Here is a 114,844-nt window from a genome sequence, read left to right as displayed (position 1 = left end):
AATCGCGCACCGGCAACGTGCTGGGCGCGGATGGCTCCATCTTTTCGATCCGCCGCAGCCTTTATCCCGACTTTCCCGACAGCGTGCTCGACGACCTTACCGTGTCGATGGCGGTTGTGTTCGCGGGCCGGCGGCTCATCAAGGCGAAGGATGTCATCGCCCGCGAACGGCTGGTGACGGCGCGTGGCGACGAATATCGGCGCAAGGTCCGCATCGCCGCGCGCGCCTGGCACACGCACCGCTATCTGCGCCCGCAATTGCGCCGCCTGGCCGCGATCGACCGCTTCAAATATGCCTCGCGCAAGATCGTCCGCTGGTTCGGCGGAGCGTTCATCTTGATCGGGGCGCTCGCCGCCGCAATCCTTGCGTGGCGCGTCTCTCCTCTGCTGTTCGCCCTCGGCATGGCTGCTGTCGCCGTCGCCGTCATGACGGGCCTTCGCGCGCGGCGCGGCCCGCTGGCGGCGTTGGTCGACATGCTGATCGCCTATGCCGCGACGTTGCAGGGCGTGACAAAGGCGATGCGCGGGCGCACCGTCACCATCTGGAACCCGGCGCAATCGCGCTGACCCTCTCGCTTCTGCGCGGCGATATAGTATAGGCGCTCGCCTGACCCCATGCGGAGATTGACGTGATTACTGTTCAGCGGGTGGCCAAGGCCGCCGGCAAGCATTTGACCCGGACCGCGCTGAAACTGCGCCAGTCGCTGGGCGCGCGCGCGTCGCGCGGCTGCCCGGCTTGTGGCAGGACTGTGGTGGGCTTCTTCCGCTATGGCGACAATCCCGAATGGGGTTGCCCGGCCTGCGGCGCATCCCCGCGCGAGCGGCTGATGAACTGGCTGATCGGGGAAGGGCGGCTGACCGTGCCGGTCGAGGGCTCGGTGCTGCACATGGCGCCTAATGAGGGCAGCCTGGTCCGCCGCTTTTCCACTGCCGCCGACTATGTCCCCGCCGATCTCGACCCCGCGCGCTACACGGTGCCGGCCATGCGGCGCGTCGACCTGATGGAACTGGCCGACGTCGATCGCTACGACCTCTTCTACGCCAGCCATGTGATGGAGCATGTGCCCGACGACATGGCGGTGCTGCACAATATCTTGCGCGCGTTGAAACCGGGCGGCGAAGCCTGGCTGATCGTACCATTATGGGACAAGCCGACAGAGGATGGCAGCTTCGCCATGCCCCCGCGCGAGCGGGAGCGGCGCTTTGGCCAGTGGGACCATGTCCGCCAATATGGCCCCGATTTCGCCGACCGCATCCGCGCGGCGGGTTTCGATCTGGAAGAGATTGACGCCAACTCGATCGACCCCGATCTGCGCCATTTCTACGCGCTCGACGACCGGCTGTTTCGGGCGCGCAAGCCGCGATGAGCCGCCTTGCCCGGCTGGAGGGCAGTGCCCGTGTCCTGGCCCTGGTGAAACTCGCCAATGTCGGGCTGGTGCTGGTCTGGGGCTTTGCCGTCACCTTCGTATTCGTGCGCGTGCTGCCCATCGCGGAATTTCAGGCCTTCCTGCTGCTGGTCGCGTTCGGCAACTTCACCATTTCGGCGGAGTTCGGCCTCACCAGCATCATTTACGCCCGGTTGCGGCGGCACTGGCTGGGGCGCGGCGAGGAGGCGGACGATGGCGGCTTCCGGCTGGAGGAAATGGGCGTGCTGTTCCTGTTCCTGGTGCTGCTGGTGGCGGGCGGCACGCTGATCTTGCTGGTCGCGCTCGCCATGAACTGGCTGGCGACGGCTATGCCCTTGCTGTTCCTGCTCTTCTTTCTATCCGCCTGCCTCAACCTTCCGGCTTTGCTGGCGAAGCGCGCGCTGGCGGCGGTCGATGGCAACTTTCTGTGGGAGGCGCTTGATTGCGCGCGCCGGGTGCTCACCATCATGCTGCTGCTGGCGATCCTTGCGGGCCTCGACCCCCGTTTGTCAGTGGCGCTGCAACTGGTTGCCAGCGCCGTCATGATCGGCATCGCCATCGGCCATGTCCACCGGCGGCTGGGAATGCGCGCCCATCACTGGCTGTCGGTGCGCGTCGGCGGCGGCCATGTCCGCCGCCACTATCTGCGCGACATTGGCGCGTCGGCGGCATTCACCCTGTCGGACATCATCGCCTATAACGCGCCCTATTTCACCATCGCGGCGGCGACGTCGGACGCGCGGCCGATGTTGGTGTTCGATTTCTTCTTCAAGATGGCGCGCGCCCTGTCGATGCTGGTCCGCGCCCTGGTGGAGGCGGCGCTGCCGCGCATCACCCGCGCCTATCATGCCGGCGACCGGCCGCGGCTGCGGCAATTGCTGGGCCGGGCGCTGGGTGCTGCAATGCTGTTCGCGCTGGCGCTGGCGGCGGTCCTGTGGGGGGCGGGCGACAGGCTGTTCATGATCCTGTTCGATGGCCAGGCCAGCATCGACCGGGCGGACATCGGCCTTATCCTGCTGGCGCTCGCCGCGCTGACGGTCATCAGCGTGTCGGTCTATGTCCAGGCGGCGCTCGGCCGGTTCGCGCATCTTCTCGCCCGGTCGCTGCCCTTTCTTGTCGGTTCGCTGGTCAGCGCGCCGCTGGCGCTGCTGGTCTTCCCCCGCCGCTTCGACCTTGGTTTCCTGACGCTTTACGCGCTCACACTCCTTGCGGTGGCGGCGCTGCATCTTCTCTCGCTCCGAAAGCTGGCGCGCGCATGAAAGTCGCGATGCTTGATCCGTCGCTTTTCACCGGGCGCTATGACGACAGCCTGTGCGCGGCGCTGGCCGGGGAGGGGGCGCAGGTGACGCTGCTCGGCCGCCCGATGCGCGCGACCGATGCCATCGAACCGCAGGGCTATCGCTATCGCCCCCATTTCTTTCGCCGCAGCGAGGCGCTGCGCGATCGGCTGGGCGAAGGGCGCGCCTTTCGTCTGGCGAAGGCGGCGGAATATGGGCTGGCCTGCGCGCTGGGGGATATGCGCCCGCTGACGCAAGCCGATGTCGTCCATGTCCAATGGCTGCCGCTCGCGCCCGCAGACCGGCTGATGTTGCAGCGGCTGGCGGGCCGCGTGGCGCTGGTCCACACCGTCCACAATGCCGACGCCTATCATGCCGATGCCGGGGTTCAGGGACGCGGCTATCGCGCGCTGCTCGACCGGTTCGCCGCGCTGATCGTGCATGGGGAAACGACCCGCGCCGCGCTAATGGCGCAGGGCATCGACCCGGCCGGCATCCATGTGACACCGCACCCGCCCATGCGCCTCGCGCCAGCCACGCTGGCCGACCTGGCCGCCGTGCCGCCCCCGCTGCTGCCGCGTCTGCTCTTTTTCGGCACCATCCGCCCCTATAAGGGCGTGGACGTGCTGATCGACGCCTGCCTTTCCCTCTGGCGCGCGGGTCGTCGCTTCGAACTGGTGATCGCGGGCAAACCCTTCATCGACATGGCGCCGATGATCGACGCCGTGACGCGCGCCGGTTTCGCCGACCGGCTGATCACGGACTTCGGCTTCCTGACCGAAGCCCGGCTCGACGCGCATATGGCGCGCGCGGACATGATCGTCTTTCCCTATCGCCATATCGATTCGAGCGGCGCATTTCTTTCCGCGCTTCACCATGGCAAGGCGATGGTGACGTCGGACGCGGGCATGTTCGGCCAGTTGCCGGAGGGCGTAGCCACCCGCGTCCCGGCGGGGGATGCGCAGGCCTTGGGCCGGGCGCTCTTGCCCCTGATCGAAAGCGCCGCCATGACGCGGGAGCAGGGTGCCCGTGCGCGCGCCTATGGAGAAACTATGGGGTCCTGGCGGGAAATGGCGGCAACGACGATCGGCATCTATCGGCGCGTGCTGGAGCAGCGGACGTGAACCGCTATCGCCGCGAATTGGGCGATCGGCTGCTGGCGATGCGGCTGGCGGCGGCGGGCCGCGTCCACCAATATCCGGAGGTGCAGGCGATGCGCCGGTTCCTCACCAGCTTCGCCGTCGATTGCCTGTTCGATGTCGGAGCCAATCGCGGCCAATATGCGACGATGGCGCGCCGGGATGCGGGTTATAGGGGCCTCATCCTCTCCTTCGAGCCCAATCCCGATATTTTCGCGCTGCTGGAAAAGCGCGCCGCCGCCGATCCGCGCTGGTGTGTGTTCAACATGGCGCTGTCCGATTTCGACGGCACGGCCAGCTTCAACATCATGGCGGCAGACCAGTTCAGTTCGCTCAAAAAGCCGTCCGGCGCGCAGGACGCCATCTTTGCCGATCGCAACAAGGTGACGAAGACGGTCGAGATGCAATGCCGCCGGCTCGATACGCTGTTGCCCGACCTGATGGCGCAGCACGGCTTTGCCCGGCCATTCCTGAAGATGGACACGCAGGGCCATGACCTGTCGGTGTGCGAAGGGGCGGGGGATCAGATCGGCAGGATGCTGGGCGTCCAGACCGAACTGGGCGTGCGCCCCATCTATGACGGCGGAACCGGCTATCGCGCGATGATCGACTGGCTGGAGGCGCGCGATTTCGTGCCGTCCGCCTTCTTCGCAAATAACAAGGGACATTTCCCGCTGCTCGTCGAAATGGACGGCATTTTCGTCAACCGGACGCTGGTGCGCGACTGACGATGGGGGCGCCCGGATCGTTCGTGTCCGCGCGACGCCTGTTCCTGGCGGGGGCCTTGTGCCTGACGCTCTGGGTGCTTGGCACCTTTCTGTGGCATGTCACCTACCGGCAGGGGATCAGCCTGGCCGTCATCCTGCTGCTCGATCAGGATCTGCCCGCGCTGCTCGGCGCGCTGGCGCTGCTGGCGCTCGCCGCGCCCTGGGCGGAGGGGCGCGGTTTCAGCCTGCCGCCGCCCACCGCGCGCATTGTGATACCGCTGGTCGTTCTGCTTGGCCTTGCTGCCTGGACCGGCCATTATGCGCTGTTTCAGGATTATGCGATCAGCCGGGACGAAGAAGTCGCCCGCTTCGCCGCCGCCTATATGCGCGAAGGGCTGTTCGCCCGGCCTATCCCGATCGAATGGGAACCCTATCGCCGGGCGATCATGCCGGAATTTTTCTCGCCCTTCGGCGCGGCGGATTACTGGACCGCCGCTTATCTGCCGGTGAACAGCGCGATCCAGGCATTATTCTGGCAATTGGGCGATCCCAATCTGGCCGGGCCGGTGCTGCTCATGACCGGCCTTGTTGCGCTGTGGCGGGTGGCGCTGCGGCTGATGCCCGACCGGCCCGATGCGGTCTGGGTCGCGCTGATCCTGGGCTTTTCATCGAGCCAGCTGTGGGTCACGGCGATGACCCCCTATGCGATGACCGGGCATTTCGCGCTCAATCTCGTCTGGCTGGCGCTGGTGCTGCGCGGCGGGTGGCTCGGCCATGGCGCAGCGGGGCTGGTGGCGCTGATCGCGGCGGGGCTGCACCAATGGCATTTCCCGCCCTTGTTCATCGCGCCCTTCATCCTGTGGATGCTGCTGGCGCGCCGCTGGTGGGTGGCGGCTTACCATGCGCTGACGCTGGTGACGATCGTCGTCGTCTGGGCCAAGCTGTGGCCGGGTTTCCTGCTGCACGCGCTGGGCGCGCCGGCGGATGTGCGCCCCTCGGCCGGCGTGGCGGACAAGATTGGCAGCCTGTTCGAACGGCTGGGCGATCGCTGGCAGCCGCTGGTCAACCTCACCCGCTATATCGCCTGGAACAACATATTGATGGTGCCGCTCGCCGCGCTGGGCGTCGCCGCGATGCGCTGGCGCGCGCTGCTCGCCGGGCGGGAAATCGCGCTGCCGCTGGCGCTGGGCTGCGTGGCGGGGTGTGGGCTGGCGTTGGCGCAAGGCTATGGCTGGGGCTTTCGCTACGCCCATGGCTTCATCGGCCCCTTCTGCCTGCTCGCCGGGCTGGGCTGGGCGCGTTTCCGCCCGCGGGACGCCATGCGGCCGGTGCTGATCGGGCTGCTCATCACCATCCTGTCGAGCGGCTATCTTGTCTGGCGCACCTATGAATTCGTCGCGCCCTATGCCGCCAGCCACCGGCTGATCGATTCCAGCGAAGCCGACGTCGTGCTGGTCGACCCGCGCGGCGGCCTCTATGTCACCGACCTGGTGCGCGGGCGCAACGGCGTGCCGGGGCGGCCGATGGTCATGAACCTTGGCATGCTGACGATCGAGCAGGTCGACGAACTCTGCCGCAACTACGTGGTGCAATTGTTCGAGCGCGCCGACTTCCGGCCGCTGGGCGTGCCGCTGGCCCGCTGGAACCTCGACCGCATGGACATGCTGCGCGCGCATATGAAGGGTGCGGGCTGCGACAAGCCGGTGCAGCCGCCGCTGCCCCAGACAATGGAGGAGGCGTTCAACGCCGCCGACAATGCGATGTAGCGAAGGGAGGGAAGGGGCGTTACTGCCCCTTCACATAGACGCGCTTGCCGCCGATCCAGGTTTCGAGCACCTGCGTCGTGCGAATGTCGGCCGGCTGCGCCGTCGAAATATCGCGGTCGATCAGCAGGAAGTCGGCGCGCTGGCCCGGCACCAGGCTGCCGAATTTCTTTTCCGCAAAGCCCGCATAGGCCGCCTGCCGTGTAAAGCCGTCGAGCGCCGCCTGAAAGCTCACGCGCTGCTGCGGCATCCATCCGCCGACCGGCTGGCCCTTTGCATCCTCCCGCGACATGGCGACCGCGATGCCGGGGAAGGGGTTGGGGCTTTCCACCGGCACGTCGGATCCGAAGGCGAGCGGCACGCGATTGTCGAGCATCGTCTTCCACGCATAGGCGCCCGCCAGCCGTGCCTCGCCCAGCCGTGCGGTGGCCATGCGCCAGTCCGACGCCTCATGCACCGGCTGCATCGAGGCAATCACGCCCAGCGGGCCGAAGCGCGGCAGGTCGGCCGGATCGATGATCTGCGCATGTTCGATCCGCCAACGCCGGTCGCCCTTGTAGGTTTCGGCCAGTTCCTGGATCGCGTCCAGCGCCTCACCATTGGCGGCATCGCCAATGGCGTGCATCGCGACCTGGAAATTGTCCATCGCTGCCCGGCTCATGATATTGCGCAATTGCGTGTCGGGGATCATGCGCAGCCCGCGCTGGCCCGGCGCATCGGCATAGTCGGCCTTCAGCCACGCCCCGCGCGATCCCAGCGCGCCGTCCAGCAACAGCTTGATCCCGCCCATGCGCAGATGGTCGTCATACAGCCACGGCGTCGGTTCCGGCCCGGCGATCAGCACCATATTTTCCAGACCCATGGCGTAGGACATGATCCGCACGCGCAGCGCCCCGCGATCCGCCGAACGGCGAAACGCCTGCCAATCCTCGATGCTGGTGCCCATGTCGGCAATGCCGGTGATGCCCATCGACAGCAGGGCGCGCTGCGCCTTTTCCAGCGCCAGGTCGCGGTCCTTGGGCGCGGGCGGGGGCACGACCTTCTGCATCAGGTCCATCGCCCGGTCGACGAACACGCCCGCAGGCTTGCCGCCCGCCATTTCAATCCGCCCGCCCGCCGGCGCCTTGGTTGCGCCCGTGATCCCGGCCGCGCGGATGGCGGCGCTGTTGGCCCAGCCGGCATGGCCGTCCACCCGTTCCAGCCACACCGGAATATCGCTGACCGCCGCGTCAAGGTCTGCGGCAGTGGGAAACCGTCCCAGGCCCCATTGTTCCTGGTTCCAGCCCATGCCGATGATCCATTTGCGGCCCGGATTGGCAGCGACATAGGCGCGGATCTTGTCCTGCGCCTGCGCCAGCGATGTCGTGTCCGACAGGTCGAGCGTGATGAGCGAGAGGCCATAGCCCATCACATGGCCATGCGCGTCAATGAGGCCAGGGATCAGCGTCTTGCCGCCCGCGTCCAGCTTGAACGCCAGCCCCTTGGGCGGTTCGGGCCATGGCTCACCCTTCTTGCGTTTCTTGGGCCGCTTATAGTCCGGTTCCTTGTATCGGCCCTCGATCAGCTTTTCGACCTTGCCGTCATCGTCGATCATCAGCGCGCCGAAGCGCACGATCCTGCCATTGGCGTCCAGCGCGATGCCGTTCACATTGTCGATGACGCCCGCCGCCAGAACCGGCGCCGGACACAGGGCGAGCGCGATCGCGGCGCTCGAAACGAAAATCTTCATGCTCGGGTCAGTCTCCGCACCAATGCGCTGGTATCCTGCCGATGGCCGCCCATGGCCTGCACATCGGCGTAAAACTGGTCGATCATCGCCGTCACCGGCAACGTCGCGCCATTGGCGCGCGCTTCGTCGAGCGCGAGGCCGAGGTCCTTGCGCATCCAGTCGACGGCAAAGCCGAAGTCGAATTCGTCGCGCGCCATCGTCCCCCAATATCGGTCCATCTGCCAGCTTTGCGCCGCGCCGCCCGAAATCGCTTCGAACACCGCGTCCAGATCCAGTTCCGCCGCCTGCGCGAACCGCAACGCTTCGGACAGGCCCTGGATAACGCCGGCGATGCAGATCTGGTTCACCATCTTGGCGGTCTGGCCCGCGCCGGCGCCGCCGACATGGACGATGCGCGTGGCATAGGCCTGCATCACGATCTTCGCCGCCGCGACCGCCGGTTCACTGCCCCCGCACATGATGGCCAGCTTTCCGTCCTGCGCGCCCGAATGGCCGCCCGTGACGGGCGCGTCGACGCTGTGGATGCCCCGGCTTTCGCCCTCCACGAACAATTGCCGGGCGATGCGCGCGGACACGGTCGTATGGTCGATGAACAGGCCGCCGGGCTGCATGGATCGAAACGCGCCTTCGCGGCCCAGAGCCACCTGCGCCAGATCATCGTCGGTGCCCACGCAGCTGATGACGATGTCCGCACCCTCCGCCGCCTTGGCCGGGCTGATAGCGACCGCGCCGCCATAGGCTTCGGCCCAGCTTTTCGCCTTGCCGATGGATCGGTTGTAGACGGTCAGCTCATGCCCGGCCTTCGCCAGATGTCCTGCCATCGGAGCCCCCATGGTCCCCAGGCCGATAAACGCGATCCTAGCCATCCCGCCTCGTATCTTTGCGTGCTTGAACGTTCGCCATAGGGCCAGTGCCGGGACAGTTCCAGTTTCTTCGCAGCTGTTTTTCGTCTAGGGGGCGGGTATGAATACGCTCGCGAAGATCGAAAGCGCCCTGCCGCTGCCCGTCACCGTCGATGACATATTGGCCGCCCGCACCCGCATTGCCGGGGCGATCGTCAAGACGCCGACGCTGATCAGCCAGACGCTGTCCGACATGCTGGGCTGCAAAGTCTATCTGAAGTTCGAAAACCTTCAATTCACCGCCGCCTACAAGGAACGCGGCGCGCTCAACCGGCTGCTGCAACTGGACGACGCGTCGAAGGCGAAGGGCGTCATCGCCGCGTCGGCCGGCAATCATGCGCAGGGCCTGGCCTATCATGGCAAGCGGCTGGGCGTGCCCGTCACCATCGTGATGCCCACGACCACCCCGATCATCAAGGTGACGCAGACGCGCAGCCACGGCGCGACCGTGGTGCAATTTGGCGAGAAATTCGACGATGCCTATGCCCATGCCCGCGAACTGGAAGCGCAGCAGGGGCTGACCTTCGTCCATCCCTTCGATGAGCCCGACATCATCGCCGGGCAGGGCACGGTCGCGCTCGAAATGCTGGAGGACGCGCCGGAAATCGACACGCTGGTCATCCCGATCGGCGGCGGCGGCCTGTTTTCGGGCATGGGCACGGCGGCGCGCGCGATGAAGCCGGACATTCGCCTGATCGGCGTGCAGGCCGAACTCTATCCGTCCATGTACGGTTTCATGAAAAGCACGGACCTCGCCTGCGACGGCGACACGCTGGCCGAGGGCATTGCCGTCAAGCAGCCCGGTTCGGTCACGCGCCGCTTCGTCGAACGGCTGGCCGACGACATTTTGCTGGTGAACGAGCGGCGGCTGGAAGAATCGCTCAGCCTGCTGCTCCAGATCGAAAAGACGGTGGTGGAAGGGGCTGGCGCGGCGGGCCTTGCCGCCTTGCTGACGCATCGCGATCAATTTGCCGGGCGCAGGGTCGGGCTGGTGCTGACCGGCGGCAATATCGACACGCGCCTGCTCGCCAATGTGCTGCTGCGCGACCTCGCCCGCTCGGGCCGGCTGGCGCGGCTGCGCATCATATTGCAGGATCGGCCGGGCGCGCTGTTCAACGTCGCGCGCATCTTCGACCAGGAGGCGGTCAACATCCTCGAACTGTCGCACCAGCGCATTTTCACCAACCTGCCGGCCAAGGGCCTCAGCCTCGACGTCGAATGCGAAACGCGCGACCGCGACCATCTCCAGAACCTGCTGGGCGCGCTGCGCGCCGCCGGCTATGAGGTCGCGCCGATCGAGGTTGCATAATGGGACGATCGGCCCCCATTTTTTGATAGTAAACGTGCTTTTCTTGCGCGCGCGGGATCGGCATAACGAGGGCATGACGCAAGGGATTGACAGCATGGGACCGGGGGGAGCCGCGTGACCGCGCCGTTTCGCTTCCCGCGCTTCTTCGTCACCAATCCCAGCCCGTGCCCCTATCTGCCGGGCAAGAGCGAGCGCAAGGTCTTCACCGAGCTCTCCGGCGACAATGCGGCGGAACTCAACGACGCGCTCGGCCGCATCGGCTTTCGCCGCAGCCAGAATGTCGCCTATCGGCCCAGCTGCGTCGATTGCACCGCCTGCGTGTCGGTGCGCGTCGTCACGCAGGAATTCCGGCCCAACGCGACCCAGCGCAAATTGCTGCGCCGGAATGAGGATCTGGTGGTCAGCGCGTGCAAGCCCTGGTCGACGGAAGAGCAGTTCGCGCTGCTTCAACGCTATCTCAACGCGCGTCATCCCGGCGGCGGTATGACCGAAATGGACGAAATGGACTTTGCCGACATGGTCGAACAGACCCCGGTCGACAGCCATGTCGTCGAATATCGCGAGCCGGGCCGCAACGGTCGGCCAGGCAAGCTGGTCGGCGCTTGCCTCACCGACCGGCAGGGCGACGGCCTTTCGATGATCTACAGTTTCTTCGATACCCAGTCGCCGGATCGTCCGGGCCTGGGCAACTATATCATCATGGACCATATCCTGCGCGCCGCCGCCGCCGACCTGCCTTATGTCTATCTGGGCTATTGGGTGAAGGGCGCGGCGCGGATGCAATATAAGGTGCGGTATCAGCCGCTCGAAAAGCTGAGCCGCGACGGCTGGAAACGCTTTGACCCGACCGAAGCCGACACGGCCTCCGCTTTCGCCGGAGCCGATCGCGCGCCGCTGACGGCGGACCTGGCGACAATCCTGCGCAAATAGGCGGCCTGCCCGGACCAGGGTTTCGGGCAGGATAGACATAGGCAAAATCTTTAACCTTTTCCTCTAAATCCCTGGCAGAGGCAGAAATTTGCTTGGAGGGAGAAGGCGGTGGACCGGTTCGTTGACCGCCGGTTTTTGCAAGGGCTGGGCCTGGCTGGGCAGGACCATGCCAGCACGGATATGTCGCCCTTGGTCGGCGGCATGCTGCCCTCCGCTCTGTTCGATACCCTCTCGCCGCTGGTAGTACGATGGGTGGCGGATCGGCGGGGACGCCTGATCGGATGGTGGCCCGTTTCGGGGCCGTCCGTAAGCCCTCTCGTCGATCCCGTTGGTGTCGGCTGGCGCTCTTTGCTGGATGCTGCGGACCGCCGCGCGCTGGCGGCCGCTGGCGCACAAAGCCAGCCGCAACCCCTGATGATGACCATCGCGCTTGCGCCCGATGTCCGCCATTGGTGCCGCGTGCAGATGCGCCGTCACGTCCTGGCAGACGGCGACTGGTGCTATTTCGGCACGGTGGAGGATGCGCAGCCCTATCAGGAGCTGCTGTCCGCCGCAGTTACTGAAAGCCGGGATCATTATCGCTGGTCGGTCGCGCTCAGCCCGCAGGTGCCCTGGACCGCGGCGCCGGACGGCGCGATCGAGGAAGTCGGGCCGCGCCTGGCGGAAATGACCGGCCTGTCGGACGACGAAGTGCGCGGCTTTGGCTGGATCAAGATGCTGCATCCTGACGACGCGCCGCATGTGCGGGCCGTGTGGGATCGCCATCTGGCAAGCGGCGAGCCGGTCGATGTCGACTATCGCGTGCGGTTGCGGTCGGGCGACTATCGTTGGATGCGCGCCTGTGCGGCCGCGCGCCGGGATGCCGATGGCCGGATCATCCGCTGGTATGGATCGCTGGAGGATGTGCATGAGCGCCACATGGCCGAGCGCAACCTTGCTGAAAGCGAGGAGCGGTTCCGGCTGGCGATCCAGTCCGCCGGGCTTGGCATATGGGATTTTGACAGCCGGACGGGGCAGCGTAGCTGGTCGCCGGAATTGCGGGCCATGCTGGGTGTTTCTCCCCACGCCGAACCTACCGCCGAATTGATCCTGTCACTTGTCCATCCTGATGACCGCTCGCACTTGCGGGGGCTTATGTCGGCGGTTGTTTCGGGGACGATGCCGTCGCATTTTGAAGGGTTGCTGCGCATCCGCCGGATGACGGACGGTGCATTTCGCAAACTGAAGAGCACGGGTTGGTTGACGCGCTGCGAAACCGACCGGTCGACACGTATCGTCGTCACGTTTCTGGACGTTACGGAACAATATGACAGCGAACGGCGGATTCGCTGGGCCGCATCGCATGACGCCATGACACGCCTGCCAAACCGGACCTTGTGGCAGCAAAAGCTTGAGGAGATGGCGCAAGCCGCACGCAGGTCCGGGGAGAGCTTCGCGCTGCTTCTGCTCGATATCGACGACCTCAAGCGCACCAATGACTCGCTGGGCCATGACGCCGGCGACGCGCTGCTCTGTGCGTTTGCCGAGCGGTTGCAGGCGGCCGCGCCACCCGATGCCGTTATCGGCCGCCTGGGGGGCGATGAATTCGGCCTGTTGTCCAGCGCCCTGGGCGACGCCGCGCGGGTCGAAGCATGGGGCAAGGCGCTAATCGAAACCCTGCGCCGACCGCATATGCATGAAGGGCGTTCGCTCGATTGCGGCGTCAGCATGGGTGCGGCGCTGTTCGGGGGCGACGCCGGCAGCGAAGGCGATGAACTGTTCAAGGCCGCGGATCTGGCGCTTTATGCGTCCAAGGCGGCCGGTCGCGGACGGCTGACGCTGTTCCATTCCACGTTGCGCGCCGAAGCCCAGCAACGCAGTTCCATGATCCACATGGCGCGCCAGGTTATCCACGATGACCTGATCATGCCTTATTACCAGCCGAAGGTCGATCTGCGCACCCGCATGATCACGGGCTATGAAGCCTTGTTGCGCTGGCGGCATCCGCGCCTGGGGGTGCAATCGCCCGGGTCCATCGCCGCCGCCTTCGACCATGGGGAAATCGCGGTCGGGCTGACCCAGACCATGCTGGACAAGCTGCTGCACGATATGGTCCGCTGGCTGGATGCCGGGCTTGATCCCGGCAGCGTCGCCTTCAACGCGTCGGCGGCGGACTTCACCCATGCGGGCTTTGCAGATTCGGTGCTGGAGCGCCTCGCCCAGGCGCATATCCCCACGCGCCATCTGGAAATAGAGGTCACGGAAACCGTGTTCCTGGGCCGGGGCGCGGATCAGGTTGCCAGCGCCCTGCGCTGTTTCGCGAAGGAAGGGGTGCGGGTCGCGCTGGACGATTTCGGCACTGGCTATGCCTCGCTCAGCCACCTGAAACATTATCCGGTCGACGTGCTCAAGATCGACCGCAGTTTCGTCAGCAACATGGATAATGATGTGGGCGATGCGGCCATTGTCGACGCGATCGTGAAACTGGGCGACAGTTTCGGCATGGAAGTCGTGGCGGAGGGCGTCGAAACAGAGGGGCAGGCCCAGTTGCTGCTGGCCCATGGCTGCCCGATCGGCCAGGGATTTCATCTGGGCCGGCCGCAGCCATTCGACGTCGTCACCGCAAAGATGCGCTGACGCCTTTTCCCGTCAACCGCCGGTGTCGACCGGGGCCGGTCCGAACCGGTCGATCGCCTGAAACAGCTGGGTCAGCGCCTCGCGTTCCTCCGCCTCGATTTCGGGCCGCCATATCTCGAACAGCAGCACGACCCGCGTGCCGGTGCTGCGGTTCCACGCTTCATGCTCGACGCTGTCGTCGAACAGCAGCATTTCCCCCTTGCGCCAGGCGCGCGTTTCCGCACCCACCCGCAGCGCGCAGCGCGCAGCGCGCAGCGCGCAGTTGTCAGGCGTCAGCAATGGCAGGTGGCAGATGAGGCGGGTGTTGAGCAGGCCGTGGTGCGGCTGGATATGCGTGCCGGGTTTCAGCAGCGACCATAGCGCCATGGGCGACCGGCCAGCGATGACGGGAACGGGCGCCAGCGCGAGGGCGGCCATTACCGAGGGGCACCGGTCCGCATTGGCCGCGACCTGCTCGCCATTTTGACAGAAATAGAGCGCGCCCCAGCGATCATCGTCGCGCAAGGGGTTGTTGGGCGCTGGGCGCAGCGGCGACGTCTGGACATAGGGCGCGAAGGCGGCGTCCTCCTGCGCGCGGACCTGCTCCAGTTCCGCGACGATGGCATCCGTCATCGCCTCCATCGGGGCGACCCAGTCGAACTCCGACCGCTCATAGAAAGCGCGCTGCGGCAGTCCGGGGAAATAGAACATGCTGGGCTGTTGCAGGAACAGGCTCTGCTTGCCCAGCAGCAGGTCGGTTGCCAGCTGAATGCGGGGCAGGGGCGGCAGTCCGCTAATCGCCTCCATCAGATGGTCCTCGAACGTCCGGCTCGACCACGCCACATAATCCTGCGCTTTCTGCAACAAGGGCTGGAGCTGCGGCGGCGCGCCTGCGGCCGCGGCTTGGGCCAGCGCGGACCGATACCAGCCGGTTGCGCCGCGCGCGTCGCCCCGGCGATCGGCATTCTGGGCCATGGCCAGCATCGCGGGCAGATTGCGGATGTCCTGATCCAGAATGCGTTGCAGCGCCGCCGCCTCGCCATCCAGGTCGCCGCTCCGATTGCAGGCCTGCGCCAGCAGCATAGGCGGGGGGTGCTGCATCTGGCGCAACGATGCTACCGCTCCGCGCGCATCGCCTTGCCGCAGCGCCGCGGCAGCGGCGTCCGCCAGCGCCCGTTCCCGTTCCCCGCCTGTGGTCGCGTCCGTCATCGCGCCTGTCTAGACGGGGTGGGGAGCCTGCGAAAGCGGCTTTATTCCGCCGGCGCTGCGATCATGGGAGGCGTGCGGTGCTGGATCGTTATCGCGATGAGAAACACCGCCAGCCCGCCCAGCGCCAGGCCGCTGCCGATCCAGCCGGTCGACACCAGCCCGTGGCCCGCCGCGATCGACAGGCCGCCCAGCCAGGGACCGATCGCATTGGCGACGTTAAAGGCGCTGTGGTGCAGCGCCGCTGCCAGCGTCTGCGCATCGCCCGCCACGTCCATCAGCCGCGCCTGCAACGGCGTGCCAAGGCCCCCGCCCAGGCCGATCATGAAGATGACAAGACCCAGCGTCCAGACATTGCCCGCCATCAGCGGGAACAGCGCCAGCGACGCCGCGCTCCACAGCATGATGCCGATGACGGTCCGGTTGAGCGCGCGATCGGCCAGCCAGGCCGACGCCAGATTGCCCAATGTCATCCCCACGCCAAAGATGGCGAGCACCAGCGGTACATAGGCTTCCGACACATGCGTCACTTCGATCATGGTCGATGCGACATAGGTGTAGACCGCAAACAGCCCGCCAAAGCCGATCGCGCCGGTCAGCAGCGTCAGCCACACTTGCGGGCGTTGCAACGCGGTCAGCTCGCGCATCGGGCTGGCCTTGGGGTCGCCCTTGTCGCGCGGGGCGTGGATGGCCACCAGCGTCACGGTGGCGATTGCCAGCACCGCCACGACGCCAAAGCCCCAGCGCCAGCCAAGCGCCTGACCCATCCAATTCGCCACCGGCACGCCGATGATCGTAGCCACCGTCAGACCCGCGAACATGCGCGCAATCGCCTGCGCCCGCTTTTCGATCGGCACCAGGCTCGCGGCCACCAGCGCGGCGACGCCGAAATAGGCCCCGTGCGGCACACCCGACAGGAAGCGGAACAGCAGCATCCAATGGTAGCTGGGCGACAGCGCCGACAAGCCATTGGCCAGCGCGAACATCGCCATCAGGCCGATCAGCAGCGTGCGGCGCGGCAGACGCGCGCCAAAGGCCGCGATCACCGGCGCGCCCGCGACTACGCCCAGCGCATAGGCGCTGATCGCATGGCCCGCAGTCGGCGCATCGATGCCCAGGTCGCGCGCGAAGAAGGGCAGAAGGCTCATCGCCGCGAACTCGGTCGTGCCGATGGCAAAGGCGCCGACCGACAGCGCGAACAGGACGAGCGCGGGGCGCGCTTGATGAATTTGGGCGCTCATGGGAGGCTCCATGTTGCAGTGCAATATACAGAAGCGTCGCAGATGGGCGTGATGACAGCGCGGGTCAATGCCGCATTCGTATGACTTTCTTGCACTCGCCGGCGCAAAAGACGCAACCGCGCGACGATCAGGGGCATGGCGTGATCGGTTGTATCGGCTATAGCGCCCGCCAGATGACCAGCAAACAGGCACAGGGCGCGCATGATGCGCTGATCGGCACCGGTGCGGTGATGCTGTCGCTCGTGTCGATGAATTTGGGCGCTGCCTTTGCCAAGACGCTGTTTCCGCTGGTCGGCGCGCCGGGCGTCGCCGGGCTGCGGATCGTTCTGGCGGCGCTTTTGCTCCTGTCCTTTCGCCGACCCTGGCGGCGGGCGGTGCCGCGCGGCCTGCGCTGGCCGCTGCTCGCCTATGGCGCGACGCTCGCGCTCATGAACCTGTCCATCTATCAGGCATTCGCGCGCATCCCGCTCGGCACCGCCATCGCCATCGAGGTGACGGGGCCGCTCGCCATCGTGCTGTTCGGATCGCGCCGTCCACGCGACTTCGTGTGGCTGGCCGCTGCGGTGGCGGGCCTGCTGATCCTGCTCCCCATTCGCGCCGACGCACGGCTTGATCCCATAGGCGTCGCCTTCGCCTGTGGCGCCGCCTTGTGCTGGGCGCTCTACATATTGGCCGGCAAGCGCGTGTCCGCCGGGATCGGCGGCGACGCCGTCGCCTGGGGGATGCTGGTCGCGGCGTTCATCATCAGTCCGGTCGCGGCGGGCGCGCTCGATAGCGCGGTCCATTCGCCGCATCTCCTGCTTGTCGCGCTCGCGGTCGCCTTCCTGTCCAGCGCCTTTCCCTATACGCTGGAAATGGACGCGATGCGGCGGCTGTCCGCGCCGGCCTTCGGGCTGCTACTCAGTTCGGCGCCCGCGATCGGCGCGCTGGCGGGCTTTGTGGTGCTGGGCGAGCGGCTGACGCCGATCCAGTGGATCGCGATGCTCAGCATCATGGTCGCCTCTGCCGGCAGCGCGCTCACCGCCGCGCCGAGGCCAAGGATCGAAACGACGCCGCTTTAAGCGCCGACCTTTGCCTTGCCGACATTGAGCATCTTGCCATTGGTGATGACGGCGATGTCGCCAATCCTGGTGACGCCAAAGAGTTTCTTGGCAAAAGGCGTTGGCACGCCGATGCAGCCATGGGTCCCCCGCCCATATTCGACATCGCTGCCGTGGATGAAGACGCCATCGCTCGTCAGCCGCTGCGCATAGGGCATGGGCGCGTCATACAGGTTGGACACATGGTCTGCGTCCTTCTGCGTGATCGGGAAGGCGCCCAGCGGACTGGGCTTGTCCGTCGCGCCATAGAGGATGACCGCCGCGCCGATTTCATAGCCGTCGCGGAACACCGACAGCGTCTCGGCCTTGAGGTCGATGGTGATGATGACCGGCCCGGTCGCGGGTGCGCCCTTTTCGTCCCAGACATAATCGCCATGGCGAAACGGCCCGTCGATGGCTAGTACGCGCTTTACCGTCAGCGCGCGCGGGTCGATCTCCATCGGCTGGTCGCTGCGGCGCTCGATGGGTTGGGCGGACGGGGTGGGGACCGCGGCCTCCGCGGCGGGAGAGGCCGCCTGCGCCGCGATCGGTTCAGCCTCGGGGGCTGCCGGTCGATCGAGCACATGCATCGCGCCCCACGCCGCCCCGCTCAGGCCCAGGACGATCACCAGCTTGGGACCGATGCTTTTCGCCATCGCGTTGAACCATGATGCCATCAGCAATCTCCTTTCGCCGCGCAGCCTAACAGGCAAAGGTTAAGTGAGGCCTTCCCGCACGACTTCGGCCGCCGCGATGGCCGTCAAATTGAGGATGCCGCGCGACGTGACGCCGGGCGTCAGCACGTGGATCGGCTTGGACAGGCCCATCAGCATGGGGCCGACCGTGGGCGAACTGGACGATGCCGACAGCGCCGTCAGCGTGATGTTGGCCGCGTCCAGATTGGGCATGACCAGCAGGTTCGCCGACCCTTCGAAGCGCGAATCGGGGATCAGCCGGTCGCGCAGCGCCTGGCTGAGCGCCGCGTCGGCATGCATTTCGCCATCGACCGCCAGTTCAGGCGCCATGTCGCGCACCTTCTTGTAGGCGCGGCGCATCTTGCGCGCGCTGTCGGTGTGCGATGACCCGAAATTGGAGTGGGACAGCAGGGCGACGCGCGGCTTGAGGCCAAAATGCGCGACCTCCGCGGCGGCCGCGACCGTCATTTCGGCGATCTGCTCGGTCGTCGGATCGGGCACCATATGCGTGTCGGTGATGAACAGCGCGCCCGCGTCCAGGATCAGACCCGACAGCGCATAGACCCGGCTGTGGCTCGGCAGCCGGTCGATGATGCGCAGCACATGCTCCACCTGGCCCCAATATTCTGATCGCCCGCCGACCAGCGCGGCGTCGACCCGCCCGGTGCGCAGCAGCATGGCGGCGGTGACGGTCGGACGGCGATAGACATGGCGCAATATCTCGTCCGCCGGCACGCCCTTGCGCGCGGCGACGGCGCGATAGGCCTCGACCAGTTCGCCCATGACCAGATGGTCGGTTTCCGGGTCGATCACCTCGACATCGCGGTCGAGGTCAAAGCTCAGCCCCAGTTCGGGCAGCTTCTGTTCCAGGATGCGGCGGCGGCCGATGATGGTCGGGCGCACGATCCCTTCGTCCAGCGCGTCGCGGATCGCGCGCAGCACGCGGTCATCCTCACCCTCGCCATAGGCAATGCGCGTGCCGCTGCCGCGCGCGGCTTCGAACACGGGCAGCATCAATTGCCCAGACCGGGTGTTCTGGTGGGTCAGGCTGCGCTTGTAATCGTCGAGGTTCAGCGTCTTCTTCGCAACACCGCTGTCCATCGCGGCCTTCGCCACGGCGACCGCGATCTCGCCGATCAGGCGCGGATCGAAGGGCGTGGGGATGATATAGTCTGCGCCGAACACCAGCTTGCGCCCGCCATAGGCCTGCGCGACGCTGTCATGCGCAGGCATGCGCGCCAGGGCGGCGATGGCGTCGGCGGCGGCGACCTTCATCGCCTCGTTGATCTGCGTCGCACCGACGTCCAGCGCGCCACGGAAGATATAGGGGAAGCACAGGACATTGTTGACCTGATTGGGATAGTCCGACCGGCCGGTCGCGATGATCGCGTCGGGCCGCACCTCGCGCGCGGCTTCGGGGCGGATTTCCGGCTCCGGGTTGGCGAGCGCGAAGATCAGCGGATTGGGCGCCATCAGCGGCAGCCATTCGGGCTTCAACACGCCGGGCGCCGACAGGCCCAGGAACAGGTTTGCCCCCGGTAAAACGTCGGGCAGGGTGCGGGCATTGGTGGCGCGGGCATAGCGCGCCATGTTGGGCAACATGCCCTCGCGGCCCGCATGGATGACCCCGTCCTTGTCGGTCATCGTGACATTTTCAATGGGCAGGCCCATCGACACCAGCAGGTCAACGCAGGCCAGCGCTGCCGCGCCCGCCCCAGACGTCACCAGCTTCGCATCGGCCAGCGTCTTCCCCTGCAGCACCAGCGCGTTGCGCACGGCGGCGGCGACCACGATGGCGGTGCCATGCTGGTCATCGTGAAAGACCGGAATGTTCATCCGTTCCTTCAGCCGCCGCTCGATCTCGAAACATTCGGGCGCCTTGATATCTTCCAGGTTGATGCCGCCGAATGTCGGCTCCAGCAGGGCGACCGCCTCGACAAACTGGTCGGGATCGGTCGTGTCGACCTCGATGTCGAATACGTCGATGTCGGCGAACTTCTTGAAGAGCACGGCCTTGCCCTCCATCACCGGCTTGGACGCCAGCGCGCCGATCGACCCCAAGCCCAAAACGGCCGTGCCGTTCGATATGACCGCGACCAGATTGCCGCGCGCGGTATAGTCCAGCGCCTTGTCGGGATCGGCGGCGATCTCGACGCAGGGCGCGGCGACGCCGGGCGAATAGGCCAGCGCCAGGTCGCGCTGGTTGACCATGCGCTTGGTCGGTTCGATGCGAAGCTTGCCGGGTTGCGGATAGCGGTGATAGTCGAGCGCGGCGCGGCGGGTATTGTCGTCCATGCGCGCGGCCTTAGAGGCTTGGTTCCGCTAGGGCAATGGCCGAGCGTTCCCAAGGCGGCACGGGGCCATAGAGGCCGGTCAGAAAGTCGATGAAGGCGCTGATCGCGCGCGGCGGATGGCTTTGCGGCAGGTGTACCGCGAACAATGCGACATCGGCCGATCCGGCAAAGGCGGGCAGGACCGGTCGCAATTGCCCCGATGCCAGGGCGTCACTGACGTCCCAGAGCGATCGCAGCGCGATGCCGCCGCCCGCCAGCGTCAATTCGCGCACCAGTTCGCTGCTGTTGGTGCGCACATGGCTCTGCCCGTCGATGCTGACAGGTCCCTTGGGGCCCATCAGCCGCCAGGGCATCTGCCCGTCGGCGGCGAGCAATCGGTGCGTTTTGAGCGCCGCGATCGTGTCCGGCACGCCATGGCGATCGAGATAGCCCGGCGCGGCGCACAGGATGCGGCGGTTGGTGGCGAGCCGCGTAGCCGACAGGCCACGCCCCGGATCGGCGGCGATGCGCAGCGCAAGGTCCGCCCGCGCGTCGATCAGGTCGACAAAGGCGTCCGACAGGTCGATGGTCAGCGCGACCTTCGGATAGGCGTCGAGGAAATCCTGGAGATAGGGCGCCAGATGCATGCGCCCGAAGGAGGTGGGCGCGGTCACGCGCAGCGGACCGCTGACGATCGCCGACTGCCCTGAAACCCGCCGTTCCGCCTCATCCAGCGCCGCCAATATGCCGCGCAGGTCGGCATGCAGCCGCTCGCCCGCCGGGGTCAGCGCCATGCGCCGCGTCGTGCGGTGGAGCAGCCTCGCGCCGAGCCTCTCCTCCAGCCGCGCCAGCCGTTTCGACACCATCGCCGGGGAAATATGCAGCCGCCGCCCGGCCGCGGCCAGCCCGCCTTCGTCGACGACGGTCACGAACAGGTCATGGTCGGGGTCCATCATATTATTTCACCGCAGGAATGACTATATTCGCATAATAGCGCCTACACGGCATAATGGCGATAGGCTACGGGTAGGGCGGCACATTGACGTTGGGAGAAGAGCCATGACCGACCGCATGATCGACAAGTCCGGCCTCATGGTCGCGCCGTCGCTCGCCGACTTCATCGAAACCCGCGCATTGCCCGGCACCGGGATCGACCCGCACGCCTTCTGGGCCGGGACAGCGGACATCCTCGCCCGCTTCGCGCCGGACAATGTCGCTCTGCTGCGCAAGCGCGATACATTGCAGGCGCAGATCGACAGCTGGCACGAACAGCGCCGGGGCCAGCCCCATGATGCGGACGCCTATCAGGCCTTTCTGCGCGACATCGGCTATCTTGTGCCGGAACCCGCGCCCTTCACGATCGGCAGCCAGAATGTCGATGACGAAGTCGCCCGCCTTGCCGGGCCGCAGCTGGTCGTGCCGATCCTCAACGCCCGCTTCCTGCTCAACGCGGCGAATGCGCGCTGGGGCAGCCTCTATGACGCGCTCTACGGGACCGACGCCATTGCGGGCGCGCCCGCAGGAAAAGGCTATGACGCCGCGCGCGGCGCGCAGGTCATCGCCTGGGCCAAGGCGTTTCTCGATGATGCCATCCCGCTCGCCGGCGGCCATTGGGCCGACCTGACCAGCGCCGACATCGTCCTGCGCGATCCCGCCCAGTTCATCGGCACCAGCGAAAAGGGCAAGCTGTTCCGTCATAACGGCCTGCATATCGAGGTCGTTTTCGACCGCGACCATCCGATCGGCGCGACCGACCCGGCCGGCATATCAGACGTCACCCTCGAATCCGCGCTGACCGCGATTTGCGATCTGGAAGATTCCGTCGCCGCCGTCGACGCGCAGGACAAGGTCGCCGCCTATGCCAACTGGCTGGGCCTGATGCGCGGCGACCTCACCGACACGTTCGAGAAGGGCGGCGCGATGATGACCCGCGCGCTCAACCCCGACCGCACCTACTCCGCGCCGGACGGCAGCAGCTTCACGCTGCCGGGTCGCAGCCTGCTGTTCGTCCGCAATGTCGGCCATCTGATGACGACGCCCGCCGTCCGCCTGCCCAATGGCGACGACGCCCCCGAAGGCATTATCGACGGCATCGTCACCAGCCTGATCGCGCTGCATGACCTCAACGGCCACGCCAATAGCGATCGGGCCAACAGCCGCGCCGGCAGCGTCTATATCGTCAAGCCCAAGATGCACGGGCCGGACGAGGCGAGCTTCACGAACAGCCTGTTCGACGCGATCGAGGATATGCTCGGCATGACCCGCCACACGGTCAAGGTCGGCGTCATGGACGAGGAACGCCGAACATCGGCCAATCTGGTCGCCTGCATCCATGCGGTGAAAGACCGGATCGTCTTCATCAACACCGGCTTCCTCGATCGCACCGGCGATGAAATGCATACGTCGATGCAGGCCGGTCCCATGATCCGCAAGGGGGAGATGAAGTCGAGCGACTGGATCACCGCCTATGAGGACCGCAATGTCCAGATCGGCCTTGCCTGCGGCCTCAGCGGCCGGGCGCAGATCGGCAAGGGCATGTGGGCCGCGCCAGACCGCATGGCCGACATGCTGGATCAGAAGATCGGCCATCCGATGAGCGGCGCCAATACCGCCTGGGTGCCATCGCCCACCGCCGCGACGCTGCACGCCACCCATTATCACCGCGTCGACGTCTTCGCGCGTCAGGCGGAGCGCGCGCGCGAAGGCGTAACGCCTCTTGATACGCTGCTGACCATCCCCGTCGCCGTCGGCCGCAATTTTTCCGAGGATGAAATCGCGCAGGAACTGGACAATAATGCGCAGGGCATCCTTGGCTATGTCGTCCGCTGGGTCGATCAGGGGATCGGCTGTTCCAAGGTGCCCGATATTCACGACATCGGCCTGATGGAGGATCGGGCGACGCTGCGCATTTCCTCGCAGCATATGGCCAACTGGTTGCTGCACGGTATCTGCACGGCGGAGCAGATCGACGCCGCCTTCGCGCGCATGGCGGCCAAGGTCGACGCCCAAAATGCGGGCGATCCGCTCTATCAACCGATGCACGGTCGGGAAGGGGAGAGCCTGGCCTATCAGGCCGCCCGCGCACTGGTGTTCGAAGGGGTCGATCAGCCAAGCGGCTATACCGAACCGCTGCTCCACGCCTTCCGCGCGAAAAAGAAGGCGCAGCTGCTGGAAGACGCCTGAGAAAACTATCGTGAAGGGCAAGACATAGGCCCGACCTTGGCAACCATCCCCTGCTGCGTTAGCCACCATGTTCCGCAGCACGGGAAGGACCGTCATGACCATCATCGTCCATCATCTCAATAACAGCCGGTCGCAACGCATCCTCTGGCTGCTGGAGGAACTGGGCGAGCCCTATGAGGTGCGGCGCTATGAACGCGATGCAAAGACCATGCGCGCGCCCGCCTCGCTGCGCGCTGTTCACCCGCTCGGCCGGTCGCCGGTGGTGGAGGTCGATGGTCACCGCCTGATCGAAACCGGCGCGATTATGGACTATCTTGTCGCGCGATCGGGCCATCGTTTCGGCGCGCCGGCGGAGGCGGACAATGCGATCCGCTATCGCCAATATATGCATTATGCCGAAGGGTCGATGATGCCCCCGCTGCTGGCGCTGCTGGTGGTCGGGAAGCTCGGCCTGCTCGGCCGCCCCGCCAGGCCCACCGTGCAGAAAATGCTCGACGATCATCTCGACTGGCTGGAAACCGAACTGGCGAGCCGCCCTTATTTCGCTGGTGACGCCTTCACCGCCGCCGACATGATGATGAGCTTTCCGCTGGAAGCATCCCGCGCGCGCGGCGGCCTTGATGATAGCCGTCCGCATCTCATTCGCTGGTTGAAGGAGATGCACGATCGCCCCGCCTATCAGGCGGCTTTGGCGGCGGGCGGCCCCTATGCCTACGCCTGATCGCCGCGCTGTCCTGCGCCTTGCAGCTGTCGGCATCGGTGTCGGCTTGGTCAGCCCGCGCCTGTTCGCGCAGGAAAAAGCGGCAGAGGCGCTCGCGTCCCTGACTGGCGACATCACGCCGATCGGGAAGGCGGAGCGCGCCGATCGCCTTGCCCGTGCGCAGGCGCTGATGCAGCGGGACGGCATAGACGCGCTGCTGATCGAACCGGGCGCCAGCCTCATTTATTATAGCGGCATCCGCTGGCATCGCAGCGAGCGGCTTACCGCGCTGGTCATCCCCGCCAGCGGCGCGCCGCTCGTCGTCTGTCCCTTTTTCGAGAAACCCTCGATCGACGAATCGCTTTCCATCCCTGCCGAGGTTCGCGTCTGGCAGGAGCATGAAAGCCCCTATGCACCCATTGCCGACTTCCTCTCAGCGAAGGGATTGGCCAAGGGGCGCATCGGCATCGAGGAAAGCGTGCGCTATTTCGCGGTCGACGGGTTGAAGGCCGCCATGCCCGCCGCCACGCTGGTGAAGGACCCCGTCACCCGGGCGCTGCGCATGCGCAAGACCGCCGCCGAAATCGCCCTGATGCAAAAGGCGGCCGATGTCACCATGGCCGCCTATCGCTGGACCTACCCCCAGGTCCGGGCGGGCATGACGCCAGCTCATATCGGTGCGCTCATGACTGCGGCGACGAAGCAACTGGGCGGAAAGGTCGAATTCAACCTCGTCCTGCTGGGCGAGGCCGCGGCCTATCCTCATGGCTCGGGCAAGCCGCAGGCTGTGCGCACGGGCGAGGTGGTGTTGATGGACTGCGGCTGCACGGTCGAGGATTATCAATCCGATATCAGCCGCAGCTGGGTTCATGACGCCACTCCGACAGCCCAGCAGCGCAAGGTCTGGAAGGATGTGGCGCAGGGGCAGAAGATCGCTTTCGCCACGGCCCGGCTGGGCGCGCCCGCCGGTTCGGTCGATGACGCGGTGCGCGGCTGGTATGAGGCGCAGGGCTATGGCCCCGGCTATGCGCTGCCTGGCCTCTCCCATCGCACCGGCCACGGGATCGGCATGGAAGGCCATGAGCCGGTCAACCTCGTCCATGGCGAAACGACGAAGCTGGACGTCGGCATGTGCTTTTCCAACGAACCGGGCCTCTATCTCCCCGGCGTCATGGGCATCCGCATGGAGGATTGCTTCCACATGACCGAAAAGGAACCGGCATGGTTTTCCCACCCGCCCGCCTCGATAGAGAGGCCGATCGGGTAAGGCAGGCTGATACTCACTATCGCTTCGACGAGCATGCCCCGGGCGAGGGCATCAGGTGCCTTCCAGCATCTTAGCAAGCTTGGCTGTGAAGACGGCGGGATCGATTTCGAAATGCCGGACGCCCGTGATGCTGGGATCATAGCTCACCACACCATTTTCAGGCAGAATATAGCCGACGCGTTGCCGCCGGAAGTTGCCGATGCGCGATTGGCATTCGGCGAGGTAGTTCATCGCCATCACACGGCATCCGGCCGGCGAAAAGAGCGCGTTGTGCATCGCGCTGGAGAATTCCCCGACGATATGGCGCGCATCGGCGAACAGCGCGATTTGCTCCTGCAACGGCAAGCGCTCGGGACTGACGCTTTCGAAGCCATGGCTCGCGGCGATGTCGCGCAACTGGTCCGCATTAGCCAGGACGCGGTAGGATTCGACGCGGCGCTCCACGAAGATGCGGCGCTTCGGTCCGTCTTCGGACTTGTGGGGCGCGGCGAGTTGCTCCAGCTGATTTTGCACGACATCCGGATAGATATAGCGATTGCCCCAGCGGGGAATGAGTAGGCGCTGCACGATGATGCTGTCGTGCACGTCTATTGTTTCGATCGGAACATCGGGCAGCAACAGTGCGATCCACCGCAGGGCGTAGGACGGTGCATCGCTGGGGATCAGGATGGGGACGGTGGCCAAAGATGGATCCCGAAGGATCGCCTCCCGGATCAGGAGTAGGCGCGGCATCGCTTCCAACAGGAAATGGCCATAGATGACACAATTATAATTCCAGATGGACCAGGCGCTGCTGATCTGCCGCGTCCCGGCAGTCGCGCGCGCAAACTGTCCGACATAAGCCGGATCTGCATATTTCCGAACGACGTAACCCGGGAACAGCCCGATCTTAAATTCATGGTCCAGATCATCGAGGATCAGGGGGATGCAAGGGCCGATAAGTTCGACATTCTCGAACGCCCAGATGGTTGCCGGCGGCGTTTCGACGGCATAGGCATGGTTTTGCTGGATCAAGGGGGTCAACCCGTCATTCCACAGCATCGGGACGGCTGGTGTCTTCCTGACGCTCCGCCATTCCACGAAAACCTGTGCCGCCATTCCTAACTCCAAACCGTGCGCAAATTGAGGCCTTTACAGGCTGAGGCGCGAATGACAAGGTTGGTTAGGGATCACCTCCACCCCTGTGCACAGCGCGGGAGCCGACGAAAAGCGCCGCTTGTGCGGCGGACCGCTTGGCACTAAATCGCCCCCATGACCTCGACCAACGACATTCGCCGCTCCTTCCTCGATTATTTCGGGGGCAATGGGCACAGCATCGTTCCATCGGCGCCGCTGGTGCCGCACAATGATCCGACGTTGATGTTCGTCAACGCCGGGATGGTGCCGTTCAAGAATGTCTTTACCGGTCTAGAAAGCCGTCCCTATCAGACCGCGACGTCGAGCCAGAAATGCGTGCGCGCGGGCGGCAAGCATAATGACCTCGATAATGTCGGCTATACCGCGCGGCACCATACATTCTTCGAAATGCTGGGCAATTTCAGCTTCGGCGATTATTTCAAGGAACAGGCGATCACCCATGCCTGGACGTTGCTGACAAAGGAATGGGGTCTGCCCGCCGACAGGCTGACTGCGACCGTCTACCACACCGACGACGAAGCGTTCGACCTGTGGAAGAAGATCGCTGGCCTGCCCGAACACCGCATCATCCGTATCGCGACCAAGGATAATTTCTGGGCAATGGGCGACAGCGGCCCCTGCGGCCCCTGCTCGGAAATCTTCTACGACCATGGCGATCATATCTGGGGCGGCCCGCCCGGATCGCCGGAGGAGGATGGCGACCGTTTTGTCGAAATCTGGAACCTTGTCTTCATGCAATATGAGCAGGAGGCCAACGAGATTGTAGGCGAACTGCCCAAGCCCAGCATCGACACCGGCATGGGGCTGGAACGGGTCGCCGCGGTCATGCAGGGCGTCACCGACAATTACGACACAGACACGTTCAAGGCGCTGATTGCCGAAAGCGGCGCGCTGAGCCGCACCGCGACGGACGGCGAGCATAAGGCCAGCCATCGCGTCATCGCCGACCATCTGCGCTCGACGGGGTTCCTGATTGCCGACGGCGTGCTGCCGGCCAATGAGGGGCGCGGCTATGTCCTGCGTCGGATCATGCGCCGCGCCATGCGCCACGCGCACATCATCGGCGCGAGGGAGCCGCTGATGTATCGCCTCGTCTCCAGCCTCGTATCGGAAATGGGTGGAGCCTATCCCGAACTGGTCCGCGCCCAGCCGCTGATCGAGGAAACCCTGCTGCGCGAAGAAACACGCTTTCGCAAGACGCTGGAAAACGGCCTCAAATTGCTGGACGAGGCGACCGGCGACTTGGCGCAAGGCGGGACGCTTGCCGGTGAAACTGCCTTCAAGCTCTATGATACTTATGGCTTCCCCTATGACCTGACCGAAGACGCGCTGCGCTCGCGCGGCCTGACCGTCGACCGCGCCGGCTTCGACGCCGCCATGGCCGAGCAGAAGGCCGCCGCCCGGGCCGCCTGGAAGGGATCGGGCGAAAAGGCTTCGGACGAAATTTGGTTCGATATCGCGGAAAAGGCGGGCAATACCGAATTTATCGGGTACAGCACCACGCAGGGCGAGGGCGAGGTTCTGGCTATCGTCAAGGACGGTGTGAACTTCGACAGCGCGCGTGCCGGCGACACCGTCACGATCGTCACCAACCAGACGCCCTTCTATGGCGAAAGCGGCGGCCAGATGGGCGACGCGGGCCGGATCACGACGCAGGGCGGCTTTGTCGCGATGGTCGACGATACTGCCAAGCCGCTGGGCCGCGTCCATGCCCATCACGCGACGATCGAGGCGGGCAGCATCAAGGTCGGCGACACCGTACATCTGAGCGTCGATGTCGAAAGGCGGGACCGTATCCGCGCCAATCATAGCGCAACCCATCTGCTCCACGCCGCTTTACGCAAGGAACTGGGCGCGCATGTGACGCAGAAGGGCAGCTTGGTCGCAGCTGATCGCCTGCGCTTCGACTTCTCGCACCCCGAAGCACTGACCCAGGCGCAGATCGCCGCGATCGAGGCGGATGTGAACGCGCAGGTGCGCCATAATGAGGAGGTGACAACCCGCCTCATGACCCCTGACGATGCGGTCGCGGCGGGCGCCATGGCGCTGTTCGGCGAAAAATATGGGGACGAGGTTCGCGTCCTGTCGATGGGCCGGGGCGATGATGCGCATTATTCGGTCGAACTGTGCGGCGGCACCCATGTCCGCGCGACCGGTGACATCGCCCTGTTCAAGATCGTGTCGGAAAGCGCCGTGTCCTCGGGCGTGCGCCGCATCGAGGCGCTGACCGGGGAGGCCGCGCGCCTTTGGCTGGTCGAACGCGACGACAAGCTGCGCCAGACGGCCGCCGCGCTCAAGACCACGCCGGAAGATGTGCCGGCGCGAATCGCGGCGCTGGTCGAGCAGAGCCGCAAGCTGGAGCGCGAACTGGCCGAGGCAAAGAAGGCTCTGGCGCTGGGCGGCGGCAGCGCGGCGCAGGCGGCGGGACCGGAAAAGGTCGGCAGCATCGACTTTATGGGGCAGGTGATCGAAGGGCTCGACCCCAAGGAATTGCGCGGCATCGTCGATCAGAACAAGGCGACGCTGGGCAGCGGTGTGTCCGCCGTGCTCGCCGTGGTCGATGGCCGCGCCAGCATCGCCGTCGGCGTGACCGATGACCTGAAAGCCCAGATCAGCGCCGTGGACCTGGTCCGTGCTGGCGTCGAGGCGCTGGGGGGCAAGGGCGGCGGTGGCCGTCCCGACATGGCGCAGGGCGGCGGCCCGGATGGCGACAAGGCGGCGGCGGCGCTGGACGCGGTGAAGGCGGCGCTCGCCAGCGTACCGGCCTGAAGGAGCAGAAACCGGACGGAGCGGCCTGTCAGGCGATGCGGCCGGATTTAGTAGCTTTCGCCGCCGCACAGCAGCTGACCGGTGCCGCGATGGTCGACGGTGCAGGCGGCCTTGCCCTCGACCCTGACGTCGCCCGATCCGCTGGCGACGATCTTGACGGCGACATCGGCGGTGAGCGCGACGCTGCCCGGTCCGTCATTGCCAATCTCGGCCTGACGCGCGCGCAAGCCTTGGGCGGCGACTTCGCCCGGACCGTTCACATGGATGGTCGCGACGCCGGCGTGGCCCGCCAGCGTCGCGCGCCCGCCGCCCGCCAATAGCAGGTCCAGCCGGTCCAGTTGCACATCGCTGATGCTGACGTCGCCATTGCCGCCAAGCACGATCTGGCCCCGCAGCCCCTTCATGCGGTCGATCTGCACGGACCCGCCACCGGTCAGCATCACGCGGTCGATCATCCCGGTCGACAGGCGCAGCGATGCCGCGCCGCTGCTTTTCTCGCCCGGACGCAGCCTGTCCATGCCGATGATCAATTGGCGCCCGGACACTTCGACGTGCAGGCGGTCAAGCTGCGCCTGATCGCCCTCGGCACGGGCGGACGGTCCCCGGCCTGTGGACAAGATTACCGAAACGGGTGCGTCGACACGAATGCTGTCGAAACTGGTGATGGTGTAACCGCGCGTTGCCGCCGGCGCTGGCGATGCCGCCGCCAGCCCGGCAAGGATCAGGGCGCACAGCGCGCCTCGCCGGGGCCAAGCCCTGTCTTCGTGCATTGCGCCTTGCCTTTCACCGTCACGTCGCCCGGACCCATGATGCTGATAGCAACTTTGCCGTCCGACGCGAAGTCGATGTCGCCCGCGCCCAGTACGGATACATCGGCGTCCCCGACCTTCAATGCTTCACCGTCAATGTCGCCCGCGCCGGTGATGGAAAGTTTCGCCTGGTCAGCCGTGCCCGCGATCTTCACTGAGCCTGCGCCGGTAATGTCGGTGGTCAGGGATTGGAGCCTGACGCTTCCGATGCGGAAGTCGCCCGCGCCGGTCAACGACAGAGTCAGGCTGTCGCCTTCCGCCTTGTCGAGATCCAGATCGCCCGCGCCTGTCAGGTCGGCAGCGGTGATGGCGGGCATGGTGACATAGATGGTGGCGTGGTTTGCGCTCTTCGCGCCGGACCATGTGGTGCTGGACTTGCGCCCGATCAGCAGAGTGCTGCCCTTCACCCGGATATCGAGGTCCGCGATCGCCCGCGCATCACCCTGTGCCCGGACCGAAAATTCTGGAGCGATCGTGACTTTGACATCGTCAGGCCCTGTTGCATCGATGGCGGTAAAATCGCGCAGGCCGGACCAGTCCTGCGCTTTGGCCGCACCACTCTCCGCCGTGGGCGACTCGTCGGTTCGCGAGCAGGCGCTGGTGGAAAGAAGCAGGCTCGATAACGCCAATGTCAGAAGGGGGAAGGAGCGGGACATCGCAAATCTCCTGATGTGTATTGCCATAATAATACACGAGATGATGGCGGGTCCAAGCCTCTTGTTCGTCGGCGCTCATGATGATCAATAGACTTTCGGACAAGCGGAGTGTGACCATGAAGCGCCTAGCCCTGACATTGCCATTCGCGGCGCTCATGCTCTTGTCGCCAGCCCTGTCGGCCGAGGATGCCGTCCCGGATGACGGCGCGCGATGGTTGAGGCATGTGCAGGCGTTGGCCAGCGACGAGATGGAGGGGCGCGGCACGGGCACGCCCGGCTATGACAAGGCGGCGGCCTATGTCATCGACGCATTCCAGTCGCTTGGCCTCAAGCCTATGGGAACCGATGGGTACAAGCAGCCTGTCGCCTTTGTCGAACAGGTCATTCAATCCGGTCGCAGCAGTGCTGTCCTGCAAGGGCCGAATGGCCAAACACCCTTGGCCGTGCCCGGCGAGCTCATTTTTTCCGGCGGGGGTGGACCGGTGCCGGAGCAGATCGACGCACCAATGGTCTTTGCCGGATATGGGTTGCATCTGCCCGAAGAAGGACATGACGACTTTGCCGGCCTGGACCTCGCCGGCAAGATCGTCGTGGTCGTTTCGGGCGGTCCTTCCACGATTTCCGGCGCGCTCAAATCCCATGCCCGGTCCGAGCGAGCGAAATATCTGGCGTCGAAGGGGGCGGTCGGATTGATCAGCCTGGTGACGCCGGGGCAGGTCGAAATCCCTTGGGCGCGGCGCGTCAACCTGGCTGGCGCCCCGGCCCTTTATTATGCGGATGCGGAGTTGCGCGAAAGTGACCGGCCCTTCCTGAACGCGCAGATCGATCCGGCTCGGTCGCAGTTGGTGTTCGAAGGATCGGGTCATGATTTTGCCGCCATTGCCAAGGCCGCCGACGCGTCCGCGCCGATCGCAGGCTTTCCCTTGGTGCAGCGGTTGAGCGCCCGGGTGGCCGCGACGCGGCGGAACCTGTCCTCGCCCAACCTGATCGCCGTCATGCCAGGGAGCGACCCCAAGCTGCGCGATGAATATGTGGTGCTGTCCGCGCATCTGGATGGCTATGGCATCGGCACGCCGGTCAAGGGCGACGCCATCTACAATGGCGCCTTCGACAATGCCTCTGGCGTGGCGAGCCTGCTGGAGATAGCGCGTACCTTGCAGCAGGCGCAGGATAAGCCCAAGCGATCCATTCTTTTCGCCATCGTGACAGCGGAGGAAAAGGGCCTGCTCGGGTCGCGCTACTTCGCCCGGCGGCCTACGGTGCCCGCCAGCGCGATGGTCGCTGACCTCAATTTCGATATGGCGCTGCCGATCTTTCCGCTGACCAGCGTCACGCCGATCGGCTATGATCAAAGCTCCCTGGGGGATGATGCCTCCGCCGTCAGCGCAGCCATGAACCTGCCCATCACGCCGGACCCCTTTCCGGATCGCAACGTCTTTATTCGATCGGACCAATATGCCTTCATCCGCCAGGGCATCCCGGCCTTATTCTTCAAATATGGGTTCAAGGCTGGCACGCCCGAGGCCGTGGTGGAGAAGGCCTGGCGCGCCAATCTTTACCATTCGCCCTTCGATGACCTCAACCAACCCGTCCTGCCGGCGGAAACGGCGAAGCTGAACGCCTATGTCACGGCGGTAGCGCTGCGCGTCGCCAATGCGCCGGCCCGCCCGACATGGAATGCGGACAGTTTCTTCAGGCGGTTCGCGCAGTAGGGGCCGGCGTGTCCTGCACCGGCCCCGTCGCACCTCTTGTCAGGCGGGTGCGCGATCCAGATAGGGCAGTCGATCGGTCAGCGCCGGCGGCAGGCCGTTGACGATGATCGATCGGGCCTGATGCCAGAGCGCGGAAAGCAGCAGCAGCGCCGATCCAATGACGAGGCTGGTGAGCGCCCAGGATAGCTCCACGGCACCCGCTTGCTTGAATAGGGCATAAAGGGCGAAGAGGACATAGGCGAGGCTGGACACCAGCAAGGCCCGCCGGTCGATCGCGATCGCGACGAGGCCGAAGGCGATATAGAGCGCCACAACCAGCAGGGCGCGGCCGGCGCCAATCTCGCCCCCGTCCAGCACGCCCAGCAGATGGAAGAGGGAATGGGCGATCATCGGCGCTGCGGCCAGATGCAGCCAGAAGGCAACGTCCGATCGGCGCGTGAGGCGCGCCCGGTCTGTCATGTCCCAGCGCATCGCCAGCAGAAAGATCGCCAGGCCTGACGCCAGCAGCATCAGGAAGGGCAGGGTGCGATTGTCCGGGAAGGCCGCTATGACCAGGCCCGCCACCACGCCGGCGCCGGCGGCCGCGCCAGCTGCCACGGTGATCGGGACCATGAACCGCCGCCAGTGCAGGGCCGCGCCCGCCGCGCCGACCGCTGCCGCCGCCGACAGGATCAAGGCGGCCGTGCGATCACCGGCATGCGGCCAGATTTGCGCGCCGATCGCGCCCGCCGCGAACGCGTTCCCGCCGACGAAGCCGCATAGCAGCAGGATGGAGGGCAGGGCCATGCGACGCCGCCTAGTGAAATATTCGGCAAGCCCCCAACTGGCCGCTGCGACGAGCAGGCCCGACATGAAAGCGGGTTGATAGTCAGGTGCGCCGAATCGCAGGCTGTTGCCCAGCCAGCCCAGCGCGACCAACAGGATCACGCTGGCGATCGCGACGAAGATATCGTTGAAGCCGGTCAGTAGCCGGAATTGTTCTTCGTCCACTGCAACGGTTGCGCGTGATCGCGCGACATGATCGCGCAGCGCTTGCGCCGCTTGGGGAGACAGGGCGCCGGCCGTTACGGCATCCTGCAAATCGCTGTCGCTATACATGGCTCATCCTCCCAGAGGGGTTTGATGGCCGGAGAATAGCACTACTGTGTTATTCGATCAACACAGTCGTTTTTGGGCTTTTTCGGGCGCTTTCCCAATGTTAGCGCCGCATCATCAATAAGAGAGGATGTTGTTCATGACCTTGCCGCCGCTGCTGAGGGACCGGCTGTCGCTGCCGCTGATCGGTTCCCCGATGTTCATCATTTCGCAGCCCGACCTGGTCATCGCGCAATGTCGCAGCGGTATCGTCGGCGCTTTCCCGTCGCTCAATGCCCGGCCGGCGGGAATGTTCGAAAGCTGGTTGCAGCAATTGGGGGAGGCGTTGGACGAAAGCGATGCGCCCTTTGCCGTCAACCTGATCGTCCACCGCACCAATAGCCGGCTGGAAGAGGATCTGGCGCTCTGCGTGCGTTATCGCGTGCCGCTCGTCATCACGTCGCTCGGCGCGCGCGAGGATGTCAATGAGGCCATCCACAGCTATGGCGGCATCGTCCTGCATGATGTCATCAGCAACGTCTTTGCCCGCAAGGCGGTGGAAAAGGGGGCGGATGGCCTGATCGCCGTCGCTGCGGGGGCAGGGGGGCATGCCGGCACCTTGTCGCCCTTCGCCCTGATCCAGGAAATCCGCGCATGGTTCGATGGACCGCTTGCCTTGTCGGGATCGATCGCGACGGGCCGGGCGATCGCGGCGGCGCGCATGATGGGCGCGGACCTTGGCTATATGGGGACGCCATTCATCGCAACGCAGGAAGCCAATGCGCAGGCGGCCTACAAGCAGATGATCGTGGACGGTAGCGCGCAGGACGTCGTCTATTCCGACGTGTTCACCGGCGTACTCGGTAACTATCTGCGGCCTAGCATAGTCGCGGCCGGGCTTGATCCCGACGCGCTGCCCAAGGCAAAGGGTATGGATTTCGCCAGCCTGACTGGCGGCGAGAAAAAGGCGTGGCGCGACGTGTGGGGCGCGGGGCAGGGTATTGGCGCCATCCATAAGGTTCAACCCGCCGCGGACTTCATCGCCGGGCTGAAGGCCGATTATCGGGCGGCGGTGGAGGGTTTCACGGCCTGACGCCAGCAACCGCCCCCTGCTTCAACTGCGGGGAGAGAAAGCGCTGCGTTTCGGCAATGAATCGGTCGAACTGGTCATGGTGCAGCCAGTGGCCCGCATTGTCGAATTCGGTCAGGCTGGCATCGCGAAAATGCGCTATGCGACCGTCCTTGGCCGGGTTGGACGCCCAACTGTCGCGCCCCAGGTAGAGCAGGGTCGGGCAAGTGATCCGGCTCCAGAATGATGGCAATTCGCCGTCCGATGCGGCCTCAGGCGCGATGCCTTTCAGATAGGGATCGAATTTCCAGCTATAGCTGCCGTCTTCGTTACGATTGATGCCATGCTGGGTCAGGTGCATGGCCTGCTCCAGCGTCAGCTTCTCGTTGCGTTCGCGCATCCGCCCGACCGCTGCTTCCAGCGTGGGGTAGGACCGGGGCGTCCTGTGGGCGCGGGCGCGGCGCCCTTCGATCCAGTCGCGCCAGACATCGGGGGAAGCCTGTTCGTTGCGCTGGTCCAGAGCGTCGGGTGACAGGCCAAGCCCTTCGATCGCGATGATCCTGTCGACCTTCTCGGGGAAGAGGCCCGCAAAGCGCAGGCTGATCGACCCGCCCAGCGAATGCCCAATGATGTTGACCGGCGACCGGTCGAGCAGGTCTAGCAGCAGCGACAGGTCATAGACGAAATGCGCTATTGGATAAGCGCCGGTCGGTGACCAGGCGCTGTCGCCATGTCCGCGCAAGTCCGGCGCGATGACGTGAAAATCCCGCGCCAGCACGCGCGCGGTCCAGTCCCAGCTATGGGCATGATCGAACCCGCCATGGACCAGGATCAAGAGGGGCGCGGAAGGATTGCCCCAATCCAGATAGTGGAGGCGCGACCGCAGGGACGTGAAGAAATGCGACGTCGGAGTGGGCGCAGCCGGCATGTTTCAAGATCCTGCGGTGTCGGTTTGCATGTCCGCCTGACCATTGGCGCGCGCGCCCTATCTTGCAAGCGCGAATGAACAATGAGGCGTTTTTTCCGCAATTTCGCTTCGCAAAACGGGGAAATTACTGCCCTGCGGCAAGATGGGGCAGGGGCCTTGCCCCTATACAGGATCGATCGACGGGCCGAATTCCCGCTGCGCGCCTTCTTGGGACAGCGAGCGAACGCCGTTGACCATCCGGGCCAATTCGGCTTGTCGGAAGGGTTTGTCCAGCCGTGGTCTGCTGCTGGAATGGGGCGGCAATTCGGCGAAGCCGGTAATGATGATGACGGGCAGGTCGGGATGCGCCTGCTCGATTGCGTCGGCCAATTGCGCGCCCGTCATGCCGGGCATGGCGTGATCGGTCACGACCATGTCGATGCGGGATTGATCGAGCATGCGTAGCGCGTCGGCGGCGCTCCCCGCACGAAAGACGGTGTGACCCAGATCCTCCAACATGCCGGCCGTGTTCGTCAGCACCAGATCGTCGTCGTCGACGGCCAGAATAACCAGTGGCGACTGCGTCTGCACGACGCTGTGGCCGCTGATGTCAGCCTCGCGCGTTTCCGCTTCCTGCGACACGGGCAGCCACAAGGATACGGTCGTGCCCACCCCCACGCTGCTGTCGATGGTCAGCGCGCCGCCACATTGTTCGACAAAGCCGTGGACCATGGACAGCCCAAGGCCGGTGCCTTTGCCCACGCCCTTTGTGGTGAAAAACGGCTCACGCGCTCGCTCCAGCGTGGCGCTGTCCATGCCTTCGCCCTCGTCGATCACCGACAATTTGACATAGGTGCCGCTTGCCAGGCCAGGAACTGCCCCCTGCGCCGTCAACATTTCGCTGCCACTGATCGTGATTCGACCGCCCTCCGGCATTGCGTCGCGTGCGTTCACCACCAGGTTCAGCACCGCCATTTCCAACTGGCCGGGATCGGCATAAGCGGGGGCTAGGCTTTTTGGAAACAGGCTCTCGATACTGATGACTGGCCCCACGCTGCTTTGCAGCATGTCGGCCATGCCCTGAACAAGCGCCACGCAATCGACGCTTTGCAGCTTCAATTCCTGCCGTCTGGCAAAAGCGAGCATCCGCTGCGTCAAGGTGGCGCCCCGGTCGGCCGCCGCCATCGCATTGTCCAGGAAGCGCTCGATATCGCCGCCCTTGGCGAGCCGCATCCTGGCCAGTTCCAGACTGCCGACGATCACCGCCAACAGATTATTGAAGTCATGCGCGACCCCGCCGGTCAGTTTGCCGATCGCATCCATCTTCTGCGCCTGCATGATCGCCGCGCGGGCATCTTCCAGCGCTTGCTGGGTTTCGCGCCGTTCGGTCAGGTCGCGCGTAACCTTGGCATATCCGATCAACTGTCCTGCGGGATCGCGAACAGCGTCGATCACGGCATGGGCCCAGAATCGGCTGCCGTCCTTGCGGATGCGCCAGCCTTCGGATTCGAACCGGCCATCACGCTCGGCGCTGCCCAGGGCGCGGGAGGGGAGGCCGGCGATACGGTCCTCCTCCGAATAGAAGAGGGCGAAATTCTTGCCCAATATCTCCTCGGCCGTATAGCCTTTCGCGCGCTCGGCTCCGCTGTTCCAGCTTGTGATGGTGCCGACGGGGTCGAGCATATAGATGGCATAGTCCGACACGCTTTCGACCAGCAGGCGAAACCGCTCCTCGCTCTTGCGCAGCGCTTCGTCCGCCGCGCGCCTTTCGGTCAGATCGCGGGTGATCTTCGCAAAGCCCAGCAGCCGTCCGTCCGTATCGCGGATCGGGTCGATCACGACATTGGCCCAGAAATGGGTGCCATCCTTGCGCACCCGCCAGCCTTCGGCTTCGAAACGCCCCTCCTGACGAGCCGTTTTCAGGGCCGCGGCAGGTATCCCGGCCGCCTGATCCTGCGGCGTGTAGAAACGCGAAAAATGCTGGCCGATAATCTCGTCCGGCTCATATCCCTTGAACCGGCGCGCACCGGCATTCCAGCTGGCGATCCGGCCATCGGTATCAAGCATGAAGATCGCGTAATCCGTCACGCTTTGAACGAGCAACTCGAAGCGGTTGCCGCTATATTCCGATGGGAGGCTTTTCATTCTGTCCCCTTATGGTCCGCTGACCCGCGCGAACCTGATTTTTGCCTCAGCAAAACGTCGCCGGCGCTTGATCGTTCCCTCCCAGCGCGCGGCACGCGTGGCAAGCCGACTTGACTTGGCGACCGCCTCTGCCCACCAAGCGGGCGCAAATCAAGCAGCAGGACAGGCATCGGCATGAAGGCAAAGACGGGCATCACGGTCATTGGGGAAGCGATGCTGGAACTCAGCCATGGTGACGGGGAAAGCTGGAATTTGCGCTACGGCGGCGATGTCATCAATACCGCCGTTCACCTCGCCCGTTTTGGCGACACGGTCCGTCTGGCAAGCGCGCTCGGCACCGACCCGATGAGCGCGCAGTTGATCGCCCAGTGGCAGGCCGAGGGCGTGGATACACAGCTAGTCCTCGCCGCCGCCGATCGGTTGCCCGGCCTCTATGCGATCGAAACCGACGCCGACGGTGAACGCAGCTTTCATTATTGGCGCAGCGAGGCGGCCGCGCGGCGCATGTTCGCCTTGCCCGACAGCGATGTGATGGTGGCGGGCGCGGCGCAATCCGACCTGCTGTATTTTTCGCTGATCACTCTTGCCATTCTTCCAGACGATGGGCGCGAAGCCTTGTTGGCGTTGTGCGAACATGTGCGCGTCAATGGCGGGCGGGTGGCGTTCGACGGCAATTACCGGGCGCGGCTATGGCCTGACGCTGCGACGGCGCGACATTGGCGCGATCGCGCCATCGCGCTCGCGGATATGGGCCTGCCGACGCTCGCCGACGAGGTGGAAATGGGCGAGGCCGACGATGCGGCGGACGCCGCCGCGCGCTGGGGCGCGGGAGAGGGCCGCGAGATCATCGTGAAACTGGGGGCGGACGGATGTCTGGTCGACGGGCAACTGGTTGCTCCCCCACGCCAGATAGACGTCATCGATTCGAGCGGTGCAGGCGATGCGTTCAATGCCGGCTACCTTCATGCCCGGCTCGCCGGATCGTCGCCTGTGGAAGCGGCCGTGGCGGGTCATCGCCTCGCCGGATGGAATATCGGCCGTCGCGGCGCGATCCCGGCGAAGGACGCCGACGCCCCCTATGGTGCGTGTTGACAGTATTGGGCGGCTGCGTCATGGACGCCTTATTCGCGCGGGTGTAGCTCAATGGTAGAGCGGCAGCTTCCCAAGCTGACGACGGGGGTTCGATTCCCCTCACCCGCTCCACATCACGACATCCGATATCTTGCGTCTTCCGACCTATAGGCCGGTTCAGCCCCCGATGAAGTCGGGTGGACGCTTGGCGAAATAGGCTGCGACGCCTTCCCGGCCTTCGGCGGACGCGCCGGCGTGGCTGATGGACAGGGCCTCACTTTCCAATTGTGTCTCAAGGCTGGTCTGGAACGTGTCGCGGAGCAGGGCGCGGGCCGCGCCGACAGCTCCGGTGGCCGCGCGGGCCAGAGATTGCGCGATGGCCGCCCCTTCGGCGGCGAGCGCGTCATCCCCGACGGTGCGGGTGACAAGGCCGATGCGCTCGGCTTCGTCCGCTTTGACGCGCCGGTTTGTCAGGATCATCTCCTGCGCCTTGCGCAACCCGATGAGGCGCGGCAGCAGCCAGCTCATGCCGCCATCGGGCGTCAGGCCGATCCCGCCATAGGCTGCGGTGAAATGGGCGGACGCGCCGCACAGGACCACATCGCCGGCGATGGCGAGGCTCAGGCCGGCGCCGGCCGCCGGACCATTGACCAGCGTGAGGAGCGGCTTTGCCATGCGGGCGAAGCGAGCCACGGCGACATGCAGCGTGCCGGCCAGATCCAGTAACATGGCCTCCACATCATCGCCCGCGGCGCGGAACGCGCCAATGTCGCCACCGGCGCAGAAAAGCCGGCCCGAGCCCGTCAGCACGACGCAGCGGATCGCGGCATCGCTCTGGCACCGGTTCGCTATGTCGGCCAGCGCGCGGGCCATGGGAAGGTCAATGGCGTTGCCGGCATCAGGCCGGTTGAACGTGATATGGGCAACTCCATTTTCGACACTGAACCGGACAGGTTCAGCCCCATCGGTTCCAGACCCATCGGTCATCGGCACGCCTCCATCATCTCCACCGCCAGGGCAATCAACTGCGGCAGGCGCTCGGCCCGCTCACGCGCGTGGACCGATGCCGCCGTGCCGCGGATCACCCGGCCCTTTATGCCGTGAAAGATTGCCGCCATCCGGAAGAAATTGAAAGCGATATAAAAGGCATAGTCCGCATCCGGGATCGGCGCGCGGCCCACATTGCGGCAATAGGCCGCGCGATAATCCTCCTCGGTCGGGATGCCGAGGGGACGCGGATCGGCGCCGCCCAGCCCCGCGACGATGTCGGGCGGCATGCGGTACATCATCGCATGATAGGCAAAATCGGCAAGCGGGTGGCCCAGGGTCGACAATTCCCAGTCAAGCACCGCCAGCACGCGTGGCTGCGTCGGGTGGAAGATCATATTGTCGCACCGGAAATCGCCATGAACGATCCGGGTTTCATCCCCGGGCGGGATTGCTGTCGGGAGCCATTCGATCAGCCTGTCCATGCCCGGATCGCGCCCGGCAGCCTCATCCTCTAGATATTGCCTGGACCAGCGGGCGATCTGCCGTTCGAAATAATTGCCCGGACGGCCATAGTCGCCAAGTCCTACCGTCTCAGGATCGAAACGATGAAGCTGCGCCAGGGTCGCGTTCATGGCGGCAAAATAGGCGGCGCGTTCGTCCTTATGGATTTCGGGAAAGGCCGCGTCCCAGAAAATACGCCCTTCGACCATGTCCATGACATAGAACCAGCTGCCGATGACCGCGTCGTCAGTGCACAGGCCATGGACATGGGCGACTGGATAGCCGGCCCGGCCCAGCGCGATCAGCACGCGCGCTTCGCGTTCGACGGCATGTGCGCCCCTGAGCAATTCGCCCGGCGGCTTGCGCCGCAGGACATAGGTTCGCCCCGGCGTCGTCAGCTTGTAGGTCGGGTTGGACTGGCCGCCCTTGAACTGTTCGACCTGGATCGGGCCTGCAAAGCCTGCGACGTGGCTGTCCATCCAGCGCGCCAGAGCCGCCTCATCGAAGCGGTGGGCGTCGCGCACGGGGATGGTCCCGGCATTGGCGTCCTGCCCCGTGCCGCTCATGCCACGCCCGAGCCGGCCTGCGCCGCTTTCCAGTCGCGCTTGATCTTCTTCGCCAGGCTCCACTTATGCACTTCGGTGGGGCCGTCATAGATGCGGAAGGCGCGAATTTCGCGAAACACCTGTTCGACGATGGTGTCGGCGGTGACGCCCATGCCGCCCATCACCTGGACGCAGCGGTCAGCGACCCGCATCAGCGCTTCGGACACCGCAACCTTCGCCATCGAGCTTTCGGCGGTGCCCAGCGATCCGCCATCCAGCACGCCGGCGCACCAGTCGATCATCAGTTCGGACTGTTTGAGGTCGATCATGTTTTCGGCCAGCATGAAGCCGACGCCTTCATGGTCGATCAGGGTCTTGCCGAACGCCATGCGACGGTTGGCGTAATCTGTTGCGATTTCATGGGCGCGGATGCACGCGCCGCGCCAGCGCATGCAATGGGACAGGCGGGCGGGGCTGAGGCGCACCTGCGCATATTGGAAGCCTTCGCCGCTGTTGCCCAGCATCTGGTCGGCGGGCACGCGCAGATTGTCGATGGTGATGGTCGCATGGCCCCCCGGCATCGAATTGTCGATGGTGTTGGGCACCCGGTCGATGCGGATGGCGGGGTGGGGCAGATCAGTGAGGAACATGCAGGCGCCATCGTCCGATTTGGCCATGATGATGCCGACCTTCGCGCCCTGCGCGCCGGTGATGAAGGTCTTGCGTCCGTTGATGACCCAGTGATTGCCGTCCTGATGGCAATGGGTCTGCATCATCGACGGGTCGGAGCCTGCCCCGCCGTCGGGTTCGGTCATGAAGAAGGCCGATCGCGCGCGCCCTTCGACCAAGGGCTTGAGGAAACGCGCCTGAATGTCCGGGCTGCCGACCTTGCCCAGCAGATACATATTGCCCTCGTCGGGCGCAGCCGTGTTGCAGGCGAGGGGACCGAGCGGGGACAGGCCCGAAGCGGTCAGCACGACGGCGGTTTCACGCTGCGTCAGATGGCTGCCGTCGGGCAGGATATGGGGCGTCAGCACGTCGGCCGCGCGCGCGTGTTCCTTCAGTTCCTCGACCAGTTCCTCGGTCGGTGCGCCATGATGGTCGCGGCGTGGATCGCGTTCATAGGGAATGACGGTGTCGCGCACGAAAGCCTCGACCTTTGCGGCAAGGGCGGCGGTGCGCTCCGGCCCGATCCCGCTCACAACGCGGCCCCATGCGGCCGAACCGGCGTCGATCTGCTGCTCTCCATCCCTTTTCTCTCCCGATAGGTCTCGCTGCCAGCTTCGTCATGTCGCCGCGGGGCGGCGCATGCACCTGCCAAAGCTGCCAGCTTGCCTCTTGCGGCCTGCCCCTGTGACAAGCCATCATCCCTATAGCGACAGGAGAGGGTCATGGTCGATCTGACGAACATACATCATAATGGCATTGCGGTGGCGGATGTCGACAAGGCGGTGGCCGATTTTGGCCGCGACCTTGGGCTGAAATTCGCGCCGGTGCGTGATTTCGATCCGCTGCCATTCTGGACGCCGGAGGCGGGCGCGCACACGCTGCGGGTGCGGGCGACCTATTCGGTGGGGCAGGCGCCGCACCTGGAACTGGTGCAGGGGCAGGGGCCGTTCTACGACCCTGCAAACGCCACCCATGCCCGTCATGTCGGCGTTTGGACGCAGGATCTGAAGGGCGATGCCGACTGGCTGGTCGAGGCCGGATGGAGCGTCAAGGCCGCCAATGCCGCGCCGGATCAGGGCTATGGCGTCATCGCCTATCTTCTGTCCCCGGACGGCGCGCTGCTGATCGAACTGGTGTCGACGGACTTGAAGCCCGTGATCGACCATTGGCTGAGCGGCGCCTGAGGCGCCCGCCTTGGCCCCCGGTCAAACGGGGGCGAAGCCATCCAGCGTCGTGACGTCGGGGTCCAGCCGCACGATGGTCTTGCCGCGCGTCTGCCCCGACATCAGCCGGATGAAGGCGTCAGGCGCGCTTTCGATTCCCGTCGCGACATTTTCCGTCGCCCGCAGCGCTCCTGTCCTGATCCAGTCGCCCAGTTGCTGCTGGGCCTCCTCCAGCATGTCGAGATGCTCATAGGCCAGGAATCCCCGCATGGTGATGCGGTTGACCAGCACCTGCCACAAATTGCGGATGGGGTAGGGATCATTCTGGCTGTTGTAATTGGCGACCATGCCGCACACGACGATGCGGCCGAAATCGGCCATGTTCATCAGCATCGTGTCGAGGATGCGGCCGCCCACATTGTCGAAATAAATGTCCGCGCCCTTGTCGCCGCAGGCTTCGCGCACCGCTGCGCCCAGATCATCGGCGGCCTTGTAGTCGACCGCCGCGTCATAGCGCAGATCCCCGGTCACTTCGGCAATCTTGTCGGTGCTGGCGATGCCGACAGCGCGGCATCCGGCCAGGCGCGCCACCTGTCCGGCGACGCTGCCCACCGCGCCCGCCGCAGCGCTCACCACGACGGTGTCGCCCGCCTTCATCTCGCCGATCCGCTTGAGGCCGACATAGGCGGTGATCCCCGACCAGCCCAGCGCCCCCATATAGGCGGTCAGCGGCATCGTCGGGTCGATCTTCACATTTTCGCAGGCGAAATTGTCCGCCGCGATGATGCTCTGTTCCTCCCAGCCGATGAACCCGCGCGCATGGTCGCCTACGGCAAAGGCCGGGTTGCGCGATTCGACGACCTCTCCCAGCACCATCGTGGGGATAAGGCCGCCCAGCGGCACGGAGGGAAGATAGGTGCCGTCCCCTTCGTCCAGCAGGCCGCGGATCGCAGGATCGATCGCAAAGACCCGATTGCGCGTGCGCACCTCGCCATCGGCCAAGGGTCGAATATCCTCTTCGACCAGGCGGAAATTGTCGGGCGCAGGAACGCCATGGGGATGCGATGCCAGAACGATGCGGCGATTCTTCATGGATGGTTCCAGTTTTTTGATGGGATGCGGATCACAGGACCGGCGGCGGGGCGTCGGCGTCGTTTGCGATCAGATAGTCGACATATTTGTGGAAATACTGGTTGCCGCGCTCGTTCCGGCCAAAGATCACCGATGAGAGCGCGCCGGATTCCAGCCCCTTCTGCACTTGCAGGCCGACGCCATAATCCTCCCGGTCGACGACATCGCTCAGCCAGTCCATCATGGTTTCGATGCCCGCCGCATCCTCCGCATCGCGCGGCGGTTCGCGCCGGATGAACAGCAGGTTCGTGGTGTTCCGGTCGGGCGTCGGCCCGGGAATGAGTTGCGCCACCTGCGTGATTTCCGGCGCGAAGAAGATCGACACGTTGGGGAAGATCGTCCGCACGAAATCATAGCCGCTATTTTCGATATGCCCCCAGCGTTCGCGCGGTTCGGCCCCCAGTTTCTCCTTGATCGACACCTGCGGATAACCAACGCGCATGTGCGGGCCAAAGGCGGTGAAGTGCATGATGTTGGAAAAGGTGCGCGGATGGATGGTTTCCGGGTGCGCGGCGGCGAAATGATAGCCTTCCAGATAGCCGTCATAGGCGATTTTCCAGTTCGCGCCATGGATGCGCCGCGATCCGCAATAATGCCAGTTGGCAAGGTCATAGGCGTCAAGGTCGTCCAGCATTCCGCCCAGATGCTTTTCGATGTCAATGTCGGCGTCGTGCGACAGGCTGACCCAGATGATGCCGCCCGCCTCCGCGCAGGGCAGGGTCTTGAGGCCGCGTTCCTCCTTGCAGACGGGGCCGAACTTGCCGGGTTCCGCGACGCCGACGAGCTTGCCGTCATTGGCGAAGGTCCAGGCATGATAGGGGCAGGAAAAGCGTTTCTTGTTGCCATGCCCTTCGGGCGTCAGGATCATGCCGCGATGGCTGCACACGTTCAGCATCGCGGCCACGCTGCCGTCGGTGCGGCGAGTGATTAGGACGGGCTTGCCCATCAGGTCCATCGCCTTGTAATCGCCTGGATTGGGCATTTCGGCGGTCAGCGCGGCAAGCAGGGGCAGCCTGTGGAAGATGGTCGCCATCTCGCGGTCGAAATGGGCCGGATCGGTGTAAGCGGACGCGGGCACCTCCATCGGCGTTTCGGCGCTGTCGGTCGTGCCGTTTTCGACATATTCCAGCATCTTGGCGGCTTCGTCGCCGATGGTTTCATGATAGCCCATGCGCACCTCTACCCTGATCTGATTTGACGTGCAGGCTAGCGCGCCGGGCGCGGCGGCGGAACTCTGGACAGTCATAGGTCAGGCGCATTTTCTGTGATTATGGCTAGTTGCCGGGACGGCGCGCGATCTTAGCCTTCCGCCTTACAGAAACGGACGGAGAGTGACATGATCGACCTATCGGGCAAGGTGGCGCTGGTGACGGGGGCGGCGTCAGCGGGCGGCCTTGGCTTTGCCGGGGCCAGCATCATGGCGGCGCAGGGGGCAAGCCTGTTCCTGACCGATCTTGACGGCGCGGCGGTGGAGGCGCGCGCGGCGGAGTTGCGGGCTGCCGGGCATAAGGCGGCGGCCATGACGCAGGATGTCACGGACGAAGCGCAGTGGGACAGCGTGCGCGACGCGGTGCTCGCGGAATTCGGCAAGATCGACATTCTGGTCAACAATGCGGGCATCGCGGTGCTGCGCCACATGAACGAGATCACGGCCGCCGAATGGCATCGTCAGATATCGGTCAATCTGGACAGCGTATTCCTGGGCACGCGCATGGCGATGGCGCAGATGCGCGCGCAGGGGCAGGGCGGGTCCATCATCAACCTGTCGTCGGTCGCCGGCCTGTTCGGCCTGCCCGGCTGCGGTGCCTATGGCGCGTCCAAGGGGGGCGTGCGCCTTTTCACCAAGAGCGTGGCGCTGGAAGTAGCGGCCGAGAATATCCGCATCAACAGCATCCATCCCGGCATGATCTGGACCGACATGCAAAAGGTCGCGATCGCCGATAACAAGGACGTCTACGACCAGCTGGTCGCCGCGATCCCGATGCGCAAGCTGGGCGAGCCCAAGGATATCGGCAATATGGTCGCCTTCCTCGCTTCGGACGAGGCGGCCTATATCACCGGCGCGGAGTTCGTGGTCGATGGCGGCATGGTCGCGCAATGAAGGACCTTCGCCGCGCCGCGACCTGATGCTAACCATAGGTCAATCGGCTCGCCATAAAGCCTAGCATGGCGCGAAAGCCGTCACAGGAGAGAGCAAGACATGGCCGAGAGCGATCCGCGCATCAAAGGCGAACCCCTGGCCCGGTGCCCCGGCCCATCAGTGCGCGACCTTATGGCGGCGGACACCAATCCGGTGCCCGAATTTCTCTACACCGACGAATATGAGAATTTGGGGTCGGAGCCGATCCCGGCCAGCCGCTATACCGACCCCGCCTTTTTCGAACTGGAAAAGGAGAAAATGTGGCCGCGCATCTGGCAATTCGCCGCGCGGGAAGAGGAACTGCCCGAGCCGGGCGATCATGTCGTCTACGACAATGCCGGCAAAAGCTTCCTGCTGGTCCGGCAGCAGGATGGATCGATCAAGGGGTTTTACAATGTCTGCCTGCATCGCGGGCGACAGTTGAAGACGAAGGATGGCTGGTCGGCCCAGCTGCAATGCCCGTTTCACGGCTTCACCTGGAATAATGATGGCAGCGTCAAGACTATTCCCTGCCGCTGGGATTTTTCGCATCTGAATGACGATGCGATGCATCTGGCCGAAGTGTCGGTCGGCCGATGGGGCGGTTATGTCTTCCTGCGCGAGGCGAAGGATGGCCCCACGCTCGAGGAATTTCTGGCCCCCATGCCCGAACATTTCAAACGCTGGCGGCATGAGGAATGCGCGACCGCCATCTGGGTGGGGAAGGTGTGCAAGGCGAACTGGAAGGTGGTGATGGAGGCTTTCATGGAAAGCTGGCACACCGTGGTCACGCACCCCCAATTGCTGCCGTTCACCGGCGACGCCAATTCGATGTACAATATCTATGGCGACCATGTGAATTTGACGGTGACGCCCTTTGGCACCATGTCGCCGCATATCGATCCCCAGGGCAAGTCGCAGCAGTGGATCGTCGATGAATTCGTCAAATATAATGGCCGGTCTTCGGACAATTATGAAGGCGATGCGGCGCCCGAGGGCGGCTATAACGTCAAGGTGCCCGAGGGGAAGACCGCGCGTGAGGCGCTGGGCGAAAGTCTGCGCGCGACCACGACCAAGATGTTCGGCCATGACGTCAGCCATGCGTCTGACGCCGAGATGATGGACGCCATCCTCTACAATGTCTTTCCCAACTGGTCGCCCTGGGGCGGGTTTCAGCCCAATATCGTCTATCGCTGGCGTCCCTGGCATGATGTCGACCATTGCCTGATGGAGGTGCGCATCATCACCCGCGTACCGCCCGGCGAAACCCCGCCCAAGGCGCCGAAGATGAAATTCCTGTCGCTCGACCAGAAATGGACCGAAGCGCCGGAACTGGGCATATTGGGCGATGTGTTCGAACAGGATATGGAAAACCTGCCGTTCGTGCAGGTGGGCCTCAGATCCAGCCCCAACAATCGCGTCGAGCTGGCCAATTATCAGGAAATCCAGATCCGCCAGTTCCAGAACACGCTGATGAAATATGTGAACGGCCAGCTGTGACGGCAGGCGCGGGAGGGGGCTTCAATCCCTTCCCGACGTTCCCGAATGCCAGTCGCGCGTCTGCGAAAAGTCCACGCCGCGCGGGCCGGCCAGGTGGATCGTGACCTGTTCGTGCAGGATGGCGTCGGTCGCGCGGTCATGCCGCGCCCAGTCGATCAGTTCGCGCCGCCGCTGGATCGCCCAGCGTCCATCCTTATACGCATAGTCGTCGACATAGCGCCCCGCCATCAACAGGTCCTTTTCCGCCCTGTCCGCATCGCGCGTACGGTGCCAGGCAAAGAAATACACCTCTCCGGTGGCCGTGCCCGCGTCGATATCGACGTCAATGTCGATCTGCCCGATGATATGCTGGCTGCCATGCAGGTCAGCCAGGAAGCCCTGCGCGAAATCGGTATAGGCTTCCGGACCGCCGCGTAGCAGGCCGCAGTCGACATCGGCGTCGGCGTGAAAGGATGACAGTTGCAGGTCGCGGTCCAGTCGATCCTGCCCGCGCATATAGGCGTGAATCGCCTTGATGATATCGCGCCGCGCGATGAGGTCGCGCAATTCCCGCTCCAGCTCCATGCCGCTCTCCCATTGCATAGCCACTGGCAGGACTTGTCCCGTTCCAATGCAAGCGCCGACACTATGACAAATGACAGGAACGCTCGTCCCGCCGGCCAACCTGCGGCTTGTCACAGTAGGATCATCATGCCCAAGCCCGCAATTTTGCAGGGGAAATCGGGTGCTGTTGCGACCCGTAGAACAACATCCATGGCCGCGCGCCGTCGGGACGAAAGGGAGGATCATGATCCGCAATACATCATCTTTGCTGGCAGGCGTTGCCGTCGGCGCCGCGCTTTGGACCATGCCCGCAATGGCGCAGGACGCGCCGGTGGCCGACAATGCAACGGCCGGCGGTCTGGAGGATATCATCGTCACGGCCCGCAAGCGTCAGGAAAGCGTGCAGGACGTGCCTGTTGCGGTCACCGCCATTTCCGCCGAATTGGTGCAGCGCCAGGATCTGACCTCGATCGAGAAGATTGCCGCGCGCACGCCAAACCTCAACGTCGGGCGCGCGTCCAACGGTTCGGGCGCGCAGCTGACGTTGCGGGGCATCGGGTCCTCGTCCACGTCCATCGGGATCGAACAGTCGGTCGCTGTTGTCGTCGATGGCGTCTATTACGGGCAGGGGCGCATCATCAACGAAGGCTTTTTCGACCTGGCGCGCGTCGAGATTTTGAAGGGGCCGCAGGCGCTGTTCTTCGGCAAGAACGCCACGGCAGGGGTCATCTCGCTCACCAGCGCCGACCCGACATCGACGCCTGAATTCAAGGCGCGGGCCGGTTACGAGTTCAAGGCGCAGCAGGCGCAGCTGGAATTTGTCGGCTCAGGCCCGCTGACCGATACGCTGGGCCTGCGCGTCGCCGTGCGCGGCTCGAAAATGTGGGGCGGCTATTATCGCAACGTCGCCGCGCCCTTCGATTATCCCACCATCGACGTGGCGACCGGCGCGACCGGGACGGCACTGGCCAACCCCGCGCCCGTGGACCAGCCGGGTGAGCGGGAGTTGCTGGGCCGCGTCACTCTGAAGTGGGAACCCACCGATCGCCTGACCGCGACGCTCAAGGCATCCGGCACCTATAATAAGACCAATAATAACAGCTGGAACTATGTCGCCTTCAACTGCCCCAATGGCGGCGTCAGTCAACTCAACGGCTATGCCTGTGCCCGCGATTTCGTGACGCATCAGAACCGCATTCCCGCCGCGTTCGCCGGCCCCACCCCGTTCGTCAACGACGATGGCGACCTCTATAATCGCTACAAGAGCTGGGCGGTCACGGCCAACGTCAATTATGAACTGGACAATGTGACGCTGACGTCCGTCACCAATTACAACTGGAACAACAACCGCTGGGCCTGCGCCTGCGATTTCCAGTCCAGCCCGGCATCGAACTGGGCGACGGAAAATTCCACCTATCACGCCTTCTCATCGGAGTTTCGCGCGCTCACGACGTTCGACAGCCCGGTCAACCTGATGCTGGGCGGGCTGTATCAGAAAACGAAGCGGGATTTCGACCAGTATATCATTTTGGCGGGACTGGTGAACAGCGCGGCCGCGCCCGAAGACCAGTATCTCGCCACGCGCAAGACCAGCTTCACCGATGGCGAGACGATCGCGCTGTTCGGCCAGGCGACATGGAAGATCGTGCCAACGCTCGAACTGGCGGGCGGCGTGCGCTACACGCATGAAACCAAGGACAGTTTCTTCACCCAGCCCTATAATAACCCCGGCGTCACCGCGATTTTCCGGCCGCAGGACGACCCCGATGGCCTGGGCGTCATCAACGCGGACCAGACCTTCCGCAACTGGTCGCCCGAAGTGTCGCTGACCTGGAAGCCGACATCCGATATCCTGGTCTATGGCGCATATAAGACCGCCTATAAATCGGGCGGCTTTTCCAATGGCGGCATCAATTCGAAGCTGTCGACCAACCCCTTCGACGACCTGACCTTCGATCCCGAACGGGCAGCCGGTTTCGAAGCGGGCATCAAGACGACGTTGGCGGACAATCAGCTGCGCCTCAATCTCGGCGCCTATTCCTATCTCTACAAGGATTTGCAGGTCGACTTCTTCAATTCCCCCATCTTCGCCTTCCAGACGCTGACGGCCGACGCGCGGACGAAGGGCGTGGAGCTGGAGTTCGAATATGCGCCCAGGTCGGTCGAGGGGCTGAACCTGCACGGGTCGATCAACTATAATCGCGCACGCTATACCGACTTCCCGCAGGCGCCCTGCTATGCCGGGCAAAGCATTGCGCAGGGGTGCAGCATCGTCCTTGCCGATGGCGGCGTGCGGCAGAATCTGGAAGGCAAGCCTTTGTCGGTCGCGCCTCGCTGGACCGGGACGATCGGCGCGGCCTATGACAGCAGCATGGGCAATGGCCTGAAAATCGGGCTGAACGCGGACCTGCGCTATTCCTCCTCCTATCTCGCCTCGGGCTTTGGCAATCCGCTGTCGCGCCAGGGGCGCTATGCGACGCTGGACGCCGGCGTGCGCATCGGCTCAGACGATGATCGCTGGGAATTTGCGCTGATCGGCAAGAATCTGACCAACCGCTTCTATGTCACCGGCGTGGTCGATGGCCCATCGACGGGCGGCGCATCGGGCGGGCTGGTGGCCGCGCCCGCAGACCAGCTGGGCTTTGGCAATGTGCCGCGCACCGTCATGGCGCAGATCACGACCCGCTTCTGATCGCCCTGGCGCAATCGTCGAAGGGCGCTGGTCCGGCCTCTCCCCGGACCAGCGCCCTTCCTTTTGCCCCTGCTAGAGGCTTGCCCAATGGGCGTAGACGGGATCGGCGTCCCCCCAGCCGCCGCGCGTGCGCCCCGGTTCATAGGACGGATCGAGCGGCGCGCCGGCCGGCTGGCTCATGGTCCAGTCGGCAACGAAGCAGCGATGCGCGATTTTCCACACGCCGTCGCGTCGCTCATAGCGATCGAGATAGCGCCCGCCGGTGAGCATATCCTGGCCGCCAGCGCGCACCTGCGCGGTCACATAATGTTCGCCGATCGCCTTGTCCCCCTGGACCTCGACCCACTGGTTGGCGACCGAGTGAAAGCAATGATCCATCGTGTTGCGGCAATAGGCCGTGATGTCCTGGGCGAACTTATGGGCCGGACCGTTGACCGAGCCGGATATCATCGTCGCGTCATCCCAGAAGATTGAGGCGAGCAGGGCAGCGTCGGCGCGGTCGACGCCCCGGCAATAGGCCATCACCAGGTCGTGAATCGCCGCCCGGGCGGCGAGCCTGTCCAGCGTTGCAGCATGGTCGGTCAAGACATTCTCCTGTCATGAAAACAGCCGGGGCATCGCTGCCCCGGCTGCTGGTCGTGCGCTCTGTGAAAGGGGAGGCGCGATCAGAATTTGAAGCCAAGGGTCGCGCCATAGGTGCGCGGTTCGCGGGCGGTGCCAAAGGCCCACAAGCCCCCCACGGTGAACCCGTGGGTCGGCCCCCGATCATTGGCGAGGTTGCGGCCAAAGATCGTCAGCTTGGCCTCTTTCCCCGCCAGCGTGAAGTTGGTCGACAGGCTCGCATCGACCAGGCCCTGCTTGTCCGTGCGCACGCGCGGATCATTGCCGTTGACGATGATCGGCCCGTTCACCAGGTCGCCGCTGATCGGACCCAGCGAAATCTGCTGATCATAGCGACCGATATAGCGATAGGTGAGGTTGGCGATGATTTCGCCAAAGCTGGTGGGGACCGTATAGTCGGCCGCCAGCGATGCCGTCATGTCGGGATTATAGATCAGGTCGTTCCTGGAATAATCATAGGGCACGACCGCGCCACTGAGGGGAGAAATGCCGCCGACGATGAAATCCTTGAACTTGGAATCAAGCAGGCCAAGCGATCCCGTGATCGTCAGCTGCGGGGTCGGGCGGGCGGTGAAATCGAACTCCAGCCCCTTGATCTTGGCCGAACCCACGTTCGACGTGATCGTTTCATTGCCGGTGGCGCAGCTGGGGCAATTAAGCGTGTTGTTCTGCTGCAAATTCTTGTATTTGGAATAGAAGGCCGCGACGTTGAACTGCAATTTGCGGTCGAACAATTCCAGCTTGCTGCCGATCTCGAAACTGTCGACCACTTCGGGACGGTAGGACTGGCTGGCGCTGGCCGCCGTTCCCGCGCGCGGGGAGAAGCCGCCCGACCGGAAGCCCTGCGACCAGCTGGCGTAGATCATCGTTTCCTCGTTCGGGCGGAAGTCGACGCCGACCTTGGGCGTGAACTTCTTGAAGGTGTCGGACCCCGCGCCGATCAGGTTGCCGCCAAAGCTGTTGTCGAGCGACTTCTTGTCGCGCGTGAACCGGCCGCCAAAGGACAGGCGCCAGCGATCAGCGAACGCCCAGTTGAAGTCACCAAAGGCCGCGATGGAGCGAGTGCGTCCATTGACCTCCTGCGGGTTGGTATCGAATATCAAAGGGTCGATGTCGGGCGAAAAGGCGAAGACGCGGCTATATTGCGCCAGATAATAGTCGGATTTGAAATAATAGAGGCCGACGACATAATCCAGGCTGTCGCCGATCTTGCCGGCGGCGCGGAATTCCTGGCTCCACTGCTCATAATCCTGAAGCCGGCGGACATAATAGAGGTCGACCGACGATCCGTCGAAATCCTGCGTCTGATTTTCCTTGGACTTGCGCCAGCCAGTGATCGACGTCAGCGTGATGTCGCCCGTGTCGTAATTCATTTCCAACGTTGCCGCCGGCGCGCTGTAGCGGCCGACATTCGCCTGCCCGAAAACGGTGTAGAGATCGGTGGTGTTGTTGCGGTTGCACTGTTCGGCGGGGATGAGGCCGCAGAAGACTTCGCCCGTGCGCGTCAGGCTGGCGACCACGGGATCATATTTCTGCACCTGCTTTTCGACGGTCAATATGCCTTCAAAGCCGCTGCCAGCAGGCGCGACGCGCAAGGCCGCGCCGAAATTCTCATTATTGGAAAAGCCGCGCGGGCTGCCGTCCTGCGCCTGCTTGTACCAGCCATCGGTTTCGTTGTGGAAATAGAAGCCCTTGATGCCCACGCTGCCGTCGCTCGACAGCGGCGCGTTAATGACGGCGCGGGTCGCCAGCGTGTCGAACTTGCCATAGGACACCTCGACCTTGCCGCCAAATTCGCCGGTCGGCTTGGACCGGCGAATGTTGATGACGCCGCCGATCGTGTTGCGCCCGAACAAAGTACCCTGGGGACCGCGCAGCACTTCAATCTGTTCGATATCGAAAAAGTCGAAAAATTGTCCGGTGCTGGTCCCGATGAACACGCCATCGACGACGACGCCCACGGTCGGTTCGGCGGATTTTTCAACGTCGGCATAGGTGAGGCCGCGAATGGCCAGATTGGCCGCCGCCGCGCCCGAATTCTGATTGGTGATGAGCAAGTTGGGCGCGGACCCGGTCAGGTCGCCGATATTCACTGCCGCCTTGTTTTCCAGCATCGCGGCATTCACGGCCGTGACCGCCACAGGCGTATCCTGCAACCGTTCCTCGCGACGGCGGGCGGTGACGATGATTTCACCTGCGCCGACGGGCTGTTCGGCTGCGGCCTGGGGTTCGGTATCCTGCGCGAGCGCGGGGCTGCCAAAGCAGAGCGCAAGGCCGCTCGACAAGATGGTGGACGCGAACGCAATTCGTCTGTTCATGGCATTCTCCCCTCGGCGGCTGGACGCGCTCTGATGGGCGTCCTCTCACGCCGTCACTTTCGTCGATTTCGCAGATTTCGTTAGCTGTGATTTTACACAGGGTAGGTGAAAAATCGGCGGCTCTCAAAGACCGTATCGCAAGCGGAAGGACTGACATGGGCAGCAGCGATCGGCGGACCGTGATTCTGCACGGAACGCCCGGCACTATCTCGTTCAGGGGTTCGTAAATGCCCCGGCCGTCTTGATGCGATTGTTCGCCGACGCGAACCGAAGCAAGCCTATCCTACGGCCGTGAAGCGGCGCCCTCAGATCAGTTTCAGGATCATCTTGCCCTGATTGCTGCCGTCGAACAGGCGCAGCATCGCGGGCAGGGCATTGTCGATCCCGTCCTCCACATGCTCGTCATAGACGATGGCCCCTTCGCCGGCGAGCTTTGCCATGGCGGTGACGCCTTCGGGGAAGCGGTCCAGATACTGGCTGATCAGATAGCCGCGCATCGTCGCTGTCTTGACCAGCAATTGCCAGATGTTCCGTGCGCCCTGCGGCGCGCTGTTATATTCCGAAATCAGCCCGCAAATCACCACCAGCGCCCCTTGCGCCAGATTGAGCAGCGCCGCGTCCAGGCAGGCGCCGCCGACATTTTCATAGACGAAATGAACGCCATCGGGGCAGGCGGCGGCAATGTCTGCCGACAGGGCCTCCACATCCTTGCCGCGATAGTCGATCGCCTGATCAAAGCCGTATCGATCGATCAGCCGCGCGCATTTTTCCGCGCCGCCTGCAATGCCGACCACGCGCGCGCCGCGCCGTTTCGCCAATTGCCCGACCAGCGATCCGACCGCACCGGCCGCGCCGCTCACCAGCACCGTCTGCCCCGCTGCGGGCTGCATCACATCTTCGACCCCGAACCACGCCGTCAGCCCCACCGCGCCGGCAACGGACAGATAGGCGGTGGGGGAAGGGACGGCGTCGACGTCGATGGGCTGGGTGAAGCCATCGCCGCGCCCGATCGAATAATCCTCGACCTTGTTGAGGCCCATCACCCATTGGCCGGCGGTAAAATCCGGATGGCGGCTCAGTTCGACCACGCCGATGGTGGATGCGCGCACCGCATCGCCGATCGGGACCGGGGGCATATAATTGCCCCCTGGTTCCAGCCAGCCGCGAATGGCGGGGTCGATCGAGGCATAATGGTTGCGAATCAGGAACTCCCCCTCCTGCAACGGCGGCACAATGTCCTGCGTCAGCAGGAAGTCGCTGTCCTTGGGCAGCCCCTGGGGCCGGGCCGCCAGCGTGAAGCGTCGATTGACCGTCATCCTGTCCTCTCCTGTCACTGGTCGCAGTTGGCCGCGAAACGCCCCGGCTGCACACTGGCGAAAAGAAGAGGCGGCGAACAGGGAAAGAGAACGCGAGCGCCATGCCGATCATCCATCATCATGCCAACCTCAACATATTGGTTTCCGTGCGGGGCCATCCCTTCGATCGCACGGCGTTCGATGCGATCTTTCAGGATATGCCCGGCGTCAGCGCGACAATGGTCGACCAGCCCGCGGCCGCCCGGTTGATGAACCCCGATGGCATGCGGGGTTTCGACGCGCTGCTGCTGTACGACATGCCCGGCCTTGATTTCGAACATCCGACCGATCGCCCCGGCATCGTCGCACCATCACCCGATTTCAAGGCAGGCTTTCGCGCCTTGCTGGAGCAGGGGACCGGCGTGGTCGCCCTGCATCATGCCCTAGCCGGCTGGCCCGACTGGGAGGAATATGGCGACTGGCTGGGCGGCCGCTTCCTCTACAAGCCTACGATGGTGCGCGGTATGTCGCGGCTCGATAGCGGCTATGCGCACGACATTCCCTATGAGGCCAGGAACGTCGCGCCGGATCATCCGGTGATGGCGGGCGTCCCGGCCGGCTTTGCCATGCGTGACGAGCTGTATCTCGCCGAAATTTTTGAGGAGGATGTCACGCCGCTGCTGCGCGCATCGGCCAGCTTTACAGCGGAACGCTTCTACAGCCCGCAGCATGCACTCGCCGGGCGGATGCAGTGCAATGACGGGTGGCTCCATCCGCCGGGTAGCGACCTTATCGGCTGGACGAAAAAAGCGCTCAATGCGCGGCTGGTCTATCTGCAACCCGGCGATGGCCCTGCGGCCTATGACCAGCCCGACTATCGCCGGCTGATCCGCAACGCCCTCCATTGGGTGGCAGGCCGGACGCCCTAGCGCCCGGCCCCGCCGATCAATCGTGGATGCCGCACACGTCGTTCAGCTTTTCATGGAAGAACTGAACGCGCTTTTCCTGGTTGGCCAGAATGCCGCCGCGAAACCCTTTGGAATGAAGGCCAAGCTGCTGGCCGATCGCGACCGACAGGTCCTGGTCCGCCACCACGCCCAGCGTCTTTTCGCCAAAGACGATGCGTTCGCGATCGACCGGCTCCAGGGGCGTGGGGCCGTTGGGGCCGATCACCTCGTCTGTATCGCCGATGCGATGGGCCATGAACCAGTGGTCGAAGATGCAGCGCTCCGGGTCGGTCGGATGCGGTTCGGACCGAAGCAATTGCACGCCGTCCGGCCACATGGTGAAGGTGATGTTGGGCCAGAGGGTGAAGTGGAAATAGTCGACAATCTCCGTGTCGCCCATATGGCCATAATGGCTGTAGCCCTTGGCCGCGCCCAGCTTGCGCTTTTGCTGCGCGATCGCGTCCCGCGCCGCCATCGCATTGCCCTCATAAGCCTTGGGATCGAGTTCCCAATATTCCAGCGCCTGCGCCAGCGGCAGGTCGAGGACTTGATGGGTGGGATAGCGCGCCGATGGCTGAAGGCCGGGCATCCGCATCATGTTATGGCCGGTGTCGGGATAGATCCGGAACTCGCAATCCTCCACCCGGTCGTTGATGACGGTCGCGATTTCGGGATGGAGCGTCGGCAGATGATAGCTCTCGTTGAAATTGTCGCGCACGATTTTCCAGTTGCACGGCACGTCCGACGTCACCGCATAGACGCGGGTCATCTTTTCCATGCCCCATTGCGCCAGATGATCGTGGACCTGCGCGCCCAGCCAGTCGCGCAGCGATGCCGCGTCTGTGTCCATGTTGAACCAGACAAAGCCGCCCCAGACCTCGCACCGGATTTCCGACAGCTTGTGCTTGCCGCAAGGATTGCCGCCGGGAAAATCATCCGGGTCCTGCACATGGGCGAGCGTCCCGTCGGGATCGTAGCGCCAGCCATGATAGCCGCACACGAGCTGCGGCGCGCCGCCTACTTCGGCCCAGGCCAGGCGATAGCCGCGGTGCAGGCAGGCATTGTAGAAAGCACGGACCGATCCGTCCGCCTGCTTCACCATGACGACCGATTCGCGGCCCAGATTGTGGGTCAGGAAATCGCCCGCATCCATGAGGTCGGCCGCCATGCCGCCGACATGCCATACCTTCGTCCAGACATGCGCCCATTCCGCGTCCGCCCATCGCTGCGCATAATAGCGTTCGCCCGTGATCGGGTCGCCCCGCACCGGCGGATCATAATCCGCGATTTGCCGACCCATCAGCGCTTCTACCGTCATGGCCCTCTCCCGGCTCAATTTGCTTGAACGATCGACCAAAATCTACCACTGGCTTGCGACGTGTCAACAACTGCGCCACACCCGATGCCCTGATGAAAACAAACCTATCGGAAATGACAGGGGCGGCCCGGGAGCGGCCCAAGGTCGATCGCCGCCGCGCGCCCGAAACCGGGGCGCGGATCTTGGACGCGGCGGAAATGCTGTTTTCCTGGCGCGGCTTCTATGGCGTGTCGCTCCGGGAAATTGCGGCGGAAGCAGGCGTCAAACTGGCCCTGACCCATTATCATTTCGGATCGAAGGAAAATCTTTTCGGCGCGGTGATCGAACGCCGCGCGCAGGAACATGCCGCCGGTATCGAGGCGGCGCTGGCCAAGGCGCAGGCTCAGCAGGGCGAACGGGCGGAACGGCGGGCCGCGATCCTGCGCGCCCTGATCGCCCCCATCGTCGATCGCGTGATGCGCGGGGGGCCAGGGTGGAAAAACTATGTCCGCCTGCTCGCCTTCGTCGCCAATCACCCGCAGGAGGAGGAATATGTTTCCCCCTTCCGCACCCATTACGACCATGTAATCCACGATTTCGTCGATGCGCTGGCCACCCTTCACCCCGAAATGCCGCGACCGGACGTGCAATGGGGGTTTTTCTTCTTTCAGGCCGCAACCACGCACATTCTAGTCGAGAGCGGCATGCTCGACCGGCAGTCGGGCGGCGCCCTGCGATCGTCGGATCTCGACGCAATGATGGATCGGATGGTGCCTTTCTTTGCCGCCGGGTTCCTGGGGCTGGGGGCGAAGGACTGACCTGACAGAAAACCGAGTTTGGCAGCAAGCATCGCCGCCCTATCCTGCGCGTTCGAGCAACAGGAGAGAGCGGATGGCGGGACGGCTGGAAGGCAAGCGGGCTTTGATCGTGGGCGCTGCGGGCCGCGACAATATGGGGCAGGCCATAGCGCGCCGGTTTCAGGCGGAAGGCGCCACGGTCGCCGTCGCTGGCCGCAACCGCGACGTGCTCGACGATTTTGTTGCGCAGGATGGCGGCATCGCCGTCGACTGCGACTTCACGGACAAGGCGTCCATCGACGCAATGGTGGCGGACACGGCCGCGCGCCTCGGCGGCATCGACATCGCCCTGAATGCCACTGGCTGGGGTCTGCTCAAGCCATTTCTGGACACGACGGCGGAGGAACTGGACGCGATGGTCGCCCTGCAACTCAAGGGGCCGTTCCATTTCCTCCAGGCGCTCATTCCCGTCATGGCCGATCAGGGCGGCGGTTCGATCATCCAGATCAGTTCCGCCACAGCGACCATCATGTTCCATGACCATGACGCCTATATGGCGACCAAGGCGGGGACCGATCATCTGGTCCGCAGCGTCGCCAACCAGTTCGGGGATCGCGGCATTCGGGTGAACAGCGTGTCGCCCGGCCTCACCGATACGCCCATGACGGCGGCGGCGGGCGCTGTGCCGGGCATTTTCGATGCCTTCGTCAAGGCCTATCCGCTTGGTCGCTATGGGACCACGACGGACGTTGCGGCGGCCTGTGTCTGGCTGGCGAGCGACGAATGTTTCATGACCGGCGAAAATCTGCAGGTGAATGGCGGCCTTTGCCTGCGCGGCAACCCCAGCAAGGCCGATATCGAGGCATCGGTCGCCGCCGCCATGGCGCAGCAGCGCTAAGGCCCGATGGCGCGCCGCCCGCTCGCCATGGCGTCGGGCATCATGCCTGACGCTACGCCCGTCGCGCTTGTGGAATGCGCGGTCAGCGCCGGGTTCGACATGGGCGGCATGTGGGTCGATTTGGCCGACTGGACGGCGCAGACGACACGCGCCGTGCGCGCGGCGCTGGACGCAACCGGCCTGCCGCTGCTCGACATCGAAGTCGTCTGGATCAAGCCTGGCCCTCCCGACCCCAATCATGACCGCATCCTCGACATCGGCCTTGAGCTTGGGGCGCGCAACCTGCTCTGCGTCAGCAGCGACCCCGATGAGGGCGCAACGGCGGCCAAGCTCGCCCGCCTTGCAGAGCGAGCGAGCGGCGCGATCCGCATCAACCTGGAGTTCGGCCTCTTCACGGAAGTGAAGACGATGGCGCAAGCCGCCGGCATAGTGCAGCGGATCGACCATCCAGCGATGGCGCTGCTGATCGACGCGCTGCACTGGACGCGATCGGAAGGATCGGTGGCGGAAGTCGCGGCGCTGCCGCCCGCGTGGATCAGCTATGTCCAGCTGTGCGACGCGCCCATGCCTGGTGCCGACCCCGCCGATCCCGACGCCATCCTCGCCGAAGCAATCGACGGGCGCCTGCCGCTGGGGCAGGGCGCATTGCCGATCGATGCCTTGCTGTCCGCGCTCCCTGCGGACCTGCCGGTGGCGGTGGAGGAACGATCCTCGGCCTTGCGCGATGGCTGGCCCGAACTCCATGCCCGTGCGGCACAGCTGTTCCGCACGTCCAGCGCCTGGCTGAACGGCCGCTAGCGGCTCGCCACCAGCAAAAGGCCCTGTCGCAGGAACCCTGCAACAAGCCCCTAATGCATCAGCCGGTCAGTAGTGCCGGTTCTTCGATCAGGCCCTTGAGCGTTCGCATGAAATCCGCGCCGACCGCCCCGTCGATGGCGCGATGGTCGCAGGACAGGGACAATTTGACGACCGTCGCAAAGGCCAAGGCGTTGCCGATCTCCACCGGCGTTCGTTCGCCCGCGCCGACCGCCAATATGGCGCCTTGGGGCGGGTTGATGATCGCGTCGAACTGATCGATGCCATACATGCCAAGATTGCTGACGGAGAAACTGCCGCCCTGGAACTCGTCGGGTTGCAGCCGTCCCGCCCTGGCCTTGTCCGCGAGTCGCTTAACCTCGCGGGATATGGCCGCGACCGACAGCTGATCCGCGCCCTTGACGATCGGCGTGATCAGGCCTTTGTCCGTCGCGACCGCCACGGCGATGTCGGCGGCGGTGTATTGGTGGATGGCGTCGCCATGGACCTGCACATTGACCTGCGGGTGGCGCTTCAACGCCAGCGCGCAGGCCCGCACGATATAGTCGTTGATGCTGGGCGCTTCGCCCGTCGCCACCTTCGCCTGGGCGCGCAGGCCCAATATCGCGTCGATCCGCACCTTCGAGCGCAGGTAGAAATGCGGAATGGTCGACTTGCTGTGGCTGAGCGCCTGCGCGATCGCCTTGCGCATCGGCGACATGCGAACGATCTCCACCCCATCGGTCCGGGGCGGCGCCGACTGCGGTGTCGATCCGGCAGCTGGCGAAGCCGTGGGCGCCGGTGTCACGCGCGCCAGCACGTCGGCCTTGCAGATGCGGCCCTTCGGCCCGGTCCCCGCCATGCCCGACAGGTCGAGCCCATGCTGTGCTGCCAGCCGTCGCGCGAGCGGACTGGCAAAGGCATCGCCGGGATGTTCGGGGACTGGCCTGATGTCGACAGGATTGCCGCCCGGGGCGGGGGCGGGAGGCAGGCTTGCCTGCTGCACATCCTGGAATGTGATGCGGCCGCCCGGGCCTGTCCCCTCGATCTGGCGTACATCCACGCCATGATCCTGCGCGAAGGCGCGGGCCATCGGGCTGATGTTCAAACCGTCCGGAATCGACGCCGCGACGGGCGCGGGCGGGGCGGGCAGCGCATCGGGCGCCGCCTCCTGCGGTTTGACGGACGGCCTGGCATCACCGCCCTTGTACGACGCGATGAAGCTGTCCACCTCGCTGTCGGTCGGCGCGTCATGTGCGGCCGCCAGCACGGCGATCAGGTCGCCGACTTCGTGGGTTTCGCCCTCCTTCGCGATCAGGCGGGCAAATTGTCCATCCGCCTCTGCCTCCACTTCGTTGGTGATCTTGGCGGTTTCGATGAGCGCCAGCAGATCGCCCTTCCTGAACGGCTGCCCTTGGGCGACCTTCCATTCGGCAACGACGCCCTCGGTCATTTCAATGCCCCATTTGGGCATGGCGAACGCGCGCAGATTGGCCATGATGCTCACCCCCTCCGGTAGGACAGGAGCCGCGCCGCCGCCGCCGCGATCCTGTCGGGTGATGGCAGATAGGCTGATTCCAGTTCCCGCGCGAACGGCACGGGGCTGTGCGGGGGCGTCACCATCTCGATGGGGGCCTTGAGCGATGCGAAGGCCTTGTGCGCCACCAGGGACGACAGGTCCGTCGCCAGACTGCACCGGGGCGGCGCTTCATCGACGATCAGCAGCCGGCCGGTGCGCTCGACGCTGTCAAGGATCGCCTCCTCGTCCAGCGGGCTGGTGGTGCGCAGGTCGAGCAGATCGCAGCCGACGCCATCCTGCGCCAGCGTCTTGGCAGCGGTCTCCGCCATGCCGACCATCATGCCGGTCGCCAAGATGGTGATGTCGTCGCCCTGCGTCACCTGACGGACATGGCCGAAGGGGATGGTATAGTCGCCATCGGGCACCTCTCCCTTCACCGCGTAAAGAAACTTATGCTCCAGGAAGATGACCGGATCATCGTCGCGGATCGCCTGGGTGAGCAATCCCTTGGTGTCGGCGGGCGTCGAGGGCATGACGACTTTGAGGCCTGGCATGGCAGTGACGAACTGGTGGATCGCCTGGCTATGCTGTGGCGCGGCGTTGTAGCCCGCGCCATAGGGCATGCGAATGACGATGGGACAGCGGGACTTGCCGCCGAACATGTAACGGAATTTCGCGACCTGATTCCATATCTGGTCCATGCACACGCCGATGAAGTCGGCGAACATGATTTCGGCGATGGCGCGCTTGCCAGTCAGCGCGGCACCGGCCGCCGCGCCGATGATCGCGCTTTCACTGATCGGCGTGTCGATTACCCGGTCTCCGCCATATTTGGCCCACAGGCCGCCCGACGTGCCCCAGATGCCGCCAATGGCTTCGGGGCCGCCCGCCGACCCGTTGCCGCCGACGATGTCCTCGCCCAGCATGATCAGGCTGTCATCGCGCGCCATTTCCTCGTCGATCGTATCGCGAATGACGTCGCGGATCATCTTGACTGCCATGGTTCGATCCTTTCGCGTCAGTAGCTGATATAGACGTCTTGCGTGACGTCGGCGGGGGTGGGGCGCGGCGCCGTCTTCGCTTGCGCGACGGCCCGGTCGATCAGGGCCGTTACCTCCTCGTCAATTTGGTCCAGGTCGGCCCCCTCCAGCAATTTGGCCTCCGTCACCTTGGTTCGGAACGTGGTCAGGCAATCGCGTTCGGCCCGGATGCGCTCCAGTTCGCCTTCGCCGCGATAGCGTTGGGGGTCGCCTTCGAAATGGCCGAAGAAGCGTTCGCAATCCAGTTCGATCGACGCCGGGCCGTTGCCCGCCTTGCACCATTCGATAAGCTCGCCGATGGTCTGGTAAACGTCGAAAAAGTCGATGCCGTTTGCCTTGACCGCTTTCATGCCGAACGCGGCGGCGCGCGTGGTCATGCTTTCTGCGCCGACGGCGTAGGCCTCGCCGGTATGTTCGGAATAATGGTTATTTTCGAACACGAAGATGACCGGCAGTTTCAGCACCACGGCCATGTTCATCGCTTCGAAGGTCGTGCCCTGGTTGCACGCGCCGTCGCCCGAAAAGCAGATCGATACCGTGCCATTGCTTTTGGCGGTGATGCCCGCTCCGACCGCGATGGGAGCGCCAGCCCCCACGATGCCGTTCGCGCCCAGCATGCCCACGCCCACGTCGGCGATGTGCATGGACCCGCCCTTGCCCTTGCACAGGCCATCGCTCGACCCGTAGATTTCCTTCATCATCGCTTCGACGTCGCATCCCTTGGCGATGCAGTGGCCATGGCCGCGATGGGTAGAAATGATATAGTCGTCCGGCCCCAGATGTTCGCACACGCCAACGGCGCATGCTTCCTGCCCGGCATAAAGATGCGTGAAACCGGCAATTTCGCCCAGGGCGATTTCGTCATGCAGCCGATCCTCGAACAGGCGGATCGTCTTCATCTGGCGATAGGCGCGGGTGAGCGCGTCGCGGCTGAGTTGCATCTGTCTCTCCTGTTCGCTCGACCTTCAAAGGCCGAGCACGGTCTTTGCTATGATGGTGCGCTGGACTTCGTTCGTACCACCGAAAATCGTCCAGGCGAGGCTGTTGAGATAGCGCGGCGCGGCAAGCTGCGCCGCCTTGCCATGCAGCGGTTTGGGCGCGCCATTGCCATAGAGCGGTCGGCGCGGCTCCAACTCCAGCCCGGCATAGCCGTAAAGCCGCACCGCCAGCGCATCGACCTGCTGGCGCAAGGTGGATGCGACCATTTTCGACAGCGATGTCTGCGGCCCGGGTGGCAGGCCCTTTGCCATGTCGGCGAGCACCCGCAATTCGGTCATTTCCAGCGCCTGCGCCGTCAGTTCCGTGCGCGCCAGGTCTGCGGCAAAGGCGGGGTCGTCGGCCATGGTGCCGCCCCTGCCGTCCGGCTCGGCAGCCGCCTCGGCGCGCAGCTTGGCGATGTCGGACAACAGCTTTGGTGCGTGGCAGGCGCCGCCGCGCTCATTTTCGAGCAGGAATTTGGCGATGGTCCAGCCCATGCCTTCCTCGCCCACCAGATCCTCGACCGGCGCGATGACGTCGTCCAGATAGACTTCGTTGACTTCATGATCGCCGGCCAGCCCCTTTATAGGGCGCACTTCGACCCCCGGCTGCGCCATGTCGATCAAGAGGAAGCTGATGCCTGCCTGCGCCTTGGCCTGCGGGTCAGTGCGCACGAGGCAGAAAATCTTGTTGGCGTGATGGGCGTGCGTCGTCCACAGCTTGCGGCCGTTGACCACATAATGGTCGCCGCGCCGCTCGGCCCGGGTCTTGAGGCTGGCGAGGTCCGATCCGGAGCCAGGCTCGGAAAAGCCCTGGCACCAATAGTCGCTGCCATCGAGGATACGGGGGAGAAGCCGCGCCTTCTGTTCGGCCGTGCCGAAACGGCAGATGACCGGCCCCAGCAATTTGAGGCTCAGCACCGGCAGGCTGGGCGCGTTGGCGAGCGCCGATTCCTTTTCGAAGATATAGCGCTGCACCGGCGTCCAGCCCGTGCCGCCGCAATCGACCGGCCAGTTATAGGCCAGCCAGCCCTTGGCATGCAGGATGCGCTGCCATTCCTGTCCGATGTCAGGCTCGACAAACACGCCGGGTGTCGCCGCCATGCCGGCGCGCAGATGCTCGGGCAGATTTTCGGCCAGGAAGGCGCGCACCTGCGTGCGGAAGGCTTCGTCTTCGGGCGTGAAATTGAGGTTCATCTCATCGCTCCAATATGGTGACGCCGGAAATGCCGGGCGCGCCGTAGACATGGGTGTAGCCCGTCTTCGGTTCGCCCGGCACCTGCCGTCCGCCCCCGGAGCCACGCAATTGCACGACATTTTCATAGACCTGGCGCAGGCCCGACGCGCCGATCGGTTCGCCGCAGGCCAGGCATCCGCCATCGGTGTTGATGGGCAGCTTGCCGTCGATCCGGCTCCATCCTTCGGCCAGCCATTCTTCCTGCTGGCCGTCCCGGCAGAATCCGTTTTCGGCCATGTGCATGATTTCGGCCCCGGATTCGGTATCCTGCAATTGGGCGACGTCAATGTCATCCGGCCCGATGCCGGCCATGTCGAACGCAGCGGCCGACGCGAGCAGGGTGGGGGCGCCGCCTCGCTCGATCGACAGGCTGGGGGAGAAGACTTCGAAGGAGCCGGGCGGCCGTGTGCGCGTGACCGCGGCCTTGATGCGGATCCGGTCGCGACCCAATTGCCGCGCCTTCTTTTTACTCGCCAGGATCAGGGCGACGCCGCCCTCGGCCGGTGAACAGAACATATATTTGGTCAGCGGATCGGAAATCATCTGGCTCGACAGGATCGTCTCCAGATCGACCGGGCTTCGCCGCCAGGCATGGGGGGCATGGGCACCATTGTCGAACGCCTTTTGCGCCACCCGACCCAAAGCCATGGGGGTAATGCCATGCTGCGCCATATAGCGTTGCAATTTCATGGCGAAGAACTGCGTCGTCACCATCATCCCGGCTTCGCCATACCAGTCGGGCAGGCTATATTCGGCCGGCATGGCGTTGAACGCGCCGCGCGGATGCTTGTCGAAGCCAAAGGCGACGCCCAGGTCATATTGGCCCGACGCGATGCCCTGCCATGCGCCGATCAGCGCCGACCCGCCGGTCGCGCAGCCGTTGCGGACATTGATGATCGGCAGGCCGGTCAGCCCCATTTCGTTGACGACCGTATCGGCATTGCCGGCACTGTCCGACCCGCCAAAGCCAAACTGCATGTCGCCCCAGTCCAGCCCTGCGTCATCCAGCGCTTGCCGGATGGCGAATGCCCCTTGTTGCAGACCGGATCGACCTTCGGTCCGGCCGAAGGGATGAACCCCGATCCCCACGATGAAGACGTCCGCCATGGCTTAACCCTCTCGCGCCGGTGCGAAGGCGAAGGTGCGAATGGTACGTCCTTGCCCGTCATGATTGAGGGGGATGAGCACCGTTTCCATCTCCATGCCGATCCGCAGATTGTCGAAGGCCACATCCGCAAAGGGGGCCTCCACGATCACCGCGCCCGGCAACTCCACATAGCCCAGCGCAAAGGGCGAAAATTCTTCAGGCCCAGCATAGGGCGGGGACTTAGGCCGGAACCGCTGCACCGTCCAGGACCAGAGCGTGCCCCGACGCGGGAGCAGCATCGGCTCATAGTCCGGGTTGCCGGTCGGGCAGGGAAAGACGATGCGACCGGTCTGGCGATGCCGCCCGCCGATCAGGGTCGGATGCGGCGTATCGACGAACAATCCCTCGGCTATGTCTATGGTCTGCCCCACAGGCGATGCTCTCCCTCTTGACCCGATGGAGTATGGAAAGGGCAGCGCGCGATGGCTTCTGTAAGAAAGCATAGGTTGGCCCGAATGGCCGCGCCGGGGTGGACAAAAAGGAATCCCCGCCAGTGGACTGGCGGGGCAGGGGAGGTCACTATAGGCGGGGTTGATCAGGCGTGATTATGGCCTTGCGCAGCCGAAACGGCGACGCTGCCCAGGTAGCCGAGCTGGGTTGCCTTGAACACGGTCTGGCTGCGGTTGACCGCCTCTAGCTTGGTCGCGGCATTGTGGATATGGAAGCGCACGGTGGCGCAGCTGCGCGACAGGATCATCGCAATCTCGACATCGGTCTTGCCCAGCGCCGCCCAGCGCAGACATTCGACTTCGCGCTTGGACAGGCGGCAATTGCGCGGAATCCAATGGCGCTGGCTTGCGACACGCGAATAGCCGCTGATGAAGCGCCGGGCCTGATATTCCAGTACGTCGGCGTAGAGATCAAACTCACGCGACAGGTCGCTCCGCCGTTCATCGATGGGCGAAAAGCTGACGACACCGATCTGGCCGAATGGCAGGTGTACAGGAATGACGATCGCGGCGGGCGCGTTCACTTCATCGGCGAAGTGCGACAGGTCGATCTGGTCCAAGAGCGGATTGGGTGCGCGGGTGTAGATGCCATGGGCATTGGCCCAGAAAGGCTCGCTTTCGTAGCGGCAGGCGAAGGGAAGGGGGGAGCTGAGCGCCAGAAGCGGCTTTTTCCACCACTGGTCCTTTGACCCCGGCCAGCCGAATATGGACGATGCCAGCGGATTGCCGTCCGCGTCCGTCATCGCGGATTTCGACGCGATGTTGGCGCAGGCGGCTACGCGGAAATTGCTGAGTTCCCTCGCCAGGTCCCGCAACGCCTCCGCGGCTGGTCGCACATCGTCGATCGACGCGATGCAGATGGTGCCCTGCCTGCGTGTCCGAAAATCGACCGGGCTGATGCTCTGTTGGTCGATGCGGTCCATGCAGGCGACGAATGAGTCGTCTGTTCTCTCCATAGCCAAGGAGGCTACGCCTGCCACAATGCTTAGACAAGCGTCCAAAAACCTGTGACAAGTCATAGGTCGTTGTGGGGCGATATGGCACGCCCCGCGCGCTTCCTAGCGGAAAGCGCAGTCGGCTGAGCCGCTGTCATAATGCTTTAACGGAGCGAACCGGGGCCATGCGATCCCGGACCGCAAACCGCTCTGGAGCAGGGGACTGAAAGCGCCATGAATTTCGATCTCGACGACGAGCAGACCATGCTCAAGGATCTGGTCGATCGCTTCGTGGCGGACCGTTATGATGCGGCCAAGCGCCTGGCCTATGTGGCCCGGCCGGAGGGATTTGCGCGCGAAAACTGGGCGATCTTTGCCGACATGGGTTTGCTGGCGCTGCCGCTGCCGGAGGATATGGGCGGCATGGGCGGCGGCGCGGTCGAACTGATCACGCTCGGTGAATCCCTTGGGCGCGCAGTCGCCGTCGAACCCTATCTGGCCACGATCCTGCTCGGCGCAACCCTGCTGGATAGAGGCGGGCATCAGGATTTGCGAGCGCAGTGGCTGCGGGCGATTGCTGCGGGAGAGCGTTTCTGCGCGCTTGCCCATCTAGAACGGTCAGGCCGCTACCTGCCGCGCACGATCGATATGCGGGCCACGGGGAAGGACGATGTCCGGCTCAATGGGGAGAAAATCTGCGTCATGGGCGCGCCTTTTGCCGATGCCCTGCTGGTCAGCGCCCAGGATGATGAGGGCGTTACTTCTGTCTATTTCATTGTCGCCGATGCACCCGGCCTGCATCGCAAGGATTACCGGCTGGTCGATGGATCGGTGGCGAGCGACCTGCGTCTGGACAACGTTCCGGCCATCCGGCTGCCCGATGGCGCGGCCGCGCTGGATGCCGTGCTGGACTTGGCGCGGCTGGCCATCACCGCCGAGCTGGTGGGCCTGATGGGCCATATGTTCGACGCCACGCTCGATTATGTGAAGACCCGCCATCAATTCGGCCAGCCGATCGGTCGGTTTCAGGCGATCCAGCATCGCCTGGCGGATGATTATGCACTGGTCGAACTCAGCCGGTCCCAGCTCTATCGCGCCGCGGCCCAATCCGCCGGTAGCAAAGAGGCGCATGCCGCAATCGTGGGGGCCAAGGCCTATGTGAGCGCCGCCGCCGTCAAAATCGCGGAGGACGCCGTCCAATTGCACGGCGGCATCGGCACCACCGAGGAACTGATGGTGGGGCAGGCGTTCAAGCGCGCCTTGCTGCTCACCCGCCTGCTTGGCGATGCGGATCATGACCTGCGCGACTATGCCGATCTGTGCCGGGCGGCCTGAAGCCGCGATTGCCCTTTCCCGTCGCCTTTTGCGATGGCACAGTCCGGCGAGATAACAACAGGAAGAGATATGCCTGAAACTTACCACCGCGTCGTTCTGGCGCAGGATGTTCCCGATCGCTCGCTGGCGGGCTTCGTCGTCAATGGCTGGCCCGTGCTGATAGCCCGCGAAGAGGGGGCGTTCCATGCGCTTATCAATCGCTGCACGCATCAGGCGGCAAGCTTTACGCCCGACGGACGGGTCCGGCGTGGCGCGGTGATGTGCCCGCTGCATGGCGCGCGCTTCAAGCTGGACAATGGCGAATGTCTGGGCGGGGCGGGCTATGCGCCGCTCCTGCGCTTTTCGGTGCGCGAAGTTGATGGCTGGATCGAGGTGGCAGTGCCCGACGAAGCGCCGGGCGCCGAGCATCTGCCTGTGACGCCGCTTAGCTGACGGTTGGCGTGCGGGCGCTTTTCCCCTCCTTGGCCCAGGCGATGCCTCGCCGCAGCAGATCATGGAAGACCGGCAGGTCCCAGGCGCAGCGATCCACCTGGGGCCACCAGTCCAGGAAGGGCTGCATGTCATAATGGCCGCGGCAATGGCCTAAAGTATTGTAGAGCACCGCCCCCTCGCCCTGGGTCTTGATGTAGAGCACGGGGTGTCGGTCGTGCGCCCATTCATGCTCGTCAAAGCCGGTGGCGTCGCCTTCAAACGGGGTGTCGAGCAGGATGTGCAGATCGCCATGCCGTTCCATCAGATACAGCTCATCGATGGTTTCAAACGGCTCGATCCCTTGCGTGAGCACATGGTCGGGATCGGCGACCTCGACCCTGTAGGGGGCGATCGGCGGATGGGCGATGAACTGGGTGCCGAGCGTCTCCATCAGCAAGGGCGCCCAACGCGGCGCGCCATAAAGGCCATTGTCGAACAGGCGCAGCACCGAATTGGTCCCATGCAGCGCATACCAGCGTCCACCCTGCGCCACCCAATCCCGCAACGCTTCCTGCACCGCAAGCGGGGGGGTGACATCGCAGGTGTAGGTGATCAGGAAATCGGCCGCACGGATCGCCTCGATATTCCCATAATCTTCGAACACACGGGTTCGCACCCGCGGATCCTCCGCCAGGAGTTTCAACAGTTCCAGGCGGGCAAAATCGAAATCATGATAAAGCCCGCCTGCGATCAGCACGCAATTGAGCCTTTCCGGCTGTTCCTCGCTCATCCGCGCCGCTCCTGCCTTAAAACTGGACCCGTTTGGTGAAGCCGCCGTCCACCACGACGCCGGCGCCCGTCATGAACCGGCAGGCGGGCGAGGCGACGAAGGCGATCGCCTTGCCGATTTCCTCGCCGCTGCACATGCGGCCCATCGGAATTTGCGACAGGATCATGTCGTAAAAGTCGGGCATGCCGGACTTGATGCCAGCCCAGGGACCATCGTCAGTGTAAATGGGACCGGGGATCAGGCAGTTGACGCGAATGCCGTCCGCGGCATGTTTCTGCGCCAATGCGCTGCTGTAATTGATGACGGCGGCCTTCAGCGCATTATAGGGTTGCGGCCCCATGAACTCCTCCACCGCTCCGGTGGATGACAGGGTGACGATGGAGCCGGCATCGGATTTTTGCAGATGGGGCAATGCCGCGCGGATACCGCGTGACAGGGGCAGGATGTCGGCGTTCATCACCGTCATCCAGCCATCGTCGCTGTCCTCGCCCGGATTGGCCGACACGAAGCTGATGAAGATATCGCATCCGCCCAGCGCGGCGGCGGCTTCGTCGATGAAGGCGGGAAGTGCCTGCGCATCGCGTGCATCGACCGCCTTGCCAAAGGCCTCCACGCCGAAGTCCTTGACGGTAGCGATTACCCGGTCGACCTTGTCCTGCGTCCGCCCGCACAGCGCGACATGGCACCCCTCCTGCGCCAGCACTTCGGCGGTATGGCGTCCGACGCTGGCGTTGGCGCCGATCAATATGGCTTTACGCCCCTTCAAGCCCAGGTCCATGCGGGTCTCTCCTGTTCCACGATGATGGCGCATCATATGGCGTTGGGGGCGTTCGGGCACTGACGATTTCGCCAGTCCTCGCGGGCCCCCATGGAAATTGACAGGGGCGCATGCTTCTTGGGCACTCTATGGTGCGGGCTTCAAGGCGGGAGGAGGAGGCCAGACATGGGCGAGCGCAGAACGATAGGCCAGTATCTGCGGGCACATGCGCGCGATCAGGGGGATGCGGAGGCTCTCGTCTTTGAAGGCGAAAGCATAAGCTATGCCTTGCTGGATCGTCGCGCCAGCCAGGTGGCGAACGGCCTACGGGCGATGGCTATGCCAACGGGCAGCCGCGTGGCCTATCTGGGCAAGAACAGCGCCGCCTATTTCGAAATCTGGATGGGGGCGATCCGCGCAGGCATGGTGATGACGCCCGTCAATTGGCGGCTCGCTCCGCCGGAAATTGCCTATATCCTGGCCGATTGCCGGCCCGCTTTGCTGGTCGTGGACCCGGAACTCGCCGCGCGGCTGGACCCTGCGCCATCCTGTCCCGTCCTTTTGACGGAAGCCGCGAGCGACGGCGATCTCTATGCGGATTGGCGTGACAGCCAATCCGAAGCGGACCCTCATCACGATGGCGGCTATGAGGATGTCGCGCTGCAACTTTATACCTCCGGCACCACCGGCAATCCCAATGGCGCGATGCTGACCAACCGCAGCCTGCTTGGCTTGCGCGATAATGTGTCGCAGGACGCCTTGCCGGGCTGGTTCGTCTGGTCGTCGCGGGACGTGGCGCTGGTCGCCATGCCGATCTTTCATATCAGCGGGTCGGGCTGGGGGCTCTGGGCGCTTCAGCATGGGGCGAAGGCGGTGGTGGTGCGCGAATTTGATCCGCACAGGGTGCTCGACCTGTTGGTGGAGCACCGCATCACGAAGCTGATGATCGTGCCAACGGCGCTGCGCATCATGTGCGACCATCCGCGCGCGGCGCAGACCGATTTCAGTTTTCTGGAAACGATCTGCTATGGCGGGTCGATGATCCCGCTCGACCTGTTGCAACAGGCGATCACCATCTTCGGGTGCGGCTTTGCCCAGATGTACGGGATGACCGAAACAGCCGGGACTATCGCCGGGCTGGCGCCGGAGGATCATGACGTGCGTGGCAATGATCGCATGGCCAGCATCGGGCGGGCGCTGCCGGGCGTGGATATTCGCATTCTCGATGCCGATGGCCATGTGCTGCCGGCGGGGGAGGTGGGCGAGGTGGCGATCCGGTCCCCATCCAACATGGCGGGCTATTTTGGGCGGCCGGACTCCACGGCCCAAACCATCGACGCGGACGGCTGGTTGCGCACGGGTGACGCTGCACGCATGGATGCCGATGGCTATGTCTACCTCGCCGACCGGATCAAGGACATGATCATCACCGGCGGGGAGAATGTCTATCCCGCCGAGGTGGAGAAGGCCATCATCAGCCATCCGTTGGTCGCCGACGTGGCGGTGATCGGTGTGCCGGACAGCAAATGGGGCGAGGCGGTCAAGGCGATCGTCGTCCCGACCCAGGGCGCTGAGCCGCAGCCAAGCGAGATCATCGCATGGGCGCGCAAGCGGATTGCGGCCTACAAGGCGCCAAAATCAGTGGATTTCCAATCCGACTTGCCCCGCAACCCCTCTGGCAAGGTGCTGCGCCGCGTGCTGCGCGACCAATATCGCTGACCTGCCATTTTCAGGAGGTGGGCGACGCGCGATGCTGGCCTACCATCATCCCATCAAAGCTGTGGAGGGGAGGGAGAGCAGACATGAGCCGCAACTATACAGGGCCGCTGGAGGACCGGATCGCGATCCGCGAACTCATGGAAAGCTACGCCGATGCGGTCAATCGCTGCGATCGTGACCTGATGACCAGCCTCTGGGCCGAAGAGTCGCACTGGGACCTGTCCCATTATCCGCAATTGGGGGTCGTGTCCGGGCGTGCGGCGATCATGGATTTGTGGGCCAGCGCCATGCCGGCCTATCCGGAGTTATCCTTCGTCGCGATGCCGGGGATGATCCGCGTCGATGGCGACACCGCCCAAGCCCGCACCTATTTTTCAGAAGTCTATACCGAACCCGACACCGGCAAGGATAAGCGTGCGCGCGCCTGCTACAACGACAAGCTGGTGAAGCAGAATGGCGAATGGCTCTTTGCCGAGCGGGTCTTCTCGATCCTGCACCAGACCTGACAAGGTGGTGTGTACAGACCTTTTCGCTCCGGCCCATCTCTCCACATAACGGGTCGACGGCGAAAGGAGGGCCTGGATCGTCCGGACGATCCAGGCCCTTTCCCGTATCAGCGAGAGGTCATTCCGCCGTCGATCACCAGTTCGGATCCGGTCATGAAACTGGCCGCCGGGCTGGCAAGATAGACGATGCCTTCCGCTATCTCTTCCGGCTTTCCCATCCGGCTCATGGCGTGGCCCGCCGATACCGTGGCGCGCGCGGCGTCCAGGTCGGGGAACAGGCCTTCTTCGACATAGCGCGCGAAGATCGTATCCATCATGTTGGTTTCGATCCCGCCGGGATGCACCGAATTGACCCGGATCGGCAGCTTGAGCAGCGCAAATTCCAGCGCCGCCGATTTGCTGTAGAGTTTCACCGCGCCCTTGCTGGCGCAATAGGTCGACATGAAGGGCGCGCCGCGCAACCCGCCCACCGACGACAGGTTGATGATCGACGATCCCCCCTGCCGATCGGCACCGCTTTTCGCGAGCAGCGACTGCGCCGAGCGCGTGCCCAGGAAAATGCTGTCGACATTGATTGCCATGCAGCGGCGAAATTCGGCAAGGCTGGTGCTGGCGATGCTGTTGGTGACGGATATGCCGGCATTATTGACCAATATGTCCAGCCGGCCGAATTCACGATCGATCTGCGCGATCACATCCTGCCATGCCGCCTCGTCCGTGACATCGAGTTGGACATAAAGCGCCGCGTCAGCCAGCTCGGTGTTGGCGGCGATATCGCTTGCGACCACGGTTGCGCCCGATCTGGCAAGGGCTGCGACGGTGGCCCGGCCGATGCCGCCCGCCGCCCCCGTCACCAATGCCACTGTGCCGCTGAGGCTGGTCTTGTCGTTCATGCCCATCGTCTCCTTTTGCCTCAACGCGCGGTCCAGCCGCCATCCACCACCACTTCGCTGCCGGTCATGTAGCTGGCGTCGTCGCTGGCTAGAAACGCCACGACCTTCCCGATTTCGCTGGGCTGGGCCAATCGCTTGATCGGCGTGGTCGCTGCCATGGCGTCGATCATCGCCTGAGCGGTTTCGCCGCTTCGCGCGGCCCAGGCTTCGAAGCCCTTGCGCAGAAGCGGCGTGTCGACAAATCCGGGATGAACCGAATTGACGCGGATCGGAATGCCGGCATCGGCAAATTCCAGCGCATTGGATTTGGTGAACAGGCGCACGCCACCTTTCGATGCATTATAGGCCGATACTTCACCCATGCCGACCAGACCCATGATCGAGGAGATATTGATGATGCTCGATCCATAGGGCGTCGAAGCGCCGCCCTTGGCCAGCAGCGGCTGGAACGTCTTGGTGCCAAGAAACACCGTGTCCAGATTCAGGGTGATCAGCCGTCGCCAATCTTCCAGCTTGAGATCCTGAACCTTGCCGGTCAGGTCCGCGCCGACATTGTTCACCAGAATATCGAGCTGACCCTGTTCGCGCTCCACCTGCTCGCGCGCGGCCTGCCATGCTGCTTCGCTGGTGGCGTCGAGCTGGATGTAGCGCGCGTCCGGCATGGCGGCGCACATTGCCGTGACATCCGCAGCGTCGGGCGCATCGAGATCGGTCACGTAGACCAGCGCGCCCCCGCTCGACAGGGCGTCGCATATCGCGCGACCGATGCCGCGCAATCCGCCGCTTACCAATGCTATTCTGCCTTCCAGCCTGCCTGCCATGGCGCGCCATCCTCTCTGCGCGGCCCCGCGAGGCCGACGATGATTTCCCATTGCTCTTGTCCGCGCGCGCGGGAAGAAGAACACCTGCGTTTTTTCGCAGGGTGACGCTGATCGCGCCAGCGCGCATGACGGGCAAACCAGAATAATGAAGGAGGCGGATGGCCATGGACATGGATCGATACAATGAGGTCAAGGCCATGGTCGAGCGCATCTATCAGTTGAGCGCAGCGGGCGAATGGGACGCGGTCGAAGCCATGCTGACGGATGATTTCCGTATTCTGGAGGCGGACAGCCTGCCCTTTGCCGGCGTGTACGAAGGCAAGGGCGCGCTTCAGGCCCTGTTTACCAAGGTGTTTTCCTTCTGGGACGATCCGGATCTGGAAACCGGCGACATTTGCGTTGGCGAGGATCATGCCGTTGCCATGGTGGTCGTGACAGCCACCTCGCGCCATAATGGCGAGCGGCTGCGGATGCCGCTGACGGAGGTATTTCATCTGCGCGGCGACCAGTTCAGCGGCATTACGCCTTATTATTTCGACACCGCCGCCATCGCGCGCGCGACCGGCCTGATCGCGGCATAAGGAAGGGGGTGGAGCCATGGCCAATCTGAACGGCAAGGTCGCGCTCGTCACCGGCGGCACGTCGGGCATCGGGCGCGCCTGCGTGCAGCGGCTGGTCGCGGATGGCGCGCGCGTCATCTTCACCGGGTCGAACGCCCAAAAGGCGCAAAGCCTGTGCGACGAAACCGGCGCGACCTTCGTTCAGGCGGCCGTGCAAAGCCCCGATGACTGGGCGGTGGTCAAGGACCGGATCGGTCGCGATTTCGGCCGGCTGGACATCGCCTTCGCCAATGCGGGCACCGAGAGGGGCGATGCCCATATCGAAGCGGTGACGCTTGACGCCTGGAACGAGATCGTCGCGATCAACCAGACGGGCGTATTGCTGACCATCCAGTCGGCGATCGCGCTGATGAAGGGCAATCCGGGCGGGCCGGGCGGGTCCATCATCGTCAACAGCTCGATGAATGCGCATCGGGCGCTCAGCAACTATATCAGCTATTCGGTGACGAAGGCGGCGGTCGTGGCGATGGTCAAGTCCGTGGCGATCCATTGTGGGCAGCAAAAGCTCAACATCCGGTGCAACGCCATCCTGCCTGGCGTCGTCGAAACCGACATGATTGCGGGCATCATCGCCAATTGCCCCGATCCCGATGCGGCGCGGGCGGCCTATAACGGCATGTCGCCGATGGGCCGCATGGCGCGGCTGGAAGAGGTCGCCGGGCTGGTTGCCTATCTGTCGTCGGATGAAGCCGCATTCATCAGCGGCGCGGACTATGTGATAGACGGCGCAAGCACGGCGGGCATGACGGGCGTCTGATCCGTCAACCACCCCGCCTGCGGGCGAGGAAGAAACGCAGCATTTCGCGGGAGGCATCCGGCCCGGCGGGGTCGGTATGCGACCCCAATGGGCTGCCGCCCGACCAGCTATGACCGCTGCCGTGAATCGTCCATTCCTCCAGCAAAGGCTTTCCGCTTCGTTCCTGGTAGATGCGGCGCGTGAAGGCGCGGCCGCCGTCCGATGTGCCCGTCACCGTCCGCAAAGTCAGCGGCCCCATGCCCGCGCGCTCCAGATTATGTAGGAACCCGCCGGCATTGGAGGGATGCACCACCTTGTCCTGATCGCCATGAAAGACGATGGTCGGCAGTTGCCGGGGCAATTTTCCCGCAGGCTGTGCCGTCCGCTTGCCGCGCATGGCCGTCAGGGCCGATTGCAGTGTCTGGATATCACCGACTGCAACGCCGGAATGGACGCCGACCGCGACATAAAGACGGGGATAGGCAGCGCCGATGATGGCGGCGGCCGCGCCCCCTGCCGAAATGCCCGCGATATAGACCCGGGCGGGGTTGGCGTTGCACAGGTCGATGACATGACGGGTCAGCGACGCGATCATGCCGGCTTCGCCAGCGCCAGCTCGCTGATTTTCGGGCGCGTGCCAGTTCCAGCAGCGCGCAAAATTAGCCTTTTGCGACTGTTCGGGATAGAGGACCAGAAAGCCAAGTTCGTCGGCCAGCCGGTTCATGCGCGTGCCTGCCGCGAAATCCTCCGCAGTCTGGGTGCAGCCATGCAGCATGACGACTAGGGGCATGCGCCGTCGCGGTGAACCAACGGGGGTATAGAGGCGATAGGCGATGACGCCAGATCGGCTCTTATGGTTTCCAGCGATGAAGCTGCCCGGAGGCGGCCGTGTGGGCCGGGGCCGGGACTGGGGCCTGGTTCGTTTGCGGATGGTGGGAGACGGGCCGGGTTTGAACAAATCCTGCAACGCGAACGCGGCAGACAGCGGGCGTCGGCGTTGCGCCAGTCGCGTCGCCTTGCGCCATGTCTTGAACATGTCGGCCATGCTGTCCCCCTTCGTGCCCTTGGGCATGCAGGCATAACGTCGGCGGCGGAACAATGATCCGGCGTGGCCTAGCCGACCTGCCGCTTGGCAAGTTTGCGCGCGAGCGTGCGGCGATGCATCCCCAGGCGCCGGGCTGCCTCCGATATGTTGAAGTCGCTGTCCTTCAGCACCTCATGGATATGCTCCCATTCCAGCGTCTTGATGCTGGTGGGCCGGGGCGCGAGCGGCGCATCGGGATTGCCGCCGGAACGCGCGAAAGCGGCTTCGATGTCGTCGGTATTGGATGGTTTGGCGAGATAGTTGGTCGCGCCCAACTTGATCGCCTCAACTGCCGTCGCGATGCTGGCAAAGCCAGTCAGCACCACGATCACCATGGAAGGATCATGCTCGTGCAGGGCCTGAACACAGGCGAGGCCCGACTGCGCGCCGAGTTTCAGGTCGACGACCGCGAAGCTGGGGCGGCGTGACGCCAGCAAGGCCGTCACCGTTTCCAGGCTATCGGCGGACAGCACGTCATAGCCCCGCCGCTCGAAGGAGCGTTTCAGGGTGCGCGCAAATCCCTCGTCATCCTCCACGATCAGCAATTGCTTGTCAGTCGACATCGCCATCCTCCTCAAGCGCGACGGTCGCCAGCGGCAGGCGCATCTGGATCATCGCGCCGCCGTCCGCGCCGTTGCTGGCGTCCACACGGCCGCCCAGTTTGCGCACGACATTCACGACCAGGAACAGGCCTAGGCCGCTGCCCTGCCGGTCCTTGCTCGATCGATAGGGCTTGCCGAAATCGGCCAGCATGTCGGGGCTGAATCCCCGACCATTGTCGCGCACCGCGATGTGGAGCCATTCCCGGTCCCGGCTGACCATCAGGTTGATGTAGGTCGCCCCAGCCTCCCGCGCATTGTCCAGAAGATTGGTGACGGCCTGGCGGATGACCGGATCGGCGATGATATGGGGATAGTCATGCGGGCCGAAGTCGCAGCGCAGGGGCAGGTCCGGATTGGCGGCGCGCCATTGCTGGGCGATGGCGTCGATGAAGGCGCGAACATCCGTTACCATGGGCGCTTCGCCGCGCGCTTCGCCTGCCGACAGCAGGATGCCGCTCAGGATCGCCTTGCAACGCTGAACGGCGGCCTGCATTTCGCCGACTTCTTCCATCAGGACTGGGTGACGGTTGACTTCGGGCATATGTCGCCAGTCGCCCAGCACGACGGCGAGTTGCGCCAGCGGCGTGCCCAGTTCATGCGCAGCGCCGGATGCGAGCAGCCCCATGCGCACAATATGTTCTTCCTCCGCTGCATGTTGCCGCATCTTGGCCATATAGGTTTCGCGGTCCTGGAGATTGCGGTTGATGCGGGTCATGAACAGGACCAGCAGCACCGCGATCATCACGAAACAGACCCAGGTGCCAATGATATGCAGGTCGAACAAATGGCCTTCGAGCGTTTCGGTGAGATCGAGCGGCCGGTAGACGAAGGTCAGTCCGGCCGCGCAAAGGGCCGACACGCCGACAATGCCCCAGGCGCTCCAGTGATGCAGCAGCATCGCGCCCAGCGCCACCTGCACCAGATAAAGCGAGATGAAGGGGTTGGTCGCCCCGCCGCTCAAATAAAGCTGCGTCGTCAGCGCGACGACGTCGAAGAGAAGGGCGAGGAACAGTTCGGCATGGCTGATATCGGTGCGCCCGCGCACGACCAATATGCTGCCGACATTCATCGCCGCCGCGATGCAGGGTACGACCAGCATGGGCAGGATCGGCAGGCGGATGCCCATGCCGAAATGAACAAGCAGGATGGTGGCGACTTGCCCCGCAATGGCGATCCAGCGCAACTGGACCAGCAGCACCATATTCTTGCGCCCGGCGGCATCGGCCGGCCAGCGGCTGGGGAGCCAGCGCGCGCGGGTCGGCGCGGGACTGGTCATGGCCGCTTGTCTGGTGCCGTGTGCCGCATGACGATGATGTAGGCAGCCACTGTCATGATCGCCAGCGCGAACCAGGTGATGGCATATTGCAGGTGATTATTGGGGAAGCGGATTACGGTCAGCCCGGCAACGGGCAGCCGGTCGGGCGAGGGGCCGGCCTGCGCGTCGATGAAATAGCTGGTGATGGCCGGCGCCAGACGCCGGGCCGCGGCGATCGCGGCGATGTCGCGCGAATACCAGCGATCGGCGGCGGGATCGTTGGCGCGCAGAAAGCCGCCGCCCGGTTCGGTGAGGCGCAACAGGCCAGTCACCGTGACTTGCCCTTCGGGGCGATCATAGCGGGTCTTGGCTTCGGGCGGGACGAAGCCGCGATTGATCATCAGCAAAGCGCCGTTCCGTTGCCGCAGGGGCGTGAGAACCCAATAGCCGGCACCGCGAACCGTGCTCGCCTGAACGAGCGTGCTGCGATCATGGAGGAAGGTGCCGGTGGCGGTGACGCGCTTATATGCGTCGGCCGCATCGGCACTTGCAGGCGCAGGCACCGGGGTAGCGTGGATCCGCGCGTCCACCTGCGCGATCAGATCGCGTTTCCAGCCGAGGCGCTGGACCTGCCATGCGCCAAGAGCACTGAAGCCGGCAAAGAGAAGGAGGGCGATCAGCGTCAGGCCGATCAGGAAAGCCGGGGACCGCCGGCGGCGATCCCCGGTTCCAGGCGATGTCACGGCATGTCGCTCATTTCATTGGACAGGCGCATTTCCTGCGTCGAGCCCATGTCCATCTGCATATCGGCATGCGGCATCATATTGGCGTTGAGGTGATACATGACCCACATCGACCCCGACAGGACGATGACGACCAAGACGATGGTCAGCATCATCGCCATGAAGGACCAGCCGCCTTCGACCCGGCTGTTCATGTGCAGGAAGTAGACCATGTGCACGACCACCTGAACCGCGGCGAAGGCCAGAATGATGAAGCCGGTCACGCGCGCATCCGCCAGCGTTCCGGTCATCACCAGCCAGAAGGGGATGGCCGTCAGGATGACCGACAGGACGAAGCCGATCATATAGCTGCGAAAGCTGCCATGCGCGCCTTCTTCATGATGATCGTCATGATGATCATGGCCGTGGGCGTTGTGGCTGTGGACGGCGTCGCTCACCGCAGGACTCCCATCAGATAGACAAAGGTGAAGACGCCGATCCAGATGACGTCAAGGAAGTGCCAGAACATGGACAGGCACATCAGGCGGCGCTTGTTGGCGGGAATGAGGCCCTTCTTCGCGACCTGCACCATCAACGTCACAAGCCAGATCGAGCCGAAGGTGACGTGCAGCCCGTGGGTGCCCACCAGCGTGAAGAAGGACGACAGGAAGGCCGATCGCGTCGGGCCCGCGCCTTCATGGATCAGGTGCGAAAATTCATAGAGTTCGATGAAGAGGAAGGCGCCGCCGAACAACAACGTAACGAACAGCCAGCCCTGCGTCGCGCTGATCCGGTTCTTTTCCATCGCCAGCATGGCGAAGCCATAGGTGATCGACGAAAACAGCAGCATCGCGGTGTTGAGCGCGATCAGGTTGAGATCGAACAGGTCCTTGGGGCCCGGGCCGCCGGCATAGCTGCCGCCCAGGACCGCATAGGTGGCGAAGAGGATGGCGAAGATGAGGCAGTCGCTCATCAGATACATCCAGAAGCCCAGCATGGTGCTGTGGCCTTCGTGGAGGTGGGGTTCCTCGGGCAGATGATAGGCCCGAGGTTCCGCCGGCGCGTTTGCAGTTGCGCTGCTCATATGGATCAGACTCCCGCCGCGAGGATGCGCGTACGCTCTTCCTCGGTGCGCGTCACTTCCTCTACGGGAATGTAGAAGTCGCGCTTGTAGTTGAAGGTATGGGCGATCGCGACCGCCACGATGCCGATGAAGCCAAGCCCCGCCAGCCACCAGATATACCAGATGAGGGCAAAGCCGCAGAGCGTCGACAGGGCGGCCAGGATGACGCCGGTGCCGGTGCTGCTGGGCATGTGGATCGCCTTGAAGCCGGACAGCGGACGCTGATAGCCGTGCTTCTTCATATCCGCCCAGCTGTCGGCGTCGTGGACGACCGGCGTGAAGGCGAAATTATATTCTGGCGGCGGCGAGCTGGTCGCCCATTCGAGCGTGCGGCCATCCCAGGGATCGCCCTCGACCGCCAGTTCCTTGCGCTTCCAGATCGACCAGGCGAACTGGATGAGCATGGCGCCGATGCCCGCCGCGATGATGGCGGCGCCGATCGCGGCGATGACGAACCAGATTTGCAGGGACGGATCGTCGAACACGCGCATGCGGCGGGTGACGCCCATCAGGCCCAGCACATAGAGCGGACCGAAGGCCAGCCAGAAACCGATGTTCCAGCACCAGAAGCTGACCTTGCCCCAGAACTGGTTCAGGCGAAACCCGAACGCCTTGGGCCACCAGTAGTTGATCGCCGCGAACAGGCCGAACAGCACGCCGCCGATGATCACATTATGGAAGTGTGCGATCAGGAACAGCGAATTGTGGAGCACGAAGTCCGCTGGCGGAACCGCGAGCAGCACGCCGGTCATGCCGCCGACCGTGAAGGTCAGCATGAAGGCGACCGTCCACATCATCGGCAGTTCGAACCGGATGCGGCCGCGATACATGGTGAAGAGCCAGTTGAACAGCTTGGCGCCCGTCGGGATCGAGATGATCATCGTCGTGATGCCGAAGAAGCTGTTGACGCTGGCGCCCGATCCCATGGTGAAGAAATGGTGCAGCCAGACGAGGTAGGAGAGCACCATGATCGTGCAGGTGGCGTAGACCATGGAGGTATAGCCGAACAGGCGCTTGCTGCAGAAGGTCGACACGACTTCCGAGAAGACGCCAAAGAGCGGCAGGATGAGGATATAGACTTCGGGGTGTCCCCAGATCCAGATCAGGTTCACGTACATCATCGGGTTGCCGCCGAAATCGTTCGTGAAGAAATTGGTGCCGACATAGCGATCGAGCGAGAGCAGGACCAAGGTGGCGGTCAGGATCGGGAAGGACGCGACGATCAGCACGTTCGCGCACAGCGACGTCCAGGTGAAGACGGGCATTTTCATGAGGGACATGCCCGGCGCGCGCATCTTGACGATGGTCGCGATCAGGTTGATGCCTGATAATGTCGTGCCGACGCCCGCTACCTGCAGCGCCCAGATATAATAGTCGACCCCGGTTGCCGGGCTGTAGTCTATGCCCGACAGCGGTGGATAGGCGAGCCAGCCAGTTTGCGCGAATTCACCCAGGAACAGCGAGCACATCACCAGCACCGCGCCGCCCGTGGTCATCCAGAAGCTGAAGTTGTTGAGGAAGGGGAAGCTGACGTCGCGCGCGCCGATCTGGAGCGGGACGATATAGTTCATCAGGCCCGTGATGAAGGGCATCGCCACGAAGAAGATCATGATGACGCCGTGCGCGGTGAACACCTGGTCATAATGGTGGGCGTTCAGATAGCCTTCGGACCCGTTGAAGGCCCATGCCTGTTGCAGGCGCATCATGATGGCGTCGGCAAAGCCGCGCAGGAACATGATGAGGCCCAGCACCATGTACATGATGCCGATCTTCTTGTGATCAACGCTGGTGAACCATTCCTTCCAGAGATAGCCCCACAGGCGGAAATAGGTGAGCGCGCCGACCACCGCCGCGCCGCCCAGGACGACGGCGCAGAAGGTCGCGACGACGATCGGCTCATGCCATGGGAAACTGTCCCAGGTCAGACGACCGAAGATCATCTGGGTTGTTGTGAGTGTACCAGTCATGGGCCTTACCGATGCTGCGCGTGCGCGTCAGCGCCGCTGTGGTTGCTATGGTCGATCGCCGGTTCATGGTGCGGACCGGGTGCGCCAGGCGCGTCGGGGGCGGTTTCCTGCCCCTTATTCTGGTCGCTTTGTTCGATCACATGGCTGTTGGGGACGTCATATTGCAGCCCCTGCGTATCATGCGCCGATTCCTTGCCCGCGCCGCCCATCATGTCGACGTGCATCAGCTCGCTCATGCAACGCTGGCCGGGCTTGGGACAAAGGTTGACGACGGCGTCGAACAGCTTGGGGTCGGTCGCGCCGAAATAGGCGACCGGCGCCTTTTCGCTGGGCCTGGCGAGCGCCAGATAGACGGTGCGGTCGAGCGCGGCCTTGCTGGCCTTTACCTGCGCCGCCCAGGCATCGAAGCCTGCCTTGTCCATCGCCTTGTAGCCAAAGCGCATATGGGTGAAGCCGGCGCCCGAATAATTGGCGGAAAAACCCGTGCCCGAGACAGGCTTGTTGGCGACGGCGTGCAGCTGCGTCTTCATGCCCGGCATGGCGTAGATCTGGCCAGCCAGTTCGGGAACGTAGAAGCTGTTCATGACCGTGGATGCCGTAATGTCGAACCGCACAGGCACGTTGGTGGGAAGGACCAGTTCGTTGACGGTCGCAACGCCAAGGTCGGGGTAGATGAACAGCCATTTCCAGTCGAGCGCGACGACCTCCACCGTCATCGGCTTAACCTTCGGGTCGATCGCGGTCTTCGCGTCGATCCGGTCAAGCGGTCGATAGGGGTCCAGCTTGTGCGTGCTCACCCAGGTCAGCGCGCCCAGCGCGATGATGATCAGCAGCGGCGCCGACCAGATCAGCAGCTCCAGCTTGGTGCTGTGATCCCAGTCGGGATCATAGTCCACGTCGGTCGCCTTGTTGGTTGCGCGATAACGCAGGGCGAAGACGACGACGAGCGCCATGACCGGCAGCACGATCAGCAGCATCAGCGCTGTCGAAATCAGGATCAGGTCGCGCTGTTGCAGTGCAATATCGCCCGACGGGTTCATCACGACCCAGTTACAGCCCGCGAGCGGCGCTGCCAGAATCGGAGCGGACCAGCGCAAAAGTCTGATCCTTAGCGGAGAGTGTGGCTGTGACATGGCGCGCGCCTAGCCTTTCGTCCGTGAGTCGACCAGTGGGCATTTTGTCCAAAGCTGTGCAGGCGCAAAAATTCTGCCTGGGCCGGGATACTGCTTAGACTCTGTCGGTTTTCTGTTATGTTGCCATTCCCTGGCCGCTGGAAGACGAGCATACCGCACCGGCGGCCCAGCCAAGGAGCGGATGTATATGAGTTCAGGGGCCATAGCCTTCACCTCCACGTCACTTGAGGATGACGCGCGCAGGATCAACGCGCGCGACCACAAGGTTGCGCCGGGGGATATTTCCATTGGTGTGATCATCGGTCGCACCTCCGAATTTTTCGACTTTTTCGTCTATGCCATCGCTTCGGTGATCGTGTTCCCCAGCCTGGTCTTCCCCTATGTCGATGCGCTGACCGGGACGCTCTATTCCTTCGCGATCTTCGCCGTCGCCTTTATCACAAGGCCGATCGGGTCGCTGATCTTCATGGCGATCGACCGACGCTATGGCCGCGGCACCAAGCTGACCGCTGCCTTGTTCCTGCTGGGCAGCTCCACCGTGGCGATCGCTTTCCTACCAGGCTATGAGACTATTGGCCATTATGCCGCCGTCGTCCTGATCATCCTTCGCGCCGCGCAGGGCATTGCCCTTGGCGGAACATGGGATGGTCTTGCCTCGCTCCTGTCGCTCAATGCGCCGCAGCATCAGCGTGGATGGTACGCCATGGTGCCACAGCTGGGCGCGCCGCTCGCCTTGCTCGTGGCAAGCGGTCTGTTCGCCTTCTTCTTGCTCACCCTGTCGGAAGCCGATTTCCTGAGCTGGGGGTGGCGCTATCCCTTCTTCGTCGCGTTCGCGATCAACGTAGTGGCGCTCTTCGCCCGCCTGCGCATCGTTGTGACCCATGAATTTGAGCGGTTGTTCGAGCAGCGGGACTTGGTCCCCTCGCCGGTGCTGCCGACGGTCAAGCGCGAAGGGCGCAACATCGTCATCGGCGCCTTTGCCCCGCTCGCCAGCTTCGCCCTGTTCCACATGGTCACGGTGTTTCCGCTGTCCTGGATCGCGCTCTATACCGACCAGCCGATCGACCGCTTCCTGGTGATCGAGATGATCGGCGCGGCGGTGGGTCTGCTCGCCATCGTGGTGTCCGGTTTCGTCGCCGACCAGATCGGGCGTCGCTCGCTGCTCGGCTGGTCTGCCGGCGGAATCGCGGTGTTCGCGCTGATGGCGCCGCTGTTGCTCAACGGCGGTGATCTGGGCGAAGTCGCCTTCATGATCCTGGGGTTCATGCTGCTCGGCCTGGCGTTCGGCCAGTCGTCCGGTGTCGTCGCGTCCAACTTTGCGACGGAAGCGCGCTACACCAGTTCGGCGCTGACGTCCGACCTTGCCTGGCTGGTCGGCGCGGGCTTTGCGCCGCTGGTGGCCTTGCTGCTGTCGGTCAAGTTCGGGCTGGCCGCCTCGGGCGTCTACCTGCTCTCAGGCGCAGTCGCGACCATGGTCGCGCTCTATATCAACAAGGAACTGGCTGGCCGCGACCGTTAAGGGCCAGCCCAATCCCCAAGAACTGCGCGCCGTCTGGACCACAGATCCGGGCGGCGCGATCCGTTTCAAGTGCGCAGTGCCTGACGCATTCGTGCGAGCGCCTTGCGATCGAACCAGCCTGTCAGTCCAGGCCGGGGCCGCCAGCGCGGCAGCCAGTCGCCATAGAGGCTGGCAAGCCGGCGGGGCAGGCCGCAGGGGCCTTCCCGCAGCATGATGTCGGACACGATCCGGTTCTGATAGAAGCGGACCGAATAGTTGATCAGCCGCTTATATTGCATGATCCAGGTGGCTGGTCGCCAGAGGCTGACCTGTTCCGCCACGAAGCCGGCCTCCTCACAGGCGATGACACGGCCATGCTCCCATTGGCTGTCCGCCTCCAGATCGGTGTGCGCCCAGGCCGCCACCAGCCCGTCATCCCCAATAAGGTCGTCGGGCAGGCGCAGGCCTTTGGCCCGGATGGCGGTGACGAAGCGACCGGACAGGGCGTAAAGGTCGCCGAACAGGCCGCCTTCCGCGCGGAGCCCAGCGCGATATACTTCCACCTTGCGGCCGTTCATCGGCATGCCCGCCGCCGCATTGACGGCGGGATCGTGCGCAAGCGCCGCTACGAGCGCATCGATCGACCCGGGCGCGATTTCCGCGTCGCCGTCCATGAAGACGACCGCTGCCTCGTCGCCGGTCAGCAGGTCATGGACGAAATGATTCCAGGTTCGCGATTTTCCGCCCTGCGCAATGTCATGGACGATGACATTGTTTCGGCACCAGCGGCTGCCTTCGCGCAATCGACTGTCCTGTCCGTCGTGCCATTCACTAGGACATGAAAGCGCGTGTCGGGCCGGTCGAGCGGCAGCGACGCGAGACAGGCGGCGATCCGCCGCTCCTCCTGATGCGCAAAGATGCCGACCGCGATGGTCATGATTTTAGCGGAAGTCCCAGCTCTGTTCGCCATGATACATGGCGTCCAGTCCGTCATGTTCGACCTCTTCGGTCACGCGCATCGGGATAATGACCGATATGGCGAGAGCCGCGATTGCGCTTCCCGCCATGGCCCAGAAGGCCACGACGATGATGCCGACAAGCTGGCCGATGATCGCGTCGGTGAGGCCGATGCCGGCTTCGAAACCCACGCCGCCCAGCAGCGGCAGGACGCCGAGCGGCAGCAACAGTGCGCCGGTCAGGCCGCCGATGCCGTGGATGACGAAAATCTGTGCCGGATCGTCGATCCAGCGACGAGTGAGCGCCAGGCCCAGCCGGGCAAGGAGCGCGGCGGCTCCCCCGATGAGCATCGCGCCGCCGCTGCCCACCAAGGCGGCCGAGGCGGCAATGGCGGCGATGCCGGCGAGCGCGCCGGACAGGAAACCCATGGCGCTGCTGCGCGCGCCCAGGAGCCGATCGGTCGCCATCCACAGCAAGGCGCCGGCGCAGGCGGCAAAATGATGGTTGAGGAGCGCCGTGGCTGCATCATCGGTCGCACCCAGTGCCCAACCGCCGACCAACCCGGACAGGCCAATCCACAGCAATGCACCGCCTGCCAGCGCCAGCACGGGGCTATGCCCGGCAATGGACGCCTGCCGCCTCGCGCCCACGATCAGCGTCAGGGCCAGCGCGGACCAGCCGGCCGCCTCGTGGACGACAAGGCCGCCGGCAAAGTCCATCACGCCTAGTTGCGCGAGCCAGCCACCCGCCCAGATGGCATGGGTGATGGGGACATAGACGATCAGCAACCATAAGGGGGCAAAACCCATGAACCAGGCCAGCCGAGTGCGTTCCGCAACGGCGCCGGCCAGCAGCGAGGCCGCGATCAGGGCGGCGGCCATCTGAAAGACGACGAACGCCGATTCAGGAACCGTCAGCCCGTCGCGCAGCGCCGCCAGATTGGCGAGCATCAGATTGGCGGTCCCGCCGATCCATCCGCCGCCAGGCGCGTAGATCAGGCTGTAGCCGGCGATCCCCCAGCCGAGCGAGACGATCGCGATCATGGCGATCCCCTGCGTCATCACCGAAAGCGCATTGCGCACATTCGCCAGCCCCGCATGGCGCAGCATCACGCCGGGCAGCGCCGCAATCAGCAGCAAGACAGAACAGACGAGCATCCACCCCGTGTCTCCGCTGTCGGCCGCTGCGACCTGGGCGAGGGCCGGTTGAGGCAGGGCGGCCAGCAACAGCGCGGGCAAAGCAGGCAGAAGACGCATCATATGTCCCGGTGAAGGAGGATTGCGCTCTCCTAACCCCGGCAGAGTAAAGACTTCAATAAGCCAAAGCTTGGGGCCTTACGCCCATGGCGGAACATCATCGCGATGACAGGCGATCAGGTCGGGCAGATACAGGCTGGCAATCGGATCGAGGGCGAAGGAGCCGAAATAGCGGTCCAGCATGTCGGGGACGGAGCGGGACAGGGAAGCCGACAGGTGCAGACGGTCGCCATGCTCGGCGGGAATGAAGACATAATCCCGAGGGATGCAAGCGCAGGACTGGCCGTGGAGCGCCGGGCCGAGGCTCCATTCGATGATGTCGGCGCTGATGCGCCGGGGCGTTTCGTCATGATAGACACTGCCAAAGCGGCCAGGGCGCGATGGGCCATAGAGCCTTCCGGTGGCGGCGGCATAGCTGCGCGTGGGCGATATACGCTCGATCGTGCGCGCCCAGTCGGCGCTGAGGACATGCGCGCTGTCAGTGACAAGCATGCACCTGTCCAATTCGGTGTCGGCAAACGCGTCGCTGATCCTGTCGAGCGCCGTCGCATCGTCCAGCTGACCCGTTCGAGGATCAATGAGCGCGGCCCATGCGCGTCCATCCTCCATCCAGACGCCCGCGATCCTGCCGGCGGCAGACGCGCGCAGTCGCACATTGGCGAGCGCCCAGGCCGACAGGTCCACAGCGGACTGCGCGTTCACGAGAATGTTCAGCGGCCGTGGCTCCGCCATACTGCCCGCGATCCGGCCCGCAGGACTGGCGATATGGAGCCGGCGACGGTTGCGCGCGAAATCCTCTGTCGCGGTAATCTGGTTGTCGGCCACGCCCGCACGATAGGCGCCGAGCAATGCCGGAACCATCAAAGGCGGGCCGTCGCGCGTGTATCGCAGGATCAGGTCCCAATCGACCAGCCGCCGCATGGACTCCTCAAATCCGCCATGCAGCGCCACCAGATGCCGGCGATGCGCGAAGACGTTGAGGTCGATATAATTGCGTTCTTCCAGCCGGCTGCGATTGAATGGGCACAGGCGAATGGCCCTGCGTTCTTCCACGGGAACATCGGTCGGGCTGGCCACGGCCTGAAAAACGGTCTGTCCGGCATAGGCGCAGCCATGGCCGCGATGGTCGGCCAGAGCGCCGACCATGATGGAGAGATAGTCGGGATCCCAGCTATTGTCGGAATCGAGATAGGCGATGATGTCGCCAGAGGCGCGGTTCAGACCCCGGTTGCGGGCGGCGGAGACGCCCTCGTTACGGGAATTTGCGATGAGCTTGATGCGCGGATCGGGATAGCGTTCGAGAGCGGCCGAGAGGTCATCGCTGCTGCCGTCATCGATGATGATGAGTTCGAAATGCGGGTAGCTTTGCGCCAGAACCGATGCAATGGCGTCACCAATGATGGCGGCGCGGTTCAGCACCGGCATGATGATCGAGACACATGTGCCGGCCTGCACCGCGCGCGCCCGCGACAGCAGCATGCGCTTCTGCAATTCCAATTGGTCGAGCAGAGCGATGGCATGATCTGCATGGCCCGCGCCCATACGGTCTTCGCAAAATCCCCATTGGAGATGGTCGCTAAGCGAAAAATAAGGGGAAAAACCGCGCGCATCATTGACGACCGCCAGGCTTTTCTTCGTCAGGCTGGTGCTGCTTCCTGTCAGGCGCAACTCGATCGACAGGTTTTCGCGGAGCAGGCAGCGGTTGGGAAGGTGCAGGCTGAAGCCGTGATGCCCATCCCCCAGGCCGGCGCGACGCAGGTCGGGGCGATCCATGTCGGCCACGATGTTCCGGGCGATTATTTCGTTGTCGACGAATATGTCGATCCCAAGGGCGATGTCGGGGTGGGCGAGATCGAGCGCCCAGCCGTTCAGCTGGCCGTCGGCCACGCTTTCCAGCATCGCCTTCAGTCGCGGCTTCACGCCGTTCGTGATGGGCGGGGGCACATGCCAGATATCGCCCTTCAGGCTCGTCGACACAGGCACGCGCCGGCCCGTGGCGGCATAGCGAAGCTCAAAGCGCGTTAGTGCCCCGTCGCGGTTCTGGGGAATGGCAAGGCTGAAGCCGGCCTGCTTCGCATAGCCCGCCTCCACCAAGTCTGCCCTCTCCAGACGCGGCAGGATGCGCGTCACCGGCTGGCCGTTCCGAAACAACCACAGGGCGGCCGGTTGCCAGGGTTCGCCATCGGCAGCGCGTTCGACAGCCCAACCCGCCAGTTGCACGCCATTTTTGCGATCGATACGGCCTTCGCAGACAGGCTCGTTCGTCAATGGCACCACGTCGATCCGCGCGCTGGCGTCGATCGGTCCCGTGACGCCGGCTAAGCCGTCCTCCATCCCGGCCCGAACGCAGCGATCAAACAGAGCGAGCAGATCGGCATGGGATTTAGCAAGGCTTTTGCGCAGGGGCGCGATAGACCGCCGTTCGAAATGATCGGCAATGACAGCTCGCTTGGCGCATGCGCCCGGCGAGGCCAGTGCCATCGCCCGCTGAACCTGCGCCCGGACATCATGATACAGTGCCTCTACGCCGGGAAAGGGGGCGGCGGCCAGCGCAGCGGTGGGCCGCGCCAGGCTAGACGGCGTCATGACCAGGGGAATGCCCTGGCGCGTCGCGCGCAGGGTCCAGTCCATCAAGCCCTGCGCCGTAACCCTATGTTCGGGGAGAAGGCCGATGCGATCGACCAGGCGCAGGTCGATCAGCAGCGGGCCATCGGATGCCTGCGCTTTGTACGGCTTTCGCGCAACCAGCGGGTCATCGCCTGCCAGCATCGGTTCGACATGAATGCAGCCATCGGCTTCTGTATGGAGGCGGTAGCCCCCCGCCGCGATGCGGCCATTGTCGCCGATCGTCACGGGCGCCACGATCGCGTCCGACCGGCCATGCGCCAATAGCGATTCCAGGGCATCGCTATCCAGATGCCGGGCCGGATCGAGCAGCAGCGCCTGTTCACAGCCATCGGCACGCATCATCTCCAGCATCCCGTTGGTCGCTTCGGCGAACCCGGTGGCTGCATCAGTCCACAACAGGGTGTCGACTTGCGCGTGCAGGCCGAAATGCGGCCGTTGCCGCGGATCGCGGTCGAACAGATAAATGTGTGGACGCCCGCACGGCAGTTCATTCAGTGCCGCCACTTGGGCCGCGAGATCGTCCTGGCTCCCGCACCCTATCAGGCCGATCGCGAGTGAAGCCTTCGCCGGCCTTGCGCGTCGCAGGATCGAGAGGGTTTGGGCCTTTTCGTCGACCTTAATCGAGCGAGTCTCGGGCACCAGCTTGTCAGCAACGGCATCGTGAAAGTCTTTGCTGATCCGGTCCCACGACCTTGCCTTCGAGAAGCTGCGACCGGCGCGGCGGATTGCCGTCCTTTGGTCCTGATCCAGGCGCAGCATTTGATCCAGGGCGGTTTCCAGAGCGCCGGGGTCATCGGTTTCATATCGTACGCCCAGACCCATGTCGTCGATGGCATCCAGTGCGGGCAGGCGAGGGCCGACAACAGGCTTGCCGTACAGCGCCGCGAGCATCAACGCGCCGGACGTCAACGCCTGCCGATAGGGCAGGGCGATGATGTCGGCCGCGCCAAAGAGCAGCGGCAATTTGGCGTCGGGGACGAAGCCGTCCATCACATGAATGCGGGGATGGCATTCTTCCAACAGGCGGGCTTGGGCAGATGTGAAGCCGCCCATCATCTTGCCCGCGATCAACAGATGGACATGGTCGCGCTCCGGCTGCGCTGCGAGCGAATGGAACGCTTGCACCAGCGTATCGACGCCCTTATAGGGACGGATCTGACCGAAACAGAAGATCAGCGACTGGACCTGTTCGAGGCCCAATAGCTGGCGGCTTTGATGGGTGTCGAACGCGCGGCCATAGCAGCCTTCATAGCCGCCATGCGGGGCCAGGACGCATTTGCTTGCCTCGACCGCATAATGGCGTTGCAGTTCGGCCATGGCGGCGTCGTCATGCAGATGGATGACGTTCGCAGCGGCGGCCAGGCGCGCATGGAATGCCAGCGCCAGGTCCTTGAAAATCGGTTCGTGCGGAAGAGCATTGTGCACCGTCCAGAGAAAGGCGCCGCCCCGCGCCTGAAACAGGCGGATCGCTTGCAAAAACTCGCTCGCGCGGACCTGATAGTCGAACCGGTCGGTGCAATCGGCGAAAAGCGGGTCGGGCCAATGCAGGTGGAACAGCACGGGCTCGTTGCCAGAGGAGCCCTCGATCAGGTCGATGGCGTGCTGGATCGGGCCATATTCGACGCGCAGGTCGGTCCCGAAAGAACGGTACAAGCCGTCCTGGTAATGATTGGTTGAGCGGTAGTCGGGATAGGCGACCAGTCTGGTGCCGGCGGGCAGTCGGTTGGACGACATGCCAGCACCATGCGGGGCAGATATGGGGCAGGCTTCGGAAGTCGTCTGATCGTCAAAATGGTCAGGAGCGGGCTGATACATGAGGAGTGGCCTTTGCAGCCCGCGGGAGCAGGTCGGGGAATGCCCGCGCCACCATGGCGGCGCGGGCATCGCGGTCAGGCGACGCGGCGCGCCCGATGTGCCTGATCGGCGATCAGCGCCGCACGCTCGGCAAAGCGCCTTTGCATCGCGCTGATGGTCTTCGCGTCGCGCACGGCATGGAATCCCGGACGGATGCCTTCTCGCCGGGGCTGGGGCTGCATGGTCATGCGGGTGACGGCGGCATTGTGGAAAAAGTCGCGATTGCCGCCATCGGTGTAGCTTTCCGAATAGATGCCATGCGCGTGGATCACGTCGAACTGGTCAAGTTCGATATGATAGTAGGAGATGCGCTTGAGGCTCTTGTCGGGGCGGATCGTCGATCCGTTGACCAGATCCCTGGCCCGCACCAGAACGCCGTCGACATAAAGATGATGCCAGGGCGACACGCGAATATCCTTGCTGGGCACGGCTTCGCTGATGGCATCGGCCTCGATCAATATGGGCCACATATCGTCCAGATGGGCCTGCGGGATGCGGTCCACCCAGTCATGGCGATGGCCGACCCATTGCACCGTGCGCAGGCCGCTGCGGCACAGGACCTGATCACCGATCCTGATATCTTCCACGGCGACCTCACCACGATCGGTGTCGATCATCGTGCCGCGCAGGAAGCAGACTGGAGCCACGAACTGGCCGGTGCTGTCGACGAAGCTCGCCGGATCGGCCAGGATTGCCGCCGCCAGTTCGGGATCGACGCCGGTCATGTTGAAGGTGACGGTCTGTTCCCCGATCAACGCGCCGTTCGTCAGCACAAGGGTCGCGCTGCCCGAAACGGAGTCATAGTCGAAGCTGTCAAATTCATAGCCGTCGACGCCCACGCTGTCGCCCCAGTCAAAGCCATTGACGTTGAAGGACGACACGCTGTCGATCAGTCCTTTGTCATAGGTGAAGGACCCCGCGCCATTGCCGGAGAAATTGACGGTCTGCGTGCCAAGGTTGACGCCCAGGATCGATGGACCCTGCACCGATATGTTTGACGTGTCGCCGACATTATAGGTGACGCCCGACAGCGTATTGGCGCCAAGCGCGCCATAATCGATGGTCAGATTGCCGTCATTGATCGCCGAAAAAGTGGGTGAGGAGGCAGCCTGTACCCCCGCCAGGCCGGAAACGGTCGCGCTGACGCCGTCAACGGTCAAGGTGTGCGTGCCAAGTGCGACGATATTCACAGTATTTGTGTCGTCCGCATTGTCACTGTTGATCGTCTGGTCGCTGTTCAGAAGGTCGAGATTGAGGATCGCCATCATATATCTCCCACTGGGGCCGATGTGACTGTCGATATTTTCGACGACGCATCTGGTCGGGCATGAATATTAGGAAATTGCTGCGCGGGAATATTGATGATGGTCCAAAACGGACTTTCCGGCAGGCGGATTGACAGCCTTGATCGTACGCCCTTCGGGTGACGGAGATCGGTTGAAATTCAGACCATTTATGCCTTATGACGGCACCGTCATGAGGGGAATGGAACTGATAGAGCAGGGGCTGCCCCTGTCGGATCTGATCGCGGCGAGCCCGATCGCGGCCTTGATCTGCGATCCGTCCACCCCCGACACGCCCGTGATCGAATGCAATTCTGCCTTTCTGGCGCTCACAGGCTATAGTCGCGAAGAAGTGATTGGCCGCAACTGCCGCTTCATGCGTGGTGCTGGCACCGAACCGGAACTGACGAAGCAAATCCGGGCGGCGATCCAGGATCGGCGGCCGATCCTGGTCGAGATTTTGAATTACAAGAAGGGCGGCGCGCCGTTTCGCAATGCGGTTCTGATTGCCCCCATTTTCGATGATTCAGGGACCCTCAAATATTTCCTCGGTTCCTTGATGGAGGTCACGGACCCTGCGCTGGGACCGACCCGCCAGACGCTGGCGCGCGATCGTGTGGCGGCCCTGACCAAACGTCAGCAGCAGGTGCTGGTGCAGATGGCGGCTGGCCAGTTGAACAAGCAGATCGCCTATACGCTGGGCCTCTCCGAACGCACGGTGAAGATGCACAAGGCGGCCTTGCAGAAAGGGCTTGGCGTGTCGACGTCCGCCGACGCCATCCGCATCGCGGTGGAAGCCGGCTACTGATCATCCCGCGCCGGGCAGGTGGTAAGACATCGCCGATGTGAGGCTTTAGCGAACGCTCTTGGTCCGGCGATGGCCCGCCTCCATCACGGTTTCCATCGCGACGAAGGTGGACGTGCTGGCGACATGGGGCAAGGCGCTGATCTTTTCGCCCAGCACGATGCGATAGCGGCGAATGTCGGCGGTTCGCACCTTGAGCAGATAATCGAAATTGCTGGCCAGCATATGGCATTCCTCCACCTCCGCGATGCGGCGCACGGCGGCGTTGAATTCGCGCAGGGCGGCTTCGCGCGTGTCGGACAATTTGACTTCGGTGAAGGCGATATGGTCCAGGCCCAGCTTGGCAGGATCGATGATCGCGCGAAAGCCGCGTATGACGCCCGCTTGCTGGAGACGCTTCAACCTGACCTGGCACGGCGTTTTCGACAGGCCGACCGCATCGGCCAGGTCCGTCACCGTCATGCGGCCGTCCTCGACCAGCGCGGCGATGATGCGACGATCAAAGTCGTCCAGATCGACTATTTGGGGCGGGTTGACCATCTATATTGCCTACAGCGGCCATCCATTTAAGTCCATTCCTCTAAAAGATAGCGTTTGATAAGTCGGAATGATTTCGGCGTCAGGGATATGATGATGGCATGACCGATCAGCCCTTCGCCAATTTCGCCCCCGCCATCCGCCAGCCCACACCCTTGCGTCAGGCGATCACCGCCGCCTATCGACGTGACGAAGCGGAGGCGCTTGCGCCCCTGATCGCGGCGGCGACATTGGCTGATCCGATGCGCGATGCGATCGCAGGCACGACCCGCGCGCTGGTGAGCGCGCTGCGCGCCAATCGCAAGGGCAGCGGCGTCGAGGGGCTGGTGCAGGAATATGCGCTGTCCAGCCAGGAAGGCGTCGCGCTGATGTGCCTGGCCGAGGCGCTGCTGCGCATTCCCGACACGGCGACCCGCGACGCGCTGATCCGGGACAAGATTGCCGACGGCGACTGGGGGTCGCATCTGGGCGGCGAAAAATCGCTGTTCGTCAATGCCGCCACCTGGGGGCTGGTGGTCACGGGCAAGCTGGTTGGCAGCGTCGATGACCGGGGCCTTGGCGCGGCGCTGACGCGGCTGGTTGCGCGCGCGGGCGAACCGGTGATCCGGCGGGGCGTGGACCTGGCCATGCGGATGATGGGCGAACATTTCGTGACGGGCGAGACGATCCAGCAGGCGCTCAAGCGCGCGCGCGAGATGGAGGCCAAGGGCTTTGCCTATAGCTATGACATGCTGGGCGAGGCCGCGACCACGGCGGCGGATGCGCAGCGTTATTATGCCGATTATGAGCGGGCGATCCATGCCATCGGCAAGGCGTCCGCCGGGCGGGGCATTTATGCGGGTCCGGGCATTTCGATTAAGTTGTCGGCGCTGCATCCCCGCTATGTCCGCGCGCAGGCGGACCGGGTGATGGGCGAATTGCTGCCGGCCGTGAAGCAATTGGCGCTGCTGTCCAAAGGCTATGACATCGGTTTCAATATCGATGCCGAAGAGGCTGATCGGCTGGAATTGTCGCTCGACCTGCTCGAAAGCCTGGCGATCGACCCCGATCTTGCCGGGTGGAATGGCCTTGGCTTCGTGGTGCAGGGCTATGGCAAGCGCTGCCCCTTCGTGATCGACTGGATCGTTGATTTGGCGCGGCGCAGCGACCGGCGCATCATGGTGCGGCTGGTCAAGGGCGCCTATTGGGACGCGGAGATCAAGCGCGCGCAGGTAGACGGTTTGCCGGACTTTCCCGTCTATACGCGCAAGGTGCATACGGACGTCGCCTATATCGCCTGCGCCCGCAAATTGCTTGCAGCGCGCGACGTCGTGTTCCCGCAATTCGCCACGCATAACGCCCAGACGCTGAGCAGCATCTATCATCTGGCCGGACCGGACTTTTCGATCGGCGATTATGAGTTTCAATGCCTGCATGGCATGGGCGAGCCGCTGTATGAGCAGGTCGTCGGCGCGGACAAGCTGAACCGGCCCTCCCGCATCTACGCCCCGGTCGGCACGCATGAAACATTGCTGGCCTATCTGGTGCGGCGCTTGCTGGAAAATGGCGCGAACAGCAGTTTCGTCAACCGCATCGCCGACCCTGCCGTGTCGATCGAGGAGTTGATCGCCGATCCGGCTGAGGTGGTAAAGGCCATGGCCCATCCCGGCGCGCGCCACGATCAGATTGCCCTTCCGGCCGATTTATATCCGGACCGGCGCAATTCGGATGGGTTGGATTTGAGTAATGAGGCCGAACTGGCCCGCCTGGGCGAAGCCTTGCGGGAAAGTGCGCAGATGAACTGGGCGGCGGCACCGGAACAGGCGTCCGGACCGACCCGTACTGTCTTCAACCCGGCCGATCACCGGGACGTGGTGGGCCGGGTCACGGACGCGACCGAAGCAGAAGCCCGCGCCGCTGTAATCCGCGCCGCGGAGTCACGCTGGCCCAATAGCGCGGTCGCCGATCGCGCCGCCATGCTGGAGGCGGCGGCCGACGCCATGCAGGCGCGCATGCCGATCCTGCTCGGCCTCATCGTGCGGGAAGCGGGCAAGTCGCTGCCCAACGCCATCGCCGAAGTGCGCGAGGCGATCGATTTCCTGCGCTATTATGCGCAGCAGGCGCGATCCACCTTTGGCCCGCAGCAGCAGGCGCTGGGTCCGGTGGTGTGCATCAGCCCGTGGAATTTCCCGCTGGCGATCTTCACGGGTCAGGTCGCCGCGGCGCTGGTCGCGGGCAATCCCGTGCTGGCCAAGCCGGCCGAGGAAACGCCTTTGATCGCGGCGGAGGCAGTGCGGTTGCTGCACGCGGCGGGGGTGCCGGCCGATGCGCTGCAACTTATGCCCGGTGACGGCCGGATCGGCGCGGCGCTCGTCGCGGCCCCGGAAACCGCGGCGGTGATGTTCACCGGGTCGACCGAGGTTGCCCGCCTGATCCAGCGCCAGCTTGCATCGCGCCTGTCGCGCGCTGGCCGGCCGATCCCCCTGATCGCCGAAACGGGCGGGCAGAACGCGATGATCGTCGATAGCTCGGCGCTGGCCGAACAGGTGGTAGCGGATGTCATCGCGTCCGCCTTCGACAGCGCGGGGCAGCGTTGTTCGGCGCTGCGTATCCTGTGTTTGCAGGATGATGTGGCGGACCGGACGCTGACGATGCTGAAAGGCGCACTGGCCGAATTGCGCATTGGACGGACGGATGCGCTGAAGGTTGATATCGGGCCGGTCATCACTGCCGAGGCGCGTGACACTATCAACGCCCATATCGAGGCGATGCGCGCCAAGGGGTTGCATGTCGAACAGGGCGTCCTGCCTCCCGAAACAGCGCATGGCACCTTCGTTGCGCCCACGATCATCGAGATCGACAGCATCGCCGACCTGGAGCGCGAAATCTTCGGCCCGGTTCTGCATGTCCTGCGGTTCAAGCGGGACGGGCTGGATGCGCTGGTCGCTCAGATCAATGCGACCGGCTATGGCCTGACATTCGGCCTGCATACGCGGCTCGACGAAACGGTTGCCCGCGTCACCAGCCGGGTGAAGGTGGGTAACATCTATGTGAACCGCAATGTCATCGGCGCGATCGTCGGGGTTCAGCCCTTTGGCGGGCGGGGCTTGTCGGGCACCGGGCCAAAGGCCGGCGGACCGCTCTATCTGGGCCGCCTTACCACCAAGCCCCCCGTTTTTGCCGAACGGGTGACGCATTTGCGGTCGCCGCTCCACGCCTTTGCCGACTGGCTGGACCGCCAGGGAGAGGGCGAAGCGGCGGCCCAGGCGCGGCGCACGGGCGATGCGTCGGCCCTGGGTGTCGAATTGTCGCTGCCCGGGCCAGTGGGCGAACGCAATCTTTATGCGCTGCATCGGCGCGGCCGGGTGCTGATGCGGCCGGCGACGCGGCAGGGCCTGCTCCGTCAGATGGCGGCCATTTTGGCGACAGGGAATATCGGCGTCGTGCAAGGCATGACGCTGCCGGTCGACCTTCCAGCCGAAGTAACTGCATGCTTCCAGACCCATGCCGGCGGACCGTTCGCGGCCGCGCTGGTCGAGGGCGACGCGGCCAAGATCGTCGCGACCATGCAATGCGTCGCCGACATGCCCGGTCCCATCGTCCCTGTTCATGCAGATGATCATGGCCATGGCTATTGTCTGGATTGGTTGCTGGAAGAAGTATCGACATCGATCAACACGACGGCGGCGGGCGGGAATGCCAGCCTGATGATGATCGGATGACCTCGGGGATTTGATCAGGATCAGGAATATCATCCAGGCCCGAGGCCGGATTAACCAAAAAATAAAGGGAAATTGCGAAAAGGCGACCCAAATCGGAGATCCGCCCTTTGCGCGTTTTGAAAACCTTGCTGGAAAAACGCGGCGCAAAGCGGTCGCAGGATGCTGACGTCCATGCCAGCCTGATCGAGACGCTCTATGCGTCGCCCGCGTCCCTGACGATCGGCGCGATCACCGGCGTCGCCGTCGGCCTGGTGGTCGTCAGCCTGACCGATCGCGGCGCCATTCATGCCGTCGTCGCCCTGCTCTGCCTGGTCGCGACGCTGCGAGTGGTGTCCGCCATATTCTTCCACCGGCAATTGGTGCGGGGCACTGCGGTCGCTTCGCGCGGCTGGGAACTGGCCTATGAGCTGGGTGCATGGGTCTATGCGGGCCTGCTGGGCCTGATGGCGTTCGTATCGCTCATCACGTCCGGGAACAGCATCATCCACATGCTGACCGTGTCGATGGCGACCGGTTATGCCGGCGGCATTTCCGGCCGCAATGCGGGACGTGTGCAAATCGCCATCGGCCAGGTCTGCCTGGCATTGCTGCCGACCGCGACGGGGCTGTGGCTGGAAGGATCGACAGGCTATCGCGTGCTGTCCGTGGCGATGGTGATGATGGTTCTGGGCCTGGCGGAAATTAGCTCCACGACGCATCGCATTGTCGTTCAGGCGCTGATCGGGAAGCGCGACAAGTCGCTGCTCGCCGAAAAATTCGAGCGGCTGGCGCGGTTCGACAGCCTGACAGGCCTGGAAAATCGCATGGCGATGCAGATGCGCCTGCGGGACATTTTCCAGACGAACGAGAAGCGCACGGACGCCGTGGCGATCCTGTGGATGGATCTGGACCGGTTCAAGGAAATCAATGACTCGCTGGGCCACATGGTCGGCGATCAGTTGCTCCGCGCCGTGGCCGAACGGCTGACGGAGGTGGTTCAGGGTCGTGGCAAGATCGCGCGGTTCGGCGGCGACGAGTTCGTCCTGATCTGTCCTGACACCGACCGGGTGACGGCGGCCGGCATCGCTCAGGAAATTGTGTCTTACTTCACCCATGGCTTTGAGATCGGGGAAAACCATCTGCAGGTGACGGCCTCGGTCGGCTACGCCGTCGCGCCGCAGGATGGCCGCGATATGGACGAGCTGATGCAGCATGCCGATCTGGCGCTGTATGAGGCGAAGGGGCAGGGGCGCAATCGCGCCGCCAGCTTCAACTGGTCGCTCAAGGAACGATTCAATCGGCTGCACGAGATCGAGACCGGCCTGCGTCGGGCACTATCGGGTGGTGAACTGAACCTCATGTTTCAGCCGATCGTCGATTTGAACACAGGCGAAATTGAGGCATGCGAGGCCCTGCTGCGGTGGGAGCATCCGGTATTGGGGCCGATCCCCCCTTCGGAATTCATCCCGATCGCAGAGAATATGGGTTTGATCGAGGCGATGACGGGCTGGGTGCTGCGCCGCGCGTGCGAGGTCGCGGCGCAGTGGCCCGAGCATGTGCGGGTGGCGATCAACATTTCGCCGGCATCGCTCAAATCGCCGGAGCTGCCTGGCAATGTCATCGCCGCGCTGCTGGAGACGGGGGTGTCGGCCCGCCGGCTGGAGCTGGAAGTGACCGAGTCGATATTCCTGGACGACAGCGGGCAGACCAACGCGATCCTGCGCGAATTGCAGCGGATTGGCCTGCGCCTTGCCCTGGATGATTTCGGCACCGGCTATTCGTCTCTGGCCTATTTGCGGTCCTACCGCTTCGACACGCTCAAGGTCGATCAGAGCTTCATGGCGGGCGTCAGCGCCAACGCGGAAGACCGCGCGATCGTCAGGGCGATCGGCAACCTCGCGCGTGACCTGTCGATGGATACGGTGGCCGAAGGCATAGAGACGGCCGATCAGCTAAACCATGCGCGCGAGGCGGGCTTTACCAATGTCCAGGGCTATTTGTTCAGCCGCCCGGTGCCGGCGCAGCAAATCACCGACATGATTGCCGCCGGCCCGTTGCAGGAAACCGGACGGTCCGACCCTGCGATCGGGACTCGCCGCCGCAGGGCCTGACCGGGGCGCTCAGCGCAATTTCGTCTGCGCCGCCGCCAACCGCCGCATCATGCGCAAGTCGCGGTCCGACAGCGACAGGGCGGTTTCAGTCCACATTTCCACGATATCGGTGAGTTCCGTCAGGGTCAGCGGATGCACCCGGCGTGCCGCCTTGTTGATGCCGACATAGCCGGCATGATGCGCCTGATGATCGCGAATCCACTGGATGGTGGCCGCTTCGCCCTCGCCGGGTTCGACGACCTGATTGACGATGCCCATTTCGAACATCTCCTCGGCGGTATAGATGCGGCCCTCAGACAGCATCTGGCGCGCCAGAACAGGGCCGACCCTGCGTTGCAGGATCGACCAGGCGCCCATGCCGGGGAAGAGGCCGAACAACACTTCGGGCAGGCCGAAGCGGGCCTGCCGTTCGGCGATTATGACATCGAAGCAGAGCAGCGCCTCCAACCCACCGCCCAGCGCGTCCCCCTGCGCCAGGCCGATATTGATGATATTCATGTCGTTGCAATGCCAGATGCGATCCACGATCTCGCAACAGGCGACACCATATTTAAGCAGGGTTTCGCGGTCGCGGCGCTGGATGCATTCGGCGAACATTTCCAGATCGCCGCCAAGATTGAAGACGCCGGGAAAACGCGAGCCCAGAACCATGAATTTAAGGGGGCCGTTATCGCCGAAGACGCGGCGGCTTTCCCGCTGCCATGCCATGGTGTCTCGCATCAGGCCAAGATTGGAATTGGGTCGTTCGAGCGGCGTCATGAACGCCCATAGGGTGGCGAGTTCTTCGTCCCACCGAACATCGATCTGCCCGAGGTCGAACAGCGTCGATTTTCCGATGGCCTGCGTAAGCGCCGTTTCCGTAACGACAGCGTCGCTGGCGGTCTGGGTTTCTTCTTCCATCGGATCGTCGTTCACGGCTTCAACCTCGGTGTGCGTCACGACAAAGCGTCCCGAATCAATCATTTGCGGCCCCGTTTTTTCAGATAATGAGTGCGTCAGGTTCGCCTCGATGATGCAGCCGCAGGCGTAATGATTGATAGGGGCTTAACCATTTTTGTTGCTGACTGTTGCCTTGTTGCCGCCCTCTATCCCCACGTCCCGAAGGGCGTGTTGCAAAAATGCCGCAAATTTTTGAAAGCAGTCTCACCCGCCGACCGCTTGGAGCGCTTTGTTAATCTTTCCCATTTACCCATTCCGCATGGCCAATCCGTCAAATCCTTCCTCCTATGTGACATTGACGCTGCAGGATTCGCAGGGGCGTTCCTGGCCGCTGCGCCTGTCGCGTGACTGCCTGCGCTTCGTCGGCGCCTATCGCCGGGTTGAAGGCTTCAATATCGACGCGATGCTGCTGTTTGACGGGGTCCGCAAGGCCGGGTGAGCCGTGCTATCCTTGTGCCGTAGCCAATTCGACCCTAGAGCGCGGCGCATGACGAAGCCCCGATTTTCCTTCTCCCTTTCCGCCGTCGACGGCAAGGCGCGCACCGGCACGATCCAGATGCGCCGCGGCGATATCCGCACACCCGCGTTCATGCCGGTAGGGACAGCGGCCACGGTGAAGGCGATGCGCCCGGCCGAAGTCCGCGCAACCGGCGCCGACATCATCCTTGGCAATACTTATCATTTGATGCTGCGTCCCGGCGCGGAGCGCATGGCGCGGCTTGGCGGCCTGCATGGCTTCATGGGATGGGATCGCCCGATCCTGACCGACAGCGGCGGCTATCAGGTCATGAGCCTGTCCGCGCTCACCAAGATGAGCGAGGAGGGCGTCGCATTCTCCAGCCATATCGATGGGTCCAAGCATCTGCTGACGCCTGAAAGGTCAATGGAAATCCAGCGCCTGCTCGACACCGACATTGTCATGGCGTTTGACGAATGCACCAAAAACGGGTGCACGCATGACGAGGCGGCCAAGTCCATGGAACGCTCCATGCGCTGGGCCAAACGGTCGCGGGACGGATTTGACGCCGGCGGCGAACATGCGGAGCGGGCGGCGCTGTTCGGTATCCAGCAGGGATCGCTGAACGAAGAACTGAGGCGAGTATCGGCCGAGAAGCTGATCGACATCGGCTTTGACGGCTATGCCGTTGGCGGCTTGGCGGTCGGGGAAGGGCAGGAGGCGATGTTCGCCACGCTGGATTTTGCGCCGGATATGCTGCCGCTCGACAAGCCCCGCTATTTGATGGGGGTGGGCAAGCCTGACGATATCGTAGGCGCAGTGGAACGCGGCATCGACATGTTCGACTGCGTCTTGCCCACGCGATCGGGACGCAATGGGCAAGCCTTTACCTGGGGCGGGCCGCTCAACATTCGCAACGCGAAATTCAACGAGGATATGGGACCGCTCGATGCGCGCTGCGGCTGCCCCGTGTGCGCGACCTGGAGCCGGGCCTATCTGCATCATCTGGTCAAGGCCGGGGAAATGCTGGGCGCCATGTTGATGACGCAGCATAATATTCATTTCTATCAGGAGATGATGGAGGCGATCCGCGATGCCATTGGCGCTGGCCGTTTCGCGGCTTTTGCAGCGGAGTTCCGGCGCAACTATCAGCGGGTGTGATCGTCAGGGGACGATGGTGATCGCGATGGCGAATCGACCAGCCTCGCCATCATGATCGAGCGGCGCGCGAAGCTGGCGCGACAGACCGGTGAGCACCCGGCCATAGCGTTCCTTCATATACGCCTGCATGTCCGGCGTGTCGTGGAGGCCCGATGACTGGACGATCACCTGCGCGCGATCCTTGCCCTGAGCCTTGACCGAGATGCGCATGCGGCCCGCCGGGTCCATCCGCATCGCCAGCTCGACCAGTTCGGTGACAAGAAAGGCGATCGGGACAGCGACATCCTGAGTGATATGCAGATCGTCGCTGTCGATCTGAATGCCGAAACGGCGCGCGGCGGCGGGGGCGGTACTTCTCAGGCTTGCAGACAATTCGCTGATAAGCGCGCGCACGCCCACCCCGCGATTTTCCTCCAACTCGGCAAAATGATTGCGGTGCACCACCGACAACGCGTCGACCCGCCGCTGGATCGAGGCATAGGCCTCGACCGCTTCGGGTTCATGGGCAGAGCGCGCGTGCAGGTTGATGAGGCTGGCGATGATTTGAAGGTTGTTCTTGACGCGATGATGGACCTCCCGCGTCAATTTGCGCTGTGTGTCCAGCCCTTCGGCCAGTTCGGCCTCATGCGTCGCGACATCTTCGCTGATCTCGCGGAATGTGTCGCCCAAGGCTATGATCTCGCGCGCAGGGGTTCGCACGCGTTGCATCGGTTCCAGCACTTCGCCGGGATGATAGGCAGCCACGGCCCGACGCAGCAGCACGAGGGGACGGATGAGCAGCCGGTTGACCACGAACCAGCCGATCGCGGCAGCGGCGAACCACATCACCAGCGGCAGGAAGAGGGATAGCGTTCGCGCCAGCGTTTCCGGTGGATCGCGCACCGTCATGGTCAGCACGATATTGGGCGGTTCCAGCGGCGCCGACAGGCTGGTGACGCCGTCGCCGGGAACGAGGGGCTGCTGCGATGATGTCAGATCCAGTCGGCGATGCCCTTCATACAGGGTCAGCCGCCGGTTCTGCAACGCAGTGGCGGGATCGGCCGCCCGTTCGAGATGCGCGCGCGAATAATAGATGAACCCGACCAGTTGGCCGTTCGCGCTTCGCGCGCGGACCAGAAGATAGGGCGCGTCATCGATCAATTGCGCGGCCGGCCCGGTGAAACGCTCTGCTGGATCAAGGATTGGCCTTTGATCGGCGTCCGACGCGCACAGGCGTCGACCAGCCCGATCATAGACGGCATATCGGCCGCCCTCACGGTCATTGGACGCGAGAAACAGCTTGAGCCGGGCGCAGATGCCAGTGTCCCTAGGCGTCGTGGATAAATTGTTGACGGTCAGCTGCAGCGCCGTCCGATCAGATTCAATGTCGGCGGTCAATTTGCGGGCGCTCTGGCTCACCGCGACGCGAAGCAGCGCCTCCTTTTCCAGATCAGCGGTCTGGATGGCCTGCAAAGATGCGACAAGGGCGATCAGCCCGAGCGGCAACAAGGCAAGCGTCAAGATCAGGAACATCTTGACGCCGGTGGAGCCGAAAAGCGAAGCGGTCAGCGATTGGGCTGCCGGAGGATGGCTGCCCCCGATCATGACGCACTCAGTCCAGTTTGCTTAAAAGGTCCAGCATTTCAGCGGGAATGTCTTCCTCAACGGCGCGCTGATAGACCGTGCGCAGCGCCTGCGACACCTGGCCTTCCTCCTTGCGGCTTTTGCCGCTGCGCTTTGGCGCGGCTAGGGGACCATCCTGGTCGTGCCCGCTGTCGGTCGGCTGCTGTTCCGTCGTCGAAGAAACCAAAATCTGCCCCTCTGAAGCAATCTGTGTCACGCCAGCCTGCCCGTATTTGCGGGAAATGCGCGGGTCGTCAATTCGTCGTTCCGCGTCATCCGGTTGAAAATCACGATATCGTCAAAAAATCCATATGGCAGCGAAACAAATTGCGATGTCGATGGTTCCGGGCTTCGAGGCGTTTTTTTGGCGCCGCCGGTTTTGGCGGGACGAAGTAGGGGGCGGGCTTGCCAATGCGGCATGGACATTCCATTCTTCTAGCGACCGCCGTGATGGGCCGGGATACACGATGCCTTTGATCGGGCAGGGAGAAGACTACACAATGTCGCTTGGACAGAAACTGCACCCCCATCTTCCCTTTCTTCGTCGCTATGCGCGCGCCCTGACGGGCAGCCAGACGCATGGCGACGCCTATGTGCGCGCCACGCTGGAAGCGATCGTCGCCGCTCCTGAAGAATTCCCTGCCGATGTTGATCCGCGTCTGGGACTGTACCGGACCTTCCATGCCATCTGGTCGTCGTCCCATCTGGAAGACGAGCCCATGGGGGGCGGCGATGACCGGGAGGCGATCGCGCAGGCGCGTCTCGCGCGCCTGACCCCCTTGCCGCGGCAGGCGCTGCTGCTGACGGCGTTGGAAGGCTTCACCGTCGATGATGTCGCTTATCTGATCGCGATGGAGCCGTCCGACGTCGAAGCGCTGGTGGAAGAAGCACTGGCCGAAATCGAGGCGCAGACGCGCGCCAAGGTGCTGATCATCGAGGATGAGCCGATCATCGCCATGGATATCGAAACGATCGTCCGTGACCTTGGGCATGACGTAACCGCCATCGCTGTCACGCGCGAGGACGCCGTACGCGAGGCCATGGCTGAGCGACCCGGTCTGGTGCTCGCGGACATTCAACTGGCCGACGATTCCAGTGGCATCGACGCCGTGAAGGACATTCTGTCGGAAATTTCGGTTCCGGTCATCTTCATTACTGCTTTCCCGGAGCGGCTGCTGACAGGCGAGCGGCCCGAGCCCACTTTCCTCATCACCAAGCCGTTCCAGCGTTCAACGGTGAAGGCCGCGATCTCGCAGGCGCTCTTCTTCGATCAGGCCACCGCCCCGGCCTGACGCGGGACGTCTGTGTTCTCTTTGCCCCGGTTACGGAACTCCCGGCCGCGCGTCGCGTTAATGAAGCGTAACGATCGGGAGAGAGGCAAATGGTGGATCAGGAAAAGCATGTCGCGACGGAAGACGTACGCGGAGGCTCGACCGAACATACCGTCCGCTATGTGCTGGGCGCATCGCTCGCACTCGCCGTGATCGTCATGATTGTTCTGCTGTTGCTCTGATTAACGGCAATTTCGATTTGTCTTGAGGCACATAAAAGTTAGGATATGGGCGCAGTATGGCTTTGACGATGTCGGCTCAGACGACAGGAGTGGCGGCCAGCAAGGGGGTCGTTCTCGTGAATGAAGAAATTGCCGCGTCGGAAGAGCGCGCCGCTTTGTCGGACAGCGATTTCAAGCGCGAACTCGCGGCAGTCATCCCCCATTTGCGTGCCTTTGGCCGGTCGCTTTCGGGCAACCGCGACGTCGCGGACGATCTGGTGCAGGAAACCTTGCTCAAGGCATGGGCGGCTCGTGCCCGTTTTCAGGCCGGCACAAATATGCGTGCGTGGACGTTCATCATCCTGCGCAATCATTATCTTTCGCAGATGCGCCGGTCCCGCTTCCGCGGCGATTGGGACGATCTGACGGCGGATCGCATCCTTGCGGCGCCGGCCGGGCAGGACAAGCATGTCGAATTGAGCGACATGCAGCGCGCCTTGCTGCAACTGCCGCAACCGCAGCGCGAAGCGCTGATACTCGTGGGTGCGGGCGGCTTTGCGTATGAAGAAGCCGCCGAAATCTGCGGCGTTGCTGTCGGTACGATCAAAAGCCGGGTCGCGCGCGGTCGCGCGGCGCTGGAGCAGATTATGGAAAACGGCGACCTGCCATCCCGCCGCAGCCAGGAAACGACCGAAACGGCTGTGCTTGATGAGATCATGGACGATGTCGATCGTCTAAGCCGTGGTGGAGAGGGACGTCATTCCGGCAACTGACCCGGACGAAATCCGGGCGTAGGAACTGGTTGTCCTGTCTCCTGACTAGGAGAGAGATTATGGCCGACCTGCACAGATTTACGCCCTCCGAACCGCCGCGATCGAACAGTGGTGTCGTTCTGGGGGTCGTTGCCTTGGCCCTCGTGCTGGCGGTGGGCTTTTTCTACCTGACGAATGACGATCGGCGCGATCGGCGCGCGGATGCCGTGACGCAAGCCGCAGCGTCTGCGGACGAGGCCGTGCAAGCCGTGGGCGAAGCGACGCGCAACGCTGCCAACGACCTGGATCGCCCGCGCTGACAGGGTTATCTTTAGACCGGCACCCCGCAGATTCAGTCTTTCTTCGTCATTTTCGTTCAAACCTCTTCCAAGCGTCGGAATTTCTTACACAGGGTGTAAGGAGCGTCCGACGAGCCGGGCCGCTGGTGGCCATGGCTGGGTGAGGCACGACGATGATCAGGCTGTTCAAACATTATGTGCCGCATGCGGTACTGTTGCTGGGGCTGCTGGATTTCCTGCTGCTGATCGGCGCGGCTGAAGCCGGGTGGGTGTTGCGCGCGCACCAGATCGGCATGGACGTGGAACCGATGGCGTCTCGCATAGCGCCGCTGCTGAGTTTTGCCTTCTCCATCCAGACTGCGATGATCGCGGTGGGCGTCTATGGCCCCGAATCGCTCCAGTCGATCCGCTTTGCGCTGGCGCGGCTGCTGGTGGCGGTATCGCTGGGGGTTATCTTCCTCTCCGTCCTCTATTTTCTGATGCCATCCATCACGCTGTGGCGCTCCAATTCGCTATACGCGATGGGGCTTGCGGTCGCGGTGCTGTTGATGATCCGGCTGCTGCTAGGGTCGATGCTGGGTGGCGAGGCGTTCAAGCGCCGGCTGGTCGTGCTGGGGGCAGGTAACCGCGCCAATCGCATCCGGGAATTAGAGCGTCGCCGCGGTTCGGGCTTTCTGGTGGTCGGCTATATCGCGATGAACGATGGCGAACAGGTGATCGCCGAAGCCATCAACCGGAACGCAGTCTATAATCTGGCCGATTTCGTCGTGCGCCTGAACGCGAGCGAAGTGGTGCTGGCGCTGGAGGAGCGGCGGAACGCCATTCCCATGACGGACCTGCTGCGCATCAAGACGACGGGCGTGCACGTCAACGATCTGTCGAGCTTTCTGGAGCGGGAAACCGGTCGCGTCGACCTTGCCAGCGTCAATCCGAGCTGGCTGATCTTTTCCGACGGCTTTTCGGCGGGACGCAGGCTGTCCAGCATCGCCAAGCGCATTTTCGATATCGTTGCCAGCCTGATCCTGCTGATCCTCACCGGGCCGATCATTTTGCTGGGCGCACTGCTGGTGAAGCTGGATAGCAAGGGGCCGGCCTTTTATCGCCAGCAACGTGTGGGCCTCTACGGCCAGGAATTCTGGATCGTGAAGCTGCGCACCATGCGGCAGGACGCAGAAGTGGCGGGCCAAGCGGTCTGGGCGGAAAAGGACGACCCGCGCATCACGCGCCTTGGTTATTGGCTTCGCAAGCTGCGCATCGACGAACTGCCGCAGACATGGACGGTCCTGAAGGGCGAGATGAGCTTTGTCGGCCCGCGCCCCGAACGCCGCCAGTTTGTCGAGGATCTGGAACAGCATCTGCGCTATTACGCCGAACGGCATATGGTGAAGCCGGGCATTACCGGCTGGGCGCAGATCAACTATCCCTATGGCGCGTCGATTGAGGATTCCCGGCACAAGCTGGAATATGATCTCTATTACGCCAAAAATTACACGCCGTTCCTCGATCTGCTGATCCTGTTGCAGACCGTGCGCGTCGTGCTCTGGCCTGACGGCGCGCGTTGACGGCCGGCGATGCCAGTCTTTCTGCAAATCGTCGGGGATTGGGGCCACGCGCTGGCGGCTACCTTCTTTGCGGCGCTTGGCATCTGGCTGTTGCGTCGTCGGGGTGGTTCGACCGACTTGCGGTGCCTGGCTGCGGCCATGCTGCTGACATCGGGCTGGGCGCTCTATATTTCGTTCGGCAGCGTCGCCAAGCCTCTCTCCGGCCTGGGCGAAAATATCCGCAATGCAGGCTGGCTGCTGGCGATGTTCGTCCTGCTGCGGCGGGCCTGGGCGGGACGGCAGGGGCCAAGGGGCGGGGTTGTTGCCGTCTATGCAGCGGTTGCTGGCCTGATCCTGCTCCAGACCGTCACCGATCTGTCCTGGCGTCAGTTTTCGCTGTCCGGTGATGTGCAGGACGCGCTGATTGCCACCACTTTGGTGCTGCGGATGATGACGGCGATCGGCAGTCTGCTCTTGTTGCACCAGTTATACAGCGTTTGCCCGGTTGAGGAGCGCAGCGGCTTGGCGCCGTTGCTGGGCGCGTTGGCGGCGATGTGGGGATATGATTTTGCGCTCTATCTGATCGGCTATGTCGCGCCGCAACGCGCCGCAGCGCTGTTTGCGTTGCGAGGATTGCTAATGGCGGTGGTGGCCGCTTTCATCGCGATTGGCGTACGCCGGGACCTGAGCGGACGCGTGCAATTGTCGCGCGCGCTGACGATGCAGTCGCTGTCGGTCTTCGCCATTGGCCTCTATGTCGTGCTGATTGCGGCCGTCGCCATACTGATCGAGATGATAGCCGGCCCCTACGCACGGCTTGTCGAAATCGGCGCTGTGTTCTTCACCGCCGTCACGGCGCTCGTGCTGCTGCCGTCCCCTCGGTTGCAGGCGGTCTGGCGCGTGCAGGTCGCCAAGCATTTTTTCCAGCATCGCTATGATTACCGCACCGAATGGATGCGCTTTGGCGAAACCATCGGCAGGTCGGGCGATGCGTCGGCGCCGCTCGGCCAGCGCGTCGCAAAAGCAGTGGCGGATATCACCCAGTCGCCCGCGGCCATCCTGCTCCTGCGCGATGAAGAGGGATCGCTCAGTGTCGAAACCCACTGGAACTGGACCAGCCTCGCCATGGATGCCGCCCCGATCCCGGCCGAAATGACCGCGCAGCTGGAGCAGGGGCATATTGTCGATCTGGGCCGGGTGGAGGAGGCGGCGGCATTGCCGCGATGGCTGGCGCAGGACCGCCAGGTCTGGGCCATGGCGCCGCTTATCCATTATGGCCGGCTGATCGGCGCGATCCTGCTGGCACGTCCGCCGATCGACCGACGACTGGACTGGGAAGATCTGGACATGCTGCGCGCGGCGGGCAGGCAGGCCGCCAGCCATATCAGCGAGGCGCAAGGCCAGCAGGCGCTGGCCGATGCCCAGCGGTTCGATGAATTCAACCGGCGCTTTGCCTTCATCCTGCATGACGTCAAGAATCTGGTCAGTCAGTTGTCGCTGTTGACGCACAATGCGGAGCGCCATGCCGACAACCCCGATTTTCGGGCGGACATGATCCTGACGCTGAAAGAATCAGTCGGTCGGATGAACGCCATGCTGGGCCGCCTGTCCCAGCATCACAAGGCTGCGGCGCAGGAGGCGCGTGCGTTCGGGTTGCAGCCGCTTCTGGTCCGGATCGCCGCAATGCGATCACGCCACCATGCCGTCCGGATAGAGGGAACGGCTCCCGACATCATGGCCGATCCGGTTCGAACCGAACAGGTCATCCTTCACCTGGTTCAGAACGCCATTGATGCCAGCCCCCCCGACAGGCCGGTCGTCATCCGCCTGGGGCGTCAGGACGACATGGCAAGGATAGACATTATCGACCAGGGATCGGGCATGAGCGCGGAATATATCCGCCGCGAATTGTTTAAGCCCTTTGCATCCAGCAAGGCCGGAGGCTTTGGCCTCGGCGCGTTCGAGGCGCGCGCTTTGGCGCAGGCCATGGGCGGCAGGATCATGGTGGAAAGCCAGGCTGGCATGGGCAGCCGGTTCTCCCTCTTCCTTCCGCTGGCGCCGGCCGGCGACAGGCCGGCGCATGACGAGCAGGCGGCGTGATGAGCGACACACGGCCTAAATTGCTGATCGTCGAGGATGATCCCGGGCTGCAACGGCAGCTTCGTTGGGCCTATGACGCCTATCATGTTTTCATCGCTGGCGATCGGGAGGAAGCGATCGACCTGCTGCGCGCCGAGACGCCCGATGTCGTGACGCTGGACCTGGGATTGCCGCCAGATCCTGATGGCACCAGCGAGGGATTTGCGACGCTGGCCGATATGCTGCGCATCAAGCCGGATACCAAGATCATCGTCGCTTCGGGCCATGGCGAGCGGGAAAGCGCGCTGGAGGCGATCGCGGGCGGCGCTTATGATTTCTACCAGAAGCCGGTCGACATAAATGAATTGGGATTGATCGTCAGTCGCGCCTTTCATGTCCATGCGCTGGAGCGCGACAATGCGCGACTGGTGGAGAGTGCGCCGCGCGACAAGCAGGTGCTGGGCCAGGTCATCACGGCTGCGCCCGAAATGATCAGGGTCGCGCGGACGATCGAACGGGTCGCCCCGACCGATGTCTTCGTGCTGCTGTCGGGCGGCAGCGGAACCGGCAAGGGATTGCTGGCGCAGGCGCTGCACGATGCCAGCCAGCGGCGCGATGGCCCGTTCGTCACCGTCAACTGCGCGGCGCTGTCCTCTGCGACGCTGGAGGCGGAATTATTTGGCGAGTTCGGGTCGGATAAACGGCCCGCTGGCGGCAGGATCGGCGCTGCGCGGGGCGGCACGCTGTTCCTCGATGAGGTCGGTGACATGGACTTGTCGCTCCAGGCGCAGCTGCTCTTGTTCCTGCAACAGCGGCGCGAGGCTGATGCAGGGGACAGAGGCGCGAAGGGCATGGATATACGCATATTGTGCGCCAGCCACCGCGACCTTGGTGCCATGACGGCGGCCGGGACATTTCGCGAAGACCTTTACTATCGCCTCGCCGAAGTCGTGGTGCGCATACCTGGGCTCAAGGACCGGCCGGGCGATCCTGCGCTTCTGGCGCGCCATTTCCTCAATCGCTTCGCCGACGACCTCAATCCGCAGGTCAAGGGGCTGGCGCCCGATGCGCTGGCGGCGCTGGATGCATGGTCCTGGCCTGGCAATGTGCGGGAACTGGAAAACAGGATGAAGCGCGCCATGATCCTGGCCGAAGGCAAATTGATCACCGCCGCCGATCTTGATCTGGACCAGGAAACGCAAGGCGGCGCGGACGTCATCAACCTGAAGCTGGCGCGCGAAATGGCCGACCGGCGCGCCATACGTCACGCGATGGCGCGCACCGACGGCAACATATCGGGTGCGGCCCGCATGCTGGGGATCAGTCGGCCGACGCTCTATGACTTGCTCAAACACTATCATATGCAGGGCTGATTGATGCGCCGTTCCCGCCTTTTCCTGATCATTGGTTTGATCGCCGCGCTGATGGCGCTGGCAGGATTGTGGCAATGGCGCGCGCATGAACGGGACGGCAGCGCCGCCCTGGCGCGCGGTCTGGCCGCGCTTGACCGGGGCGATGCGCGCACGGCGCGGGTCGAACTGATGAATGCGATCAAGGACAATCCGCGCTCGGCCGTTGCCCGCGCGGCGCAGGCGCGTGCGCTCGCCGATCTGGGCGACGGGGCCGGGGCGCAAGTGGAAGTGGAGCGCGCCCGGTCGCTGGGGCAGGCGCCCGCCGCAACGCGCGCAATTATGGCGCAAGCCTATTTTCTTCAGGGCGATTTTGCCGGCGCCCTGGCCGAAGCGCGCGCGACCGACCTGCCGGAGGATCAGGCGCTGGACGCCGCGCATGTCATCGCGCGCGCGGCGCTGGCTGAGGGGGATGTGCGCGAATCGGAAACGGCGCTCAAGCGCGCGCTGGCGCTGAACGCGCGCGATTCCGATACCTGGGTGGAGGTGGGCCGCCTGCGCATGGCGACCGGCGATCAGGCCGGGGCCATTGCCGCAGCGGATCAAGCGGTGGCGCTCAACCCCAAAAGTGCGCTCGCCTTGGGTCTGCGCGCGGAACTCACCCGCACCCAATATGGCCTGGTGGCGGCGCTTCCGTGGTTTGATCGCGCGATGGCGGTTAATCCTGATTCCGTGCCGGTGCTGGAGCAATATGCCGCCACGCTGGCTGACGCGGGCCAGGCATCGCGCATGCTGGCGATGACGCGCCGCATCCTGGCGCTCGATCCTGGCAATGCGCGCGCCTGGATGATGCAGGCGGTCATGGCGGCGCGCGCCGGGCAGGATGATCTGGCGCGCAAGCTGCTGGAGCGTACCGGCGGTCGGCTGGACGGGGAACCGGCGACGCAGCTGCTGCGCGGTATCCTGCATCTTCAGGACGGCAATCCCCTGCTGGCGGCGCAGACATTGGCGCCCTTGGTCGATGCGCAACCCTGGAACCGGCCGGCGCGCATCTTGCTGGGACGCGCCTATGCGGACAATGGCGATCAGATGTCCGCCGCCGCCACGCTGGCGCCGATCGTGGCGCAGCAGGATGCGGACCCCTATGTCCTGACCCTTGCCGCGCGCGTGCAGGAAAGCCTCGGCGACCGGGCGATGGCCAGCGACATGCTGGCGCGGGCCGCCTGGCCCGTGCGGCCGGCGGCGTCGGTTTTCGCAACGGCCTTGCCCAACGGCGCGCCGGCCGACCCAGCGACCGCGCACGACAATATCCCCTATATTCGCGCGCTCCTGACCGCGGGACGAAATGACGAGGCGCTGGAGCGGGCGCGCCTGTTGAACCGGGCCAACCCCGGCGCACCGGCTGCATGGCTGATCCTGGGCGATGTGTTGCAGGCGAACGGGCAGGGCCGGGAAGCGGTGCGCGCCTACGAAGCCGGCGCCAATATCCGCTTCGATCGCGATGCGGCGCTGCGCCTGGTCAGCGCCTTGCAACAGACCGGCAATGGGCCGCGCGCAGAGCAGGTAGCCCGGCTTTTCTTGCGCCAGCATCCTATGGATCGCGACATGCTCCGTCTGGTGGCGGGCTTTGCGATAGCGCGGGAAGACTGGCGCAGCGCCGAGCGGCTGCTTCAGGCGCTGCGCGCGCAGGTCGGCGACAATGACGCGCTGTTGATGACCGATCTGGCGCGGGTTTCGCTGGAACAGCGCAAGCAGAAAGCCGCCTTGGCCTATGCGCGCCACGGTTATGCCCTGATGCCCGGGAATCCGGTGACGGCCGACATGCTGGGCTGGGTGTTGCTGCGCAGCGATGCCAAGGGGCCGATGGCGGTCGATTTGCTGGAAAAGGCGGTCGCGCTCGCGCCCTCCGTGCCCGTGCTTCAGATGCATCTTGGGCAGGCCTATGCTGCGGCGGGACGCAAGGGCGAAGCGCGACTTGCGCTCAACCGTGCGGCGTCGGTGCGGGATTTCGGCAATCGGCAGGAAGCGCTGGCGGCGCTCAAAGCCTTGTAAAAAGCGGGTCAGGCCTGCGCCAGGTCCATATCCTCGATGCGAAGACCCAGCCGGCGCATCTGCGCGGCCACTGGCGGCCATATCGTTTCCAGAAACCGCTCGCGCTCCGCTTCGCGCAGGCGGCGCGTAGCCCCCGCGGCGACGAACATGCCGACGCCGCGCTTCACTACCACCAGACCATCATCCTGAAAGCTTTGATACGCCTTGGCGACGGTCAGCGGATTGGCGCCCTGCGCCGCGGCGAAGGCGCGGACCGACGGCAGCAAGTCACCGTCGGCAAATTCGCCATCCAATATGGACGCAGCGATGATCTCCCGCAGGCGGAGATAGACGGGCTTTGAGTCTTCGGCCATAGTGCTTCACTGCCATAATACAGCTAATGGGGTCAAGTCAGAGACAATGTCTGCATCATGACATTTTGTAATTATCGGTCCCAGGTCGATACGATATCGTCATATTCTGGCCTGGGCCGTTCTTCCAATGGCTTCGCCGGGGTGCCGATGAAGATGAATCCGGCTATTGTCTCATGGGCTTGCCCGAATGCGTCGCGCACGTCGCCATTGAAGCTGGGCCAACCGGTGAGCCATCCGCCGGCATAACCAAGCGCATGGGTGGCATGGAGCAGGTTCATGATCGCCGCTCCGGCCGACAATTGCTGTTCCCACACAGGGATTTTGCTGCCGGGCACCGGGGACGACAGAGCGACCACCAATGTCGGCGCCTGATGGGCGAACTGATGCATGGATTCGACTTCCAGTCGCCCGGCGTCGGGTTTTTCAGCGCGATAGGCCCGTTCCAGAAGGCCCGCCAGCGCGTGGCGCTTGTTCTGCGGCACGATGACGAAACGCCATGGGGCAATCTTGCCATGGTCGGGCGTGCGCAGCGCCACCTCCAATATCTGCCGCAATTCCGCGTCATCCGGCCCCGGCGCAATCAGGTCGCGCGGTTTGCCCGATCGGCGGGTCTGGAGCAGGGAAAGCGGCGTGGAACGGTCATTGAACATCGGGCCATCCTTCATGCGATTGTAATATTGTTCTTCACTCACGCAATTCTGCTGCTAGTCTCGCGCGATTGAATTCGGGGAGGCGGGCCTCCCCCTATAAGATCGGGGAGCACCGCGCCATGGCCATTTCACCCGCCGACCCGAACCGGGCGGCACAGGCG

Annotated in this window: 98 protein-coding genes, 1 tRNA gene and 1 pseudogene (2 of these 100 only partly in view); 47 read left to right on the top strand and 53 right to left on the bottom strand. The window is 64.1% G+C overall.

Translation table 11 applies throughout. The features are described from left to right. From RLDS_RS33835 to RLDS_RS33810, 6 genes are all read left to right on the top strand, one after another. A protein-coding gene (locus RLDS_RS33835; RefSeq protein ID WP_021224869.1) for a glycosyltransferase family 2 protein crosses the window boundary here: on the top strand, positions 1-566 show its 3' portion. The gene continues 565 nt to the left of window position 1, outside the view; only the last 566 of its 1,131 coding nucleotides appear in the window; its start codon lies beyond the left edge, outside the window; its stop codon occupies positions 564-566. Between the two features lie 62 nt (positions 567-628). Next, positions 629-1,366 (top strand): class I SAM-dependent methyltransferase, encoded by a 738-nt coding sequence (locus RLDS_RS33830; RefSeq protein ID WP_031297531.1) that lies wholly within the window; start codon positions 629-631, stop codon positions 1,364-1,366. After that, the gene (locus RLDS_RS33825) at positions 1,363-2,664 is read left to right on the top strand and encodes a hypothetical protein (protein ID WP_021224867.1); all 1,302 of its coding nucleotides are present in this window, start codon (positions 1,363-1,365) and stop codon (positions 2,662-2,664) included. The genes RLDS_RS33830 and RLDS_RS33825 overlap by 4 nt, the downstream gene beginning before the upstream one ends. Continuing rightward, positions 2,661-3,806, top strand: coding sequence for a glycosyltransferase family 4 protein (locus RLDS_RS33820; protein ID WP_021224866.1), 1,146 nt, complete (start codon positions 2,661-2,663; stop codon positions 3,804-3,806). Before RLDS_RS33825 ends, RLDS_RS33820 begins: the two co-directional genes overlap by 4 nt. After that, positions 3,803-4,549, top strand: coding sequence for an FkbM family methyltransferase (locus tag RLDS_RS33815; protein ID WP_021224865.1), 747 nt, complete (start codon positions 3,803-3,805; stop codon positions 4,547-4,549). Before RLDS_RS33820 ends, RLDS_RS33815 begins: the two co-directional genes overlap by 4 nt. 2 nt (positions 4,550-4,551) lie before the next feature. After that, entirely contained in the window at positions 4,552-6,294 is a 1,743-nt protein-coding gene (locus tag RLDS_RS33810; protein ID WP_021224864.1) for an MFS transporter, read from the top strand. Between the two features lie 19 nt (positions 6,295-6,313). On the opposite strand, the gene RLDS_RS33805 is transcribed toward RLDS_RS33810, so the two are convergent. Next, complete coding sequence (locus RLDS_RS33805) at positions 6,314-8,020, bottom strand: amidohydrolase (protein WP_021224863.1); 1,707 nt, start codon at positions 8,018-8,020, stop codon at positions 6,314-6,316. Beyond that, positions 8,017-8,886, bottom strand: a complete 870-nt coding sequence (locus RLDS_RS33800; RefSeq protein WP_021224862.1) for an NAD(P)-dependent oxidoreductase — start codon at positions 8,884-8,886, stop codon at positions 8,017-8,019. Before RLDS_RS33800 ends, RLDS_RS33805 begins: the two co-directional genes overlap by 4 nt. A 97-nt stretch (positions 8,887-8,983) precedes the next feature. Here RLDS_RS33800 and RLDS_RS33795 point away from each other — a divergent pair, with 97 nt between their 5' ends. The 3 genes from RLDS_RS33795 to RLDS_RS33785 all read left to right on the top strand — a co-directional run bounded on the left by RLDS_RS33795 (position 8,984) and on the right by RLDS_RS33785 (position 13,777). Then, positions 8,984-10,231: a threonine ammonia-lyase gene (locus RLDS_RS33795; RefSeq protein WP_021224861.1), complete on the top strand. Its 1,248-nt coding sequence runs from the start codon at positions 8,984-8,986 to the stop codon at positions 10,229-10,231. A 114-nt stretch (positions 10,232-10,345) separates the two neighbouring features. After that, positions 10,346-11,161: an arginyltransferase gene (locus RLDS_RS33790; protein ID WP_021224860.1), complete on the top strand. Its 816-nt coding sequence runs from the start codon at positions 10,346-10,348 to the stop codon at positions 11,159-11,161. 108 nt (positions 11,162-11,269) lie between these two features. Next, positions 11,270-13,777: a putative bifunctional diguanylate cyclase/phosphodiesterase gene (locus RLDS_RS33785; RefSeq protein ID WP_021224859.1), complete on the top strand. Its 2,508-nt coding sequence runs from the start codon at positions 11,270-11,272 to the stop codon at positions 13,775-13,777. 12 nt (positions 13,778-13,789) lie between these two features. Here the strand turns inward: RLDS_RS33785 and RLDS_RS33780 are convergent, their stop codons facing one another. Both RLDS_RS33780 and RLDS_RS33775 read right to left on the bottom strand, forming a co-directional pair. Then, complete coding sequence (locus tag RLDS_RS33780) at positions 13,790-14,965, bottom strand: aspartyl/asparaginyl beta-hydroxylase domain-containing protein (protein ID WP_021224858.1); 1,176 nt, start codon at positions 14,963-14,965, stop codon at positions 13,790-13,792. A 41-nt stretch (positions 14,966-15,006) separates the two neighbouring features. After that, positions 15,007-16,203 carry an MFS transporter gene (locus RLDS_RS33775; protein ID WP_021224857.1) on the bottom strand — a complete coding sequence of 399 codons (1,197 nt, stop codon included), beginning with the start codon at positions 16,201-16,203 and terminating at the stop codon, positions 15,007-15,009. A 173-nt stretch (positions 16,204-16,376) separates the two neighbouring features. On the opposite strand from RLDS_RS33775, the gene RLDS_RS33770 reads away from it, so the two are divergent. Next, positions 16,377-17,264, top strand: a complete 888-nt coding sequence (locus RLDS_RS33770) for an EamA family transporter (protein WP_031297527.1) — start codon at positions 16,377-16,379, stop codon at positions 17,262-17,264. On the opposite strand, the gene RLDS_RS33765 is transcribed toward RLDS_RS33770, so the two are convergent. From RLDS_RS33765 to RLDS_RS33755, 3 genes are read right to left on the bottom strand one after another with little or no spacing between them, the layout of a single operon-like run. Beyond that, a complete protein-coding gene (locus RLDS_RS33765) occupies positions 17,261-17,959 on the bottom strand; it encodes a L,D-transpeptidase family protein (protein ID WP_021224855.1) in 699 nt (232 codons plus the stop codon). The two genes, RLDS_RS33770 and RLDS_RS33765, sit on opposite strands and share 4 nt — an antisense overlap. 39 nt (positions 17,960-17,998) lie before the next feature. Beyond that, the gene (locus RLDS_RS33760) at positions 17,999-20,272 is read right to left on the bottom strand and encodes an NADP-dependent malic enzyme (RefSeq protein WP_021224854.1); all 2,274 of its coding nucleotides are present in this window, start codon (positions 20,270-20,272) and stop codon (positions 17,999-18,001) included. A 10-nt stretch (positions 20,273-20,282) separates the two neighbouring features. Further along, positions 20,283-21,206 carry a LysR family transcriptional regulator gene (locus RLDS_RS33755; RefSeq protein WP_031297525.1) on the bottom strand — a complete coding sequence of 308 codons (924 nt, stop codon included), beginning with the start codon at positions 21,204-21,206 and terminating at the stop codon, positions 20,283-20,285. Between the two features lie 103 nt (positions 21,207-21,309). Here RLDS_RS33755 and RLDS_RS33750 point away from each other — a divergent pair, with 103 nt between their 5' ends. From RLDS_RS33750 to RLDS_RS33740, 3 genes are all read left to right on the top strand, one after another. Further along, positions 21,310-23,433 (top strand): malate synthase G, encoded by a 2,124-nt coding sequence (locus RLDS_RS33750; protein WP_021224852.1) that lies wholly within the window; start codon positions 21,310-21,312, stop codon positions 23,431-23,433. A 94-nt stretch (positions 23,434-23,527) separates the two neighbouring features. Further along, positions 23,528-24,154, top strand: coding sequence for a glutathione S-transferase family protein (locus tag RLDS_RS33745; protein WP_021224851.1), 627 nt, complete (start codon positions 23,528-23,530; stop codon positions 24,152-24,154). Continuing rightward, a complete protein-coding gene (locus RLDS_RS33740) occupies positions 24,141-25,400 on the top strand; it encodes a M24 family metallopeptidase (RefSeq protein WP_021224850.1) in 1,260 nt (419 codons plus the stop codon). Before RLDS_RS33745 ends, RLDS_RS33740 begins: the two co-directional genes overlap by 14 nt. Positions 25,401-25,451: 51 nt before the next feature. Here the strand turns inward: RLDS_RS33740 and RLDS_RS33735 are convergent, their stop codons facing one another. Continuing rightward, positions 25,452-26,498, bottom strand: a complete 1,047-nt coding sequence (locus tag RLDS_RS33735) for a glycosyltransferase family 61 protein (RefSeq protein ID WP_021224849.1) — start codon at positions 26,496-26,498, stop codon at positions 25,452-25,454. A gap of 153 nt (positions 26,499-26,651) precedes the next feature. On the opposite strand from RLDS_RS33735, the gene alaS reads away from it, so the two are divergent. Next, on the top strand, positions 26,652-29,306 hold the full coding sequence (gene alaS, locus RLDS_RS33730; protein WP_021224848.1) for an alanine--tRNA ligase: 2,655 nt from the start codon (positions 26,652-26,654) through the stop codon (positions 29,304-29,306). Between the two features lie 47 nt (positions 29,307-29,353). On the opposite strand, the gene RLDS_RS33725 is transcribed toward alaS, so the two are convergent. Together RLDS_RS33725 and RLDS_RS33720 are read right to left on the bottom strand one after the other, a co-directional pair. After that, on the bottom strand, positions 29,354-30,076 hold the full coding sequence (locus RLDS_RS33725) for a GIN domain-containing protein (RefSeq protein ID WP_021224847.1): 723 nt from the start codon (positions 30,074-30,076) through the stop codon (positions 29,354-29,356). Further along, positions 30,028-30,771, bottom strand: coding sequence for a head GIN domain-containing protein (locus tag RLDS_RS33720; protein ID WP_021224846.1), 744 nt, complete (start codon positions 30,769-30,771; stop codon positions 30,028-30,030). The genes RLDS_RS33725 and RLDS_RS33720 overlap by 49 nt, the downstream gene beginning before the upstream one ends. 116 nt (positions 30,772-30,887) lie before the next feature. Here RLDS_RS33720 and RLDS_RS33715 point away from each other — a divergent pair, with 116 nt between their 5' ends. After that, positions 30,888-32,483, top strand: coding sequence for a M28 family metallopeptidase (locus RLDS_RS33715; RefSeq protein WP_031297523.1), 1,596 nt, complete (start codon positions 30,888-30,890; stop codon positions 32,481-32,483). Positions 32,484-32,522: 39 nt separating this feature from the next. On the opposite strand, the gene RLDS_RS33710 is transcribed toward RLDS_RS33715, so the two are convergent. After that, entirely contained in the window at positions 32,523-33,581 is a 1,059-nt protein-coding gene (locus RLDS_RS33710) for a hypothetical protein (RefSeq protein ID WP_021224844.1), read from the bottom strand. Between the two features lie 136 nt (positions 33,582-33,717). On the opposite strand from RLDS_RS33710, the gene RLDS_RS33705 reads away from it, so the two are divergent. Further along, positions 33,718-34,650: an NAD(P)H-dependent flavin oxidoreductase gene (locus RLDS_RS33705; protein WP_031297522.1), complete on the top strand. Its 933-nt coding sequence runs from the start codon at positions 33,718-33,720 to the stop codon at positions 34,648-34,650. Here the strand turns inward: RLDS_RS33705 and RLDS_RS33700 are convergent. Both RLDS_RS33700 and RLDS_RS33695 read right to left on the bottom strand, forming a co-directional pair. After that, positions 34,640-35,554: an alpha/beta fold hydrolase gene (locus RLDS_RS33700; RefSeq protein WP_021224842.1), complete on the bottom strand. Its 915-nt coding sequence runs from the start codon at positions 35,552-35,554 to the stop codon at positions 34,640-34,642. The two genes, RLDS_RS33705 and RLDS_RS33700, sit on opposite strands and share 11 nt — an antisense overlap. A 162-nt stretch (positions 35,555-35,716) precedes the next feature. Beyond that, the gene (locus RLDS_RS33695) at positions 35,717-37,678 is read right to left on the bottom strand and encodes a hybrid sensor histidine kinase/response regulator (protein ID WP_021224841.1); all 1,962 of its coding nucleotides are present in this window, start codon (positions 37,676-37,678) and stop codon (positions 35,717-35,719) included. A 174-nt stretch (positions 37,679-37,852) separates the two neighbouring features. On the opposite strand from RLDS_RS33695, the gene RLDS_RS33690 reads away from it, so the two are divergent. Both RLDS_RS33690 and RLDS_RS33685 read left to right on the top strand, forming a co-directional pair. Then, positions 37,853-38,770, top strand: coding sequence for a sugar kinase (locus RLDS_RS33690; protein WP_021224840.1), 918 nt, complete (start codon positions 37,853-37,855; stop codon positions 38,768-38,770). Between the two features lie 37 nt (positions 38,771-38,807). Next, positions 38,808-38,881 (top strand) — tRNA-Gly (locus RLDS_RS33685). Positions 38,882-38,926: 45 nt separating this feature from the next. Here RLDS_RS33685 and RLDS_RS33680 read toward each other — a convergent pair. The 3 genes from RLDS_RS33680 to RLDS_RS33670 are packed head-to-tail and all read right to left on the bottom strand — an operon-like array spanning position 38,927 to position 41,987. After that, a complete protein-coding gene (locus RLDS_RS33680; protein ID WP_021224839.1) occupies positions 38,927-39,736 on the bottom strand; it encodes an enoyl-CoA hydratase/isomerase family protein in 810 nt (269 codons plus the stop codon). Next, on the bottom strand, positions 39,733-40,806 hold the full coding sequence (locus tag RLDS_RS33675) for a phosphotransferase (RefSeq protein WP_021224838.1): 1,074 nt from the start codon (positions 40,804-40,806) through the stop codon (positions 39,733-39,735). The genes RLDS_RS33680 and RLDS_RS33675 overlap by 4 nt, the downstream gene beginning before the upstream one ends. After that, on the bottom strand, positions 40,803-41,987 hold the full coding sequence (locus RLDS_RS33670) for an acyl-CoA dehydrogenase family protein (protein ID WP_021224837.1): 1,185 nt from the start codon (positions 41,985-41,987) through the stop codon (positions 40,803-40,805). Before RLDS_RS33670 ends, RLDS_RS33675 begins: the two co-directional genes overlap by 4 nt. 189 nt (positions 41,988-42,176) lie before the next feature. Between RLDS_RS33670 and RLDS_RS33665 the strand changes: the two genes are divergently transcribed. After that, positions 42,177-42,638, top strand: coding sequence for a VOC family protein (locus RLDS_RS33665; protein WP_021224836.1), 462 nt, complete (start codon positions 42,177-42,179; stop codon positions 42,636-42,638). A gap of 21 nt (positions 42,639-42,659) precedes the next feature. On the opposite strand, the gene RLDS_RS33660 is transcribed toward RLDS_RS33665, so the two are convergent. Both RLDS_RS33660 and RLDS_RS33655 read right to left on the bottom strand, forming a co-directional pair. Further along, positions 42,660-43,709, bottom strand: coding sequence for an NADP-dependent oxidoreductase (locus tag RLDS_RS33660; protein WP_021224835.1), 1,050 nt, complete (start codon positions 43,707-43,709; stop codon positions 42,660-42,662). A gap of 31 nt (positions 43,710-43,740) precedes the next feature. Further along, positions 43,741-44,994, bottom strand: a complete 1,254-nt coding sequence (locus RLDS_RS33655) for an aromatic ring-hydroxylating oxygenase subunit alpha (RefSeq protein ID WP_021224834.1) — start codon at positions 44,992-44,994, stop codon at positions 43,741-43,743. A gap of 90 nt (positions 44,995-45,084) precedes the next feature. Here RLDS_RS33655 and RLDS_RS33650 point away from each other — a divergent pair, with 90 nt between their 5' ends. Together RLDS_RS33650 and RLDS_RS33645 are read left to right on the top strand one after the other, a co-directional pair. Next, positions 45,085-45,849 carry an SDR family NAD(P)-dependent oxidoreductase gene (locus tag RLDS_RS33650; protein WP_021224833.1) on the top strand — a complete coding sequence of 255 codons (765 nt, stop codon included), beginning with the start codon at positions 45,085-45,087 and terminating at the stop codon, positions 45,847-45,849. Between the two features lie 99 nt (positions 45,850-45,948). Beyond that, positions 45,949-47,367 carry an aromatic ring-hydroxylating oxygenase subunit alpha gene (locus RLDS_RS33645; protein ID WP_021224832.1) on the top strand — a complete coding sequence of 473 codons (1,419 nt, stop codon included), beginning with the start codon at positions 45,949-45,951 and terminating at the stop codon, positions 47,365-47,367. Positions 47,368-47,388: 21 nt separating this feature from the next. On the opposite strand, the gene RLDS_RS33640 is transcribed toward RLDS_RS33645, so the two are convergent. Then, complete coding sequence (locus RLDS_RS33640; RefSeq protein ID WP_021224831.1) at positions 47,389-47,931, bottom strand: nuclear transport factor 2 family protein; 543 nt, start codon at positions 47,929-47,931, stop codon at positions 47,389-47,391. A 223-nt stretch (positions 47,932-48,154) separates the two neighbouring features. On the opposite strand from RLDS_RS33640, the gene RLDS_RS33635 reads away from it, so the two are divergent. Beyond that, positions 48,155-50,602, top strand: a complete 2,448-nt coding sequence (locus RLDS_RS33635; protein WP_021224830.1) for a TonB-dependent receptor — start codon at positions 48,155-48,157, stop codon at positions 50,600-50,602. Positions 50,603-50,674: 72 nt separating this feature from the next. Here the strand turns inward: RLDS_RS33635 and RLDS_RS33630 are convergent, their stop codons facing one another. From RLDS_RS33630 to RLDS_RS33620, 3 genes are all read right to left on the bottom strand, one after another. Continuing rightward, entirely contained in the window at positions 50,675-51,187 is a 513-nt protein-coding gene (locus RLDS_RS33630) for a nuclear transport factor 2 family protein (protein WP_021224829.1), read from the bottom strand. Positions 51,188-51,267: 80 nt separating this feature from the next. After that, a complete protein-coding gene (locus RLDS_RS33625) occupies positions 51,268-53,541 on the bottom strand; it encodes a TonB-dependent receptor (RefSeq protein ID WP_021224828.1) in 2,274 nt (757 codons plus the stop codon). Between the two features lie 305 nt (positions 53,542-53,846). Continuing rightward, complete coding sequence (locus RLDS_RS33620) at positions 53,847-54,857, bottom strand: NADP-dependent oxidoreductase (protein ID WP_021224827.1); 1,011 nt, start codon at positions 54,855-54,857, stop codon at positions 53,847-53,849. A gap of 101 nt (positions 54,858-54,958) precedes the next feature. Here RLDS_RS33620 and RLDS_RS33615 point away from each other — a divergent pair, with 101 nt between their 5' ends. After that, positions 54,959-55,765, top strand: a complete 807-nt coding sequence (locus tag RLDS_RS33615; RefSeq protein ID WP_021224826.1) for a ThuA domain-containing protein — start codon at positions 54,959-54,961, stop codon at positions 55,763-55,765. Between the two features lie 16 nt (positions 55,766-55,781). Here the strand turns inward: RLDS_RS33615 and RLDS_RS33610 are convergent, their stop codons facing one another. Beyond that, complete coding sequence (locus tag RLDS_RS33610) at positions 55,782-57,101, bottom strand: aromatic ring-hydroxylating oxygenase subunit alpha (RefSeq protein ID WP_021224825.1); 1,320 nt, start codon at positions 57,099-57,101, stop codon at positions 55,782-55,784. Between the two features lie 92 nt (positions 57,102-57,193). On the opposite strand from RLDS_RS33610, the gene RLDS_RS33605 reads away from it, so the two are divergent. From RLDS_RS33605 to RLDS_RS33595, 3 genes are all read left to right on the top strand, one after another. Then, positions 57,194-57,898 carry a TetR/AcrR family transcriptional regulator gene (locus RLDS_RS33605; RefSeq protein ID WP_040603577.1) on the top strand — a complete coding sequence of 235 codons (705 nt, stop codon included), beginning with the start codon at positions 57,194-57,196 and terminating at the stop codon, positions 57,896-57,898. 73 nt (positions 57,899-57,971) lie between these two features. Next, positions 57,972-58,775: an SDR family NAD(P)-dependent oxidoreductase gene (locus tag RLDS_RS33600; RefSeq protein WP_021224823.1), complete on the top strand. Its 804-nt coding sequence runs from the start codon at positions 57,972-57,974 to the stop codon at positions 58,773-58,775. Positions 58,776-58,781: 6 nt separating this feature from the next. Then, positions 58,782-59,573 carry a sugar phosphate isomerase/epimerase family protein gene (locus tag RLDS_RS33595; RefSeq protein ID WP_021224822.1) on the top strand — a complete coding sequence of 264 codons (792 nt, stop codon included), beginning with the start codon at positions 58,782-58,784 and terminating at the stop codon, positions 59,571-59,573. Positions 59,574-59,631: 58 nt separating this feature from the next. Here RLDS_RS33595 and RLDS_RS33590 read toward each other — a convergent pair whose 3' ends face one another. From RLDS_RS33590 to RLDS_RS33560, 7 genes are all read right to left on the bottom strand, one after another. After that, on the bottom strand, positions 59,632-61,068 hold the full coding sequence (locus RLDS_RS33590) for a 2-oxo acid dehydrogenase subunit E2 (protein WP_031297510.1): 1,437 nt from the start codon (positions 61,066-61,068) through the stop codon (positions 59,632-59,634). 5 nt (positions 61,069-61,073) lie between these two features. Further along, the gene (locus tag RLDS_RS33585) at positions 61,074-62,090 is read right to left on the bottom strand and encodes an alpha-ketoacid dehydrogenase subunit beta (protein ID WP_021224820.1); all 1,017 of its coding nucleotides are present in this window, start codon (positions 62,088-62,090) and stop codon (positions 61,074-61,076) included. Positions 62,091-62,107: 17 nt separating this feature from the next. Beyond that, positions 62,108-63,070: a thiamine pyrophosphate-dependent dehydrogenase E1 component subunit alpha gene (locus RLDS_RS33580; RefSeq protein WP_021224819.1), complete on the bottom strand. Its 963-nt coding sequence runs from the start codon at positions 63,068-63,070 to the stop codon at positions 62,108-62,110. Positions 63,071-63,094: 24 nt separating this feature from the next. Continuing rightward, positions 63,095-64,303, bottom strand: a complete 1,209-nt coding sequence (locus RLDS_RS33575) for an acyl-CoA dehydrogenase family protein (protein WP_021224818.1) — start codon at positions 64,301-64,303, stop codon at positions 63,095-63,097. A gap of 1 nt (position 64,304) precedes the next feature. After that, the gene (locus RLDS_RS33570) at positions 64,305-65,450 is read right to left on the bottom strand and encodes a thiolase family protein (protein ID WP_021224817.1); all 1,146 of its coding nucleotides are present in this window, start codon (positions 65,448-65,450) and stop codon (positions 64,305-64,307) included. 3 nt (positions 65,451-65,453) lie between these two features. After that, positions 65,454-65,861, bottom strand: coding sequence for a Zn-ribbon domain-containing OB-fold protein (locus RLDS_RS33565; protein ID WP_021224816.1), 408 nt, complete (start codon positions 65,859-65,861; stop codon positions 65,454-65,456). A gap of 164 nt (positions 65,862-66,025) precedes the next feature. Beyond that, the gene (locus RLDS_RS33560) at positions 66,026-66,895 is read right to left on the bottom strand and encodes a helix-turn-helix transcriptional regulator (protein ID WP_236616801.1); all 870 of its coding nucleotides are present in this window, start codon (positions 66,893-66,895) and stop codon (positions 66,026-66,028) included. A 213-nt stretch (positions 66,896-67,108) separates the two neighbouring features. Between RLDS_RS33560 and RLDS_RS33555 the strand changes: the two genes are divergently transcribed. Beyond that, positions 67,109-68,209 (top strand): acyl-CoA dehydrogenase family protein, encoded by a 1,101-nt coding sequence (locus tag RLDS_RS33555; protein ID WP_021224814.1) that lies wholly within the window; start codon positions 67,109-67,111, stop codon positions 68,207-68,209. A 69-nt stretch (positions 68,210-68,278) separates the two neighbouring features. Then, a complete protein-coding gene (locus RLDS_RS33550) occupies positions 68,279-68,641 on the top strand; it encodes a Rieske (2Fe-2S) protein (protein ID WP_021224813.1) in 363 nt (120 codons plus the stop codon). On the opposite strand, the gene RLDS_RS33545 is transcribed toward RLDS_RS33550, so the two are convergent. Both RLDS_RS33545 and RLDS_RS33540 read right to left on the bottom strand, forming a co-directional pair. Then, on the bottom strand, positions 68,634-69,410 hold the full coding sequence (locus RLDS_RS33545; protein ID WP_021224812.1) for a ThuA domain-containing protein: 777 nt from the start codon (positions 69,408-69,410) through the stop codon (positions 68,634-68,636). The genes RLDS_RS33550 and RLDS_RS33545 overlap by 8 nt on opposite strands. Before the next feature lie 16 nt (positions 69,411-69,426). After that, positions 69,427-70,188, bottom strand: coding sequence for an SDR family NAD(P)-dependent oxidoreductase (locus RLDS_RS33540; RefSeq protein WP_021224811.1), 762 nt, complete (start codon positions 70,186-70,188; stop codon positions 69,427-69,429). A 165-nt stretch (positions 70,189-70,353) separates the two neighbouring features. On the opposite strand from RLDS_RS33540, the gene RLDS_RS33535 reads away from it, so the two are divergent. Together RLDS_RS33535 and RLDS_RS33530 are read left to right on the top strand one after the other, a co-directional pair. After that, positions 70,354-71,886, top strand: a complete 1,533-nt coding sequence (locus RLDS_RS33535; RefSeq protein ID WP_021224810.1) for a fatty acid--CoA ligase — start codon at positions 70,354-70,356, stop codon at positions 71,884-71,886. Positions 71,887-71,969: 83 nt separating this feature from the next. Further along, positions 71,970-72,392 (top strand): nuclear transport factor 2 family protein, encoded by a 423-nt coding sequence (locus RLDS_RS33530; protein ID WP_021224809.1) that lies wholly within the window; start codon positions 71,970-71,972, stop codon positions 72,390-72,392. A 107-nt stretch (positions 72,393-72,499) separates the two neighbouring features. Here RLDS_RS33530 and RLDS_RS33525 read toward each other — a convergent pair whose 3' ends face one another. Together RLDS_RS33525 and RLDS_RS33520 are read right to left on the bottom strand one after the other, a co-directional pair. Next, the gene (locus tag RLDS_RS33525; protein ID WP_021224808.1) at positions 72,500-73,285 is read right to left on the bottom strand and encodes an SDR family oxidoreductase; all 786 of its coding nucleotides are present in this window, start codon (positions 73,283-73,285) and stop codon (positions 72,500-72,502) included. Positions 73,286-73,305: 20 nt separating this feature from the next. Further along, the gene (locus RLDS_RS33520; RefSeq protein WP_031297507.1) at positions 73,306-74,106 is read right to left on the bottom strand and encodes an SDR family NAD(P)-dependent oxidoreductase; all 801 of its coding nucleotides are present in this window, start codon (positions 74,104-74,106) and stop codon (positions 73,306-73,308) included. A 164-nt stretch (positions 74,107-74,270) separates the two neighbouring features. Here RLDS_RS33520 and RLDS_RS33515 point away from each other — a divergent pair, with 164 nt between their 5' ends. Together RLDS_RS33515 and RLDS_RS33510 are read left to right on the top strand one after the other, a co-directional pair. Next, positions 74,271-74,687, top strand: a complete 417-nt coding sequence (locus RLDS_RS33515) for a nuclear transport factor 2 family protein (RefSeq protein ID WP_161626713.1) — start codon at positions 74,271-74,273, stop codon at positions 74,685-74,687. Between the two features lie 16 nt (positions 74,688-74,703). Then, the gene (locus RLDS_RS33510; protein WP_021224805.1) at positions 74,704-75,483 is read left to right on the top strand and encodes an SDR family NAD(P)-dependent oxidoreductase; all 780 of its coding nucleotides are present in this window, start codon (positions 74,704-74,706) and stop codon (positions 75,481-75,483) included. A 4-nt stretch (positions 75,484-75,487) separates the two neighbouring features. Here the strand turns inward: RLDS_RS33510 and RLDS_RS33505 are convergent, their stop codons facing one another. The 8 genes from RLDS_RS33505 to cyoA all read right to left on the bottom strand — a co-directional run bounded on the left by RLDS_RS33505 (position 75,488) and on the right by cyoA (position 83,348). Next, positions 75,488-76,507, bottom strand: coding sequence for an extracellular catalytic domain type 1 short-chain-length polyhydroxyalkanoate depolymerase (locus RLDS_RS33505; protein ID WP_236616800.1), 1,020 nt, complete (start codon positions 76,505-76,507; stop codon positions 75,488-75,490). Between the two features lie 68 nt (positions 76,508-76,575). Beyond that, positions 76,576-77,109, bottom strand: a complete 534-nt coding sequence (locus RLDS_RS33500; protein ID WP_031297505.1) for a response regulator transcription factor — start codon at positions 77,107-77,109, stop codon at positions 76,576-76,578. After that, complete coding sequence (locus RLDS_RS33495; protein ID WP_021224802.1) at positions 77,099-78,424, bottom strand: ATP-binding protein; 1,326 nt, start codon at positions 78,422-78,424, stop codon at positions 77,099-77,101. The genes RLDS_RS33500 and RLDS_RS33495 overlap by 11 nt, the downstream gene beginning before the upstream one ends. After that, entirely contained in the window at positions 78,421-79,146 is a 726-nt protein-coding gene (locus RLDS_RS33490; RefSeq protein ID WP_021224801.1) for an SURF1 family protein, read from the bottom strand. Before RLDS_RS33490 ends, RLDS_RS33495 begins: the two co-directional genes overlap by 4 nt. Continuing rightward, positions 79,143-79,583: a cytochrome o ubiquinol oxidase subunit IV gene (gene cyoD / locus RLDS_RS33485; RefSeq protein ID WP_021224800.1), complete on the bottom strand. Its 441-nt coding sequence runs from the start codon at positions 79,581-79,583 to the stop codon at positions 79,143-79,145. Before cyoD ends, RLDS_RS33490 begins: the two co-directional genes overlap by 4 nt. Further along, positions 79,580-80,209: a cytochrome o ubiquinol oxidase subunit III gene (cyoC, locus tag RLDS_RS33480; RefSeq protein WP_021224799.1), complete on the bottom strand. Its 630-nt coding sequence runs from the start codon at positions 80,207-80,209 to the stop codon at positions 79,580-79,582. The genes cyoD and cyoC overlap by 4 nt, the downstream gene beginning before the upstream one ends. Before the next feature lie 5 nt (positions 80,210-80,214). After that, positions 80,215-82,215 carry a cytochrome o ubiquinol oxidase subunit I gene (cyoB, locus tag RLDS_RS33475; protein WP_031297504.1) on the bottom strand — a complete coding sequence of 667 codons (2,001 nt, stop codon included), beginning with the start codon at positions 82,213-82,215 and terminating at the stop codon, positions 80,215-80,217. Positions 82,216-82,220: 5 nt separating this feature from the next. After that, complete coding sequence (cyoA, locus tag RLDS_RS33470; RefSeq protein ID WP_084514670.1) at positions 82,221-83,348, bottom strand: ubiquinol oxidase subunit II; 1,128 nt, start codon at positions 83,346-83,348, stop codon at positions 82,221-82,223. Positions 83,349-83,535: 187 nt separating this feature from the next. On the opposite strand from cyoA, the gene RLDS_RS33465 reads away from it, so the two are divergent. Then, positions 83,536-84,867: an MFS transporter gene (locus RLDS_RS33465; protein ID WP_031297500.1), complete on the top strand. Its 1,332-nt coding sequence runs from the start codon at positions 83,536-83,538 to the stop codon at positions 84,865-84,867. 65 nt (positions 84,868-84,932) lie between these two features. Here the strand turns inward: RLDS_RS33465 and RLDS_RS33460 are convergent. From RLDS_RS33460 to RLDS_RS54460, 4 genes and pseudogenes are all read right to left on the bottom strand, one after another. Further along, positions 84,933-85,783 (bottom strand): annotated as a pseudogene (locus RLDS_RS33460) (glycosyltransferase). 4 nt (positions 85,784-85,787) lie between these two features. Next, on the bottom strand, positions 85,788-87,059 hold the full coding sequence (locus RLDS_RS33455) for an ammonium transporter (RefSeq protein ID WP_031297499.1): 1,272 nt from the start codon (positions 87,057-87,059) through the stop codon (positions 85,788-85,790). A gap of 78 nt (positions 87,060-87,137) precedes the next feature. Beyond that, positions 87,138-91,421: a glycosyltransferase gene (locus tag RLDS_RS54465; RefSeq protein WP_052034082.1), complete on the bottom strand. Its 4,284-nt coding sequence runs from the start codon at positions 91,419-91,421 to the stop codon at positions 87,138-87,140. Positions 91,422-91,576: 155 nt separating this feature from the next. Further along, a complete protein-coding gene (locus RLDS_RS54460; protein ID WP_031297496.1) occupies positions 91,577-92,809 on the bottom strand; it encodes a Hint domain-containing protein in 1,233 nt (410 codons plus the stop codon). 208 nt (positions 92,810-93,017) lie between these two features. Between RLDS_RS54460 and RLDS_RS33445 the strand changes: the two genes are divergently transcribed. Then, positions 93,018-93,632 carry a PAS domain-containing protein gene (locus RLDS_RS33445; RefSeq protein ID WP_201767460.1) on the top strand — a complete coding sequence of 205 codons (615 nt, stop codon included), beginning with the start codon at positions 93,018-93,020 and terminating at the stop codon, positions 93,630-93,632. A gap of 45 nt (positions 93,633-93,677) precedes the next feature. Here RLDS_RS33445 and RLDS_RS33440 read toward each other — a convergent pair whose 3' ends face one another. Beyond that, positions 93,678-94,169: an Lrp/AsnC family transcriptional regulator gene (locus tag RLDS_RS33440; RefSeq protein WP_021224790.1), complete on the bottom strand. Its 492-nt coding sequence runs from the start codon at positions 94,167-94,169 to the stop codon at positions 93,678-93,680. A 98-nt stretch (positions 94,170-94,267) separates the two neighbouring features. Here RLDS_RS33440 and putA point away from each other — a divergent pair, with 98 nt between their 5' ends. Both putA and RLDS_RS33430 read left to right on the top strand, forming a co-directional pair. Then, positions 94,268-97,867, top strand: a complete 3,600-nt coding sequence (putA, locus tag RLDS_RS33435; RefSeq protein ID WP_021224789.1) for a trifunctional transcriptional regulator/proline dehydrogenase/L-glutamate gamma-semialdehyde dehydrogenase — start codon at positions 94,268-94,270, stop codon at positions 97,865-97,867. Between the two features lie 107 nt (positions 97,868-97,974). Further along, a complete protein-coding gene (locus RLDS_RS33430; RefSeq protein WP_031297492.1) occupies positions 97,975-99,957 on the top strand; it encodes a putative bifunctional diguanylate cyclase/phosphodiesterase in 1,983 nt (660 codons plus the stop codon). Positions 99,958-99,966: 9 nt separating this feature from the next. Here the strand turns inward: RLDS_RS33430 and RLDS_RS33425 are convergent, their stop codons facing one another. Then, a complete protein-coding gene (locus tag RLDS_RS33425; protein WP_021224787.1) occupies positions 99,967-100,920 on the bottom strand; it encodes a crotonase/enoyl-CoA hydratase family protein in 954 nt (317 codons plus the stop codon). A gap of 235 nt (positions 100,921-101,155) precedes the next feature. Here RLDS_RS33425 and RLDS_RS33420 point away from each other — a divergent pair, with 235 nt between their 5' ends. Then, positions 101,156-101,335, top strand: a complete 180-nt coding sequence (locus tag RLDS_RS33420; protein ID WP_021224786.1) for a hypothetical protein — start codon at positions 101,156-101,158, stop codon at positions 101,333-101,335. Positions 101,336-101,383: 48 nt separating this feature from the next. Beyond that, positions 101,384-102,514: a tRNA guanosine(34) transglycosylase Tgt gene (tgt, locus tag RLDS_RS33415; protein WP_021224785.1), complete on the top strand. Its 1,131-nt coding sequence runs from the start codon at positions 101,384-101,386 to the stop codon at positions 102,512-102,514. 3 nt (positions 102,515-102,517) lie between these two features. On the opposite strand, the gene RLDS_RS33410 is transcribed toward tgt, so the two are convergent. Genes RLDS_RS33410 through RLDS_RS56230 form a run of 3 tightly spaced genes read right to left on the bottom strand, consistent with a single transcriptional unit; the run spans position 102,518 to position 104,542 of the window. Continuing rightward, positions 102,518-104,098 carry a sensor histidine kinase gene (locus RLDS_RS33410; protein WP_021224784.1) on the bottom strand — a complete coding sequence of 527 codons (1,581 nt, stop codon included), beginning with the start codon at positions 104,096-104,098 and terminating at the stop codon, positions 102,518-102,520. A gap of 7 nt (positions 104,099-104,105) precedes the next feature. Beyond that, positions 104,106-104,333 (bottom strand): NepR family anti-sigma factor, encoded by a 228-nt coding sequence (locus tag RLDS_RS33405; protein ID WP_021224783.1) that lies wholly within the window; start codon positions 104,331-104,333, stop codon positions 104,106-104,108. Continuing rightward, the gene (locus tag RLDS_RS56230) at positions 104,330-104,542 is read right to left on the bottom strand and encodes a hypothetical protein (RefSeq protein ID WP_031297488.1); all 213 of its coding nucleotides are present in this window, start codon (positions 104,540-104,542) and stop codon (positions 104,330-104,332) included. The genes RLDS_RS33405 and RLDS_RS56230 overlap by 4 nt, the downstream gene beginning before the upstream one ends. A gap of 74 nt (positions 104,543-104,616) precedes the next feature. Between RLDS_RS56230 and RLDS_RS33395 the strand changes: the two genes are divergently transcribed. The 8 genes from RLDS_RS33395 to RLDS_RS33360 all read left to right on the top strand — a co-directional run bounded on the left by RLDS_RS33395 (position 104,617) and on the right by RLDS_RS33360 (position 113,680). Then, positions 104,617-105,408, top strand: coding sequence for a response regulator (locus tag RLDS_RS33395; protein ID WP_021224781.1), 792 nt, complete (start codon positions 104,617-104,619; stop codon positions 105,406-105,408). Positions 105,409-105,497: 89 nt separating this feature from the next. Further along, positions 105,498-105,629: a hypothetical protein gene (locus tag RLDS_RS57175; RefSeq protein WP_021224780.1), complete on the top strand. Its 132-nt coding sequence runs from the start codon at positions 105,498-105,500 to the stop codon at positions 105,627-105,629. A gap of 68 nt (positions 105,630-105,697) precedes the next feature. Then, on the top strand, positions 105,698-106,381 hold the full coding sequence (locus RLDS_RS33385; RefSeq protein ID WP_084514674.1) for a sigma-70 family RNA polymerase sigma factor: 684 nt from the start codon (positions 105,698-105,700) through the stop codon (positions 106,379-106,381). Positions 106,382-106,440: 59 nt separating this feature from the next. Then, on the top strand, positions 106,441-106,680 hold the full coding sequence (locus RLDS_RS33380; protein ID WP_021224778.1) for a hypothetical protein: 240 nt from the start codon (positions 106,441-106,443) through the stop codon (positions 106,678-106,680). 152 nt (positions 106,681-106,832) lie between these two features. Continuing rightward, positions 106,833-108,221 carry a TIGR03013 family XrtA/PEP-CTERM system glycosyltransferase gene (locus tag RLDS_RS33375; protein WP_021224777.1) on the top strand — a complete coding sequence of 463 codons (1,389 nt, stop codon included), beginning with the start codon at positions 106,833-106,835 and terminating at the stop codon, positions 108,219-108,221. A gap of 9 nt (positions 108,222-108,230) precedes the next feature. Then, entirely contained in the window at positions 108,231-110,300 is a 2,070-nt protein-coding gene (gene prsK, locus RLDS_RS33370) for an XrtA/PEP-CTERM system histidine kinase PrsK (RefSeq protein WP_021224776.1), read from the top strand. After that, positions 110,300-111,652, top strand: coding sequence for a PEP-CTERM-box response regulator transcription factor (gene prsR / locus RLDS_RS33365; RefSeq protein WP_021224775.1), 1,353 nt, complete (start codon positions 110,300-110,302; stop codon positions 111,650-111,652). The genes prsK and prsR overlap by 1 nt, the downstream gene beginning before the upstream one ends. 3 nt (positions 111,653-111,655) lie before the next feature. Further along, positions 111,656-113,680 carry a tetratricopeptide repeat protein gene (locus RLDS_RS33360; RefSeq protein ID WP_031297485.1) on the top strand — a complete coding sequence of 675 codons (2,025 nt, stop codon included), beginning with the start codon at positions 111,656-111,658 and terminating at the stop codon, positions 113,678-113,680. A gap of 8 nt (positions 113,681-113,688) precedes the next feature. Here the strand turns inward: RLDS_RS33360 and RLDS_RS33355 are convergent, their stop codons facing one another. Together RLDS_RS33355 and RLDS_RS33350 are read right to left on the bottom strand one after the other, a co-directional pair. Beyond that, on the bottom strand, positions 113,689-114,033 hold the full coding sequence (locus tag RLDS_RS33355; protein WP_021224773.1) for a GntR family transcriptional regulator: 345 nt from the start codon (positions 114,031-114,033) through the stop codon (positions 113,689-113,691). A 71-nt stretch (positions 114,034-114,104) separates the two neighbouring features. Next, positions 114,105-114,683, bottom strand: coding sequence for a nitroreductase family protein (locus tag RLDS_RS33350; protein ID WP_021224772.1), 579 nt, complete (start codon positions 114,681-114,683; stop codon positions 114,105-114,107). 119 nt (positions 114,684-114,802) lie between these two features. Between RLDS_RS33350 and RLDS_RS33345 the strand changes: the two genes are divergently transcribed. Further along, positions 114,803-114,844, top strand: the 5' end (the start) of a protein-coding gene (locus RLDS_RS33345) for a peptide MFS transporter (protein WP_021224771.1). Its footprint extends 1,749 nt past the window's final position; 42 of the gene's 1,791 nt are visible here — the first part of the coding sequence; the start codon lies at positions 114,803-114,805; its stop codon lies beyond the right edge, outside the window.

Source organism: Sphingobium lactosutens DS20 (assembly GCF_000445105.1).
Taxonomy (GTDB): Bacteria; Pseudomonadota; Alphaproteobacteria; order Sphingomonadales; family Sphingomonadaceae; genus Sphingobium; species Sphingobium lactosutens.
Note: the sequence above shows the minus strand (reverse complement) of the source record. Positions and strands in the feature narration are given on the sequence as shown.

What these genes read in the sequence shown, in the direction of transcription:
- RLDS_RS33680 (WP_021224839.1), bottom strand. Translation starts at nt 39,736, where the DNA reads ATGACCGATGGGTCTGGAACCGATGGGGCTGAACCTGTCCGGTTCAGT.
- prsR (WP_021224775.1), top strand. Translation starts at nt 110,300, where the DNA reads ATGAGCGACACACGGCCTAAATTGCTGATCGTCGAGGATGATCCCGGG.
- RLDS_RS33705 (WP_031297522.1), top strand. Translation starts at nt 33,718, where the DNA reads ATGACCTTGCCGCCGCTGCTGAGGGACCGGCTGTCGCTGCCGCTGATC.
- RLDS_RS33715 (WP_031297523.1), top strand. Translation starts at nt 30,888, where the DNA reads ATGAAGCGCCTAGCCCTGACATTGCCATTCGCGGCGCTCATGCTCTTG.
- RLDS_RS33615 (WP_021224826.1), top strand. Translation starts at nt 54,959, where the DNA reads ATGCCGATCATCCATCATCATGCCAACCTCAACATATTGGTTTCCGTG.
- RLDS_RS33555 (WP_021224814.1), top strand. Translation starts at nt 67,109, where the DNA reads ATGAATTTCGATCTCGACGACGAGCAGACCATGCTCAAGGATCTGGTC.
- RLDS_RS33410 (WP_021224784.1), bottom strand. Translation starts at nt 104,098, where the DNA reads ATGATCGGGGGCAGCCATCCTCCGGCAGCCCAATCGCTGACCGCTTCG.
- RLDS_RS33660 (WP_021224835.1), bottom strand. Translation starts at nt 43,709, where the DNA reads ATGAAGAATCGCCGCATCGTTCTGGCATCGCATCCCCATGGCGTTCCT.
- RLDS_RS54460 (WP_031297496.1), bottom strand. Translation starts at nt 92,809, where the DNA reads ATGATGGCGATCCTCAATCTCGACCTTCTGAACAGCGACCAGACGATC.
- RLDS_RS33350 (WP_021224772.1), bottom strand. Translation starts at nt 114,683, where the DNA reads ATGTTCAATGACCGTTCCACGCCGCTTTCCCTGCTCCAGACCCGCCGA.
- RLDS_RS33690 (WP_021224840.1), top strand. Translation starts at nt 37,853, where the DNA reads ATGAAGGCAAAGACGGGCATCACGGTCATTGGGGAAGCGATGCTGGAA.
- RLDS_RS33675 (WP_021224838.1), bottom strand. Translation starts at nt 40,806, where the DNA reads ATGAGCGGCACGGGGCAGGACGCCAATGCCGGGACCATCCCCGTGCGC.
- RLDS_RS54465 (WP_052034082.1), bottom strand. Translation starts at nt 91,421, where the DNA reads ATGTCGTCCAACCGACTGCCCGCCGGCACCAGACTGGTCGCCTATCCC.
- RLDS_RS33600 (WP_021224823.1), top strand. Translation starts at nt 57,972, where the DNA reads ATGGCGGGACGGCTGGAAGGCAAGCGGGCTTTGATCGTGGGCGCTGCG.
- RLDS_RS33655 (WP_021224834.1), bottom strand. Translation starts at nt 44,994, where the DNA reads ATGACTGTCCAGAGTTCCGCCGCCGCGCCCGGCGCGCTAGCCTGCACG.
- RLDS_RS56230 (WP_031297488.1), bottom strand. Translation starts at nt 104,542, where the DNA reads ATGTCCATGCCGCATTGGCAAGCCCGCCCCCTACTTCGTCCCGCCAAA.
- tgt (WP_021224785.1), top strand. Translation starts at nt 101,384, where the DNA reads ATGACGAAGCCCCGATTTTCCTTCTCCCTTTCCGCCGTCGACGGCAAG.
- RLDS_RS33505 (WP_236616800.1), bottom strand. Translation starts at nt 76,507, where the DNA reads ATGGCCGACATGTTCAAGACATGGCGCAAGGCGACGCGACTGGCGCAA.
- cyoA (WP_084514670.1), bottom strand. Translation starts at nt 83,348, where the DNA reads ATGTCACAGCCACACTCTCCGCTAAGGATCAGACTTTTGCGCTGGTCC.
- RLDS_RS33640 (WP_021224831.1), bottom strand. Translation starts at nt 47,931, where the DNA reads ATGGAGCTGGAGCGGGAATTGCGCGACCTCATCGCGCGGCGCGATATC.
- RLDS_RS33620 (WP_021224827.1), bottom strand. Translation starts at nt 54,857, where the DNA reads ATGACGGTCAATCGACGCTTCACGCTGGCGGCCCGGCCCCAGGGGCTG.
- RLDS_RS33545 (WP_021224812.1), bottom strand. Translation starts at nt 69,410, where the DNA reads ATGAGCGAGGAACAGCCGGAAAGGCTCAATTGCGTGCTGATCGCAGGC.
- RLDS_RS33380 (WP_021224778.1), top strand. Translation starts at nt 106,441, where the DNA reads ATGGCCGACCTGCACAGATTTACGCCCTCCGAACCGCCGCGATCGAAC.
- RLDS_RS33500 (WP_031297505.1), bottom strand. Translation starts at nt 77,109, where the DNA reads ATGTCGACTGACAAGCAATTGCTGATCGTGGAGGATGACGAGGGATTT.
- RLDS_RS33775 (WP_021224857.1), bottom strand. Translation starts at nt 16,203, where the DNA reads ATGAGCGCCCAAATTCATCAAGCGCGCCCCGCGCTCGTCCTGTTCGCG.
- RLDS_RS33760 (WP_021224854.1), bottom strand. Translation starts at nt 20,272, where the DNA reads ATGGACGACAATACCCGCCGCGCCGCGCTCGACTATCACCGCTATCCG.
- RLDS_RS33695 (WP_021224841.1), bottom strand. Translation starts at nt 37,678, where the DNA reads ATGAAAAGCCTCCCATCGGAATATAGCGGCAACCGCTTCGAGTTGCTC.
- RLDS_RS33375 (WP_021224777.1), top strand. Translation starts at nt 106,833, where the DNA reads ATGATCAGGCTGTTCAAACATTATGTGCCGCATGCGGTACTGTTGCTG.
- RLDS_RS33755 (WP_031297525.1), bottom strand. Translation starts at nt 21,206, where the DNA reads ATGATGGACCCCGACCATGACCTGTTCGTGACCGTCGTCGACGAAGGC.
- RLDS_RS33395 (WP_021224781.1), top strand. Translation starts at nt 104,617, where the DNA reads ATGTCGCTTGGACAGAAACTGCACCCCCATCTTCCCTTTCTTCGTCGC.
- RLDS_RS33515 (WP_161626713.1), top strand. Translation starts at nt 74,271, where the DNA reads ATGGACATGGATCGATACAATGAGGTCAAGGCCATGGTCGAGCGCATC.
- RLDS_RS33725 (WP_021224847.1), bottom strand. Translation starts at nt 30,076, where the DNA reads ATGCACGAAGACAGGGCTTGGCCCCGGCGAGGCGCGCTGTGCGCCCTG.
- RLDS_RS33770 (WP_031297527.1), top strand. Translation starts at nt 16,377, where the DNA reads ATGACCAGCAAACAGGCACAGGGCGCGCATGATGCGCTGATCGGCACC.
- RLDS_RS33765 (WP_021224855.1), bottom strand. Translation starts at nt 17,959, where the DNA reads ATGGCATCATGGTTCAACGCGATGGCGAAAAGCATCGGTCCCAAGCTG.
- RLDS_RS33355 (WP_021224773.1), bottom strand. Translation starts at nt 114,033, where the DNA reads ATGGCCGAAGACTCAAAGCCCGTCTATCTCCGCCTGCGGGAGATCATC.
- RLDS_RS33525 (WP_021224808.1), bottom strand. Translation starts at nt 73,285, where the DNA reads ATGAACGACAAGACCAGCCTCAGCGGCACAGTGGCATTGGTGACGGGG.
- RLDS_RS33360 (WP_031297485.1), top strand. Translation starts at nt 111,656, where the DNA reads ATGCGCCGTTCCCGCCTTTTCCTGATCATTGGTTTGATCGCCGCGCTG.
- RLDS_RS33495 (WP_021224802.1), bottom strand. Translation starts at nt 78,424, where the DNA reads ATGACCAGTCCCGCGCCGACCCGCGCGCGCTGGCTCCCCAGCCGCTGG.
- RLDS_RS33550 (WP_021224813.1), top strand. Translation starts at nt 68,279, where the DNA reads ATGCCTGAAACTTACCACCGCGTCGTTCTGGCGCAGGATGTTCCCGAT.
- RLDS_RS33440 (WP_021224790.1), bottom strand. Translation starts at nt 94,169, where the DNA reads ATGGTCAACCCGCCCCAAATAGTCGATCTGGACGACTTTGATCGTCGC.
- RLDS_RS33455 (WP_031297499.1), bottom strand. Translation starts at nt 87,059, where the DNA reads ATGCGTCTTCTGCCTGCTTTGCCCGCGCTGTTGCTGGCCGCCCTGCCT.
- RLDS_RS33650 (WP_021224833.1), top strand. Translation starts at nt 45,085, where the DNA reads ATGATCGACCTATCGGGCAAGGTGGCGCTGGTGACGGGGGCGGCGTCA.
- RLDS_RS33590 (WP_031297510.1), bottom strand. Translation starts at nt 61,068, where the DNA reads ATGGCCAATCTGCGCGCGTTCGCCATGCCCAAATGGGGCATTGAAATG.
- RLDS_RS33605 (WP_040603577.1), top strand. Translation starts at nt 57,194, where the DNA reads ATGAAAACAAACCTATCGGAAATGACAGGGGCGGCCCGGGAGCGGCCC.
- RLDS_RS33700 (WP_021224842.1), bottom strand. Translation starts at nt 35,554, where the DNA reads ATGCCGGCTGCGCCCACTCCGACGTCGCATTTCTTCACGTCCCTGCGG.
- RLDS_RS33510 (WP_021224805.1), top strand. Translation starts at nt 74,704, where the DNA reads ATGGCCAATCTGAACGGCAAGGTCGCGCTCGTCACCGGCGGCACGTCG.
- cyoC (WP_021224799.1), bottom strand. Translation starts at nt 80,209, where the DNA reads ATGAGCAGCGCAACTGCAAACGCGCCGGCGGAACCTCGGGCCTATCAT.
- RLDS_RS33745 (WP_021224851.1), top strand. Translation starts at nt 23,528, where the DNA reads ATGACCATCATCGTCCATCATCTCAATAACAGCCGGTCGCAACGCATC.
- RLDS_RS33795 (WP_021224861.1), top strand. Translation starts at nt 8,984, where the DNA reads ATGAATACGCTCGCGAAGATCGAAAGCGCCCTGCCGCTGCCCGTCACC.
- putA (WP_021224789.1), top strand. Translation starts at nt 94,268, where the DNA reads ATGACCGATCAGCCCTTCGCCAATTTCGCCCCCGCCATCCGCCAGCCC.
- RLDS_RS33720 (WP_021224846.1), bottom strand. Translation starts at nt 30,771, where the DNA reads ATGTCCCGCTCCTTCCCCCTTCTGACATTGGCGTTATCGAGCCTGCTT.
- RLDS_RS33625 (WP_021224828.1), bottom strand. Translation starts at nt 53,541, where the DNA reads ATGAACAGACGAATTGCGTTCGCGTCCACCATCTTGTCGAGCGGCCTT.
- RLDS_RS33740 (WP_021224850.1), top strand. Translation starts at nt 24,141, where the DNA reads ATGCCTACGCCTGATCGCCGCGCTGTCCTGCGCCTTGCAGCTGTCGGC.
- RLDS_RS33820 (WP_021224866.1), top strand. Translation starts at nt 2,661, where the DNA reads ATGAAAGTCGCGATGCTTGATCCGTCGCTTTTCACCGGGCGCTATGAC.
- RLDS_RS33665 (WP_021224836.1), top strand. Translation starts at nt 42,177, where the DNA reads ATGGTCGATCTGACGAACATACATCATAATGGCATTGCGGTGGCGGAT.
- RLDS_RS33570 (WP_021224817.1), bottom strand. Translation starts at nt 65,450, where the DNA reads ATGGCGGACGTCTTCATCGTGGGGATCGGGGTTCATCCCTTCGGCCGG.
- RLDS_RS33445 (WP_201767460.1), top strand. Translation starts at nt 93,018, where the DNA reads ATGAGGGGAATGGAACTGATAGAGCAGGGGCTGCCCCTGTCGGATCTG.
- RLDS_RS33750 (WP_021224852.1), top strand. Translation starts at nt 21,310, where the DNA reads ATGACCGACCGCATGATCGACAAGTCCGGCCTCATGGTCGCGCCGTCG.
- cyoB (WP_031297504.1), bottom strand. Translation starts at nt 82,215, where the DNA reads ATGACTGGTACACTCACAACAACCCAGATGATCTTCGGTCGTCTGACC.
- RLDS_RS33635 (WP_021224830.1), top strand. Translation starts at nt 48,155, where the DNA reads ATGATCCGCAATACATCATCTTTGCTGGCAGGCGTTGCCGTCGGCGCC.
- RLDS_RS33520 (WP_031297507.1), bottom strand. Translation starts at nt 74,106, where the DNA reads ATGGCAGGCAGGCTGGAAGGCAGAATAGCATTGGTAAGCGGCGGATTG.
- RLDS_RS33535 (WP_021224810.1), top strand. Translation starts at nt 70,354, where the DNA reads ATGGGCGAGCGCAGAACGATAGGCCAGTATCTGCGGGCACATGCGCGC.
- RLDS_RS33810 (WP_021224864.1), top strand. Translation starts at nt 4,552, where the DNA reads ATGGGGGCGCCCGGATCGTTCGTGTCCGCGCGACGCCTGTTCCTGGCG.
- RLDS_RS33645 (WP_021224832.1), top strand. Translation starts at nt 45,949, where the DNA reads ATGGCCGAGAGCGATCCGCGCATCAAAGGCGAACCCCTGGCCCGGTGC.
- RLDS_RS33800 (WP_021224862.1), bottom strand. Translation starts at nt 8,886, where the DNA reads ATGGCTAGGATCGCGTTTATCGGCCTGGGGACCATGGGGGCTCCGATG.
- RLDS_RS33780 (WP_021224858.1), bottom strand. Translation starts at nt 14,965, where the DNA reads ATGACGGACGCGACCACAGGCGGGGAACGGGAACGGGCGCTGGCGGAC.
- RLDS_RS33385 (WP_084514674.1), top strand. Translation starts at nt 105,698, where the DNA reads ATGTCGGCTCAGACGACAGGAGTGGCGGCCAGCAAGGGGGTCGTTCTC.
- RLDS_RS33805 (WP_021224863.1), bottom strand. Translation starts at nt 8,020, where the DNA reads ATGAAGATTTTCGTTTCGAGCGCCGCGATCGCGCTCGCCCTGTGTCCG.
- alaS (WP_021224848.1), top strand. Translation starts at nt 26,652, where the DNA reads ATGACCTCGACCAACGACATTCGCCGCTCCTTCCTCGATTATTTCGGG.
- RLDS_RS57175 (WP_021224780.1), top strand. Translation starts at nt 105,498, where the DNA reads ATGGTGGATCAGGAAAAGCATGTCGCGACGGAAGACGTACGCGGAGGC.
- RLDS_RS33825 (WP_021224867.1), top strand. Translation starts at nt 1,363, where the DNA reads ATGAGCCGCCTTGCCCGGCTGGAGGGCAGTGCCCGTGTCCTGGCCCTG.
- RLDS_RS33560 (WP_236616801.1), bottom strand. Translation starts at nt 66,895, where the DNA reads ATGGAGAGAACAGACGACTCATTCGTCGCCTGCATGGACCGCATCGAC.
- RLDS_RS33735 (WP_021224849.1), bottom strand. Translation starts at nt 26,498, where the DNA reads ATGGCGGCACAGGTTTTCGTGGAATGGCGGAGCGTCAGGAAGACACCA.
- RLDS_RS33465 (WP_031297500.1), top strand. Translation starts at nt 83,536, where the DNA reads ATGAGTTCAGGGGCCATAGCCTTCACCTCCACGTCACTTGAGGATGAC.
- RLDS_RS33585 (WP_021224820.1), bottom strand. Translation starts at nt 62,090, where the DNA reads ATGGCAGTCAAGATGATCCGCGACGTCATTCGCGATACGATCGACGAG.
- RLDS_RS33425 (WP_021224787.1), bottom strand. Translation starts at nt 100,920, where the DNA reads ATGATTGATTCGGGACGCTTTGTCGTGACGCACACCGAGGTTGAAGCC.
- RLDS_RS33710 (WP_021224844.1), bottom strand. Translation starts at nt 33,581, where the DNA reads ATGTATAGCGACAGCGATTTGCAGGATGCCGTAACGGCCGGCGCCCTG.
- RLDS_RS33580 (WP_021224819.1), bottom strand. Translation starts at nt 63,070, where the DNA reads ATGCAACTCAGCCGCGACGCGCTCACCCGCGCCTATCGCCAGATGAAG.
- RLDS_RS33595 (WP_021224822.1), top strand. Translation starts at nt 58,782, where the DNA reads ATGGCGCGCCGCCCGCTCGCCATGGCGTCGGGCATCATGCCTGACGCT.
- RLDS_RS33540 (WP_021224811.1), bottom strand. Translation starts at nt 70,188, where the DNA reads ATGGACCTGGGCTTGAAGGGGCGTAAAGCCATATTGATCGGCGCCAAC.
- prsK (WP_021224776.1), top strand. Translation starts at nt 108,231, where the DNA reads ATGCCAGTCTTTCTGCAAATCGTCGGGGATTGGGGCCACGCGCTGGCG.
- RLDS_RS33530 (WP_021224809.1), top strand. Translation starts at nt 71,970, where the DNA reads ATGAGCCGCAACTATACAGGGCCGCTGGAGGACCGGATCGCGATCCGC.
- RLDS_RS33420 (WP_021224786.1), top strand. Translation starts at nt 101,156, where the DNA reads ATGGCCAATCCGTCAAATCCTTCCTCCTATGTGACATTGACGCTGCAG.
- RLDS_RS33610 (WP_021224825.1), bottom strand. Translation starts at nt 57,101, where the DNA reads ATGACGGTAGAAGCGCTGATGGGTCGGCAAATCGCGGATTATGATCCG.
- RLDS_RS33575 (WP_021224818.1), bottom strand. Translation starts at nt 64,303, where the DNA reads ATGAACCTCAATTTCACGCCCGAAGACGAAGCCTTCCGCACGCAGGTG.